The sequence below is a fragment of the Mycobacterium shottsii genome, from assembly GCF_010728525.1.
Classification (GTDB): domain Bacteria; phylum Actinomycetota; class Actinomycetes; order Mycobacteriales; family Mycobacteriaceae; genus Mycobacterium; species Mycobacterium marinum.
Genome location: NZ_AP022572.1, coordinates 4,728,446 through 4,843,788, shown reverse-complemented (window position 1 = coordinate 4,843,788; position 115,343 = coordinate 4,728,446). Strand labels below are relative to the sequence as shown.

The window sequence follows — 115,343 nt, the reverse complement described above, 5'->3', positions numbered from 1 at the left end:
TGTTGGTGGGCGCGCACACTGGTCGAATCGACCGACAACAGTGCGCCCAGGTCGGCGTCCTCGGCGTCGAGGTCAGAGGCGATCGCCGCGAAGATCCGCGCGTAGATGCCATCGACCGACCAGCGTAGATGCCTCTCGGCCACCGATTGCCAGGGACCGAAGTGCTCGGGCAGGTCACGCCACGGAGATCCCGTACGGTAACGCCAGATAATGCCCTCCAGAGTATGTCGATGATCGTTCCACGGCCGGCCACGCCGCCGCCCCGCAGGCAACACCGCCACGATCAGCGACCACAAATCATCAGAAATCGCATGCGTCCGCATCACCCAAACAGCATCAGCCAAAACACCATTCACATTAAGCAGACACGCCCTAGGCGGGTGTTGCCGATCGCCGCGGCGCCGACGAGGAATGCCTCGGCGTCCGCGCCGAGGGCGCAGAACTGCTTCTCCACGCTGGTCTTGGGCCGCGGGCCCCGACTCGGTGCCAGCCTTGGCCCGTCGTAGTGCTCATCGAGGATCGACGCTGAGTCTGGGGCGACCAGTTCGTGTTCGGCCACGATCATCCCGGTAGCCGGTTCGACCAGGCAGACCGCGCCGTGATCGACCACCACTGCCACGGTGGTGCCGATCAGCCGGGTGGGTACCGAGTAGCGGGCCGAGCCGTAGCGCACACAGGAGAGTCGGTCGACCTTGTGCAGCACCGTGGGCGCCCCGATCTGTAAGCGCAACGATGGAAGTGGTTGCAGTACTTGGCGTTCGGAGACCAACCGTTCGTCGGGAATCGCCTGAATCTCCGAGTGCGCCAGGGCATTGACCTCGTCGCACCACGCCGCCGCAGCGGCGTTGGCGGCCCGGATGTCGATCGGCACGCCGTCGACAGCGGACTGGTTCAGCAGCGGCACCGCCAGGTCGCGTTGGGCATAGCCGCACAGGTTCTCCACGATGCCCTTGGATTGTGGGTCGTTGGCGTGACAGAAGTCCGGGGCGAACCCGTAATGGGTGGCCAGTCGGATGTAATCCGGGGTCGGGACGACCACATTGGCGACTACCCGCCTTTGAGGCAGGCCATCCGATCAGCCAGCACCCACGCCGGGACCCCGCCGATCGCCGACAGGGTTTCGGCGATCAACGCCAGCGTGGTCGAGGCCTTCTGGTCGGCGGCGAAACGCACGAATCGCCACCGGGAGAATGCCAGCACCGCGCAGAACAGGAACAATCCCGGTGCCGCTTGGGCCCAGTCGATCACCAGGTACTGCCCTGGTGACCATACCGCTGGACGGCGCCCGCAGTGATTGGCGCTGCGCCACAACGTCTTCGCCTCGGCAACAAGACGCCGGAAGTTGCGATCCGAGCCTTGGTAGCCTGCGGTGCGGGCGATCGGCAGCAGCCGCTTGGCCGAGATCCGGCCTCCAGATTTCTCGACACGTTCGGCGACCAGCTCGGCCACCGAATCGTAGTTGTGCCCTCGTTCGGCCCGCCGTGCCGGCGGTATGCCGGCCTGGTCGGCCTCGAATTTGTCGATGATCTTCTTGACGGTGCGATGCGTGGTGCCGCACGCGTCGGCGGCGGCCCGGTACGACCCGAGCTGTTGATCGGCAGAAATGATGTCCATGCGGTCCTTCACAGACTTCAATGGAACTCCCCGGTGGTGATGGCCATTGGTTGGCGCCTTCACCGTCACCATCGGGGCCCACAGTTCCTGATCGACACGACGAACACGGGGTGGATACTTTTATCTGGCCAAAACTGGATACCTCGACTTGGCCACCAGTGGCTACTTTTTCATGGCCACGGACAACCCAGGGAAATTGGTAGACAGGGACATAGTTGACGAATGCAGTCCGCCTTTTGGGTGATAACCGTAACCAACTGCAATTCGACATTAATCGACTATCGGCGCAGCTAGATGTCAGCCCGATACAGCTAGGGCCTCGGACGAATGATGGTCTGAGTATCTACATTGCCGACGATGGCTCATATCCCTTGGGTCTGCTGCATGAATAGGTGACATCTGATGTGTCTAGTCCTGCGGGGCTGGGCTGGAAGGATGTCACTGTGTCTAAGCCGTACCCTCAGGAGTTCCGCGACGACGTTGTCCGGGTCGCCCGCAACCGTGATCCCGAGGTTCCGTTGGAGCAGATTGCCTCGGATTTCGGGATCCACTACACGACGCTGTACGGGTGGCTGAAGAAGGCCGATGTCGACGACGGTAAGCGGGCCGGGACGACCACCAGCGAATCAGCCGAACTGAGGGAAGCGCGTAAGCGAATTCGTTTGCTAGAGCATGAAAATGAAGTGCTGCGTCGGGCGGCGGCCTATCTCTCGCAGGCGCATCTTCCGGGAAAATGATCTACCCGTTCGTCCGTGAGTTGGCCGCCGACGGTATCCCCGTCACGGTGACGTGCCGGGTCCTCAACATCGCTCGCGCGCCCTACTACCGCTGGCTCGACCAACCCGTGACCGACACCGAGTGGAACCGGGCGCATCTGGCCAACGCCCTGTTCGACGCCCACCGCGACGACCCGGAATTCGGCTACCGGTTTCTGGCCGATGAAGCCAAGGCCGCCGGGTTCTGTGTAGCGGAGCGCACGGTGTGGCGGATCTGCAGCGCCAACGGCTGGTTCAGCGTCTTCGGCAAGAAGAAACGCGGGAAGAAGGCCAAAGTGGGGGCTCCGGCGCATGACGATCTCGTGCGCCGGGACTTCACCGCCGCGGGCCCCAACCAGCTGTGGCTGTCCGACATCACCGAGCACCCGACCCGGGAAGGCAAGCTCTACCTGTGCGCGATCAAGGACGTGTGGTCCAACCGCATCGTCGGCTATTCGATGGCTGAGCGGATGGAATCCTCCATCGCTGTTGCCGCAATCGATTCCGCGGTTGCTCGCCGCGCCGCGAAGGTGGCCGGCTGTGTGCTACACAGCGACAGCGGTAGTCAATTTCGGTCAAGGAAGTTGCAGCAGAGCCTGTTTCGTCACCGCATGCTTGGCTCGATGGGCCAAGTGGGCTCGGCCGGCGACAACGCCGCCATGGAGTCCTTCTTCTCGCTGCTGCAGAAAAACGTCCTGAACCGCCGAACCTGGGACACCCGCGAACAGCTGAGGATCGCGATCATCACCTGGATCGAACGCACCTACCATCGTCGTCGCCGTCAGACAGCACTCGGCCGATTGACGCCCATCGAATTCGAGACCATCATGACCCAGACCGCCGAACAGGCGGCCTAACCGCTGTCACCTATCTGTGCAGCAGACCCACCGGTTGTCGAGCCGCGCCGCTACGCAGACCCGACCGGACTGCAACCCCCAGGTGCGCATCGTCCAGCTCAGTGAAGTGGGCAACATTCCGAAGCAAACCGTTTAGAACGCAACACACTCTGAAGAGTCACGCCTACAACATTCTGCGAGAAGGTTGGACGCTAGGCAGTGGTGATCAGGCGCGCATCTAGTTGAGTGAGAAGCGGATTGATGAGGTCAACCACGACCCAGTGTCTGGTCTCGTCTACACCGACTATCACGCCTAGGTTGTAGATCGCGTTGTCAAGTTCAACGGTGACCGGAGAGCCGAGTACCCACTGTTCGATGGGCTTGTTTGCATCATCTGCGGCCAGGACCACCCGGGCGATACCAGTCGGAAGGTTCTGCAATTCTGGCGTTTCGACTGGGTCGAGCACGCGGCCGGTCACGAAGTCTCCGTCGACATTGCTCCACGTTGCGGACGCCCTGCTTAGCCTGGCTGGTACCAACTCCTGAACCGTTGCGCCCGTAGCTGTTTGGTTATTGACCTTGGCGCCCACGGGAAGTGCCCATCTTGTTGACCAGAGCCGAACACTGCCAGGGGAGACGTCGGGATTGTCCAGGGCTCGTTGGTGACTGCTGGTTGCTCCGTGCCGGAAGCGGCGTAGGTGATCTCGCCGACCTGGACTCGGCTCGGTGGTTGGCTTGCGTCCTTGGCCCGCATTACCGACACCGGTGCATGTGTAGCGCCTCGAGAACATTGCGCGGCGGTGATGAAGCCGGGCAGTCGCTGATCAGCACGGTTCGGGTCGGGGTAGTCAATGAGAAAGCCGGCCTTGCACACCATGGTCGCGGTTCCCTCGCCAACCATGATCGGAGATCCTGGTTGCAGCCGAGCCACGGGGGCGGACGTCAAAATCGGCGCGTTGATCACCGGCGGGGGTGGGGCGAATGAGTCGGTGGCTTTGGCGCTCGGTGATGTTGTGCCCGAAGCCTTGTCGGTCGCTGCCGGGCCGCACCCGATGGCAGAGCTGAAGACTGCGGCCGCCGCTAGGGCCACTGATACCGCTGTATATGCCCATCCGCGCCGCCGAGTGATTCGCGGCATCCGCATCGGGGCAGTCACCGGGTCCGAGTCGGACTCGTTGATCGGTTTGGCCACTCTATGTGGCTGTCTACGATTTTCGCTCCGCACTCCGTCACCTCCCGAATCAGGTCTCTTTGGTCATCCAAGAGTTTGTCTTTCTTCGCCTGCAACTCCTGCCCGCGCCGGATGTAGTCCGCTGCCTTCCTGCGCTCCTCAGGATCGTTCAGATTGAAGTCCCGCTTTTCGCGGTTGTATGCATTGATTTCATCGGTAAGTTTCGCGTCTCTTTGGTTCCACTCGTCTACCTTCTGCATGAGCTCTGCAACGTCTTCGGGGTCGCATCTTGCCGGCGGGGGAGGCGGAGGCGTGGTCGTAGTTGTCGGGTTATCCGCCGGGAAGACGTTGCCGATACCAGCCATCGCGGTAGTCACTTTGCCCGCGAGTTGCCCATCAAGGCTGATCAGTAGTCCTGCGCGCTGGCGGATGTCAGCGGCGAGTGCTTGGGCTTGGGCTCGACGAGTTGCTCGCTCGACGAGGGAGCCGTCCGTTAGGTAGTCGGTGACCGATAAGTCTTCGCCAACAACGAATCCGGCGTCACGGGCATCTTCAACCGCGTACCGAACCCGCGACCGGGCCGCGTACAAATCGGAGGCACCGACGCGAGCGATGCGGGCCGCCTCGTGCAACTGGTCGACCAAGCCGCCGACTTTGGTGTGATCGGCGTGGGTTCGGGTGTGCAGCGCGTCAGCTCCGATGCCCTTCCACTCGACTGACAGACTGTCTCGCCAGATCTGGTTGAACACCTCATACCAACGATGGCCGGCCGCCGTCCAGTAATCGGCAGCTTCGGTCAGATGCTCTGTCGGCCAGGCCATCAGGTTCGACAAGGTAGGTAGTGATCCGATTGCGGCCGCCATTCGTCAGCAGCCTCTTGCCCGGTCCGCCACTGCGGCGATTTGCGCCGCTGACTTGGCCTCATTCGCGAGATAGGCGGTGTTGGCCTGTGCCACTTTTGGTTGCACTTGCCTGTACCCGCCCCTTCAGTGACGCAGCGGCGATCGTGATGGCAGCATGCGCTGCGTTCACCGCCGCTGCAGGGGACTGACATGGCAACCCGGCCGATCGTGGCGGGTCGACGCCGAGCCCGGCGGACTGGATATGCCATAGGCGGGCGGTTGACCGAATGTCCTCGGTCGCAGCCCGCAGGATGTCCATGTCAGGAGTGTAGGACGCAAAGGCATTTCGCGTATGCGGCCACGATCGCCGCAGGATCGCGCAGGCGCACCCGACGGTCGTGATGTGCACGCCGCGTCAAGGCCGAGGCACCGTCGCCTCCCGCCAGCGTGCCCTCCAAACGCCTACCCGGAAGCGCCGATCGCGTTCGCGAACTGTTGGGGCGCATAGGTCAGCAGTCCCGGCACGATGCCACCGATGGGCGTGCCCATGATTGGCACGTCATAGGAGAACCCGGCAATCACCACCGTCGCGGTGTAGTCGTGGGGGGGAACCAGAATCCCGTTGACAGGGAAATTGATGACCGCCGAATCCACGATCGGTACCGACAACGGCACGGTCATCGTGTCTTGCCCGTTGAGAAAGCCGTTGGCAACGACGGCGGGAGCATCGACGAGTGCGCCGATCGCCGCCGGCCAGTCACCGGCCTGCACGGCGTTGGTCAGCGCTGTCACGCTGGTGCCAACCGCGTTCGCGGTGGTCACCGCCGAACCCGCCGCATCGAGGGTCAGCGCCACTGGCAGCCCGAAGGTGCCGGTAATCGCGGGCGGAGCATAACTCGTGAACTCCACCGAAACGGTTGTGTCCGTGGGTGTCCTGATCACGTTGGCGACGTTGAATGCGGTGTCGCCTGGAATACGCAGGATTGGCAGCAGGTCTCCAACTGGGCCGAGCAGCTTGATGTTGGACAGATCGCTGGTGTCGACACCGGTGGCGACGAGCTTGGACAGGCCCTCCGCCATGTCGCTGGCCGCGCCGCTGAAATCACCTGCCAACACGGCTTGGAAGGCCGTTTGGGAGGTCGGCGGCAAGCCGGCCAGCCCGAGGGTGAAGTCCCTGGTGGCATTGCCGAGCGCCGCGAAGATCAGCTGGCCATAGCCGAATTGGTTGCTGACTATCTGGCCCAGGAACGGCGCCGGGTTGGCGGCCCAGGTAGCGCCGAGGCTTTGCAGGTTGGTGATCGTATTGGTGAACAGGTCTTGGTAGGCGCCGCCGACAGCGGCAGTGCTGCTCGCTAGGCCGCCGGGAAGCAGGGCAGACACGGCGGCTGCGCCCGGCTGGCCACCGGGTGGGCCGCCCATGCCGCCGGCTCCCTGGACGCCGGTGGTCGCGCCGGCCCCACCGGCGCCGCCGGCCCCACCGCTACCGCCAAAGTTGAGCAGGCCGGTGGCGTTGCCACCGTTGCCGCCGTCCGCGCCGATCGTCGCGCCGCCGCCGGTGGCCGCGCCGCCGACGCCGCCGGTGCCACCAAGAGCGATGAGGCTACTGGCGTCGCCGCCGCTTCCACCGACCGCGGCGGCTCCACCCGTTCCGCCATTGGCGGTGGTGGTGCCGCCGGTGCCACCGGTACCGCCGGCACCGAACAGGCCGGCGGCGGTACCGCCGCTCCCACCGTCCCCACCGGCAGCCCCCTGGTTGCCGCCCCCGCCGTCGCCGCCGGCGCCACCCGTCCCACCGGCACCGATGAAGCCGTTGTAGCCGCCGCTACCACCAGCACCGCCGGCACCACTGGCGCCGGAGCCGGTAGCTGTCCCGCCGGCTCCGCCGGCTCCGCCGGTGCCACCGCTTCCGATGAAGCTGCTGCCTCCGGTGCCGCCAGTGCCGCCGGAACCCCCGGTTCCGCTGCTGGTCGTTCCTCCGCCGGCGCCACCGTCCCCGCCGGCGCCGCCCTTGCCGAAGAGCAGGCCGTCGGTGCCGCCGTTACCGCCGTTGCCGCCATGGCCTCCGTAGGACAGGCTGCTGCCGGTTCCGCCGGCGCCACCGGCACCGCCGGCACCGCCGTTATCGAAGAGGCTGGCGTTACCGCCCACGCCACCATTGCCGCCGTTACCCGCGTTGTAGAACAGCGAGCTGTAGTCCGACCCGAGGCCGCCGGCCCCGCTCGCACCGCCGTCGCCGTAGAGCAGCCCGCCGTTGCCGCCGTTGCCGCCATCACCTCCGGCGTAGCCGCTATCCGCATCCGGGGTCGTGCCGGCGCCGCCGACCCCGCCGGAGCCCCAGAGCCCGACGCTGCCGCGGTCCCCGCCGGCGTGGGATCCGCCGCCGAGAATGGTCCCGCCGCCGGCCCCGCCAGCACCGCCGGTGCCGATGAAGGTGTTTCCGCCGTTACCACCGATGCCGGCCACCCCGGCGCCGCCCGCACCGCCGTTGCCGAACACGGCATTCCCGCCGTTGCCGCCGCCACCAAGTCCGCTTCCGCCGGTACCACCGTTGCCGAACAGCAGCGCGTTGCCGCCAACCCCGGCGGCGCCGTAACTCGTTGTCCCACTGCCGCCGTCCCCGCCGGTGCCGCCGTTGCCGTACAGCACCCCTCGGTTGCCGCCGGCCCCGCCGGCCCCTCCGCCGCCGACAAGGTAATTGCCGCCGTTCCCGCCGGCGCCGCCATTGCCAATCAGCCCGGCGTTTCCGCCTTTTCCGCCCGCTAGCCCGCCATCGGTTTGGCTGTATCCGTTGCCGCCGTTGCCGTAGAGCAGTCCGCCGTCCCCGCCGTTCGGGTTCGCCGCTGTCCCATCGATGCCGTTGCCGATCAGCGGGCGCCCTAGCAGCGCCTGGGCGGGCGCGTTCACCGCACCCAGCAGCGCCTGCCCGGCATTGGTGGCTTCGGCGGCGGCATACGAGCGGACCCCTGTGGTGAGGGCTTCAACAAAGTCGGTATGGAATGCCGTCGCTTGTGCGCTGAAGGCCTGATAGGCCTGACCGTGTTCTCCGAACACCGCCGCGATGGCCGCCGACACCTCATCGGCGGCCGCGGCCAGCACCGACGTTGTCGGAAGGGCCGCCGCCGCATTGGCCACGCCGATGGCCGAACCGATATTCGCCAAATCCGACGCTGCCGCCTCCAGCATCTCCGGCGCCACAATCACATACGACATCTAATGCCACCCGGCCCTTCACCATTGAATTGTCCGCAGCACCAGAGTCTAGCGTGACCGCCACGCCTTTTCGGCGTTACGGGCAATACTGTGTTGCCCGCGCCCGATCTTTGGTGGTCTCGGGAACTCGTTGTTACCGGCGGGTTCGGGAGATGGCGATTCCAGCCACCGAGCGCCCGCGGGTCGCGGTTGGCCGCACCCGACTTTGCTGCGAAAACCCAATTGCGCACCCCGCCCTCGTCCTAGCATCTGGTGACGGATTACTCGGTTCCGCATTGGACGCCAGGCGGTGCGCCCACCGATGAAGCGGGTAGGAGGTCAGCCGTGGCGAATTTCGCGGTCTTGCCGCCGGAAATCAATTCGCTGCTGATGTTCAGCCGTGTGGGTTCGGCGCCGATGCTGGACGCGGCTGCGGCCTGGCAAGGGTTGGCTGCCGAACTGGGCTCGGCATCGTCGTCGTTTTGGGCGTTGACTTCCGGGGTGGCCGGGCAGGCTTGGCAGGGTCCGGCATCGGAGGCGATGGCCGCTTCGGCGCGGTCCTACGTGGGGTTCTTGAGCGCGGCCGCGGCCCAGGCCCAGGAGGCTGCCGGGGGAGCGCGGGCGGTGGCCGGGGCTTTCGAGACCGCGCGGGCGGCGATAGTCCATCCGCTGGCGGTGGCGGCCAACCGCAGTGCGATCGTGCAGTTGGTGCGGTCGAATTTCTTGGGGCTCAACGCCGTAGCGATCATGGCCGCCGAGGGCGAGTACGACCAGATGTGGGCCACCGATGTCTCCGCGATGACGGGCTATCACGCCGGGGCGTCGGCTGCGGCTGCCCAGTTGCTGCCCGCGCAGAACGCGCTACGGGATTTCCTGCACAGCCTGCCCAACTTGGGTATCGGCAATAAGGGCAACGCCAACCTGGGTAACGGCAACACCGGCAACAGCAACCTGGGAAGCGGGAACACCGGCAGCGGAAACCTACCAATACCTTGGTTCCGGGCGAACTCAACAATCTGGGCATCGGCAACTCGGGTCAGGCGAACGTCGGCGTCGGGAACTCGGGCGAGCTAGCCACCGGCATCGGAAACGCGGGCCTGCTGAACACGGGCTTCTGGAACTCGGGTGACACAAATACCGGCAGCGGGAATTCGGGCGCCACCAACACCGGCAGCGGGAATTCGGGCAACACGAACACGGGCTTTGGGTCCACCACCAACACCGGCGCCACCAGCTCGGGTTTCTACAATACCGGCATGGGAAATTCGGGCTTTGGCAACGCGGGCGACGATGTATCGGGCTTTCTCAATACGGTGGGCGGCGGTACCGAGAACCACTTCATGTCGGGAATCGGGAACACGGCCACCGGCGGTTCCGATCTGAACGGACTTGGCTCGGGCTTCTTCAATACCGGCGTCACCGGCCCAATCGGCCAAAACCCCAGTGGACTGGTCAGCGGTTTCAACTCGGGCCTGTTCAACGTCGGCACCGCGGTATCGGGTCTGTTCACGCTCACGCGGCTGGTGCCGTAGCCGATCCGGCTGGGCGCGCTTCCGCGGGTAGGCCCGCGATCAGAATGCCCCGACCACACCCACACCCGAGCACGCGGCGGCGCTCGGTTCCGTTCTCATGGAGCGATTCTGATGACACGTGGTGGCATGGGCCGCACCGGCGTCGGCTCCGCGGCGCCGCCTCCGTCGCTGCCACCGCCACCACTACCGCCGCTTCCGGCGTCGCCGCCGCTACCTCCAGCTGCCCCCGGCTGAGGAGCAACCACGGGGGGCTCCAGCTGTTGTGGAGGTGGCACGTCCTGCGGCGGCGGCGTTGGCGCCTGCGGTCGGGGCGGCCGCAGCTGCGGTTGCGGCGTTGGCACGGGCGCGCGCGGTGGGATGAGGATGTGCGCCGGCGGCGGTGGTTGTGCGGGGAGCTGCGGCGGCATCGGCGCGACGGTCTCGCCCGCGGGCACGGCCTTGACCAATGGGGCCGGATCAGCGGAGGGCGCGCCGCAGTCCGGCCGGTTGCCCGCTTGTTCGCCGGCAACAACAGCCCCACCAACGACAGGCCCAGGCAGTCGCACCACAACGGTGGGCGTCGATGCCTGCCATGGAGTCGCCGTGCTGGCGATCTCCGCCCGTCGCGGGCGGTCCGCAACGTCGCACCCGGTACGAACTATGTTGCGGGAGTAAGCGGCCGCCCGGTGCGTGGTGCCATTCGATCCAGGCGTGGGGCTAGTCCTGAAAGACGCCAGCTTGTCCTGGTTGGTGGGGCAGTAGGCCTGCACGGCGGCAGCGACGAAGCGGGTGAAGGTGCGGGTGAGGCGGTCGCGGGGGATTCGGCTCAGGCCCGAATTGTTGTTGACCGCAAAGTTCGTCATGGACTCGACTACGCCATCTGCCGGCATGCCGCCGTCGAGTTTGGAACAAACTTCGTGGGCCGTGACAATCAGACTTGGCGCGTTCTCGAGGGCGGGGATGCCGTTTTGATCAAGTGCTGCGAGAAACTGGTCGTCCTGGTTCGGGTCGGCCGCTGCTGAGTTGCCGCGCAGTATCGCGGCGCCGAAAAGTATCACGGTGGCTGTTGCCACGGCGCCCGCGCGGGTAGCGGTGCCGGTGATCATGGCGGTGGTTTCCGTTCTGTTGGGCCGTTGACTCTCGGGTTTGCGTGGTAATCGATCTCGCGTGAGTGGCCGTTCGCATAGACTCCTCCGGCTAACATTGTTATAACATTGTTATAACATTGTTGTAACATTCGGCCGGGGCGCATGTCAATGGTCATCTGGAAGTCCCAGTTTTTTGCCAGGGAAAGTCCCGCTCCTGATGTGGACGCCATGGGGCGACATCCGACGGCGACAGATGTGCGATAACGCGGGCGCTCGGCCGACCCCTCGCCCGCGGCGCCGCCATGTTCGCGCTGACGTGGTGTTCGGCGCGCGCGTCACCACAGAGAATGCGGCCGATTTCGCCGCGGGTCGGGTCCGCCCCCGTCAAGGACGCCCAAGGCCGGGCGTGCCTTGATGCTAGTGCCGAAGTTGCACTTTCCCAAGACAGTCCGGCTGCGAAGGGGTGGGCGCTCGAGGGCACCGCGACGAATGCCCGTGCTGAGTCGGTGACACCCGAGGCGCGGTGAGCGCAAGCCGAATCCGCACGCGCCAAAGTTGCGGTTCGGCACCGCGACAAATCACCGTCACGACGTCTCCACGCCCACAGCGGCAAGCCGCGGGCGCGCTGCCGGTCACACGCGCAGGGTGGCGCAGGTAGCCGGCGTCAATATTTGCCGACGACTCCAAAAAGGTGCCCCGAATGGGGAAACGATGTACCGCGGTTGGCGAACGACGTCAAAATCCGGACACGAAACACCGGATGACCTTTGTGGCCAATCACCACCGCAAATATACCGTGAACCGCAGCGTCCAGCAGGAAAGGTATGTTGGTGAGCAAACACCCTGTCGATGGCATGTCGCGGCGAGAGTTCATGGCCAAACTCGCCGCCGCTAGCAGCGCCGGCGCAATGATGTCCTTGGCGGGTCCAGTGATCGAAAAGGCCTACGGCGCCGGTCCTTGCTCTGGGCATTTGACCGACATCGAGCACTTTGTGTTCATGCTCCAGGAGAATCGGTCTTTCGACCACTACTTCGGCTCGCTGTCGGGCATCAACGGATTCGACACGCCCTCATCAGCATTCCAGCAAAAGGGCTGGAATCCTCAGACCCAATCAATTGACCCCGCCGGCGTGACAATTCCCTACCGGTTCGATACCACCAGGGGCCCGCTGCTCAACGGCGCATGTGTCAACGACCCCGGCCACCAATGGATCGACATGCACCGGGCGTTCAACAACGGTGCCAACGACAATTGGCTGGGCGCGCAGGCCCAGGCCCAGACGCTGCAAGGCAACGTACCGGTGACAATGGGTTACTACACCCGCCAAGACCAACCGATCCACTACCTGCTCGCCGATACCTTCACCATCTGCGATGGCTACCACTGCTCCCTGATCGGTGGAACCTCGCCCAACCGGCTGTACTGGATGAGCGCCTGGATCGATCCCAACGGCGAACAGGGTGGCCCGCTGCTGGTGGACCCCAACATCCAGCCGCAGGGCCGTTTCAGTTGGCGCACCATGCCCGACAACCTCAGCGATGCCGGAATCAGTTGGAAGGTGTACCAAAACAAGTTGCTGGGGGCGCTCAACAACACCGTCATCGGCTACGACGGCATGCTCAACGACTTCGTTCAGGCCCGGGATCCCCGCTCGAACATGGCCCGCTACGGCATCGCCCCGACCTATCCTTTGGACTTCGTCGCCGACGTCGCATCCAACCGGCTGCCCCAGGTTTCGTGGGTGCTGCCCGGGTTCCAGGTGTCCGAGCATCCCGGAGTGCCGGTGGCGCCGGCCGTCGGCGGCACCGCGATCGTCAATATCCTGCGCATCTTGCTGTCCAATCCCGCGGTGTGGGAAAAGACGGCGCTGATCGTCAGTTTCGACGAAAACGGCGGCTTCTTTGACCACGTCACACCGACCACTGCGCCGCAGGGCACTCCCGGAGAGTGGATTACCGTGCCCGACATCAACGCGGTCACCGGGTCCGGTGGCATCCGCGGGCCGATCGGTCTGGGCTATCGCGTGCCCTGCTTCGTGATTTCTCCCTACAGCCGTGGCCCGCTGATGGTGCATGACACCTTCGACCACACCTCCCAGCTGCGGCTGCTCGAGCAACGGTTCGGTGTGCCGGTACCCAACCTGACCACCTGGCGACGGGGGGTGACCGGCGACATGACCTCGACATTCAACTTCGCCGTCCCGCCCAACGCATCACCACCGAATCTCGATCACCCCGCGTTGAAAGCCGTTCCGCAACAGGTGCAATGCGTTCCTGACACCGTGACGGTCTTTACCAAGACGGTGCCCCCATATAGGGTGCCGTTCCCTCAGGTGATGCCCAGTCAGGAGACCTCACCGACGCGCGGGATCCCTAGCGGTCCCTGCTGATTTCCGACACCGCGCAAAACTTTCCGTGTGCGGGCTGCGCGCTCAGATGTCGGGTGTGCGATGGGCCCAGGGCTTTGCCTGCTCGAGCTGGCTGGCGATGCGCAGCAGCACGTCTTCGCGACCGTAGGCGGCGACCAGCTGCACTCCGATGGGCAACCCCTCGGGCGTCCACTCCAGCGGGAGACTGATGGCCGGCTGACCGCTGGTGTTGAATGGGGGAGTGAACGGTACGAATTCGCCCGCGCGCTGCATCGCCGCCATCGGGTGCTCGGGGGTGCTCACGATGGTGCCGAGCTTGACCGGCAACGAGGCAACCGTCGGTGTGAGCAGCAGATCCCAGCCGTCGTGCCACCAGGACTGGATCGCCCTGCGGATCGCGGCGATCGCCGACAGCGCCAGCGCGTAGTCGACGGAAGTGAAGTGCTTGGCGAAGTCGGCCTGGGCCCGGTTCACCAGCTCGAATTCATCCTCGCCCAAGGGACGGCCGAGTTGCTCCTCGAAGCGGCGCTGCGCCAGGCCCATATTGGTGCTCCACAGCGCGCCGAACGTCGAGTCGAATGAGGCGTCCTCCAACGCCGCCGGCCATGCCACGTCCACGTGGTGACCTAGCGACTCGAGCAGCCGGCCGACCGCCTGGGTCGCATGAGTGACTTCCGCGTCGACCGGCCCACCGCGGGGGTGGTGGTCGAGGATGCCGATGCGCAGCCGACCGGGGTCCGCACCGAGTTCCTCGGTGTAGGGACGTATCGGCGGTGGCGCGATCACCGTGTCGCCGACGCCCGGTCCGCGCGTCGCATCGAGCAACGCGGCGGTGTCACGAACGGTGCGGCTGAGGCAGTGCTCGACCGACATGCCGCTCTCCTCTCGAAGCGGGCCGAGCGTGATGCGGCCCTGACTGGGTTTGAGCCCGACTAGGCCGCAGCATGACGCCGGAATGCGGATCGATCCGCCGCCGTCGCTGGCGTGGGCGAACGGCACCATGCCCGAGGCGACGGCCGCCGCCGAACCGCCGCTGGATCCACCGGGTGTGCGGCTGGTGTCCCATGGGTTTCGGGTTGGGCCCCAGGCGACCGCTTCGGTGGTCGGCAGGCTGCCGAGTTCGGGGCTGTTCGTGCGCCCGGCTATCACCAGCCCCGCGGCGCGGTACCGGCCGACCAGCGTGGTGTCGGCGTCCGCGATGACATGCGCTTGCTTGAACCCGAGGTTGCCGTTGCTGATGGGCTGTCCGGCGTAGAGCGCATAGAGGTCTTTGATCAGGAATGGCACACCGCGAAACGGGCCGTCGGGGAGATCGGCGCTGGCCGTCTCGCGAGCGTGGTCGAGCCAGCGGATCACCACCGCGTTCAATGCCGGGTTGATGCGCTCGATGCGCTCGATCGCGGCCTCCAGCAGCTCGCTAGGGGATGCCTCGCCGGCCGCGACCAGCGCCGCTTGATCGGTTGCGTCCATCCAACGGGTCTGCTCGGCAAGGGTGCTCATGCAAGCCTGTCTAGCATGAGGTTTGTGGCCCGGGAAGATAATTGGCGCCGCGGTGAGTTCATATGCTCTGAGCATCCGTCCGACACAGGAGCGAGGCACCACTATGACCCAAGACCTTCCTGAGATCGCCCTTGAGCTGCGTTCAGTGGTGACATCTGAGGGCACGCTCGAACTCTCGTTGCACGAGGTTGCGGTTCCGGTTCCCGGCGCCAACGAGGTACTGGTGCGAGTGGAAGCCTCGCCGATCAACCCGTCGGATCTGGGCCTTCTGGTCGCCAGCGCCGACATGGCTACCGCGACGGTCACCGGCACGGCGCAGCGCCCCATCGTCACCGCCCCGATCGGAAAGGCCACTTTGGGAGCCCTTTCGGCGCGACTGGACCAATCGCTGCCGGTGGGCAATGAGGGAGCCGGCACCGTGGTGGCCGCGGGCTCGTCCGAAGCGGCCCAAGCCCTCATCGGCAAGAAGGTGGCCATTGCGGGCGGCGCGATGTATTCGCAATACCGGGCGATCGACGCTTCCGCATGTCTGGTTTTGCCGGACGGGGCCACGGCCAGAGATGGGGCATCGTCGTTCGTCAACCCAATGACGGCACTGGGAATGACCGAAACCATGCGCCGCGAAGGGCATTCGGCCCTTGTGCACACCGCAGCGGCGTCGAACCTCGGCCAGATGCTGGTCAAGCTCTGCCTCAAAGACGGGATACCGCTGATCAACATCGTGCGTAAGCCCGAGAAAGAGGAGCTGCTGAGATCGCTTGGCGCCGAGTACGTCTGCAACTCCACTTCGCCGTCGTTCTCGACGGACCTCGTCGAGGCGCTCAAGGCGACATCGGCCACGCTCGCCTTCGACGCGACCGGCGGTGGGACGCTGGCCGGCCAGATCCTCAGCGGCATGGAGCAGGCGGCCAACGCGACCGCGGCCGAGTACTCACGCTACGGATCGAGCGTGCACAAGCAGGTGTACATCTACGGCTCGCTCGACACCAGTCCCACGGTGCTCAAGCGGGACTTCGGGATGGCCTGGGGCGTCGGCGGATGGTTACTCACCACGTTCTTGCAGAGCGCGGGGGCCGAGACTTTTGTTCGGCTGCGGGCTCGGGTGGCCGCGGAGCTCAGCACGACGTTCGCCAGCCACTACACTCGCGAGGTTTCGCTGGCCGGCATGCTCAAACCCGACGCGTTCCACGAATACGTCAAACGAGCGACCGGCGAGAAGTTCCTCGTGACTCCCAACGCCGTTCCCGCTGAAGGGGATTAGGGTGCCCGCTGCACCCAAACCCTTCGAGGTCCACGAGTCGGGTGCGCTCCTGCATGGCACCAAAGCCGAGCTGTCGGTGGGGGACCTGCTGGTGCCGGGGCGCCGGTCGAACTACGGCGCGGAGCGGCTGTCGAACCACGTCTATGTCACCCAAACGCTGGATGCGGCGGTGTGGGGAGCCGAGCTGGCGACGGGCGAGGGTCGAGGCCGGATTTACTTCGCGGAACCGGTCGGTGCGCTAGAGGACGACCCGAACGTGACGGACAAAAAGCTTCCCGGAAACCCGACTCGCTCCTACCGCACCCGAGAGCCGGTGAGAATCATTGGTGAACTCACCGACTCGGCGGGGCATTCACCCGCACAGTTGCAGGCCATGCGGGACCGTTTGGCCCAGCTGCAGCGGCAGGGACGTGCCGTCATCTACGGCTAGGGCGTGTCTGCTTAATGTGAATGGTGTTTTGGCTGATGCTGTTTGGGTGATGCGGACGCATGCGATTTCTGATGATTTGTGGTCGCTGATCGTGGCGGTGTTGCCTGCGGGGCGGCGGCGTGGCCGGCCGTGGAACGATCATCGACGTACTCTGGAGGGCATTATCTGGCGTTACCGTACGGGATCTCCGTGGTGTGACCTGCCCGAGCACTTCGGTCCCTGGCAATCGGTGGCCGAGAGGCATCTACGCTGGTCGGTCGATGGCATCTACGCGCGGATCTTCGCGGCGATCGCCTCTGACCTCGACGCCGAGGACGCCGACCTGGGCGCACTGTTGTCGGTCGATTCGACCAGTGTGCGCGCCCACCGACACGCAGCCGGAGCGCCCCGGGCGCCGCACAGGGGGATCTGTCGAATTACAAGAAATATCTCGATGAGCCCGATGACCACGCCATTGGGCGTTCCCGCGGCGGGCTGACTACCAAGATCCACGCCTTGACCGACCAGCTGTGCAGTCCGGTCACCCTGGCACTGTCGGCCGGTCAAGCCGGTGATAATCCGATGCTTTGGCCATTGCTGGCCGCCCGGTGCAGCAACTCATACGCCCCGTTTCGCCTGCTGGCGGACAAGGCGTACTCCCATGACTCGACGCGGGCACAGCTGCGCCGGCTCAAGATCGCCCATACCATCCCCGAGCGCAGCGACCAGATCACCCGCCGCAAAGCCAAAGGCCGCAACAGAGGACGGCCTCCGGGGTTCTCAGGCCGAATCTACAAGCACCGTAACACCGTCGAGCGAAGCTTCAACCGGCTCAAACACTGGCGCGCGGTCGCCACCTGCTACGACAAATACGCCCTGACCTACCTCGGCGGTGTCACCCTGGCCGCCATCATCACCTACCACCGCGTCCGCAATTAGCAGACAGGACCTAGTCGGTGAAGTCGATCCGCACCGAAACCGGTGTGGTTTCCAGCGCCTTGACCACGCTGGCTCCCAGTCTGCCGAACTTGCGCCCTCGCCCGACGACGTCGTCGTCGGGTCGCAATGTCGCAGTGCCCGTACGCCACCGAGTCCCCTGGCGAACCCGGATATTCGGGTTGTCGACGATGTTGCGTCCCCAGCCCGAGCGGGTGCCGTGCTGACAGATGATCCACGCGCCGTTGTCATCGAATTGCGCGGACACCGGAACGCGGCGGGCCTGGCCGGTCTTGCGTCCGATCGTCTCCAGCTCGGTGGCCAGTGCGGTTCGCAACCCCAGCTTGCCCATCCCCTTCACGGCGGGGTTGAGCAAGTAGCGTCCGAGCGCACGCTCCCTGCGGAACTTGCGGAGCGTCTTGTCGTCTTTGACGTTTGTCATGGCAACCCCTTTGAGTCTTTGAGTGATCCGTCAGCGCTCGGCTGGAACCGGTGTCGGTCGCGGCGAATTCAGTCCGGTTTGCTTGCGGATGCCGTTGTCGAGCACGGCGGCCGGTGCGATGCGCTTGAGCAACGCGAGTTGTCGGGCGTGGCGACCGGCGGGGTAGCGCAGTTTGATCCGTTTGTCGGTGGCCGCGGCGTACGTGGCGTCAGCGACAACGGTGGGCAACTCGGCGTTGCGAATCTTGTCTGCCACCACTGCGCGCACGGCGGCGCGATTGTCGGCGTAGGCCGCCTGCGGGGTGTCGGCTTCCCACATGTTCGACTCGAAATCTGTTCGGGTGTAACTGGGTTCGACCAGCAGCGCGCGTACGCCGTACTCGCGAAGTTCGTGATCGAGCGATTCGGTGTAACCCTCTACGGCATGCTTTGACGCGGCGTAGAGGGCCGCATACGGCGCGGGGAGGAAGCCGAGCACCGAGCTGATGTTGATGATGCGCCCGCTGCCGCGTCGGCGCATGTGCGGCAGCACCTCATTGGTGAGGCGGATGAGGGCGTGTCTGCTTAATGTGAATGGTGTTTTGGCTGATGCTGTTTGGGTGATGCGGACGCATGCGATTTCTGATGATTTGTGGTCGCTGATCGTGGCGGTGTTGCCTGCGGGGCGGCGGCGTGGCCGGCCGTGGAACGATCATCGACGTACTCTGGAGGGCATTATCTGGCGTTACCGTACGGGATCTCCGTGGTGTGACCTGCCCGAGCACTTCGGTCCCTGGCAATCGGTGGCCGAGAGGCATCTACGCTGGTCGGTCGATGGCATCTACGCGCGGATCTTCGCGGCGATCGCCTCTGACCTCGACGCCGAGGACGCCGACCTGGGCGCACTGTTGTCGGTCGATTCGACCAGTGTGCGCGCCCACCGACACGCAGCCGGAGCGCGCCCGGGCGCCGCACAGGGGGATCTGTCGAATTACAAGAAATATCTCGATGAGCCCGATGACCACGCCATTGGGCGTTCCCGCGGCGGGCTGACTACCAAGATCCACGCCTTGACCGACCAGCTGTGCAGTCTGGTCACCCTGGCACTGTCGGCCGGTCAAGCCGGTGATAATCCGATGCTTTGGCCATTGCTGGCCGCCCGGTGCAGCAACTCATACGCCCCGTTTCGCCTGCTGGCGGACAAGGCGTACTCCCATGACTCGACGCGGGCACAGCTGCGCCGGCTCAAGATCGCCCATACCATCCCCGAGCGCAGCGACCAGATCACCCGCCGCAAAGCCAAAGGCCGCAACAGAGGACGGCCTCCGGGGTTCTCAGGCCGAATCTACAAGCACCGTAACACCGTCGAGCGAAGCTTCAACCGGCTCAAACACTGGCGCGCGGTCGCCACCTGCTACGACAAATACGCCCTGACCTACCTCGGCGGTGTCACCCTGGCCGCCATCATCACCTACCACCGCGTCCGCAATTAGCAGACAGGACCGAGGCCGAAGAAGTTGGTATCGAACAAGGAACGGGCTTGGGCGATCGAGCTTTCTTCGGCGGCTCCGGCGATTCCCAGGCCGGCGTTGTTGACCAGCACGTCGATACGTCCGGTCCGGTCGATGACCTCCGACACCACCGAGCGAACCGCGGTGTCGTCGGTGACGTCCAGTGCCAAGGTCTCGACACCGGGAATTGGAGCCAAGCGCTGCGGTGCGCGCGAGGTGCCGACCACGCGGAATCCCGCGCTGGCCAGTCGCACTGCAATGGCCGCGCCGATTCCAGAGGACACTCCGGTGATCAGTGCGACGGGCGGTGTGGATGTCATCGGGGGTCCTCTCCCTGGTTATACCGATTGGTCTACCTGACATTAGTAGACCAATCGGTATACTGCAACGGTGACCGTGCGTGAGCGTCTGATCGAGAGCGCCATCGAGCTGCTGCGCCGTAACGGGGTGGCGGGTACGGGCCTGGCCGAACTGCTCGAACACAGCGACACCGCGCGCCGGTCGGTCTACGTGAACTTTCCCGGCGGCAAGTCAGAACTGATGACCGAGGCCACCCGGACGGCGGGCCGACATATGGATTCCACTCTGGCCAGCATCGCCGCCGGCGGTGATCAGCCGTTGGTGGCGTTCGCGGACTCGTGGAAGCAGACACTGCGCGCCAGCGACTACGCCGCCGGATGCCCGATCGTCGCTGCCGCGCTCGGCCGCACGGAGTCGCCGTCGGCCGCGGACGCCGCCGGTGAGGTGTTCGGCGCATGGCAGACGGTGCTTGCCGGACGCTTCCGGGCCCAGGGCGTTGGGGTCGATACGGCCGAATCGCTGGCCACCACCGTCGTGGCCGCGGTCGAGGGTGCCGTGATTCTCTGCCTGGCCGCACGCTCCACCGACCCACTGGACCGGACCGTGCCGATGTTGCAACAGCTGATCGCTCAGCACACCTCGCGACCATCGGGGTAGACAGTGAATCCGCCCCTTTCGCAGCCGTTTCGCTGCCCACGGAATAATTGATCGGCGCGCGATGTCTGATCGGTGACGCGACGCAGACAGATAGGGGTAGTGCGATGAAGTTCGGGATCTCCACCTTCGTCAACGACGACAGCATCGATCCGGTGTCACTGGCGCGTGCGATCGAAGAGCGCGGGTTTTCGTCGCTGGTGATCGCGGAGCACACCCACATCCCGGCCAGCCGCGAAACACCGTATCCGGGCGGCGGCGAGCTGCCAGGGGTTTATTACCGCACTCTTGACCTATTCGTCACGCTGGCCGCCGCCGCGGCAGTGACGTCCAAGATCGACCTGTTCACCGGGATTGCGTTGCTCATCCAGCGTGACCCGATCACCACGGCCAAGGAAGCCGCGAGCATTGATTTGATTTCGGGTGGCCGATTCGTCTTCGGGGTGGGCGCCGGCTGGAACATCGAAGAACTACGCGACCACGGCACCGACCCAAAGACGCGCGGTGCGTTGCTGGACGAACGCATCGAGGCCATCAAGGCGCTTTGGACCGACGAACCCGCCGAATATCACGGCAAGTACGTGGACTTTCCCCCGTCCTACAGCCGGCCCAAGCCGGTGCGGCAGCCTCATCCGCCCATCTACATCGGCGGTAACTCCGATGCCACGGTGAAACGCGTCGTTCGCCATGACGCTGGCTGGATCTCCAACCCGCTTCCGGTGCACCAGCTCACCCAGCGGGTGGACCAACTACGCAGCGCCGCTGGTCACGACGTCCCGCTGGCGATGTTCGGAACACCGAACAAGCCCGGCTATTGGCGCGCGGCCCAAGACCTGGGCTTTGGCCAGCTGGCGCTGCTGCTGCCTACCTGCCCGCGCGACGAGTCCCTGCGGCTGCTCGACGAATACCCCGCCCTGGTGGCTCAATACCACCAGTAGAGGTACCGGGAGGGCCCAGTCCCTTGCGCGAGTTTCTTGCGCGAGCAGACGCAAAATCGCGCCGCGGTTCGCGGCTCAGTGCGATTTTGCGTCTGCTCGCGGGGAGCCGACTTAGAGTCGGCTCCAGGCCTCGGTAAGCACCCCGCGCAGGATCTGCTCCATCTTGTCGAACTCCTGCTGGCCACTGATCAGCGGCGGAGCCAGCTGCACCACTGGGTCCCCACGGTCGTCGGCGCGGCAGTAAAGCCCGGCTTCCAGCAGTGCCGAGGACAGGAAGCCGCGCAGCAGCCGCTCACTTTCCTCATCGCTGAAGGTCGCCTTGGTGTCCTTGTCCTTGACCAGCTCGATGCCGTAGAAGAATCCCTCGCCGCGGACATCGCCGACGATCGGCAGGTCGAGCAGCTTCTCCAGCGTGGTGCGGAACGCGGGCGCGTTCTGCTTGACGTGGTCGTTGAGGCCTTCCCGCTCGAAGATGTCCAGGTTGGCCAGCGCCACCGCGGAGGACACCGGGTGCCCACCGAACGTGTAGCCATGCGCAAACGTCGTCTTGCCGTCGTTGAACGGCTCGAACAGTCGGTCGCTGGCGACCATCGCGCCGATCGGCGAGTACCCGGAGGTCATGCCCTTGGCGCAGGTGATGATGTCGGGGACATAGCCAAAGTCGTTGCACGCGAACATCGATCCGATCCGACCGAAGGCGCAGATCACCTCGTCGGAGACCAGCAGCACGTCGTACTCGTCGCAGATTTCGCGGACCCGTTCGAAGTACCCGGGCGGCGGCGGGAAGCAACCGCCCGCGTTCTGCACCGGCTCGAGGAAGACGGCCGCGACCGTGTCGGGCCCCTCGAACTCAATCGCCTCGGCGATTCGGTTGGCCGCCCACAGGCCGAACTCCTTCGAGTCGTCTGCATACGGTGCGGGGGCGCGGTAGAAGTTGGTGTTCGGAATCCGCACGCCGCCGGGGGTGAGCGGCTCGAACGGCGCCTTGAACGCCGGCAACCCGGTGATGGCCAGCGCGCCATGCGGCGTGCCGTGGTACGCGGTGGATCGCGAAATGGCCTTGTACTTAACGGGTTTGCCGGTTTCCTTGAAGTACTGCTTGGCCAGTTTCCACGCGGACTCGACGGCCTCGCCGCCGCCGGTGGTGAAAAACACCCGGTTGAGATCGCCGGGCGCATAGTGCGCGACGCGCTCGGCGAGCTCTATCGCGGTCGGGGTGGCGTAGGACCACAGCGGGAAGAAGGCTAGCGTTTCGGCTTGCTTGGCGGCGGCCTCCGCGAGTTCGGTGCGGCCGTGGCCGGCCTGCACGACGAACAGCCCCGACAGTCCATCGAGGTAGCTGTTGCCGCGGTCGTCCCAGATTGTGACGCCCTCACCGCGGGTGATGATGGGGGGCGTGATCCCGGCGCCGTGACGGGCGAAATGCCCCCACAGGTGGCGGTTGGCCTTGGCGGACAGTTCAGTCATTTGACTCCCCAATTGTATTGCTGTTTAACGAGTTTCAGGTAAACAAGTGTCTCGGTCGAGAGAACTCCGGGCAGCGCTCTGATTTCCAGATTCAGCAGATCGAGCAGATCGCCGTCGTCTTTGCAGACCAGTTCGGCGATCACATCGAATGTTCCCGCGGTCAGTACGACATAGTCGATCGCGGGAATAGCTGCCAACTGCTGCGCGAGTTTGGTGGTGTCGCCGGTGGCGCGGATACCGATCAGCGCCTGGCGGGCGAATCCGAGTTGGATCGGGTCGGTGACGGCCACGATCTGCATTACTTCGGTCTCGATCAATCGCTGCACGCGCTGGCGGACCGCGGCCTCCGAGAGCCCGACCGTCTTGGCGATCGCGGAGTAGGAACGCCGACCGTCTTCCTGCAGCTCCTTGATGATCGCCTTGGAGAGGTCATCGAGCTGCGTGGCCGCCCCCAGGCCAGTCGGGCGCAGCTGTTCCGGTTGATTGCCAACCGGTGCGCCAGAACTAGTCATGGCAGACAGTATGCACGAAATTAGTGGAATATGCATAGCTCAACCACTGAAATCGGTGCGAAATCCGATACAAATTGCGGAATGCGTAGCGGAACCGCACGTGGTCCCATATCTTATCGCCATGACAACGACTGTGTCGGTGGCCGGAAGTTGGATTAACGGTGCAGCTCACAGCACGGGCGGGCGCCAACATGCGGTAATCAACCCCGCGAATCAGGAAACCATCGCCGAGCTGGCCCTGGCCACACCGGCCGACGTCGACCGCGCTGTCGTAGCGGCGCGACGTGCCCTGCCCCAATGGGCCGGCGTGACGCCGGCCGAACGCTCCGCCGTGCTGGCCAAGCTTGCGGACTTACTCGAGCAGCGCGCACCCGAACTGATCGCCGAAGAGGTGTGCCAGACCGGCAAGCCACTACGGCTGGCCGAGGAATTTGACGTGCCCGGCAGCGTCGACAACATCCGGTTCTTCGCCGGCGCCGCACGGCGTTTGCCGGGTCAGGCCACCGCCGAATACTCCGCCGATCACACCTCGAGCATCCGCCGTGAGGCGATCGGCGTGGTAGCCACCATCACGCCGTGGAATTACCCGCTGCAGATGGCGGTGTGGAAGGTGATGCCGGCGTTGGCGGCCGGGTGCACCGTCGTCATCAAGCCGAGCGAACTCACCCCGCTCACCACGCTGACCCTGGCGCGGCTGGCCGCCGAGGCCGGTCTGCCCGATGGCGTGCTGAACGTCGTGACGGGGCTGGGCGTCGACGTGGGGGCGGCACTGGCCGCTCACCCCGGCGTCGACCTGGTCACCTTCACCGTGTCCACCGCGGTGGGGCGCAAGGTGATGGCCGCCGCGGCCACGCACGGCCACCGCACCCAGCTCGAGCTCGGAGGCAAGGCCCCGTTTGTCGTGTTCGACGACGCTGACCTGGATGCCGCGATACAAGGAGCGGTGGCCGGCGCGCTGATCAACTCGGGGCAGGACTGCACACCGGCGACCCGTGCCATCGTCGCGCGCGAGCTGTACCACGACTTCGTGGCCGGGGTGGCCGACGTGATGTCGACGGTCGTGATCGGCGACCCCATGGACCCCGACACCGACATCGGGCCGCTCATCTCGCTCGCCCATCGTGACCGGGTGGCCGACATCGTGGCCAAGGCTCCGGCGCAGGGAGCCCGCATCGTGGTGGGTGGCCGGATTCCGGATTTGGCCGGTGCCTTTTATCTGCCGACGCTGCTGGCCGACGTCGGCGAACAGTCACAGGCCTACAGCGAAGAGATCTTCGGCCCGGTACTCACGGTGCGTGCGCACGACGGCGACGACGACGCGCTGCGACAGGCAAACGACACCGACTACGGGTTGGCCGCATCGGCATGGACCCGCGATGTCTACCGGGCGCAACGGGCCTCGCGAGAGATCTCGGCGGGCTGCGTATGGATCAATGATCACATTCCGATCGTCAGCGAGATGCCGCACGGCGGAGTGGCGGCGTCCGGGTTCGGAAAAGACATGTCCGAGTATTCGTTCGAGGAGTACCTCACCATCAAGCACGTCATGAGCGACATCACTGGTGTCGCCGAAAAGCCTTGGCATCGAACAATCTTTTCCACGCGAATCTAGTTCTTGCGATCGCCCGACGGTTTACTGGACCGGGGCGATCCGACCAGCCCGATTCAGCTTGACACGGAGAGTGGGGATTGATGAATCGTGCCCGCCGCGGGTGGGCAAGCGCGGATGTGATGCCGCAGAACCGATCTAAGCAATGCATCCCACGTGCCCGGTGAACGCCGAGCATGCCGAATCTGCCCGATACCGCGGGCTGGTCAGAAAGGTCTGGATACAGCGTGGCTAATGTCGAAGCGCCAGTTACATACTCAGTGGCGGTGGTTTCACAGTGACGACGACACCGATGCGCATCTTGTTGGTCGGAGCTGGCGGCGTGGGCTCGGCATTCTGCGCGATTGCCGCGCGCCGCAGCTTCTTCGAACATGTGGTGGTCTGTGACTACGACGAGGCGCGGGCCAGCCGTGCCGCGCAGGCGGTGGCCGATGCGCGGTTCTGCTCAGCCGCTCTTGATGCCGGATCTGCGGACGCGGTAGCCGCCGCGGTGCGCCGTCATCAGATCACCCACGTAGTCAATGCGGTCGACCCGCGATTCGTGATGCCGATCTTCGAAGGGGCGCTGGCCGCTGGGGCCGACTACCTGGACATGGCGATGAGCCTGTCTCAGCGCCATCCCGAACAGCCCTACCAACTGACCGGGGTCAAGCTCGGTGACGAGCAGTTCGCCGCCGACGACCAATGGCGGGCCGCGGATCGGCTCGCGCTGGTGGGAATGGGAGTCGAGCCGGGGCTTTCCGATGTGTTTGCCCGCTACGCCGCCGATCACCTGTTCACCGACATCGACGAACTGGGGACTCGCGACGGCGCGAACCTGACCGTGGACGGGTATGACTTTGCGCCGTCGTTCTCGATCTGGACCACCATCGAAGAGTGCCTGAACCCGCCGGTGATCTGGGAGCACGATCGTGGCTGGTTCGTTACCGAACCCTTCAGCGAACCACAGGTTTTCGACTTCCCAGACGGGATCGGACCGGTGGAATGCGTCAACGTGGAGCACGAGGAAGTGCTGCTGATGGCCCGCTGGGTCAAAGCCAAGCGCGCCACCTTCAAATACGGTCTGGGTACCGAGTTCATCGAAGTGCTCAAGACGCTGCGCAAGCTGGGTCTGGATCGCACCGAGAAGATCACCGTCGGTGGCGTGCAAGTCAGCCCGCGCGATGTGGTCGCCGCCTGCCTGCCCGATCCCGCCACGCTGGGGCCGAAGATGCACGGCACGACATGCGCGGGGTTGTGGGTGACCGGAACCGGCAAGGACGGCAACCCGCGCTCGACCTATCTGTATCACGTCGTCGACAACCAATGGTCGATGAACGAATACGGACACCAGTGTGTGGTCTGGCAAACCGCGATCAACCCCGTTGTGGCGCTGGAACTGTTGGCCAGTGGCACCTGGAGCGGCAGGGGAGTGCTGGGTCCGGAAGCGTTCGACGCGGTGCCCTTCCTCGAGCTGCTGAGTGCCTACGGGGCGCCGTGGGGCCTTCAGGAGGTACCTGCCAGGAGTTGATCGCCAAGCCGCGACCGCCGGCGACTCGCCGGTCGGCATGGTGACGCGCCCAGATCCGGTTTCGAGTTGCCACATCCTCGATAGTGGGGCACCTTGACGCTGACAAGAAGACCAGCCATCAACCGATCGAAGGAGATTGTGTGAGCCAGGGTGAGGCCACGAGCGTCGCGGTGGAAGGCAAGGGTCTCAAAGGTGGCGCCGTGGGGCTGCTATCCAGTGTTGTTATCGGTACGGCCTCCACGGCACCCGCCTACAGTCTGGCGGCGACGTTGGGACTCATCGTGGCAAGCCGCGGCGAGTTGCTTTGCGGCGTCAAGGCGCCGGCGATCGTGCTGCTCTCGTTCATCCCGATGTACATGATCGCCGTCGCATACCAGGAGCTCAACAAGGCCGAACCCGATTGCGGGACGACCTTCACCTGGGCATCGCGGGCCTTCGGGCCGGTTACCGGGTGGCTCGGGGGCTGGGGCATCATCGCCGCCGACGTGATCGTGATGGCCAACTTGGCGCAAATCGCCGGTGCGTATTCCTTTACGTTCGTCGGCGTGCTTGGTTGGCAGTCGGCGAGCAACCTGGCGCACAGCACGTTGTGGTCCACGGTCGCGGGCGTCGCCTGGATCGTGGTGATGACCTACATCTGCTATCGAGGCACCGACGTCTCTGCGCGGATGCAGTACGTGTTGCTATCGGTGGAACTCGTTGTGCTGGTCGCTGTGGCGGCTGTCGCGCTGGCCAGGGTCTACACCAATCATGGCGATGTAGGCTCGTTGCGGCCCTCGTTGTCCTGGTTGTGGCCCAGCGGTTTGGACTTTGGCACCCAAATGGCGCCTGCGTTGCTCATCACCATCTTCATCTACTGGGGCTTTGACACCGCGGTGGCATGTAACGAGGAGACCGATGACCCCGGCCGCACCCCCGGGCGTGCGGCGGTGATCTCAACGTTTCTGCTGCTGGCCACCTATGCGGTGGTCACGGTGGCGAGCATCGCCTTCGCCGGTGTCGGCGTCGACGGCATCGGACTGGGAAATCCGGACAATTCCAACGATGTCTTCGCCGCGGTCGGGCCGGCCTTGTTCGGCGACGGCGTCCTCGGCAAGATCGGGCTGCTGTTGCTCTCGGCGTCGATCCTGACCTCCGCGTCGGCCTCGACGCAGACCACAATCCTGCCCACGGCGCGCACCACGCTGTCGATGGCGGTGTACAAGGCACTGCCCGCGTCGTTCGCCAAAATCCACCCTCGCTACCTCACGCCCACCGTGTCGACGATCGCGATGGGAGCGGTGCCGATCCTGTTCTATGTGCTGTTCACGCTGGTCAGCCGCAACCTGCTGAGCGCACTGATCGGTTCGGTTGGGTTGGTGATCGCGTTCTACTACGGGCTCACCGGATACGCCTGCGCGCACTACTACCGTGCGACGCTGACCAAGTCGCTGCGCAACTTCGTCATGCGCGGCGTCGTGCCGCTGACCGGCGGGGTGGTGTTGACGGTGGTCTTCATCTTCGGCCTGATCGAGTACGCGAAGCGGGATTGGCTCGTCGAGAACGGCCACAATGTCACGATCTTCGGGTTCGGCGCGGTGGCGGTGGTCGGTGTGGGGTCCATGCTGCTCGGCGTGGTGGTGATGTTGATCTGGTGGGCGATCTCGCCCGGCTTCTTCCGCGGCCGTACGCTGCGGCGCCACAGTGCCGATCTGCTCCTCGAGCCGGCCGTGTCCCCGCCCGCGCATCTGGCCCTGCCCGACTCGGGAGACATGCAGACGGTGATTGCGGCAGACCTGTCGAACTTGCCGGCGGGCGAAACCGCGGTCAATCCGCAGACCGGCCAGCACTTGACCAAGGACACCAGTGGGGCGTCTTAGGCGTCTTAGGTCTAATTCAACCGGTGTTGCCCGGTTGGGCACCTAGCGTCGAACCGAAGAAGTCGCGCAAAGCATCCCAGTGGCGGCGGGCAGCATCGGCGTCGTAGCCGGGGTTGTCCGAAACGGCGAATCCGTGTTCAGCACCATAGGTTTCGATCGTGTGGTCCACTCCGGCCGCGGTCAGGGCCCTGCGCAGGGTTGCGGCCTGCTGCGGAGGGAACAGTTCATCGTTGTCTGCTGCGGCGACATACACTTTCGCGCGCATCCGGCTGGCCAGCAGGTGCGGACTGTTGGGATTGTCGGCAGCCAATTGACTTCCGTGGAATGACGCGACTGCCGCGACACGATCCGGACATCGTCCGGCGACGATCATCGAGATCCGTCCGCCCCTGCAGTATCCGCATACACCAACCCCGTTGTCGCGCACCTCTGCTCGCGTACTGCGTTAGTCGAAGTAGGCATCGGCATCACTGGCCATCATGTCGGGAATCAAACTGTCTCCCAATGCCATCATCCGTGCCCGCTCGCCTGGATCGGTGAATGCCGACGGCAACGAGAATGGGGCGTAGCCACGATGGCGGTAGTACATGTCGGGTAGCAACACCGCATAGCCGAAACCGGCCAGGGTCGCCGCCATCTCCTGAAAGGTCGGCCGGAATCCGCCGACATCGGGATACATGACGACGCCCGGCACCGGTTCGCAGGCATCAGGTAATAACAGGCTCACCGGACAGCTGCCGTCCGGGGTAGACACGGTGTCTTGCACATGGTGCACAATGACGTTCTACACGCTCGCGCCACCCGGCGGGCGTCGGGAACGTCAATTTGCCGAGCCGCCGGCCCGCCGAACAACTCGGCGGCGAAGCCTCGCTGGGTCGCGAGGCGAGGCGATTTGTTGGTTGGCTCCGGGCCCGGGATTGCGCGGTCCTGCGGCGTTGCTACAGCTCAATTCATCGTGATGAGTTTCGGTGAGACCATTTGTCACATCGGCCACCTGTGACCAAATCTTGTCGAAGCCTTGACCATTCAGGTCGCGCGTACTTACGCACCGTCTGCCATGTCGCCCCTAACATCGTCGAAACAACAATGACAATTTGGTCATCTCAAAGGGTGATAAACGCGATGCGGGCAGTTGTTGGGTCTGTTCTAGTGGTGATCGGGATCGCTGCGGCAGTGGTCGCAGGGCCAGGTGACGTACGTCTGGCGGGGATCAACCGGTCGCAGGGCAATTTATCGATTGCATCACTTCGGCCCACGCGGGGCGAGGTGGTGGGTGTTGCGCACCTCGTGGTGGTGACGTTCAGCGGGCCGGTCGCCGACCGGCATGCGGCCGAGCGCGCCATCGCGGTGAAGTCGGCGCCCGCGATGACCGGTAGGTACCAGTGCCTCGACAACAACGTTGTGCAGTGGGTTCCCGATCAATTCTGGCCGGCGCACAGCACCGTGGCCCTCTCGGTGGGCGGCGTATCCTCGCAGTTCAAGACGGGTCCGGAGGTCCTCGGTATTGCTGACATCGCAAATCACACCTTCACCGTGACTATCGATGGGGTCGAGGCGGAACCGCCGCCTCGGTTACCCGCCCCGCACCACCGTCCCCATTGGGGTGAAGATGGGGTGCTTCCCGCCTCGATGGGTAGATCGGAGTATCCGACGCCGGTCGGCACCTACACCGTCTTGTCGAAAGACCGCTCGGTGATCATGGATTCGAGCAGCGTCGGAATACCCGTGGATGTTCCTGACGGTTATCGGCTCACGGTGGACTACGCCGTTCGCATCACCGGCCGCGGCCTGTATGTGCATTCCGCTCCGTGGGCGACACAAGCAATGGGGGTGGAGAACATCAGCCATGGCTGCATCAGCCTGAGCCCCGCCGACGCCGAGTGGTACTTCAACACGGTCAATGTCGGCGACCCGGTGATTGTGAAGGAAGGGATTACCTCGCAAGTCAAGTCGGCTGATCCCATCCCCGCCCGCACCATCAAGTCGGCCGATCCCATCCCCACCCGCGCTGTTGAGGGGCCGCCGGGCCAGCCCGAAGAGCCGGCTCCGCCCGGCAACTGATCAGGGGTTACAGCAGGGCGCAACCGGTTGGGTGGCCGCGGCTAACGTCGCACCAGTGACCACCGTGGGTGCCGGTGGGGCCGGTGCCGGCGGGCGACCAGGTAGGACGACTGGGTCAGCCGTCAGCGCCGGGTCGACGGCGGTGGGCTCGCCTTTGCCCCCGGCCTGAAGCAGTAGTGGTGCGGCGGCCGGTCCCGGAGCGGTTACCGGCACCGGGGCGCCAACCGCCACTGGTACCGGCGCGCCCGCTGGCAGCGGTACCGGCGCGCCCGCGGGCACCGGTGCGGGTGCCGGCGCCGGGATTGGTACCGGTCCGGCGGCGGGGACCGGCAGCAATGGGCCGCCCGCGACGGGCACCGCCCCCGCTACCGGGGGCCCGGGCAGGATCGGCGCCATCACTGGCGCCGCACCCGCCGCGGGTGCTCCAACCCCCGCCATCTGTTCCACACAACTGGGGCCGCCCGTTCGCAACGGCGTCGCCGCCGCGCTGGGGCTTAACGCAAAGGCGGCCCCGCACAACCCGGCACTGGCGGCCACTGCGATGTTGATCCGATCAAACTTTCTCAACGACAACTCTTCTCATGATCGCGCTCAGAAGGTATCTCCGCGAACGAACGGTGCGGCGGAACTGTATCGCTGTCCGGAGATCTTTTCTAGACGAGCGGACGATTTAGTTGCCGAACCGATGCGCGGCGGGGACGTCGTAACCGTGTCTTCTCCAAAACGATTTGCTACGGATGAGATTGGGTATCCATGAGCGCTGTCGGTCACAAGAGCATTTCGAACCAAACATGTTCGGTGACAGTCCTCTTGGCAACATCGGCACGTGTCCGTGGCCATGAAAAAGTAGCCACTGGTGGCCAAGTCGAGGTATCCAGTTTTGGCCAGATAAAAGTATCCACCCCGTGTTCGTCGTGTCGATCAGGAACTGTGGGCCCCGATGGTGACGGTGAAGGCGCCAACCAATGGCCATCACCACCGGGGAGTTCTATTGAAGTCTGTGAAGGACCGCATGGACATCATTTCTGCCGATCAACAGCTCGGGTCGTACCGGGCCGCCGCCGACGCGTGCGGCACCACGCATCGCACCGTCAAGAAGATCATCGACAAATTCGAGGCCGACCAGGCCGGCATACCGCCGGCACGGCGGGCCGAACGAGGGCACAACTACGATTCGGTGGCCGAGCTGGTCGCCGAACGTGTCGAGAAATCTGGAGGCCGGATCTCGGCCAAGCGGCTGCTGCCGATCGCCCGCACCGCAGGCTACCAAGGCTCGGATCGCAACTTCCGGCGTCTTGTTGCCGAGGCGAAGACGTTGTGGCGCAGCGCCAATCACTGCGGGCGCCGTCCAGCGGTATGGTCACCAGGGCAGTACCTGGTGATCGACTGGGCCCAAGCGGCACCGGGATTGTTCCTGTTCTGCGCGGTGCTGGCATTCTCCCGGTGGCGATTCGTGCGTTTCGCCGCCGACCAGAAGGCCTCGACCACGCTGGCGTTGATCGCCGAAACCCTGTCGGCGATCGGCGGGGTCCCGGCGTGGGTGCTGGCTGATCGGATGGCCTGCCTCAAAGGCGGGTAGTCGCCAATGTGGTCGTCCCGACCCCGGATTACATCCGACTGGCCACCCATTACGGGTTCGCCCGGACTTCTGTCACGCCAACGACCCACAATCCAAGGGCATCGTGGAGAACCTGTGCGGCTATGCCCAACGCGACCTGGCGGTGCCGCTGCTGACCCAGTCCGCTGTCGACGGCGTGCCGATCGACATCCGGGCCGCCAACGCCGCTGCGGCGGCGTGGTGCGACGAGGTCAATGCCCTGGCGCACTCGGAGATTCAGGCGATTCCCGACGAACGGTTGGTCTCCGAACGCCAAGTACTGCAACCACTTCCATCGTTGCGCTTACAGATCGGGGCGCCCACGGTGCTGCACAAGGTCGACCGACTCTCCTGTGTGCGCTACGGCTCGGCCCGCTACTCGGTACCCACCCGGCTGATCGGCACCACCGTGGCGGTGGTGGTCGATCACGGCGCGGTCTGCCTAGGGCGTGTCTGCTTAATGTGAATGGTGTTTTGGCTGATGCTGTTTGGGTGATGCGGACGCATGCGATTTCTGATGATTTGTGGTCGCTGATCGTGGCGGTGTTGCCTGCGGGGCGGCGGCGTGGCCGGCCGTGGAACGATCATCGACGTACTCTGGAGGGCATTATCTGGCGTTACCGTACGGGATCTCCGTGGCGTGACCTGCCCGAGCACTTCGGTCCCTGGCAATCGGTGGCCGAGAGGCATCTACGCTGGTCGGTCGATGGCATCTACGCGCGGATCTTCGCGGCGATCGCCTCTGACCTCGACGCCGAGGACGCCGACCTGGGCGCACTGTTGTCGGTCGATTCGACCAGTGTGCGCGCCCACCAACACGCAGCCGGAGCGCGCCCGGGCGCCGCACAGGGGGATCTGTCGAATTACAAGAAATATCTCGATGAGCCCGATGACCACGCCATTGGGCGTTCCCGCGGCGGGCTGACTACCAAGATCCACGCCTTGACCGACCAGCTGTGCAGTCCGGTCACCCTGGCACTGTCGGCCGGTCAAGCCGGTGATAATCCGATGCTTTGGCCATTGCTGGCCGCCCGGTGCAGCAACTCATACGCCCCGTTTCACCTGCTGGCGGACAAGGCGTACTCCCATGACTCGACGCGGGCACAGCTGCGCCGGCTCAAGATCGCCCATACCATCCCCGAGCGCAGCGACCAGATCACCCGCCGCAAAGCCAAAGGCCGCAACAGAGGACGGCCTCCGGGGTTCTCAGGCCGAATCTACAAGCACCGCAACACCGTCGAGCGAAGCTTCAACCGGCTCAAACACTGGCGCGCGGTCGCCACCCGCTACGACAAATACGCCCTGACCTACCTCGGCGGTGCCACCCTGGCCGCCATCATCACCTACCACCGCGTCCGCAATTAGCAGACAGGACCTAGGCGGCAACAGCATCCTGGCGATGCGGGTGTCGTCCGCGATCGAGAAGTTTCTGGGTGTGGATCTGCCAGTGCGGCTGATGTTCGAGGCTCCAACTGTTGAAAGCCTCAGCAGACAGGTGGAATCACCCTACAGCTCAGTCGAATTGGCTCCCGTTGAGCTGCTCAAGCAGGGCGCTGGAACGCCGCTGTTTTGCCTGCCGCCTGGTGGCGGGCTCAGTTGGATATATCGGAATCTGGGCGCCTATCTGGACTGTCCGATCATCGGCATTCAACAAGTTCCGTCAGATCAGGAAGTAGAACCCGGATCGGTTGGGGATATGGCACGACGCTATGTCGACATGATTCAGGCGCATCACCCTGATGGCCCCTACAACCCTCTCGGTTGGTCCATGGGGGGCGTGGTCGCCCATGAGATTGCCGTTGAGCTCCGCCGGCGAGGATGCGAGGTCGGCCGGCTCATCGTTCTGGACGCGGCCGGCGAGGTCGATAGCGCCGACAGTGTTGCCGAGCCAGCATCCGAAAGCGATGTCCTGGAACTGATCTTGGTCGCTGCGGGAATCGATATCGCGGAACACCCGCGGCCCCTTACCTATCAGCAGGCAGAAGCACTACTCAACCAACGCACACCGGTCGAGTTCTCGCTCCCGCCCAGGCGGATTGTAGAAGTCATGCTTGACAACATGAACGCCAATCAATCAATGAGATTGAAGCATGTCCCGGATGTATTTGACGGTGACATGATTGTCTTCTCCGCCAAGCGGGACAGCGGCGGCCGATCACTCGCAGATAGTTGGCGGCAATACGTTGCCGGCGATATCACGGAATATCCCATCTATTGCACACACGAGGCGATGTTGAACATCGAATCACTGCAATTATTCGCAGAGCGGATCGCTATCTACCTGCGTTAGTTGAACGGCAATAGGACCGACTCGCCCTGAGACTGGAGGCACGACCAATGAACCGCCGCTATTTGTCGGATGAAGAGATACAAGGACTGAACCGAAACCTCCGAATACTGGTCACGACAAATGGCACTCTCACCAGGATTCTCAATATCGTCACCGCCGATGAAATCGTCATCGAGAACATCGATCAGGAGATTCTGCCCGACGCGCCGACTCCGCCGGACCGCGGACAGTTGCCCAAAGGCCGAACTCTGCTGCGCAATGTAGTGCTCAAGGGCAGGTATTCTGGGAGCTCATTCGTAGCCGCAGAGACTTCGATCGTCGTCGATCGAGTCCCGCCCGAGCTCATAGAAAGCCTGGTGAACACGGACCGTCCGATTGGCGAGTTGCTGGTGGCGAGTCGCATTGAGTTCTTCAAGGAAGCGCCGGAAGTCTGGATCGGCGAGTTGCCGGAGTGGATCGTGGCTCCGGAATACGGAATCTCACAGCATCAAGCCCTCGCCCGCCGATACACGATCATCATCTCGGGTCAACCGGCGATAGTCATCACGGAGCATTTCCTTCCGGAGATATTCATCTGCTGTCTCAACAACGACATCGCGATCAACAAGGACATTCGACCCATAACGGCACCAAGGCCCAAACAGTGACTTGAAGCGGCGGCATCGGCACCAACCCGACTGTAGGAAGTTCCAACTTTCTCTACGTGTAGGTCTGCCTTAAGGCAAGGGCCTGCATCCCTGCGCCATGCGGGGAAACGAATGTGTTCATAGTGGCGAGTCAGGACGCGTTCATTCTGCATGCGAAATAACAATCTAGCGTGGCTGCTTGCCAACCAAGCATTGGCGTCAGAATGGTCGGCATCGCCGGCATACTACGCGCCGAACATTGTGACCCACGCCCAAATCCATGAGGGTGCTGCGCGCCTCGGCAACGTGTTTGGTTCCCGGGGTCTGCGCACTGGCGACCGTGTCCTGCTGTGCCTCCCGGACTCAACCGATTTGGTGCAGTTACTGCTGGCCTGTCTGGCTCGGGGGATTGTGGCGTTCATTTCGAATCCGGAGCTGCGCCCCGACGACCATACATTCCAGGAGCAGGACACGCAGCCGGCACTTGTGGTGACCACTGATGCTCTGCGCGACAGGTTTGCGCGGTCCGGCATCGTGGATCCGGGGGAGCTGTGGGCGCAAGCCAACCAGGCCAAACCGGCGGCCTACGAGCCGTTGACCGGCGATGCCCTTGCCTACGGCACCTATACGTCCGGTACCACCGGCGCCCCCAAGGCAGCGCTGCATCGGCACGGCGACGTGTGGGCATTCATCGACGCCATGTGTCGCAATGCATTACGGCTCACCCCCGACGACGTCGGGCTAAGCATCGCGCGCATGTATTTCGCCTATGCTCTAGGTCCTGTCTGCTAATTGCGGACGCGGTGGTAGGTGATGATGGCGGCCAGGGTGGCACCGCCGAGGTAGGGCAGGGCGTATTTGTCGTAGCAGGTGGCGACCGCGCGCCAGTGTTTGAGCCCGTTGAAGCTTCGCTCGACGGTGTTACGGTGCTTGTAGATTCGGCCTGAGAACCCCGGAGGCCGTCCTCTGTTGCGGCCTTTGGCTTTGCGGCGGGTGATCTGGTCGCTGCGCTCGGGGATGGTGTGGGCGATCTTGAGCCGGCGCAGCTGTGCCCGCGTCGAGTCATGGGAGTACGCCTTGTCCGCCAGCAGGTGAAACGGGGCGTATGAGTTGCTGCACCGGGCGGCCAGCAATGGCCAAAGCATCGGATTATCACCGGCTTGACCGGCCGACAGTGCCAGGGTGACCGGGCTGCACAGCTGGTCGGTCAAGGCGTGGATCTTGGTAGTCAGCCCGCCGCGGGAACGCCCAATGGCGTGGTCATCGGGCTCATCGAGATATTTCTTGTAATTCGACAGATCCCCCTGTGCGGCGCCCGGAGCGCGCTCCGGCTGCGTGTTGGTGGGCGCGCACACTGGTCGAATCGACCGACAACAGTGCGCCCAGGTCGGCGTCCTCGGCGTCGAGGTCAGAGGCGATCGCCGCGAAGATCCGCGCGTAGATGCCATCGACCGACCAGCGTAGATGCCTCTCGGCCACCGATTGCCAGGGACCGAAGTGCTCGGGCAGGTCACACCACGGAGATCCCGTACGGTAACGCCAGATAATGCCCTCCAGAGTACGTCGATGATCGTTCCACGGCCGGCCACGCCGCCGCCCCGCAGGCAACACCGCCACGATCAGCGACCACAAATCATCAGAAATCGCATGCGTCCGCATCACCCAAACAGCATCAGCCAAAACACCATTCACATTAAGCAGACACGCCCTAGGACACCCTGTCGGCTCCGGAGGCGGTTTCGAACATCAACTGGTGTTCGGCAATGCGAATCCGGTCACCTTCGGTTAGCGCGGTGCTGGTATGAACACGTCGGCCAGAAACGGAAACGCCGTTTAACGACCGCAAATCCACGATGACGAAACTGGACCCGGTGTCAACGATCGCGGCGTGGTGACGGCTGACCTTGCCACCGGAAAGAACGATGTCATTGTCCGGGCTGCGTCCGATGCGGGTGGTGGTCGCGACCAACGGATACCTACGTTCGTTCGCGTCGCGTAGTGAAGGGCCGTGGGTGGCGTCCGGAATGGCCGGCATGTGGACCGACAGGGTGCTGATGGTTTCATCGGCGTTCGCCTGGGCGGTCTTGCAGACGTCGAGTGGCCGCTGACGCAGGATTCGTCCATATAGCGCGCGCACCGTAGGAGCGGGGTCGACACCGAGGTCCTCTGCCAGCCTGTCCCGCAGTCGACGATAGGCATCGAGCGCATCGGATTGGCGTTCGGCCAGATAGTAAGCGGTGATCAGCTGCACCCAAAGCGGTTCCCGGTAGGGGTGGTCGGTGGTGAGTGCCTCCAGCTCGCCAATCACCGACTGGGCTCGGCCGCAAGCAATTTCAACTTCAGCGCGAGCGATCTGTGTGACCAGTTTTTCCTCGGCCAGTCCGGTGGCGAAGGCGTCGAAGAAGTTGAAGTCGCGTAGGTCGTCGAGCACCGGACCGCGCCACTGGGCAAGCGCGGCCGAGAAGTGCTCGCTAGCTTGTTCAAAGCCCGAAGCCGCGGCGGCCCTTACCCCGGCGTGCTTTTCGGCCGCGAATCGGCCGAGGGCGTAGGTCCTGTCTGCTAATTGCGGACGCGGTGGTAGGTGATGATGGCGGCCAGGGTGACACCGCCGAGGTAGGTCAGGGCGTATTTGTCGTAGCAGGTGGCGACCGCGCGCCAGTGTTTGAGCCGGTTGAAGCTTCGCTCGACGGTGTTACGGTGCTTGTAAATTCGGCCTGAGAACCCCGGAGGCCGTCCTCTGTTGCGGCCTTTGGCTTTGCGGCGGGTGATCTGGTCGCTGCGCTCGGGGATGGTATGGGCGATCTTGAGCCGGCGCAGCTGTGCCCGCGTCGAGTCATGGGAGTACGCCTTGTCCGCCAGCAGGCGAAACGGGGCGTATGAGTTGCTGCACCGGGCGGCCAGCAATGGCCAAAGCATCGGATTATCACCGGCTTGACCGGCCGACAGTGCCAGGGTGACCGGACTGCACAGCTGGTCGGTCAAGGCGTGGATCTTGGTAGTCAGCCCGCCGCGGGAACGCCCAATGGCGTGGTCATCGGGCTCATCGAGATATTTCTTGTAATTCGACAGATCCCCTGTGCGGCGCCCGGGCGCGCTCCGGCTGCGTGTTGGTGGGCGCGCACACTGGTCGAATCGACCGACAACAGTGCGCCCAGGTCGGCGTCCTCGGCGTCGAGGTCAGAGGCGATCGCCGCGAAGATCCGCGCGTAGATGCCATCGACCGACCAGCGTAGATGCCTCTCGGCCACCGATTGCCAGGGACCGAAGTGCTCGGGCAGGTCACGCCACGGAGGTCCCGTACGGTAACGCCAGATAATGCCCTCCAGAGTACGTCGATGATCGTTCCACGGCCGGCCACGCCGCCGCCCCGCAGGCAACACCGCCACGATCAGCGACCACAAATCATCAGAAATCGCATGCGTCCGCATCACCCAAACAGCATCAGCCAAAACACCATTCACATTAAGCAGACACGCCCTAGCCGCCATCGGCAACCGTGAGTCGGTATCCCGGTGGCATGTTTGCCAGCAGTTCTCGAGTCTCGATGCCGGCACCGGCCATCAGACGACGCAGCTTTGACACGTACGCGTATAGCGTTTCTCGTGCCCCCGCCGGAGCCCCCTGTTCCCACGCCGCCTCGATCAACGCATCGATTGCGACGGGGCGGTTGCGATTGATCAGCAACGCCGCCAGCACCGCCCGTTGCTTGGGGGTGCTCAACGGCACGGCTGCGCCATCGATCGTCATCTCCAATGGCCCGAGGACACCGAAACTCAACACGATCTTTCCGCCATCAACCCTCTGGCCCGCCTAGGGGAGCAGCACCGTTCACGACTCCCTATTCTGGGTGAGACGCGAGCCGTTGGCGGTGGGATTACCGAATCGTGCTCGTGAGCCGCCCAGTCGGGCTGCCGTGTTGCTGCCGCGCTTGATCGCGGATCGCCCGGATCAATTCCGCCTGGGCCGGTGGGCGCCGACTTGCCCAGGTCCGAAGATCCGCCCGGATCGGTTGGGCCGTCGTCGCAACGCTTCAAGGTCGGAGACACCCAAACGTTGACAGTGTAACCGTGACAGTGTCAGTATCGACGCATGGCCGAGCGGGCGTCGTGGACGCTGGACGAGCTGGTGCGACGGGTTGCCGCCGGGCTGGCCGATCCCGCCTACCCGGGAGCGCCCAACGGCCGGGTCCGCCAGCTTCCCGATCGACGCTCGGTGCGGTGGTACACCACCACCGGGCTCATCGACCGGCCGGTCATGCAGGGGCGCACCGCGTTGTATGGCCCGCGGCACCTGCTGCAGGTCATTGCGGTCAAACGCCGCCAGGCTGAGGGCCGTTCGTTGGCCGACATTCAAGCCGAGCTGGCCGGAGCGACCAATGAAACGTTGAGCAGGGTGGCCGCCGTTCCCGACGAACTGGTGACGGCCGAGGCGCGGGCGTCGGCCGAGGTCCACCCGAGCCGCCGCAGCCGCTTCTGGGCCGATCGGCCGGTCACCGTAGAACCGGCGACCGACGGTGGCGGTGCTGACACTGTCACGTCGCTTGCGGCGGTAAGCCTGCCTGGCGGGGTAACGCTGTTGCTGCCCGCCGAGGGCCAAGGCCGCCCCGGTGACGACGATCTGGACGCGATCCGTGCGGCCGCCCGGCCACTGCTGCAACTGTTGGCCGACCGCGGCTTGCTGTCGGGCCTGCTATCCCAGGATGAGATGAACGGAGCCCATCATGACCGTGCGTATCACGCCGACGACTGAGGCCGATACGACCGGCCCCGTCGCCGCCGACGGCCAGCCTGGCCCGGGCGCGCTGAGCACCGACCGGGGCGGCCTGCCACTCGAACGCGTCGATGTTGGGGTCGATATCACCGGACTCACCAGCCGATTCGAGCTGAGGCAAGACTTCGTCAACGTTTTCGACGTAGCCCTGGAAGCCAGCTACGTGTTCCCGCTGCCAGATAGTGCGGCGGTCACCCGTATGCGGGTGAGCGTCGACGGGCGCGATGTTGAGGCCGAGTTGCGCGAGCGTGAGGCTGCTCGCCGCGCTTATGACGAGGCCATCGCATCGGGGCGATCGGCCCGGATCCTCGAGGAGGATGGGCCGGACGTGTTTACTATCCGGGTCGGCAATATCGTGCCCGGTCAACGGGTCACCGTCGCGCTCACCATCATCAACCCCCTGACCTACGAGGATGGTGAGGCAACATTCCGCTTCCCATTGGTGGTCGCACCCCGCTACATCCCGGGTGAACCGCTGGCCGATATTGCTGTCGGCGACGGCTACGCCGACGACACGGATGCGGTCCCCGACGCATCTCGGATCACCCCGCCGACGCTGGTGGCAGGATTTGCGCACTCGGTTCCGGTGACCATCGACGTTGGGATCGACCCCGCCGGTTTCAACCTGTCGCAGGTGCGATCAAACATGCCCGCGGTGACCGGTGCCGATGGGCGGATACAGGTGACACCCGGTGCACCGGCCAACCGGGATTTCGTCTTGCGGCTGGACTACGACGCGCAGGAACTCGCCAGCTCGCTGGTGCTGGTTCCCGATGCCGACGGCGACGAGGGCACCTACCAGCTGACGGTGCTGCCGCCGGCCGGTGTCGCAGCACCGCGCCCACGGCACCTGGTGCTGGTGCTGGACCGCTCCCGCAGCATGGCCGGGTGGAAGATGACGGCCGCCCGCCGCGCCGCATCCCGCATCGTGGACGCGCTCACCAGCGACGACCGGTTCGCGGTGCTGACCTTCGATGACGGCATCGAGTATCCGGTCGGTCTGCCCGCGGGGTTGACCGAGGCCAGTGACCGGCATCGCTATCGCGCGGTCGAGCACCTCGCTCGCGTCGAAGCGCGCGGCGACACCGAAATGCTCGCGCCGTTGCGGCGGGCGCTGGCCCTGTTGGGCCGGGAGCAGGTGGCCGACACCGATGATGCGGTGCTCATCCTGATCTCCGACGGGCAGGTCGGCAACGAGGACCAGCTGCTGCAAGAGCTGTCCGGCGATCTGGGGCGGGTACGGCTGCACACGATCGGTGTCGATGAGGCCGTCAACGCCGGATTCCTGCGCCGCCTGGCCGGTGTCGGCGGGGGACGCTGCGTGCTGGTGGACAACGAGGACCGCCTCGACGAGGCCCTGCCCGGCGTCATCCAGCGCTGCGCACGGACGCCGCTGGCGACCGGGCTGGAAGTACGTGCCGCGGGGTTCAGGGCTATCGAGGACACCGTGAGCCCGGCTCGGTTGCCCGACCTGTTGCCCGGGGTGCCGCTGGTGGTGTCCGGACGGTATCGGGGGAGTGCGCCCGGCTCGCTGACCGTGCGCGGCGCCACCGAGGCGGGCGCGGACTGGTCGATCACCGTGGCCGCGGAGCGCTGCGCGGTCCCAGCCGTGACGGCGCAATGGGCGCGGGCCCACCTGCGCGACCTCGAGGACGGCTACGCCGCGGCGCCGGCGGATACCCGAGACGACGTGGCGACGCGGATCGTCGACACGTCGCTGCGCTTCGGTGTCTTGTGCAGGTTCACCGCCTATGTCGCCGGTGAACTTCGGGACGGCCGCGTGGTAGCCGAGGGCGCGCTGCACCACCGGGTGATCCAGCCCGTCGCGGTGCCGGCCCCCCAAAGCCCGCCGCGAGTCAGGGGCGCGTCGCAGAATGCGGTAGCGACCCGCCGGGCGGAAGGATCCGCCCGCGGCGACTCGGAAGCCAAGCGATCGAAAGTGCGAACGGTCAAGCTACGCAACGTAGTTGCGGTGGCGCTGGTCAGTGCGCTGCTGGTTGGCACCGGCTGGATCTGGTCGCTTAGCGGCGACAGCTTGTCCACCGCGACGCGTGATCAAAGCACCGGCATAGTGGGCGGCACGCCCCCCGAAATCGCGGATTCAATCGGGATTCCGGAGACCAAGGGCAGCCTCGGCGGCACCGAGAACACGGTCTCGTTGCCGGAGGTGCCGCCGCCACCAAGGACCCCGGCGGACGGAACCTACAAACGGGACATCATCACCAACGGATCGCTGCAGATGGTCGTCGCAGCGCCCGCCCAAGCCGCCGACCAGCTGGCAGTCGCGGTCTCCGACGCCGGCGGCAGGGTCGACTCGCGCTCGGAACGCTCCGGGGCCTCCTCGCCCACGGTCAGCCTCGTCGTGCGCATCCCCGCCGACAAGCTCGACGGCGTTCTGGCCGACGCGAAGAATCTCGGTGAAGTGGAATCGATGTCGATCGGCCACACCGACGTCACGTCCCAACGCGTCGACCTCGACGCCCGCATCGAGGCTCTGCAAACATCGGTGAATCGCCTGCGCGAGCTGATGGGCCGGGCGGGCAGTGTTGCCGACCTGCTCGCCGCGGAGTCGTCGCTGACCGAGCGTCAGGCCGAGCTGGACTCGCTGCGGGCCCAGCGCGCCACACTCGGTGACGAAATCTCCTATGCAACAATCAATGTCACTCTCTCGTCCAAACCGACGGTGGCGCCCGGTGGTTTCCTCGGAGCCCTCGAACGTGGATGGCAGTCATTGATCGCCACTGTCGATGGCCTGGTGTTGACCATTGGATTTCTGCTGCCCTGGATCCCGGTACTAGGCGTGCTGGTGCTGGCGTTCGTTTGGGTGTTGCGCCGCAAGATCTTTTCGCGCGCCTCCCGAGTCGGCCATGGCACCGACGAGGACTCGGAAACGGAGTCCTAGGGCAGGTGTTCGGGCCACACTGGACCGCGGAGCAGCCGATCGCGAAGTCGATCAGCCAGGGGCCTGCTCATTTTCGCCGCTTCCGGCGTCGCGGCATGCGGGCTGTTCGGCGCAACGGGTGTCGGAATGCGCAACGCGCCAGCGCGGTAGGGCTGCGGGTTGGTTGCGCTGCAACCAGTCGACCATGCCTTCGCGGACCGCGCAGCGCAGGTCCCACAGGGCGCCGGCATTGGGCGCACTGACCAGTATCCGCACCCGCACGTGGCCGCCGACGGCGTCGGTCACCTGCAACGCGCCAACGCGCTGGTCCCAAAGTTCGCTGCCGGCCAGCTGACGCTGCAGTTCGGCGCGCATCGCCTGCAGCCCAACCGCGAAGTCGACGTCGAGTTCGACGGTGCCCAGCAGTTCGGTGGCGTTGCGCGTCCAGTTCTCAAATGGTGTCGTGGTGAAGTAAGTGGTGGGCAAGACCAGCCGTCGCTGGTCCCAGAGGTTTACCACCACATAGGTCAGCGTGATCTCCTCGATGCGGCCCCATTTATCCTCGAGCACAACGACATCGCCGACGCGGATGGCGTCGGAGAACGCTATCTGGATACCGGCGAAGACCGCACCGAGCGAGGTCTGCGCGGCAAGACCGGCCACCACCGACAGCACGCCCGCGGAGGCCAACAGGGCGGTGCCGAGCGCGGCGAAGGCGGGGAAGGTCATCAGGGCCGCCGCCAGACCCAACAGCACCACGGCGGCCACCGCCAGCCTGCGCAGCGTCGTCACCTGGGTCCGGATCCGTCTGCGGTGCAGATCGGCATTGGTCATCGTCGCGTCACCACCACCGAACTGATTGATCGCGCGCCGCTCCGCGACGAGCACCAGGCTGGCCACCAGCCAGGTGATGGTGGCGATCAACAGCAGCACCAGGGTGTGGTCAACCCAGCCGTGTAAGGCCACGGCACCGTGCACGGAACCGTGTACCGCGACAATCGCGGCAATCACCATCAATGTGACCCGAAGCGGCTTGCAGGTAAGCGGCGCGATATCGCGCAGCAGTTCGCTGCGCCGGCCGATGCGTTTCAATATCCACGACAACAGCACGCCGAGCAGGTAGGCGCCGACCAGCGCACCGCCCACCCACGCCAGACTCACGGCGACACTGGCCGCGGATGGGACCTGAGACTGCTCCGGCATCGCGTGCGCTCACCTTCCAAACAAGATTCACGGGTCGCTGGTGACCGTACGGCAGCGCCGCCCAGCCGTCACCCGATGGTGTTGTCGTCGACGCGGATGAACCTAGGCCGACTCGGCCGGCGCCGGGTCGCTCGCGCGCTCACGCCACTTGCGGTACTCGCGCCGCGCGGTGACTGCCCCGACGATCGCGGTCACGCACCAGACGGCGATGGCCGCGTACGCCAGCCAGGACGACAGGTTCATGATGGTGGCACCCAGTGCGGTGTAGACGAACGCGCGCGGCGCAGATCCGATGAGCGACCCGAGGATCATCTGCCACAGCGGTACCCCGAAGGCCCCGAAGGTGCAGGAGGCCAGTGCGTCCGAGATGCCGGGGATGAAGCGCTGGCCAACCACCGCCCACAGCCCCTGACGTTCGATCCGTGCATCGAGACGATTGGCGCGGTCGGTGCCCAGCAGGACACGGGCGCTGTCCCGGCCCGCGCGTCGGCCGAGCAGGCTGGCGACCACCGCGGTGCCCACCGTCGCGCCTAGGGTCACGAATGTGCCCAGTACCGGGCCGAACAGCACGCCGCTGCCGGCCGCCAGGATCGGACCCGGGACGAACACCGCGCCGAGGACGGTCGACATCACGACATACGCCAGCGGCGCCAGGGGCCCGTCGCCGTGATCGCGCTACGGATCCCCGCGATGTCGATGACACGGGCCACGGCAACCAGATAGAACATCCCGAGCAGGAACCCGGCGAACAGCGCGAGCCGCACCAGGTGACGCCCCCGGCTGGCGGTTGGGGGCGCAGGATCGGTCGCGGTGTCGGTCATGGTGATATCCATCCTGCCGCACCACACGCACGCCGATGAACCGGCTGGTCGGGCTAGGTTGCCACCTCGGCTACGAAGGTGCCAGACGCCGACGTCCACTTGTCCGCAATGTCGAAGTTGCCGCAGACCCGGTTACCGTCGGTGACCAGCTGGGCCTTGCCCTTTGCCTGCGACATCTGCACCGTCGTTCGTCCGGTCACCCGGATCGAGAGATCGAACGTGTTGGGGTCTTTGCGGTCGCTGGAGGTGGTGTAGTCGCCTTCCCCGGCATTCTGCGCGCCGTTGGTGAACTCCAGCTTGAGGAACGCTTCGTCGGCCGCCAGTTCAATCTTGCGATCCTTGAGCTCCGCCAGCGGACGCTTGGTGGTGCCGATGTACACCACGATCGCCCTGCCGTGACCCCCCAGGCCGGCCAGCGGGCGATCTGCCGCCGCGTAGACGGTGGACCAATTGATCCCATCCGGGTAGCCGCCGTTTGTCGAGCTGACGTTGACCGCGGTCGCCGCGGGGCATTCACCGCCGCTGGCCTGGGCCGTGGTTGTCGAAGACGCCCCGCTGGCCGTCGACTGGGTCGGCGTGGTTGGTCCGGACTTCGTCGAGTCCGAACCACAGCCGACGGCGAGGAAGCCGGGGGACAGGAGCACCGCGACCGCCGCCGCTCGAACTAGCGCAATATGCATGCTTTCTCCTACTTCTTGAATTTCGGATTGGTGCATGAGCTGGTGCCCGGCCGGTCGCCAAACCACGGTCCAGCGATTGGGCGGGCAAAATGTCTGATACCCGGCGTACCCACAGCGGGAATGCTAATCAGCTCGGGCGCCGAAGGATAAGACCCTACCCCGGGAGGGTATCGGTGTGACGTTCCCGGTTGCGGTGCGGCAGTCGATTCGTCGGGGCCCGACCGGCAAGTCGACGTGCTGTAGGTAGGACGGATTCGTCGTCCGGCCGGCGCGCATCCATTTCCGTGGGCGTATCTATCGCATGGATGATGGCCCGCTGGTTTCGGATTCAGGTTCATCGCGGCGCTCGGGCCGGGCATTCACCGGCCGGTCACCCGCTTGCCGTGTCGGTTTGATGCCCGGGCCGGTGACACGGGATCGAAGTCCGTATGCGGTTGACCGGGGTGCAGATGCGAGGTGGGATGGTACCCGCGAAACGACCGCCACCGACGGCGTTGGGTTTATGTAGCGGTGGAGTTCGCAAAACTTGAGCAAATCCTCACGGCACACGTCCACGCAGGCATTGGGCGGATATCGTTGGGCCTTTGAAGAGCAAGTCTTGCAGCGACAGGGTGCTCTGGGTGGCGCCAAGTTCGGCGACGGGAGGAAGCGACAGTTGCACCTCGTAGACGACGATCTCTTTCTTGTCGACATCGCGGCAGGTGAGACTGACGCGCTCGCCCGCCCCGTCGCCCAGTTCGGCATCGATGCGCTCGCGTATCGTGCCGAGCGACAATTGCCGGCCCTGCGCCTTCTCGAACACCGGATCGAGGATCCTGCCGAGCTGGTCGGCGAGTGTCACGGCATCGCTGAAGTAGACCGCCGGTGTGACGCCGGAACAGCTGCCATGCGCTTACCACTCGTGGGGCACCATGGCCTTGATGTCCGACATCATCGACTGCAACTTCGATTGCACGTCCTGCGGCAGATCCAGCGACGCGATGTCGGTATCGCGTAGATGGTCACGAGCCCGACCTTCGTCCGCCTTTGGCACGTCGCAGAACTGTTCGGTTGGGGGTTGGGGCCAGAGCCCGTGCAGGATCAATGCCCGCCCCAACTTCTCTACGTGACCGGATCTGCATCCGGAGTTGTTGCGCTCCACCCGGCACAGGCTGGGGCCCCAGGTCATCACGAGCAGGCTCGAGCTGCTGTTGCCGGGTTGTTTGGAGGGTGGCGGCGAGCGGTCCACCACGAGCAGGCTGAAGGCGACGGCCGCGACGACAATCGCCGCGAGACCGGCCGATATCGAAAGTACAGCCTTATCGCCTCGCCGCAGTTGCATGGTCCACTCTTCTCAGCGGTGTCGAGTGGGAGATTCCCGCACTCGCCCAAACCAGTAACGCAGTACAGCTTTTCACGTCCGTGTGTCAACGTTGGTGGATCGCCCGCCAAAGATCACATGTGTTTGCCGAAGCCGACGAGCTCGCGGCGCCGGAAACGCGTCTCGTGAACGAGATCGATCGCTGGTTCCAGCGCAGAGCGCGCCGGGAAGGCCGCTTGGTTTCTCTCTACACGAGCCTGCTCACCGGCCGGATCTTCGCCTACTTCCGCTACCGGCTGCGGTCCGCGTTCCTGCTCGACACCAGCCGATTCGCCGTTCACGTCATCGAATTCCTGCTGCTGCTCTCCAGCCTCGGTGGGCTGGCCGTGTATACCGTCATGGTGCTGCGAATCGGCAGCCTGATCGCCGGCGGCGGCTGGTGGGGGCTGCTCGAAGTGATGCGGGAGCGGCTGAGGGGTTTCTTCCGGGCCGGGGACCGGGATGCGGCCGAACGTGAAATTGGTTCTTGGTTGGTTCTTTCGGTGATTGTGGCCGTGGTCTTGATGATCGGTGCCGGTGCTGCACTGACGTTGTTGCGCCCCTCGGGCGACGACTCGATTGCGCACCTCTATGCACTTCTGGTGGTCCTGGAACTGGCGCTCGGCTTTCCGGTCCGGGTGATCCATTCCGGGATCTATGCCACTCGGCGCATCTATCGGCCTAGGGCGTGTCTGCTTAATGTGAATGGTGTTTTGGCTGATGCTGTTTGGGTGATGCGGACGCATGCGATTTCTGATGATTTGTGGTCGCTGATCGTGGCGGTGTTGCCTGCGGGGCGGCGGCGTGGCCGGCCGTGGAACGATCATCGACGTACTCTGGAGGGCATTATCTGGCGTTACCGTACGGGATCTCCGTGGCGTGACCTGCCCGAGCACTTCGGTCCCTGGCAATCGGTGGCCGAGAGGCATCTACGCTGGTCGGTCGATGGCATCTACGCGCGGATCTTCGCGGCGATCGCCTCTGACCTCGACGCCGAGGACGCCGACCTGGGCGCACTGTTGTCGGTCGATTCGACCAGTGTGCGCGCCCACCAACACGCAGCCGGAGCGCGCCCGGGCGCCGCACAGGGGATCTGTCGAATTACAAGAAATATCTCGATGAGCCCGATGACCACGCCATTGGGCGTTCCCGCGGCGGGCTGACTACCAAGATCCACGCCTTGACCGACCAGCTGTGCAGTCCGGTCACCCTGGCACTGTCGGCCGGTCAAGCCGGTGATAATCCGATGCTTTGGCCACTGCTGGCCGCCCGGTGCAGCAACTCATACGCCCCGTATCGCCTGCTGGCGGACAAGGCGTACTCCCATGACTCGACGCGGGCACAGCTGCGCCGGCTCAAGATCGCCCACACCATCCCCGAGCGCAGCGACCAGATCACCCGCCGCAAAGCCAAAGGCCGCAACAGAGGACGGCCTCCGGGGTTCTCAGGCCGAATCTACAAGCACCGCAACACCGTCGAGCGAAGCTTCAACCGGCTCAAACACTGGCGCGCGGTCGCCACCTGCTACGACAAATACGCCCTGACCTACCTCGGCGATGTCACCCTGGCCGCCATCATCACCTACCACCGCGTCCGCAATTAGCAGACAGGACCTAGATGGTTGATGTTCGCTCCCACCTTCGTTCAGCTGGAAATTCTCACCGCCGGCCTCTACTGGTATCCCACCGCCGCGATCATCATTGCGATCGTCGCGTCCAACGCCATCGGCATTTGGGGCACCGTGCACTTCACCCTCGAAGTCTATCGGCTGACCGGGCTGTGGCCGAAACTGGGGGCACCCTGGTACGCATTCTGGCGGCTGTTGCCCAAGATCCCGCCCTGGCTTGGTCTGCAGACAACGCTGTCGGGACTTGTGTTGCGCATGGACGCGATCATCGTGCTTGCCATTGTCGGCGTGTATGGGACGAGCACGCGATCGTTTGATCTCACCGCCGGTGTGGCGGCGTGGCGGCACGTTGATGTGTTCCAGTTCTTCTATCTGGTGCTGCCGTTGTTTTGCGGCGCCTTCGAGGGCGCGGGGCTTTTCTATTTCGATTTCGTCCGGCTGCGCAGTATCCCGGCGCTCAGGGAATTTCGGCTCTTCTTCTTCCACCGTCTCCTGATGATGACGCCGCTCATCGCCCTGTTCTTCTGGTCGCTTGCTGCCGTGCTCGGGACCTATGTCCTGCACGACATTCCGCTGAGCTTCCTGTTTGCGTTGCTTCCGCTTTTTGTCGTGCGCAGTTTGATCGGGATGTACCAGATCCGCCTGTTCTCCGAAGGTCGTTTCGGCACCCACCTGTTGACTGTCGTGTTGCTGGCCGGTTTGTTGTGGCTGGTATGGATGGACCGCAACCCCGCCTCTGACCTGCAGCGGGCGACGGGCTGCATCGTTTCGTCGTCCAGCCCGGACGCGTCGAGAACGACCGCGACCGGGTTACCCATATATGGCGTCGCAGAGAACACGTCGACCTGAGCAAAATCATATGAACGGGCCACCGGCGTTGGGCCTTTAGGATATCTAGCTGGCAAGGTTTCGCCGCCGATCGTAGTTGGCCCGAGCGGGCCCTAGATGGGCCTACCCGGGTGTCTGGACTCGTCGCGGGGTTTCGGCGCCCCGCATCAACAGACCCAGGACAACGGCGACGATCAACAGAGCGGGCACATCACCGGCCAGGTGGCCGCGCTCGTGTGGGTCGCCGATCGCCTGCGCGGCCATGATCGCGGCGTGAACGACGCTCGATACCACCGTGAACCAGATCAGGCTGCGGTGGGCCAGCGGATCTCGTGCCGCGATCAGAAGGAAGACGCCAAGTGTGGTGTAGATGCCGATGATCATCGTGAGGTAATGCGATGACCCATGACCCCAACTCCTGCCGGATGGCCAGATGATGGTGAGGGGGTAGACGGCGAAGGTGAAGATCAAGCCGACGGCGATGAGCGCCGCCCGTAACAAGTTGGTCCGATTCTGGGTGTTCGTGTCGAGGTTCGGCATCGCGCGACGCTTTCGGTTACTGCCATTGAGACATCAATTTTACGCCGGTCCAGCCCGCACCGGGATAGTGGTTATACTGACTAAGTATTTTCAGCTTCGACATCGGAGGGCGCATGCCACGCACAGACAACGACAGCTGGGACTTGGCCACCAGTGTGGGGGCGACGGCCACGATGGTGGCGGCGGCGCGGGCGATCGCCACCAATGCCGACAACCCCTTGATTGCGGACAGGTTCGCCGAACCGCTGGTTCGTGCAGTCGGCGTGGACTTTTTCACGCGCTGGGTCACCGGCGATCTGGTGGTAGCCGACGTCGACGATACGGAGTCTGGTTGGCAGCTAGCGCAGATGCCAGATGCGATGGCCGTGCGGACTCGCTTCTTCGACGCGTTCTTTCAGGATGCGACCCGCGCCGGCGTCCGTCAGGCGGTGATCCTGGCGTCGGGCCTGGACGCGCTCGCCTACCGATTGGATTGGCCGGCCGGGATGACGGTTTTCGAGATAGACCAGCCGGAGGTGATCGCGTTCAAGACCACCACGTTGGCAGGGCTGGGCGCAGTACCGCGAGCCGACTTGCGCACGGTGGCCGTCGATCTGCGTCAAGACTGGCCGAAGGCCTTGACGGAAGCGGGTTTTGACGCCGGTCGCCCTACCGCGTGGATTGCTGAGGGGCTCTTCGGCTATCTCCCTCCGGAAGCTCAGGACCGACTGCTGAACAACATCAGCGCGCTCAGCGCCACGGGCAGCCGGCTGGCCTGCGAGGCGATCCCGAACAGGCCGCAGCAAGACGCCGAAAAGGCGCGGGAATTGATGCGCAAGGCCACCGCCAGATGGCGTGAGCACGGGTTTGAGCTGGAGTTCGGTGATCTCGGCTATGAGGGTGACCGAGCGGATGTGGAGTTGTATCTGCAGAACCTGGGCTGGCAGTCGGTCGGAACCCAGATGAGTCAGCTGTTGGCCGACAACGGTGCCGCGCCGATCCCGCACAACAATGACTCGGTGACCATGGCAGACACGATCTACTACAGTTCGGTCCTGACGGCATGACGACGGTGCTGCGCCGGGGCTTCAACGACGCCGTCACGGGGATCTGGAGTTTGTTGGCCCCGGCCTACGACTTGGCAATCCTGCAGCAATGGGTATACCGCCCGCCCCATGACGAGGTTCTCGCCCAGCTGCGCGCCCACAAATCTCGCAGGATTGCTGATATTGCGTGCGGCACTGGCATTCTCAGTGCTCGGATCGAGCGCGAACTGCACCTTGACGAAATCTACGGTGTAGACATGTCGCACGGGATGCTCGACCAGGCCCGGGCTAAGGTCCTGTCTGCTAATTGCGGACGCGGTGGTAGGTGATGATGGCGGCCAGGGTGACACCGCCGAGGTAGGTCAGGGCGTATTTGTCGTAGCAGGTGGCGACCGCGCGCCAGTGTTTGAGCCGGTTGAAGCTTCGCTCGACGGTGTTGCGGTGCTTGTAGATTCGGCCTGAGAACCCCGGAGGCCGTCCTCTGTTGCGGCCTTTGGTTTTGCGGCGGGTGATCTGGTCGCTGCGCTCGGGGATGGTGTGGGCGATCTTGAGCCGGCGCAGCTGTGCCCGCGTCGAATCATGGGAGTACGCCTTGTCCGCCAGCAGGCGATACGGGGCGTATGAGTTGCTGCACCGGGCGGCCAGCAATGGCCAAAGCATCGGATTATCACCGGCTTGACCGGCCGACAGTGCCAGGGTGACCGGACTGCACAGCTGGTCGGTCAAGGCGTGGATCTTGGTAGTCAGCCCGCCGCGGGAACGCCCAATGGCGTGGTCATCGGGCTCATCGAGATATTTCTTGTAATTCGACAGATCCCCCTGTGCGGCGCCCGGGGCGCGCTCCGGCTGCGTGTTGGTGGGCGCGCACACTGGTCGAATCGACCGACAACAGTGCGCCCAGGTCGGCGTCCTCGGCGTCGAGGTCAGAGGCGATCGCCGCGAAGATCCGCGCGTAGATGCCATCGACCGACCAGCGTAGATGCCTCTCGGCCACCGATTGCCAGGGACCGAAGTGCTCGGGCAGGTCACACCACGGAGATCCCGTACGGTAACGCCAGATAATGCCCTCCAGAGTACGTCGATGATCGTTCCACGGCCGGCCACGCCGCCGCCCCGCAGGCAACACCGCCACGATCAGCGACCACAAATCATCAGAAATCGCATGCGTCCGCATCACCCAAACAGCATCAGCCAAAACACCATTCACATTAAGCAGACACGCCCAAATCCGATCGGGTGCGGTGGCTGCGCGGCCCGGCGGAGCAACTGCCGTTCGATGACGGCGCGCTCGATGCCGTGGTTACCACCACCGCATTTCATTTCTTCGATCAGCCGGCGGCGTTGCGGGAGTTTCATCGGGTCTTGGCCCCCGGCGGCCTGGTGGCCGTCTCGTCCCTGAGCGCGCGCCAGCCGCTGCTGCAGCTCCCAGCGGCTAGCAAATGGAAACCCCAGCACAGCCCGTCGCCGGCCGAGATGCGGGCACTGTTCGAAGGCGCGGGGTTCACCATCAGTGATCAGCACCGCGTCCGTCGGCCGGTCTGGACGCGGCTGGTGCCTGATCTGATCACCGTCGGCACCAAGAGCTGACCGCGTTTCGGTCGCGAGGATTCTAGGGTTGCGCGGTCAGATAGGCCAGCCCGCGGCAAGCATCACGAGAAATGCCCGTGAAGCGTCCTCGGTGGATCACGTAAAAATGCCCGCGAAACGGTCGATCCTTGGCAGGCATGGGAAGTGGGCTGTCGATGTCGTCTCGGGCCGAGATCACCGCGAAGTTCGCCAGGGGGTATGTGGGGGCGCCGAAGGCGGGCAAGGGGCAGATTCTGGATCAGGTGGTGGCGGTCACCGGCTGGTCGCGTGACAACGCCCGGCGGCGGTTGAGGGCGGCGGCCGCGCCGCCGGGAGCGGGTCGGCAGGTCGCCAAACGGATTTGCCGGCAACGCAATCCGAAGTACTCCTAGGATGCGCTCAAGGTGTTGCAGAAGGTGTGGGCGGCCTCAGGCGGGCAGTGCGGCCGGTACCTGGCCGCTTCCATGGCACTTCAGTTGGATGCTCTAGAACGCCACGGCGAACTGGTGGACGGCCGTGACCGTTACGGCCCGGCGGTGCGTGCCGAGCTGTTGGCGATGAGCAGCGCCACGATCGACCGCTACCTGCGCGGCGCCAAGGCCCGCGACCAGATCTCGGGTGTGTCGACGACGAAACCCTCCCCGCTGCTGCGGTCCTCGATCACCATCTGCAAAGCAGGCGATGAGGCCGAAGAATCTCCGGGGTTCTTCGAAGGCGACACCGTGGCGCACTGCGGCCCGACACTGAAAGGTGAGTTCGCCCGCACGGTCAACCTCACCGACATGCACATCGGCTGGGTGTTCACCCGCACGGTGCGCAACAACGCCCACCCCCACATCCTGGGCGCCCTCAAAACCGGAATTACTAAAATCCCTATAAGGTAACGGGTTTGGACTTCGACAACGGCACCGAATTCCTCAATAAGGCGGTCATCAAGTGGGCCGCGGACATGGAGATCTTCTTCACCCGCTCACGGCCCTACAAGAAGAACGACCAGGCCACCATCGAGTCCAAAAACAACCACCTCGTGCGTCGCTACGGGTTCTACTACCGCTACGACACCGACGAAGAACGCGCCGTGCTCAACCGGCTGTGGCACCTGGTCAACGACCGGCTCAACTACCTGACCCCCACCATCAAACCCATCAGCTACGGCTGCAGCCGCGACGGTCACCGCCGCCGGCTCTACGACAAGCCCCAGACCCCTGGACCGGCTGCTGGCCGCCGGAGTCCTCTCAGCGGCCCAACAAACAGAGCTGCTCACCTACCGCAACAGCCTCAACCCCGCCGCGATCGCCCACCAGAACGCCGACCTGCAAGCCGCCCTGCTCAGACTCGCCAAAGACAAGACCGAACAGCTCTACCTCGCCGCCATACCCGCCGCTCTACCCGCCCTCAAAGCCGGCATCCGCATCAAAAGCAAGACCACCACCTGACCCCGATTTCGCGGGCATTCCTTACCTGATGCATGAACCAGGTTTCGCAGGCATCTTGACTTGATGCATCACGGCCAGCCGCGGTAGGCGGTGATGTCGGTCGCGTCGCTGGTTGCGTCCTGGGTGGCCGTGAAACCGACCACCTCGCTGCCGTTTTCGAGTTCGATCGCGGTCAGCGCCATGGGTGGTGGTAGCGCGGCCAGGAAGCGCCCCAGGCCGGCTTCCGAGATTCGGTAGAGCTCGCCGCGGATGCCGGCGCCGGCGCCGGGATCGGTGCGCACGAGCGCGGGTTTGGCGGGCGTGGTGTCCAGGACGGTCAGGCGGTAGGCGTCGCTGGTGGTGATCGGCCCGCAATAGCGGGCGCCCAGCTCTTGTAGTTGGGGGTGCAGTGGCTGTCCGCGCAGATGAGCCCCCAAGACGGCCAGCTCAACCCCATGATTGACCAGCAACGGGGTGCTGACCCCGCTGAGGCGGGCCGCAATGTCGATGGCGACCTGGTCGCCGAAGGCCGCGGCGATGAGCATGACACCGAACGGCCTCGCGTCCGGCAGTGGTGCGGCGGGGATGGCGATCGCGGCCAAGTCCAGCAAATTGCAGAAGTTGGTGAAGGTACCCATCCGCCGATTGATCCCGGCCGGATCGGCCGCAACGGCGGCCAAACTCGGGTGCTCGGTGGTGGTGGGTAGCAACGGTGCGTCGAAGCGGCCCAGAAGTTCGGCCGCAGCACCGCGCGCATAGGCGAGCGCATGTAGGTCCGCGGCGAAGGCGGCCCCGGTGGTGGAGCGCGCCGCGGTGATGATGGTGGCCACTGTCGGATCGGCGCCGGACGGGTTGGTGTCGAGGAATTCTCGGACGGCCGCGTAGCGTTCGGCCACGATTGCGCCGTCATAGAGCAGGCGGGCCGCATCCAGCAGCGTGCTGATGTCGACGGTGGCGATGCTGGCGCCCGCGGCGGTAGCGGCTTGCACACATCGCTGGAAGGCAGTCCGGTACGTGTCGGTGAGGGGGGCCAGGTTCTCCGGCGTGGGAATCGCAAGCCGGGGTGTCTCGGGTGCGGCCAGGGCGGCGTCGGATGGCCAGCGCCGGCTGCGGGGATCACGCGCGTCGGGGCCGATCATGGTGGCGATGGCGAGCGCCGCGGTGGGTAGCTCGGCCGCGAATACCGTGACGGTGTCGTAGTCGGCGCAGGCGGGCACCACGCCGTGGGTGGGGATGATGCCCAGGGTGGGTTTGATGCCGATGATTCCGTTGAGGGCGGCCGGCACGCGTCCGGAGCCGGCGGTGTCGGTACCGATGCCCAGGTCGGTGATGCCCAGGGCGACAGCAACCGCTGAACCCGAACTGGAGCCTCCCGAGATCAGCTCTGGGTGCTGCGCATTGCGGACGGCGCCATAAGGGCTTCGGGTGCCGACCAACCCGGTGGCGAACTGGTCGAGGTTGGTCTTGCCCAGGATGATCGCGCCGGCGTCGATGAGCCGTTGCGCCGCGGCCGCGGTGGTGTCAGGGGTGTAGGCGAACTCGGGGCAGGCTGCGGTGGTGGGTAGACCCGCGACGTCGATATTGTTCTTGACCGCGACCAGCAATCCGGCCAGCGGCAGGTCTTGTCCCGCGGCCACCCGCCCTTCGATGACCGTGGCGTCGGCGAGCACATCGGCTTGGTCTCGCAGGGTGATCCATACTTCGGGCCGATCGGTGTCGGCGATGCGCCGGTAGGCGGCCTTGACTCGGTCGGTCGGAGTCGGGGCGTGGGTCATGCATTGTCTCCGTTCACCGTTGCGGGTGTGCCGGGGGGCGGGGGTAGGCACCCGCACAATAATCCCCCGAGACAATCCCCCGAGACGGCGGCCCGCGGGCGTGGCCTTGCGGTTACCCGTGCGATCCTAGACCCCGAGCCCCGTGCGCGCGGGCTCATCAATCACCGGTCGATCCGCCAAACCTGTTGAACAACTGAATGTTTGGACGTCTTAGCGAGTTGGCCATTGCGCAGCGATGTCGTCGCGAGGTGAATCGCTTGTGCTGCAAGGTTGGTAGCCGTATCGGCTGGGGCAGGCGTTGGCCGGATGTCCCGGCCGGCAACGGATGCATTTTGCCCGCCTTGCAGCGACAACCGACGAGTAGGGTCCAAGCAATGACTCACCACCCGAAACGCCTGCTCGTTACAGTTGTCGGTGCGTTCGCGGCCGGCGTGCTCGCCCCGGCAACGGCTCACGCCGACATCGTCGGATTCACGTCGCCCAGCGGCAACATCGGCTGCATGATCGACTCTTCGTCGGTGCGCTGCGATGTCCGTGACCGCACCTGGTCGCCGCCGCCGAGGCCCGCCGATTGCGAGTCGATGATGGATTATGGGCAGGGCATCGTGCTCACCGCCGGTCAGCCCGCTCGATTCGTCTGTGCCGGTGACACCGCGCTGGGCGGCGGGCCGGCGCTGGTCTACGGCGACAAGATCACCAAGGGATCGCTGCAGTGTGAAAGTGAGACGTCGGGGGTGACCTGCCGCGATATCGGCGACGGCGGAGGTTTCTCGATCTCACGCGACGGCTATCAGGTGTCCCGATCTGCTGCCCGCGAGGGATAGCAGTCAGGGGTCGGCGCAACGGGTGGCGGTCTAGGGGAAAGTCACAACGATCTTGTCGGCCGTTCCCGGTGCGGTGGCGGCGGCAAGGGCATCCTGCACGTTGTCGAATGCGATGGTGCGGTCGACGATCACTGCATATCTCTGCCAATCGGCGACGATGTCTTTGGTGACGTCGAAGATTTCGGTGGGGTAGCCGATCGATCCCACCAGGGTGATCTCGTGGCTCATCACGGTGACCAGATCGACCTCGACCGGCTTCTTGTGGACGGCCACGATGCCGATGGTGGCCCCCTTTTTCGCGTTGGTCAGCGCGCTGTTGACGGCCGCGGGCGCGCCGGCGGCGTCCAGGTAGATATCGGTGCCCGCCTTGCCAGGGAACAGTGCCTGCCCAGGACCGTGCAGATCGATGAGCCGTTGGGTGAGATCTTCCTCGGCGGAATTGATGACCGCGTCGGCACCCATTTGGAGCGCCTTGTCCAGGCGGGACGGGATGAGATCAGCGACCGCGACGTGCGCGGCGCCGACCGACTTGAACGCCAGCACCGCGCCCAGACCGATTGGGCCGGCACCGAAGATCAGGATCTTGTCAGAAGGCTTTGGCTTGCATTGGTTTACAGCATGGCGGGCCACCGCCATCGGCTCGTTGAGCGCGGCCACTTCGAACGGTATGTGCTCGGGAATGACCTCCAGGCTTACCCCGCGCACCGCCTCCTCGATGAGGAGATAGTCCGCCAGCGCGCCACTGGCTCCGCCGTTGCCGATGATGCCGTTGGGGGCGGCCATCGGATTGATGACGACGTGGTCACCGACGGCGAGGCCAGATACCCGCGAGCCGACCGCGACCACCTCGCCGGCGGGTTCGTGCCCGAGCGGCATCCGGCCTCGATGGGGCGGTAGGCCACCGATCGAGATGTAGAACGAATCGGTGCCGCAGATTCCGCAGGCGCGGATCTTGACCAACACGTCTTTGGGCCCGACCTGCGGGTCGGGTGCCTCGATGACGTCGGTGTGGCGCGGGGTCGTCACCACAGCGGACCTCATGCGCGTGCTCCCGTCGTCAACGGATTCTGGATTTGTCGGCCCGGGTGAGCGACCGTTTGGGGCCGCCCCGGCGGCTACGCCCACGTGGCGACGGTCCAGGCTGCCACCGAGCCTGCTCCCGAACGCTGCAAGGAGTCAATCCGCGAGAGAGGATAGCCAGGATGGCTCGAGTTCGATGGTGGCCGTATTGGCAGGACGTTGATGGCAGCGCCGGCAGCACCGGCGCTGCCCGCACCGGTGCCACGAACCCGAGAAGACCGGCCATCTCGGTCGCCGAACGGATGGTTGCGGGTGCGCTGGTGCTGCTTCCCAGCGCACTATTGTTGCTGCGCCTGGGCGAACCTTTCGCGATCTCGGCGATGGCGAGCACAACCGCTATCGTCCTGCACTCACCGAACCGTTACCGGCGCAGACCGCACGTCATCGCCAGCTGCTATGCCACCGGGTTGGTGATCACGGTCCCCATCACGTTGATCGGCATGCTCACCTCCATGTCCGGGCTGCTCGCGTCGACCATCGCCGCGGTGGTGATCGTGGCGGCGTCCGTGGGCCGCGTTCACCCACCAACCGCGTGCATCCCGCTGGCGATCACCAGATCACCGGGACCTGCCGCGATGCTGCTCGGATGGGTGACGTTTGCCGTCGTCGCGGTGGGGTTTCTGGCCGCGTTGTGGATGATGCTGATGCTGGCGACCCGGCGGCGGTGGTGACAGACTCGGCTTGACCTCGGTAGGTTCACCGGGGGAATGCCCTGGTAACGCCGGTGGCGGGGTCCTGCTAATCTGCCCGCTGGCCAAGACGATTCGACCAAATCCGACGACCAAATCTGACAAGGAGACCGCCATGCCAGTCACCGTGACACTCGAACTCAGAATCAAGCCCGAGGCTGTGGGTGCGGCACGTGATGTCCTGGGGCGAGCGCTGCAAGATACCCGGGCCTTCGACGGAAACCTCGGCACCGACGTGCTTGTCGACGAGGACGACGAAGCGCACTGGCTGATCTACGAGCTTTGGGACACCGTCGAGCACGATGAGGCCTACCGCAGCTTTCGTGCCGGCCCCGGACGGATAACAGAGCTGCCGCCGTTGCTGGCCGCGCCTCCAGTCAAGATCAGATACACCACCACCGACATCTGACGGGTCTTACGCAAGACGCTTCGCTGAGGTCAGTTCGAGGTCAGCCGGTACACGCGGCTGGCGTTGTCGCGCAGTATCCGAGCCTGGTCGAACTGGTCACCGAGCACCTCGCGCAGGATCGAAATGGTCTGGGGCAAAGCCACGTTGGGCTTGTCGATGGGGAAGTTCGAGGACCAGAAGGTGCGTTCAGGTCCGAAGGCCGCCTGCAAGTGGCTGATCAGCGGCGCAGCCGCCTCGCGCAGTTCGTCGTGGCTGCGTGCTCCGGCGCCCAACACCGGCATCCCGAAGCCGCTGTGCTTGGCGACCACGTTGGGCAGTTCGGCCAGCGATGAGATGTCGTCGCGCCACCGCCCGAGGATGGCGCGGCGGTCCGCGGAACTAGTGCCGGTGTGTTTGCCGGATTGACCGTATGCCCCCACCGGAGTGGCGTACTGATCGAGGATGAAGGTGGTGTCGGGATATTCCCGCGCGAGCGTGATCGCGTCGGGTAATTGGTGGCCGTAGACCCACATGTCAAAGCTGAGCCCGCGCTCGGCCACCGCGGTGAAGCCGCGCCGAAAATCCGCGCTCGAGTACAGATTGGCGTTGGGTGTCCAATTCATGACGCCGCGGTCGTCGCTGTGCGCGCCGATGCAGCGCACCCCGCGCACCAACGCGCTCGCCTGCAGGTGTGCGTCCAGCAGTTCAGCGATACGTGGCGCCGACGGGTCGGCATGCACCACGATCGCGCCGAGGGCCGGTGCTCCGGCAATGCCGAATGGCAGGGCGCTGACCCACTGCGTCTCGTCCACGCTGCCCAGTGGGTCTTTGGTCCGCCACCCGGCTTCCACGTGCACGACGGCGTCGACGCCGACGGGGGAGCTGTCTTGGAGGTAGTCGACCGGTAGGTAGCGATCCAGCAGGTAGCGCGGGTCACCGATGAACTCACGCGAGGCGCGTGGAAAAAGCCGCAGCAGCGCTGGAAGCACCGTCGGCGCGCGGCGCACGATCTTCGCAACGCCGGACACCGCCCGGGGAGTGGCAAACGGGTCCCATTGGTGAACGTGGGCGTCCACCACCGTCGGTGCGCGATCTGTCACGTGACCACTTTCGCCGCTGCGCTGGTGTCGGTCTCGGGAATCGCAGAAATATGGGGGCGACCGGTCAGCGTTGGGTTCCAACCGCTGACCAGCTCAGAACATAGGCTGGACAGCAACCGGGGTGAGGAAAGAGGACGAACACAGAGGACAGGAAGAGGGGACAGGATGGTCACTGACTACAACCAGGTCGAAATCGCTGAACAGTACAAGAAGACGAAGGCGATCCCGGTGCGGACCAGGATCGAGGCCTACTCATTTCTGAAACACATTGGCGCCGTTACGGGCGAGAAGGTGGTTGACATCGCCTGCGGTGCCGGGGACTACACCCGCGTGATGCGGCGGGCCGGCGCCGCGCGCGTCGTGGGCTTCGATATCTCCGAGAAAATGATCGGGCTGGCCCGCGAGCAGGAGGCACACCAGCCACTAGGTATCGAGTATTTCGTTGCCGACGTCAGCCAGGAAGTGGCACAACAGGATTTCGACCTCGCGATCTCGGCTTATCTGCTGGTGTACGCCCGAGATCGCGACGAGCTTGCTGGGATGTGTCGCGGGGTGGCTTGCCGGGTTCGGTGGGGTGGCCGGTTTGTCACCCTCACCACCAACCCGGGCCTTTACACATTCGGGCGGGTGCCCGACTACCGCAAGTATGGCTTCCAGATAAAGCTGGCCGATGCCGTGTTCGAGGGCGCGCCCATCGAGTTGACGGCGTTTGTCGATGGCGCACCGCTGGTGATCGAAAACTACTATCTGCCGATTGCGGCGTATGAAGCCGCACTGCGGCAGGCCGGCTTTCACGATTTCGTGGTGCACGTGCCCGATCTGGCGGCGGCACCTCAGGGCGAAGACGAGGGCGATTTTTGGGATGACTACCTCAACTATCCGCCCGCGATCGTCATCGAATGCGACCGCGACTAACACGCTGGGCCGCCGGCGGGTGTGCTAGCCCGGCGTGGGTTTTTCGCCCTGGACTCGTGGCGTCACCCAGGCGAGTGCGGCGAAAACCAGTGCGCCACAAAGCACATAGAGCCATCCCAGCGGAGCCTGGGTGCGTTCCGGACTGACCCCGACGATGGCCATGATCGCGGCGATGATCAGGTACGTCAGGGTGCCGAACAGTCCGCTGACCAAACCGAGGTTGCGACTGAACGCCCCGAGTGCTGCGGCCTGCGCCTGCGGGACCAACGCGCCGCACCCCGCGACCGCCAGCGTGATCGCCCAGGGATTGACACCAACCACGGGAGCCGACCCCAATAGCAGCACCGCCCCGACCATGTACAGCGTCCAGTCGGCAAATGCCAATCGGCGAAAGGCCATGCGAGTGGCCAACATGCCGGTCGAAAAGCTGCCCAGTAACACCGCAACACCGACGACCAGCGCGATCAGACCATAGGCTGAGGGCGAGAAGCCCATCTCGTCCTGATACAAAAACGGTGCGGCCACACCGAACGCGAGCTGCGGACCGGCCAATAACCCGAAAACCGCTGCTAATGCCAGGAACACGCGGTTGCGCGCGGTTGCGGTCACAACCTGCCACGTCCGGCCGAGTTCAAATCGGGTCCGGGACTCTTTTTCCAGGGTTTCCGGTAGCGCCCAGGCGACCGCCAATCCCACCACAACACTCAACGCCGCTATCAAAACGAAAACGTAGCGCCACGAGGCGTACTCGACAATGAACCCGCCCACTGCCGGGGCCACGATCGGTGCCGCTGACCAGGCAGCGCCCAGCAAGCCGTTGACCGATCTTAGTTGTGCACCTTCGAAACAGTCTGCGGCAATGGCGATGGCGACAACAATGAAGGCACTACACGCACCGCCCTGTAGGAACCGCAGCACCAGCAACATGGCAACGTTGTTGGCCGCCGCGCAGGCGAGGCTGGTCACCGTCAGCGCGGCCGCGCAGCCCATGAGCACCGGCTTGCGTCCCCAGGCATCTGACATGATGCCCACGGCAAGGTAGCTCAGGGCCATGCCGATCATGAACACCGTCACCGTGGACTGCAAGGCGGTAGCGGTGGCGCCAATACTGGTTTCCATCTGTGGCAGCGCGGGGGTGTAGGCGTCCATCGGAATCTGATTCAGCGGAACCACACACAGCAGCACCGCGACAATCCGTCGCGATGGCGCCGATGCTTTCACGGGCGTTGCCCCTCGGTCTGCCCGTGGCGTCGACGCATAGCTGGGAATCCTACGGGCAAAACGGTCCGCCGTGTTGGCGTGCCGGCCCCGGTCCGGCCCTTATTAACTAGGCTGAGTTCTTGTAGCTGCATCGGTGTCATGCCGGAATCGGAAGGAGCCCGCCGGTGAAGGTCCACCACCTCAACTGCGGCACCATGAATTCGCCCGGCGCAGCACTGTTGTGCCACGTCCTGCTCGTCGAGGCCGGCAACGGGCTGGTCCTGGTCGACACCGGCTTTGGGGTACAAGACTGTCTTGATCCGCGCCGGCTAGGCGAGTTTCGTCACTTCCTTCGGCCTGCCTTGCTGCAGAACGAAACTGCGGTGCACCAGATCGAGCGTCTTGGCTACCGGCCGTCCGACGTTCGCCATATCGTGCTGACCCACTTCGACGTCGACCACATCGGTGGGCTGGCCGACTCCCCGGGCTCTCATGTCCACGTCACCGCCGCCGAGGCCCGCGGCGCCATCCACGCCCCATCGTTTCGTGAGCGCGTGCGGTATCGAAGCGTGCAGTGGGCGCACGGCCCCAAGCTGGTGGAGCATGGTCACAACGGCGAATCCTGGCGTGGCTTCGCCGCGGCCAAACCCCTTGACGCCATTGCTTACGGTGTGGTCCTGGAGCCGATGCCCGGTCACACCCGTGGCCATGCCGCGGTCGCCGTCGACGCTGGCGACCGTTGGATCCTGCACTGCGGCGACGCCTTCTATCACGTCGGAACATTGGACGGACAGTCCAAAGTGCCGTTCGTTCTGCGAAGCCAGGAAGAGCTGTTCTCCTTTGACCGCAGGCAACTGCGGGACAACCAGGCGCGTCTAGCCGAGCTGCAGCGCCGCCAAGATCCGGAGCTGCTGATCATCTGCGCTCATGATCCCAGCCTCTATGCACTCGCCAAAGACATGTCATAGCCGACCTTCTTTGCCTGGGCGCCCCACTCACCGTGCTTGGAGTTCCGTTCTGGCTTGGTCGATTTGGTGATACGCATAGGTGGCCATGGCGGCGGTGGTCATGGCGGCACCGCTCTGGGAGAACGATTCATAGGCGTGGTCTCCAAGTGCATCGCGCAGGTGCGAGATGGTTGTTCTGAGTTCCGGGAACGACGCCTCGGTAATGGGGTGAAATGCGAAACCGGCTATGGTGGCAGCCGCCTCGTAGCGGCCCAGCCGATCGAAGAACACTGCCAGTACGGCCAGCGGTGTGCTGATCAGGGTGGTGTTTCCGGCCTCGTGGTGATTATGAATCGCCAATGTGAAGTAGTCGAGTGCGGACAATGGATCACCATATTTGGCCTCGAAGCGGCACAATACGGCGGCTAGGTGCGTCTCGCTGTTGCGGTTACCGGTGTCCTGGGCGATCCGCAGACCACGGCGCATGGCGGCGAGGGCGCTGGCGGGGTTGGTGTCGCGGAAGGTGAATCCATAGGCAAGTAGGGCGTAACAGAGCGCCGCGGGGTTGCGGGTGGCTTCGGCGGACTCGATCAGCGCGTCGGCCAGCTGCTCGGCTTCGTTGCATGGCCCCTTGATCGTCAAGGCCAGCACCAGACATCCCAGGGTGAGTGTGTGCGTGTCGCGACCGAGTGCGAGTTGGGTGCGGCACAACTCGACCGACTGTTCAGGGTGCCCGCTGCTGGTATACGCACCGGAGGGCCACCCCTCGATGCCGAACGGCACCTCGTAGCGGTCGGTGGCCAGCAACCGGGCGGCCTCATCGGCGTAGCGGATGGCTTCTTGGACGCGTCCCGTCATATAGCACTGTGAAGCCAGCACGTGCAGGAACGCGAGCTTGGGATGATCGACCGCTCGTTCGATCGCTTCCTCGACCCATGTCAGCGGCTCAAATCTGTTCACAAAAAAGCCGAGAAATCCCACCCAGGTGGCGATGCTCGCGGCATCGTCGAGGTCATTGTTGTCGGCGGTCCAGCGAAAGGCCAGGCGCAGATTGGCGAGTTCGGCGGTGAGCCACGTGTAGGCCTCAGCTTGTAGGGGGCTGTCCCACACCGCCGCCACGTCGGGCAACCGCTGGGCGAAGTGGCGGGAATGCGCCGTTCGACCGGCCAGTGCCTGCCCGCGGGTGACCAGTTGCTCCTCGGCGAACTCGCGGATGGTCTCCAGCATCGAAAACTGTGATCGCCCCGAAAGCCGGTCGACGATGAGCAGGGACTTGCCCACCAAGGCATCCAGCAAGTCCAGCACCTCGTAGTCGTCGTGAGTATCGGCGGATGCAGCTACCGCGCAAGCACTTTGCAGATCGAAACCACCGGCGAACACCGAACAACGCTCTAGCAGGGCCTTTTCCGCGTCGCTGAGATGGTCGTAAGACCACGCAACGGCGTGACGCAGCGTTTGGTGACGCCCCAGGCCGCGCCGAGATCCGACCAGCAAGCGGAAGCGGTGATCGAGCCGATCACGCACCTCGATCGGGGTCATCGACGCCATGCGGGAGGCGGCCAGCTCGATGGCCAGCGGGATTCCGTCAAGACGCCGGCAGATTTCGGCGATCGCGGCCGCATCCTGGGCGTCGGTCGGTGCAAAGCCGGGGGCAACACTTTGGGCGCGTTCGACGAAGAGGGTGCCGGCAGCGGACACCACGCTGCCACCGACATCCAGCGACGGCACCGACCACAGCTGCTCGTCAGGCACCTCCAGCCGCTCGCGACTGGTCGCCAGGATCCGCACGGTCGTCGAACCGGCGAGGATGGCTTCGATCAGGTCGGCGGCCGCGTCACGCACGTGCTCGCAATTGTCGAACACCAAGAGCGGGACCCGTCCTTCCAGAGCCGTGGCCACGCTCTGGGTTACGGTCTTTCCGGCTTGCTGGGTAATCCCCAGCACGGCGGCCACCGCGTCGGGCACCGCGGCCGGATCGGAAACGGGTGGCCAGTTCGAAAAGCCAAACGCCATCCGGGAATTCATCAGCAACACGTGTTGCGACCTCCAGCGCCAGCCGGGTCTTGCCGACACCACCGACCCCGGTCAACGTCACCAACCGATGGACCTGCAACGCCGTCTGTACCTGGCCGATCTCCGCCTCACGAGCGACGAAGCTGGTCAGCGCGGGCCGCAGGTTGCCAGGACTTGTATCCGGTGCCCGCAAGGCGGGGAAATCGGTGCGCAGGCCCGGTGCCCGAACCTGGAACACCCGCACGGGGGCAGGCAGATCCCGCAACCGGCGTGACCCGAGATCTATGAAGTCCACTCCGCTGATCAGATTTGCTGTCGAGTCGGTCAGCAGGATCTGGCCACCGTGGCCGGTCGCCATCACCCGCGCGGCGCGATTAAGCACCGCACCGAAGTAGTCCGCGTCATGCGGCTCGGCTTCGCCGGTCGCCAGCCCCATCCGCACCGGCAACTCGAGTGCTCGCTGCGCATCGACGGCGGATCTCGGCGACGCGAACGCGGCGCAGACGCTGTCGCCCGTGTGCTTGAACAACCAGCCCCGGTGCGTCTGGATCGTCCGTTTGAGCACCGCATCATGGGCCGCGAGGGCGGCCCGCATCCGATCGGGGTCGGACTCCCACCGGCGGGTGGAGCCCTCGACGTCGGTGAACAGGAACGTCACGATCCCCGAAGGTGGACCCCCAGATCAGCGGCCACTAACGCAGAATGCCACACCGAAGGCGGTTCTACCTCGAACATTGCCGCAAAGCGTTCGGCTGGGCGCAGGGGCTGCACCGACCTCAGCGGCCTAGCTCGGTGACCCCGGTGACGTGTGTTTTCACCCATCTCGCTAAATTCGAGACGCCATGTCGTCGGAAGGAATCTCATGAACGCGCGTGTCGAGCAGCTGGAGTTTCAGGCGGAGGCCCGGCAGCTGCTGGATCTGATGATCCACTCGGTCTACTCCAACAAGGAGTCATTTCTGCGGGAGCTGATCTCCAACGCCTCCGATGCGCTGGACAAGCTGCGAATCGAGGCCTTCCGGAACAAAGACCTCGAAGTCGACACCTCGGACCTGCACATCGAGATCGAGGCCGACAAGGGCGCGCGGACACTGACCGTGCGCGACAACGGCATCGGAATGACCCGGGCGGAGGTCGTGGACCTGATCGGCACCCTGGCCAAGTCGGGCACCGCCGAGCTGCGCGCGCAGCTGCGGGAGGCCAAGAACGACGCAGCCTCCGAGGAGCTGATCGGCCAATTCGGCATCGGGTTCTACTCATCGTTCATGGTGGCCGACAAGGTCGAACTGCTCACCCGCAAGGCCGGTGAGAGCGAGGCCACCAAGTGGGAGTCCAGCGGAGAGGGCACCTACACGATCGAATCCGTCGAGGGTGCACCGCAGGGAACCTCGGTCACTTTGCACCTCAAGCCCGAAGATGCCGAGGACGAGCTGTACGACTACACGGCGGATTGGAAGCTGCGGCATCTGATCAAGAAGTACTCGGACTTCATCGCCTGGCCGATCCGCATGGAGGTGGAGAAGCAGGTCCCGGCCCCTCACGAAGAGGGGGAGGAGCCCGGCGAGGAGACCGTGGTCCTCGAAACCGAGACGCTCAACTCGATGAAGGCGTTGTGGGCCAGGCCCAAGGACGAGGTCTCCGCCGACGAGTACAACGAGTTCTACAAGCACATCGCGCATGCCTGGGATGACCCGATGGAGGTCATCGCCATGAAGGCCGAAGGTACCTTCGAGTACCAGGCGCTGCTCTTCATTCCCTCGCACGCCCAGCATGACCTGTTCAATCGGGATGCGGTCTTCGGTATTCAGCTGTATGTCAAGCGGGTATTCATCATGGGCGACTGCGACCAGCTGATGCCCGAGTACCTGCGCTTTGTCAAGGGTGTCGTCGACGCACAGGACATGTCACTGAACGTGTCTCGCGAAATCCTGCAGCAGGATCGCCAGATCAAGGCGATTCGCCGACGGCTGACCAAGAAGGTCCTGTCCACCATCAAGGATCTGCAGTCCGAGCGGCCCGAGGACTACCGCACCTTCTGGACCCAGTTCGGCAAGGTCGTCAAGGAAGGGCTGCTGGCCGACTTCGACAACCGCGAGACGCTGTTGGAGATCTCCTCCTTCGCCTCGACCCACAGCGAAGAGGAACCCATCACCCTGGCCGGCTACGTGGAGCGCATGAAGGAAGGCCAGACGCAGATCTTCTTCGCGACCGGGGATTCGCGACAACAGATCCTCAAGTCGCCGCACCTGGAGGCCTTCCGGGCCAAGGGCTATGAGGTGCTGCTGCTCACCGACCCGGTCGACGAAGTATGGGTGGGAGTGGTCAACGAGTTCGATGGAAAGCCGCTGCAGTCGGTCGCCAAGGGCGAGGTAGACCTGGACTCCGACGGCGAAGGGAGCGAGGCCGAGCGCGAAGAGCAGCAGAAGGAGTTCGCCGACCTGCTGGGCTGGCTCAAGGAGACGTTGGGCGAACAGGTCAAGGAAGTGCGGTTGTCCACCCGCCTGACCGACTCGCCGGCTTGCCTGATCACCGACACGTTCGGCATCACTCCCGCGCTTGCCCGCATCTACCGGGCCACCGGGCAAGACGTTCCGGTCGGCAAGCGAACGCTGGAACTCAACCCCACCCATCCGCTGGTGATCGGTCTGCGCCAGGCGCAGGCGAGCGCTGACGACGATGCCAAGAAGGCGGCGGTCAGCGAAACCGCGGAGCTGCTCTACGGCACGGCGCTTCTTGCCGAAGGCGGTGCGCCAGACGATCCGGCCCGGTTCGCCGAGCTGTTGGCGGATCGTCTGACGCGAACGCTGTAACTAACGCCGGCCCAGCTTCTCGCGGACCGTGTCGGTGAGGAATCGCCGGGCCGACACGGGGTGAAAAGCCCTGGCCGCCTGGGTTAGTGCGGCACGCGCGTCCGCGCTGAGTTCGATGTCGGCTGCGGCAACATTGAACTCGAGTTGCTCCACGCTGGACGCTCCCGGGATGGCGACCACGCCGGGCAGGCTGATCAACCATGCCAGCGCCACCTGGGCGGGCTTTGCGTCGACGTCAGTGGCGACGGCGCGAAGCGTCTGCAGCAGCGGCTCGATCCGGCGCAGGTTCTCCGTACCGAACAGCGGGTTGACGGCCCGAACACCGGCCGGCCGGTTGTCCACACCGTATTTGCCGCCGAGCAGCCCCTGCGCCAGTGGGCTGTAGGCGATGATGATGCGGTTCTCCCATTCGGCGAAGGGAACCAGGTCATCGAGCGGACCGGGATGCGCCAGCGAGAAATGCACCTGGTTGCTGACAACGGGGCGCCCGAGTGCGGCGTCCGCCTTCTTCCAGCGCGCCAACGAGTAGTTGGAGACGCCGGCCGCTCCGATCCTGCCGGTGTCGAGCAGCTCGCGCATGCCCGGCATGATCACCGAATCGGGGACCACCGGGTTGGGCTGGTGGATCTGATACAGCGGGATGCGGTCCAGCTGCAACCTGCGGGCACTGGCCCGTTCGCGCCGCTTGACCACCGCCGGAAACGGCGCCACGGGCATGATCTTGCTGGCCACGACCACGTCGGCGCGCTCGTCGCCGAGTGCCCCGCCGAGAATCCGCTCACTCTTGCCCAGTCCGTAGACCTCGGCGGTGTCGAACAGGGTGACTCCCAGCGCACGAGCGCGCGCGACGATGTCGCGGGCGGCGCCGGACGCATACCGGTCCCCATAACCCCACTCGCGTGAGCCGAACTGCCAGGTGCCCAGTCCGATCCGGCTGACATTTCCGATTCCGTCGACCTCGAGGTGTTTCATGGTTCACACGGTACTGAGCGGCTTCCCTGCGTCTGGGCGGTGAGGGTGCACAGAATGCCGGTCAGCACGGCGTGTCTTCGCGCAGACACGCACGCTCGCGGCGCCGGCGAGTGCCTTCAGCGCGCCCTGTTGACCGAGTCGATGTAGGGCGCGAGCAGGTGCGCCATCCCTTTGGCGGCCTCATCGGCATCACTCGGGGGCAGGGCGAGGTAGCTCAGGGCAGCCCGTACCACCGCCTGGCCCATCACCGCCGCGTCGTATTCGTTGGCGTTTACCCAGCTGTGCTGGAAGGTCTGGGACAGCTGTTCGGTGGCATGATCGACCAGGAACTGACTCTCGACGGTGATCAAACGCAGAATGTCGTTGGGTGCGTCTTCAGTTCGCAGCACCTGGGCCAGGGGGTCGTTGGCGACGCGGTCGAGAACCCCGTTATACATCAGATTCGCAGCGGTGCTGCGATACGGATTGCGGGTTCGATGCTCGGGGTCGACCATGTAGCTGAGATTAGTGCGCATTGATAGTGCCTTCGACTTTCGGTCCACAATGTTGTTTTGGGTAGGCGCCGCCCGTGCATTTGCGAGAATGTCGACGACGACGGTCCCGCCCGAATTAACTCCGGTAGGTCCTCGCGGGCCGGTTGTGACAACCGAAATGGCTACTGAAGGTTGCTATTTGGGGATATGGCCATACATGTCCGCATGGCCATATCCGGTGGGCTGATGTTGCTAGGTCCGGCTGACTTCGATCATCTCGAAGTCCGACTTTGCGGCGCCGCAGTCCGGGCAGCTCCAGTCGTCGGGAATGTCGTCCCAACGTGTTCCCGGGGCTATGCCGTCTTCGGGCCAACCTTGTGCCTCGTCATACTCAAACCCGCACTGCACGTAGCGATACAGCTTGAAATCGGTTGACATGTCAGGCCTCCTGTAGCTGGAAGTCGATCTTCTCCCGGACGCCGCAGTCTGGGCAGTTCCAAGTTTCATCGACATCGGCCCAGCTGGTGCCCGCCGGATACCCCTCGCGCGGGGCACCGACAGCTTCATCGGAGACGTAGTCGCACACCGGGCAGTGGTAAGCGGCCATCACCGGACACCGTAGGTGGCGAGGATCTTGTCGCGCTTGCGCGGATCGATGTTGACCTTGGTGATGTCGCCGTCGTAGTGCTCAATGACGCGGTGGTCCATCAGCTTCCGCCACAGCGGCGGGAAGTAGGTCAGCGTGATCAACGTGGCATAGCCGCTGGGCAGGTTGGGGGCGCCGTCCATGCTGCGCAGCGTCTGGTAGCGGCGTAGGGGATTAGCGTGGTGGTCGCTGTGCCGCTGCAGGTGGTACAGGAAGATGTTGGTGACGATGTGGTCGGAGTTCCAGCTGTGCACGGGTGCGCAGCGTTCGTAGCGCCCCGAAGCGGTGCGCTGCCGTAGCAGCCCATAGTGTTCGAGGTAGTTGACCGACTCCAACAGTGATGCGCCGAACAGTCCCTGAATGATCAGGAATGGCAGCACCTGCCAGCCGAACACGGCGGTCAGCGCGCCGAACAGAACCACCGACATGATCCAGGCGTTGAGCACATCGTTGCGCATGCTCAGGGTGGGCTTGTTGATGCGTTGCATGCGGGTCTTTTCCAGCTCCCATGCGGACTTGAGCGAGCCGAACATACTGCGCGGAAGGAACATCCAGAAGCTTTCACCGAACCGTGCGCTGGCCGGGTCCTCCGGGGTGGAGACGCGGACGTGGTGGCCGCGGTTGTGCTCGATGTAGAAGTGGCCATACAGGGTCTGGGCGAGGGTGATCTTGGACAGCCACCGCTCCAGGTTCTCGCGTTTGTGTCCCAATTCGTGGGCGGTGTTGATGCCCACCCCGCCGACGACTCCGATGGTCATGGTGAGACCGATCTTGGAGATCAGGCCCAGTCCTGCGCCCAGTCCCAGCCAGCTCAAGTTGTCGGCCGACCACAGGTAGCAGGCCAAGACGAGGCTGACCATCTGCAGCGGAATGAAGGCGTAGGTGCAGTAGCGGTAGTACTTGTCGTTCTCCAGGCGCTCCATCACTTCGTCAGGAGGGTTCTCGCCGTCTGGGCCGAAGAACACATCCAGGGCCGGTAGCAGCAGGTAGAGCAGGAACGGTCCGATCCACCACAACACCGGAGTGACGGCGGTCCAGCCGAGCTTGCCGAACACCCATGCCTGCGCGAGGCTTGCCGGCAAAGCCGTCGGCAGCACCAATCCCACCAGCCACAGGTATCGCTTCCGGTCTCGCCATTGCTGGACCGGATTTTCCGACTTTGGTTGCGCCACGGACGTCATGACGATCCTTTCTCAGTGTGGTCACTGCCCTGATCCAGGTAGTGCGGCCAGCGCACCGGAGGGGCGACCGCTGGCATGTTTTGCACATATCAGAGGAGTTGTGCAATCAATAGATAAATTTCTATATTTGTTCAAACTGCCTGATCGTCCGGTGCCCACCGGGCCGTCGCGCCGTTTGACCGCGACACCGATCGGGTATCAAGTCCGCCATGGCTGGCACCGCCGTTGCTCCCACACCCACCGGTGAGGTCTGGCCGGGCCGGGCCTATCCGCTGGGCGCAACGTATGACGGTATGGGTATGAATTTCGCGATCTTCAGCGAAGTCGCTGAGCGGATCGAGCTGTGTCTGTTCGATGCGGACGACACGGAAAGCCGGGTCGAACTGCCTGAGGTTGACGGGTTCGTCTGGCACGCGTATGTGCCGGCCATCGACCCCGGCCAGCGCTACGGATACCGCATCCACGGTCCCCACGATCCCCGCGCCGGGCACCGGTGCAATCCGAACAAGCTGCTGCTGGAACCTTATTCGAAGGCGATCGAAGGCACATTCGCCTGGAACCAGTCGCTGTTCGGCTATACCTTCGGTGACCCCGAGAGCCGCAATGACGAGGACTCCGCGGCCAGCATGCCCAAAGCGGTGGTGATCAATCCCTATTTCGACTGGGCAAACGATCGGCCCCCCGACCACCACTACGCCGACACGGTCATCTACGAAGCACACGTGAAAGGTCTGACACAGACCCATCCGGACATACCCGAACAGCTACGTGGCACCTATGCCGCGGTGGCGCACCCGGCAATCATCGACCACCTCAAAAGCATCGGAGTCACCGCGATCGAGCTGATGTCGGTACACCATTTCGCCAACGACTCGACGTTGGCCGACAAGAATCTCTCGAATTACTGGGGCTACAAATCGATCTCGTTCTTTGCGCCCGACCCGAAATATTCCAGCGCCATGCTGCCAGGGGGCCAGGTTCAGGAGTTCAAGGCGATGGTGCGCGCCCTGCACGAGGCGAACATCGAGGTGATCCTCGATGTCGTCTACAACCACACCGCCCAGGGCAACCATCTGGGGCCCACGCTCTCTATGCGTGGTATCGACAACGCCGCCTACTACCGGCTGGTCGATGATGACATGCGTTACTACGTGGATCACACCGGAACCGGCAACAGCTTCAATGTCAGCCATCCGCACTCGCTGCAGCTGATCATGGATTCGTTGCGCTACTGGGTCAACGAGATGCATGTTGATGGCTTCCGGTTCGATCTGGCGGCTACCCTGGCGCGCGAGTTCTATGAGGTCGATCGGTTGGCGACGTTTTTCGAACTCGTGCAACAGGATCCAACCGTCAGCCAGGTCAAGCTCATCGCCGAGCCGTGGGATGTGGGCCCCGGCGGCTATCAGGTGGGCAACTTTCCGCCGCAGTGGACGGAGTGGAACGGCAAGTACCGCGACACCGTTCGGGACTTCTGGCGCTGTGAGCCGGCCACGCTCGATGAGTTCGCCTACCGATTGTCCGGATCGGCCGACCTCTACGAGCACACCGGGCGAAGGCCGGTTGCTTCGATCAACTTCGTCACCGCAGATGACGGGTTCACACTGCGTGACCTGGTGTCCTACAACGACAAACACAACGAGGCCAACGGGGAGGACAACGACGACGGCGAGGGCCATAACCGCTCGTGGAACTGCGGTGTGGAAGGGCCCACCGATGACCCCGCGATCAATGCGCTGCGGGCCCGTCAGCAGCGCAACCTCATCGCTACTCTGATGCTGTCGCAGGGTGTCCCGATGATTTCGCACGGTGACGAGCTCGGGCGTACCCAATACGGGAACAACAACGGATACTGCCAGGACAGCGTGCTCACCTGGATCGACTGGTCCGACGTCGATACCGGCCTGCTGGAGTTCACCCATGCGGTGTCCGCACTACGTGCCAACCACCCGGTATTCCGTAGGCGGCGCTTCTTCAACGGAAAGCCGGTCGGTCGCCGTGGCGAAGCGGGGCTGCCCGACATCGCTTGGTTCGCCGCCGATGGATCAGAGATGGCTGACGAGGACTGGGGGGTCGGTTTCGCCAAGTCGATCGCCGTTTTCCTCAATGGTCAGGGCATCGCCGACCGGGACATGCGTGGCCACCGAGTCCTCGATGACTCGTTCATCCTGTGTTTCAACGCTCACTTCGAGCCCATCGACTTCACCCTCCCGCCGGTGGAGTTCGGCAGCGGTTGGCGGGTTGTGGTCGCTACCGCTGCCGCAACAGCGACTTCGGCCGGGGCTCTGCCGGCGGCGGCCACGATCGTCGTTGACGCGCGCAGCAGCGTGGTGCTGCAAGCGGTCACCGAGTAGACGTCGGCGATCTTCGGGCCACCGAACGCCTTACGCGGTCCGGGTACGGCCGATACGCTGTGGCTTGCGCGGGGCTCTTCGCGCAGCGTCGATGCGACCTTGCGCGCCGTGGATCGAAGGGAATCGCGCCGGCATCCTTCCAGGCCATGGCGCCGGGGGAGTGACATCGGCTGGTGAAGGCGGGTTATGTCAAAGACTGTGGTGATCGGAGCCTCGAGCGGGCTGGGGCGCTGCATTGGTGTTGGACTTGCGCGGCGTGGCGATCATGTCGCACTTCTGGCCCGGCGGCACGAGCGAACGGAGGCCGCCGCCAAGGAAGCGGGGCCGGGGACCGTCGCCGTCGAATGCGACGTTACCGATGAAGCGTCGTGCCGATCGGCGCTTGCCGCGGCGGCCGACGCGCTGGGGATCGACAACCTCGTCTACGCCCCCGCCATCAGCCCCCTCGTTCGGCTGGCCGAAACCGACGCCGACACCTGGCGGCGGGTCTTTGACACCAACGTCATAGGCGCGTCGCTCGCGACGGCGGCGGCGTTGCCGCACCTGAGGGCCGCCGCGGGCAAGGCGGTCTATCTCTCCTCGGACGCTGGCAGCCACGCGCCTCCATGGCCTGGCCTGGGTGCCTACGGCGTCAGCAAGGCGGCACTGGAACGACTCGTGGAGGCGTGGCGGGCCGAACACCCGGAAATCGGGTTCACTTGCGTCATCGTCGGAGAGTGCGCCGGCGGCGAGGGCGATGCCCAGACCGGCATGAACATCGGCTGGGATAGAGAGCTAGCCATGAAGGCCTATCCGCTTTGGCTGGCGCGTGGCTGCATGCCAGGCAAGTTGATGCCGGTCGAGGACTTGGTCAACATCGTGCACACGATCCTGCGCACCGACGCGGCTACCTCGATACCGGTCGGCATTGCCCGGGGCGCATCCGCTCCGGCCGGGGTGCTGGATGCAGGTCAGTCCTAGACTGAAAAATGTTGTTCCAGTGTATGATTCAGTGAAGATTCGGGACCGTGATGAGTGACGCGGCGTTGGTTGCGGTGGTGACCGGGGCGAGCCGTGGGGCCGGGCGTGGTGTCGCGGCGGCTCTGGCCGCGCGGGGCTGGCGGGTGTATGCGACGAGCCGCAGCGTCGTCGACGCGCCGCCCGGGGGAGTCGCGGTCCGGGTCGACCATTGCGATGACACGGCCACCGCCGCGCTGTTTGAGCGGGTGCAGCAGGAATCGGGCCGCCTTGATCTGCTGGTCAACAATGCCGCGGCGATCTCCGATGACTTGGTCGATCCCAAGCCGTTCTGGGAGAAGCCGCTTGCGATGGCCGACGTACTGGATGTCGGTCTGCGGTCCTCCTATGTCGTATCCTGTTATGCCGCAACGCTTCTGGTGGCCGGCGGCCGCGGCCTGATCGCCTTCACCTCGTCACCGGGGTCGGTGTGTTACATGCACGGCCCGGCGTACGGGGCGCAGAAGGCCGGTATCGACAAGATGGCCGCCGACATGGCGGTGGACTTTCATGACACCGGCGTCGCAACGGTGTCGATCTGGATGGGCATCCTGCTGACCGAGAAGCTGCGTGGCGCATTCGGGCAACACCCAGATGGTCAGCGCGCGCTCGCCAAGACCGCTGAGCACGCCGAAACCCCGGAATTCACCGGCTATTTGATCGATGCACTGTATCGGGATCCCGCTCTGGGCGAGCTGAGCGGACAAACCGTGATCGGCGCCGAGCTTGCCGAGCGCTACGGCATCACCGACGAGGGCGGACGCCACCCTCCGTCGCACCGGCACATGTTGGGTGCACCGCGAACACCGAGCACCGTTGTGGTGCGGTAGCGCTCCGGCCCGGCTACCCGGTGATCAGACCCCACAACCCGGAGCCGCCCGCGTGCAGTGCGGCCTTGGTCACCTGCTCGTCCCAATAGTGGACCGAGCCGAACTCCGAACGCCAAGCCAATGCCGCGCGCGTGAATTCGTGCAGCCGGTGCTCTTCGGTGGTGCCGATGGCGCCATGCACCTGGTGGGCGTTGCGCACCACGACCGAGACGGCGTGGCCCACGCACGAGCGGGCAACCGCGACAAGAAAGTCCAAGTTCTGCGCCGACCATTGACTGGCGACGGCCTTGGTGAGTGCGGCCTCGGTCGCCGCCCTGGCCAGCGCGGTCTCGGCGGCGATGTCGGCGATCAGATTCTGTACCGCCTGGAACTTGGCCAGCGGACGGCCGAACTGGACGCGTGAGCTCACGTGCTCGACCGACAGATGCAGAATCTGGTCGAGCGCCGCGCAGACCTGGATCGCCCGCACCAGTGCCGATTTGAACTTCAGCGTTGAAACCATGGCTCCGGTGGTGGGCACACCCCGAAGGTCGAGATGGTCGGCACGGACCGTGTTGCGCGGTTCGCCGATCATGTTGGCGCCGTGAGTGATAGTGAGTGTCTGCGCATCGACGTCGGCAAGGTGGTATTCGCCAGCCGATTGCCTGATCACCACGATGCGGTCGGCGTGAGAGGCCCATGGAACCTCGGTAGCGACCCCATCGGCGTCGAGTAGACACACCGTTCTTACCGCGGCGTCGGCGCCCATGTCATGCGCATCGAGCAACCAGCAAGCCAACAGATCATGTTCGGTCAACGGAATTCGCACCGCGTTGCGTACCGCCGCAGCTAGCAACTCGGCCGCCTCATACCAGCTGGCCCCGCTGCCGCCGCTGTCTTCCGCACCGGTGAGACGGGCCAGGCCAAGCTGCTCGAGTCGCTGCCACAGCGCCGGATCGCGCCGGCTTGCCTCGGTGGGGGGATGCGACGTGCGGTACTGGGCGAAGACCGCCTCCATCATGTCCACCAGGGCGGGGTCGACGGTGTGCACGGTGGCGCTCATCGCAGTCCCAACCCACGCGCGATGACACCGCGCAGCACTTCGTTGGTTCCGCCACGCAGGGTGAAGCCCGGCCGCTGGTCCAGCGCCGCGGTGACCAGGGCGGCGAACTCGGGATCGCGCGGGCGGTGCGGGGCGCCCGAGTCGGCCAGGTCGGTCGAGTCGGCCAGGTCGGTCGAGTCGGCCAGGTCGGCGAGTTCGGCGATGTCGCCCTCGGTGCTGGTGCCCAGCACCTTGACCACCGCCGCAGGTAGGTCGGCGGGATCGTTGCGCTCGAGTGCGCCAGCCACCGCGGCGTACATCTGGTGCAGGACGGCGATGCGCGCCACCAGCCGGCCGAGCTGCTGGTCGCGGGTAAAGCGTTGCTCGGCCATGCTTTCGGCGGTAGCAGCCAGCAATACGAAGGTGGACAGGAAGCGCTCTGGTCCGCTGCGCTGGAAGCTGAGTTCCGATGTCACCTGCGTCCAGCCGTTGCCGATTGCCCCGAACACCATCTCGTCGGGTACATGGGCGTTGTCGAGGATCACCTCGTTGAAGTGGTGGGCGCCATTCATGGAGATGATCGGCCGGGTCTGGACCCCCGGCCCGCGTAGGTCGACGATGAATTGACTTAGCCCGGCATGCCTGTGGTCGGGGTCCGCCGGCGCGGTGCGCGCGAGCACGATGAACGCGTGGGCGCGGTGTGCCCCCGAGGTCCATACCTTTGTGCCCGACAACAGCCAACCGCCCTCGCCGCGTACCGCCCGGGTCCGCACGCTGGCCAGATCGGAACCGGAATCGGGCTCGCTCATGCCGATGCCGAAAAAGCACTCACCGCGCACAATCCGAGGCAGGAAGTGCGACTTCTGCAGTTCGGTCCCGTACTTGAGCAGTGACGGCACGATTTGACGGTCGGCTATCCAATGGGCGGCCACGGGTGCACCGGCGGCCAGCAGTTCTTTGGTGACGACGAATCGTTCCAGGAACGTGCGCCCGTGTCCGCCGTACTCGACGGGCACGGTCATGCCCAACCAGCCGCGGTCGGCGAGCGCTGCGGTGAAGTCCTCATCCCACGCCGACAGCCAGGCATCAACCGAGGGGGTGAACCCGCCGGCGGCGGACTGCTCGGCAAGAAATGCGCGGACCTCGCCGCGCAGGACATCGGCCCGGGGGGAATCGAGGGCCCCCGCGGGTGGCACCAACCGGGGCAGCGCCATCAGCGCGTCCGCCACTTCGCAATGCGTTGTTGGTGTTCGGGGTCGCGATGGGCAAGTGGTTGCATGGCGGCGGCCATCCCCAGCGTCGACTCGAGCGAGCCGACCCGGGACTCTTGCAGCAGCCGCTTGGCCATGCGCAACGCGTGCGCGGGGTTCTTGACGATCCGCTCGGCCAGCTCCTGTGCCTGCGGCAGCAGATCATCGTGGGGCACCACCCGGCTGACCATGCCCCATTCGAGAGCCGTTGCGGCATCGATGCGGTCGCCGGTCAGCGTCATCTCCGCGGCGCGCTCGTAGCCGATCGCACGCTGCAGAAACCAGGTTCCGCCGTCGCCGGGGATGATGCCGAGCGCGACGAAGCTCTCCGCGAACGAGGCTCGCTGCGATGCGATCCGGATGTCACACATCATCGCCAGGTCGCAGCCCGCGCCGATGGCCGCGCCGTTGATCGCACCGATGAGCGGGACTTCGAGACGGGCCAGTGCGCGCGGAATGCGCTGGATTCCGTCGGTGTAAGCCTGCCGCTGTTCGAGCGCGTCCAAGCCGAACATCCCGTCGCGGTTGGCCATTTCCTTGACGTTGCCGCCCCCCGAAAATATCTTGCCGGCCCCGGTGAGAATGACCGCGCGGACGCTGGTGTCGATGTTCGCGTCGTCGACCGCGGCCTCGAATGCCGCGATGAAGTCCCTTCCGGTGATCGCGTTGCCCACATCGGGCAGGTTGATCGTCCAGGTCCGGATCGGTCCGTTGGTGGTGATGTCCAAGGCGGTGTTCATGAGGGCAACTGTAAGGAGTTGGTCCCCCACGTGGACCGGGCGGGCGCTGCCAGTGCCACGCTGTTCAACCATGACCGACATGACCAAATACGGTCCGTGGGCGGTGATCGCCGGCGGTTCGGAGGGGGTAGGCGCCGAGTTCGCCCGGCAGCTGGCTGGCGGCGGGCTGAATCTGGTGCTGATCGCGCGCGCATCCGGGCCGCTGGCCGATACGGCGCGACGCTGCCGGGAGACCGGCGTGCACGTGCGCACGATTGCCGTGGATCTCGTTGATCCCGAGGCGGTTGCGCTGATCTGCTCCGAGACGGCCGACCTCGAGGTCGGCTTGTTGATCTACAACGCGGGCGCCAACACCTGCCGGGAACAGTTCCTCGATGTCGAGCTAACCGAACTGGGTCGGGTGATCGACCTCAACGTGACGCGGATGCTCGAACTCGTGCAGCACTTCGGGCGGCCGATGCGGGCGCGCCGCCGCGGCGGCATCGTGCTGGTCGGTTCGACGGTGGCCACCTACGGAGCGATGCGGCAGTCGGCATACGCCGGTTCCAAGGCGTTCAGCCGGCTGTTCGCCGAAAGCCTCTGGCTAGAGCTGTGCGAAGCCGGGGTGGATGTGCTTGAACTCGTGCTGGGGGTGACCCGCACGCCGGCGATGCAGCGGGCCGGGCTGAACTTCGATGCGCCGGGAATCTTGGTTTCCGATCCGGCCGACGTAGCCCGTGAGGGTCTGGACAACCTGGCCAACGGTCCGGTTGTCATCGCCGGTGACAACGCCGCACACGTGCACCGCGGCAGCGGAGCGGACCGGGCGGCGATCGTCCTGCGCGCGCACCGGGCCATGCAGGCGCTCATCGGTTCGCCCCCGCCACCTCCCAAAGGAGATCGCGCATGACCGATGCCGCCGATCTGGTGGCCCGGTTTGCGCGGATCAACTGCTTCCTCCGGTGACGAAGCAGCGGCTATTGCCGGTGTCGAGGAACACTTCGTCGACGGCGGACTGGTCGACGGTCGGAAACTCGAAACGATGCACTTGTTGGCCGGCTTCGATGATAGCGTCTTGGGACTCGTTGCTGCCGTCCTTCTTGCGCACCACCGCGGTCACCTTGCCGGACTTCGACATGTCTTGCGGCTCATGGAAATACCACACTTCGATACCCGATCCGGACGAAGTGGGCTGCCAACCGTCGGAATAGAAGCAGGCCGGGTTTCCCTCGGCGTCCGGTGGTGGGGACGGGCATATCGACAGTCCGACGCACGGTGCGGTGGTGGTTGGGCTCGCGCCGGTGCGCGTCGTCATCGGGGTGGCCGGGTTGACGGCCGATGTCGACGAACTCGGAGCAGATGCTGCCGGTGGTGCGGGCCGCCCGGATGCGCATCCGGCGATGACCGCCCAACCGGCCAGGAAGATGACCGGCAACCGGAATGCCTTTGACATGACTGCCCTCTCCGCGCCGCGACTCGTCGGACCACTCTTCGGGAGATTATGTCGCCTGCAAACTCCGGCCGGCGGCCAAAACAGCCAATTGGCGACGACAGAATCTGGGCGTCATCTGGGCATCGGCGAATTAGCGGGCCGACGACGTCGTCCGGTGCGTGCCAGGTCACGCGCTAGAGCGCGCGCTGCGTTGCTCGATGGCGTGTGCGCTGCGGCGCAGTCTTTCGCCGAGCTTGCGAATGCCGGCGCCGTCGAGGTTGGCAAATACCGTGGCCATCACGGTCATGGTGGCCGAACCGTCGGGCCCGCGGATCGGCGCCGAGATCGTGGCGACACTGTGGGTGGCGCCGCTGGTCAGCTCCTCATCCAAGACGTCGATGATGGCCAGGTCGGCATAGGCGCGGGCCAATTGGGTGGTGATCTCATCGACCTCGCCGTCGGCGCTGAGCGCGCGCAACGCCGTGTAGACCCGAACGTACTGCCGGGTGAGCCGTTCGACGACGAAGCCGCGCCGTTGAATCTGGTCGAGTACTAATGTCATTCGCTGCAGAAACCGGGGGTTTGGCGCCCCGAATGCCCGCAGCCAGTCTTGCTGGGCATCCGGGCTCCACCAGGCGACATAGTCTCGTCCGATCGGAGCCACGAACGGTGTGCGCATACCCCGCGAGATCCGCGGTCCGCGCGGGCACTTGCCGACGGTGTCGATGACAACCAGCGTGGCGTCTTCCCGGCGGGCCAGCATCACTTGGGTGCCGGTGGCGGCGGCCAGCTCTTGCAGATCGCCTCGGTGCAACTGCGCGGTGGTCGGCGTGTCCAATCCGGCGATGGCCGGCCCCCAGCTGTAGCGAAACGTTTCGGGATCCCTGATCACCCACTCCCGCGCGGCCAGCGTGGTCAGGATGGCGTGACCGGTGGCGCGGCTGATGCCGAGGCTGCGGCAGATTTCGGCCAGCGAGAACTGCTTGGCCGAATTATGGCCGAGCAGTTCCAGCACCGCGATGACCCGCTCGGTGGGCGGGGACGAGCCTTGACTGGAAACTGAGGCTGGGTCTACGGTGTCCGTCACAATATCGAACGGTATGTCGATATTTCGACAGATGCAAGGGTCGGTGGTGAGGGCATGAAATGCGGCAAATGGGGACGCGCCGGTGTCGCCCGGGAACAGACGACGGGGTCGACGAGACGGGCCGGGCGATGCGGATGACCGCACTGGCCAGTCCCACCACCGACCGCTTTTTGCCCGGCGCCGGCGAAGAGCGCCGAGTCAGCTCCTCGACGTGGCGGGCGTTCGCGGTGTGGACCGCGATCTTCTGGGGCGCAACCGCGATCTTTGCGGCGCTGTTCTACCTGGGCGTGCTGGACTTCACGACCAGCACCAAAACGTCTCTTTACGGCATCAGCATCTGGCTCAACGGTTGGTTCATCCCGCTGCTACTCCCCGGGGCGCGCAAGCGGCCGCGGATGGCGCTGTTTCACGAGTGCCTGGTGTTGTCGATGGTTTCCTACGCGATAACCAACCTGCTCTGGGAGATCCCCTGGGTGATCTTTTCGCCGTTTGTTTTCCACGACCTGCACACCCTGGGCGATATCGTCGCCTACACCCCGTGCCTGCGCGAGAACGTCCTGCACATGTACTGGTGGGACCTGGCCTCATTTGGTTCGGTTGACCTTCGTACGGTCAATCACAATCCGACGTTCTTCACCCTGGAGATCTATGCCTTCGTCAACATCGCCGGCGTGCTGGCGTTTTGGCGGCTCAACAAGAGACGCTCGCCGATGCGGTACCTGATCCCAGTCCTGGGAGCTGGAGAACCGGTGGTGGCTACCTTCATCTTCTCGTTCAGCGAAGTGTTCGGGGGCTTCAAGAACATGGCCGGCGGCGTGGCCGATACCCTGCTTGCGCTGGCGTGGACCCAATATCAGTACTTCGTTTTCCCGCTCGTCTTCGGGTGGCTGGGATGCAAACTCCTGTACGAGGATTGGCGCCGGTTGAGCGGGTCGACGGGGCCCGCGCGGGTATCCCTGAACCGGACTGGCCAGCCGGCCGGGGACGGGTGAGAGATCGTTGAGCTGGGTGCCGCCGGCGCCGCGGTCGAAGCGGTATCAGGCCGCACTGACCCGATAGATCTCGATCTGTTCGGGGAGGCCCTTGAGTTGCTGGGGGCCAAGGCTTTCGAAGGTCAGGCCGGAGCCGGCGGTCAGATCGCGCACGGTGCGGCTGGCGAACACTTCGCCGGCATCGGCCAGCGCGCCGATGCGGGCGCCGATGTGTACCGCCATGCCGCTCCACTCCTGGCCCCGTCGCTCACACTCGCCCGTATGTATTCCGGCGCGGATCGCGATGTTGAGGGCAGCAAGGGCCGGGACCAGCTGCAGGGCGCAGCGAGCCGCCTTCGTTGGTGCATCAAACAGCGCGAAAACACCGTCGCCAGTGTGCTTGGCGCGGGTGCCGCCGTAGCGCAGCAGTAGGTTGTCAACCACGCTGTCATGGCCGTTGAGCTGGTGACGCCATGCCGTATCGCCCATGGTGCTGAGCTTCTCGGTGGAACTCACGATGTCGGTGAACAGCACGGTCTTCAGCACGCGTTCGTCGGCCGGCGCACCCGACTCCCCGGTGAAGAAGTCGAGCACCTCCCGGGCCAGATCGTCGATGATGTCGAACGGAGTGTGGGGACCGGGCGGCAGGAGGCGAAACTGAGCGTTGGGAATTGTCGCCGCCAGTGCCGCCGAGGATTCCAGGGGTACGAGTTGATCACCGGGGCGCGCCAGGACCAATGTGGGAACGCGGATCGAACCCAGCACGGCACGGACGTCGGTCGCCATGAAGGCCTGCCACCACAGTTTCGCCATCGAAGGGCTTGACACCGACCGTTGCAGCCTGCCGAATAGCTCTCGCATTCCGGGCACCTCGGCCGCTTGACCGTAGAACAGTTCCGCCAATGCCCCTCCGCCCCAGTCATCTTCGATCGCGCAGAGCTGCGACTGCACCTCAGTGGGGGTGAATCCCCAGGGAAAGTCCGGCAGATCTTGGGAAAACCGTGCGGCGGTACCGAAGAGGCTCAGCAAGCCCACCCGGTCCGGGTAGGTTGCGGCGAACAAGATGCTCACGGCGCCGCCCTCGCTGGTACCCCAGAGTGCGGCTGGGTCGAGTCCCACCGAATCGACGATGGCACGCAGATCTTCTAGGGCGTGTCTGCTTAATGTGAATGGTGTTTTGGCTGATGCTGTTTGGGTGATGCGGGCGCATGCGATTTCTGATGATTTGTGGTCGCTGATCGTGGCGGTGTTGCCTGCGGGGCGGCGGCGTGGCCGGCCGTGGAACGATCATCGACGTACTCTGGAGGGCATTATCTGGCGTTACCGTACGGGATCTCCGTGGTGTGACCTGCCCGAGCACTTCGGTCCCTGGCAATCGGTGGCCGAGAGGCATCTACGCTGGTCGGTCGATGGCATCTACGCGCGGATCTTCGTGGCGATCGCCTCTGACCTCGACGCCGAGGACGCCGACCTGGGCGCACTGTTGTCGGTCGATTCGACCAGTGTGCGCGCCCACCAACACGCAGCCGGAGCGCCCCGGGCGCCGCACAGGGGGATCTGTCGAATTACAAGAAATATCTCGATGAGCCCGATGACCACGCCATTGGGCGTTCCCGCGGCGGGCTGACTACCAAGATCCACGCCTTGACCGACCAGCTGTGCAGTCCGGTCACCCTGGCACTGTCGGCCGGTCAAGCCGGTGATAATCCGATGCTTTGGCCACTGCTGGCCGCCCGGTGCAGCAACTCATACGCCCCGTTTCGCCTGCTGGCGGACAAGGCGTACTCCCATGACTCGACGCGGGCACAGCTGCGCCGGCTCAAGATCGCCCATACCATCCCCGAGCGCAGCGACCAGATCACCCGCCGCAAAGCCAAAGGCCGCAACAGAGGACGGCCTCCGGGGTTCTCAGGCCGAATCTACAAGCACCGCAACACCGTCGAGCGAAGCTTCAACCGGCTCAAACACTGGCGCGCGGTCGCCACCTGCTACGACAAATACGCCCTGACCTACCTCGGCGGTGTCACCCTGGCCGCCATCATCACCTACCACCGCGTCCGCAATTAGCAGACAGGACCTAGCCCCCACCAGTTACCTCGGCGTCGCGCACTGCACCGACCCGACCGGGGGGCCTGCCGAACCGCTGGTCGTAATGCGTCGCTACCACGACAGTGACCGGCTTGCGTATCAGATCAGCAGCGGCGGATCCGACGAATCGGTGCGCGCGTTGTTGGACACCATCGCTACAGTGCTGGCCCGCTTTCACGAGGGCGCTGAGCGCAGTCCGACAATCAACACCGCGGGAGAACCGGCCGCGATTGGCCGACGCTTCGGCGACAACCTGGCAGAACTGCATCGTTATGCGGGGACGTCGTTCCCCGACGAGTCGATCGGGCGGATCGAAGACCTGGTCGCGGCATTCATCTCCGGCCGCGAGACCCTCTTGGCCCAGCGCATTGCCCAGGGATGCATCGTCGACGGTCACGGGGACCTGCTCGCCGATGACATCTTCTGCGCCGAAGGCGGACCCGCCCTGCTCGATTGCCTGGAGTTCGACGACAGACTTCGTTATGTCGATCGCGTCGATGATGCCGCGTTTCTGGCGATGGACCTAGAGTTCTTGGGGCGCAAGGACCTGGGGGAGTACTTCCTGGGTCGCTATCTCGCGCACTCCGGGGATGTGGCGCCGGCGTCACTACGAGACTTCTACATCGCTTATCGCGCGGTGGTGCGCGCAAAGACCGACTGTGTCCGGCTGTCGCAAGGCAAACCAGAGGCCGCCGCGGATGCCGCCCGACACCTGGAGCTAGCCACCCGGCACCTGGAGACCGGCGCAGTTCGGTTGGCGCTGGTGGGCGGGAATCCAGGTACCGGAAAGTCGACGTTGGCGCGTGCTCTGGCCGAACAGGTTGGCGCACAGGTTATCTCAACCGACGATGTACGCAAGGAACTGCGCGACCGCGGTGACATTCACGGCGAGTCGGGTGTTCTGGACGAAGGCCTGTACACCCGCGACAACGTCACGGTCGTCTACGATCTGGTGCTGAGCCGGGCGCGCAGGTGTTTGCAAGAGGGGCGATCGGTGATCCTGGACGGGACCTGGCGGGATCCGCAATCTCGCGCGCGTGCTCACCAACTTGGCGGCCAAACTCATGCGGCCTTGGTGGAACTGCTGTGCACCCTGCCGGTCGATATGGCCGCTGACCGAATCAGCACCCGAGCGCCGGGCAATTCCGAGGTAACGGCGGAGATCGCCGCGACCATGGCGGCTCAACATGCCGGCTGGGATACCGCCCTACCGATGGATACCTCCCGGCCAATTGAGTTCTCCCTAAACGAAGCCCACGACGCTTGGTGCCGAGCGATCTACCCCGAGTAGGCGGGGCTGCGAGCCTAAGTCCCTGCCGTGAAGGACCAACGGCCCTGGCCAACCTGCGGCGCAAGTTTCTAGCGTTGACGTCACAGACGCAAGGGTGGTGGCTATGACGGCGGCGACGGCGCCCGAAGAAACCGTGATTCGAGAATCAGTGGCGCTTGCCAGTCGTGCTCCGTCGCTGCACAACAGCCAACCGTGGCGGTGGGTCGCCGAAGCCGACACACTGCAACTGTGGGCTGATCGAGCCCGTTCGATGCCGGCCACCGACCACGCGGGCCGGGAGCTGATCTTGAGTTGCGGTGCTGTCCTGGACCACCTGCGGGTCGCGATGTCGGCTGCCGGCTGGGACAGTGTCACCGAACGGATGCCCGATCGGGGCAATCCAGATCATCTGGCGAAACTGCGGTTTCACCCGATGCAGGCCGTCACCGCGTCCCAGCGCCATCGGGCGGATGCCATCGGGCAACGCCGCACCGACCGTTAGCCTTTTGACCCGGTCGCCCAATGGGCGGCGATCGAGCCGGTGCTGCGTCACGCCGCGGTCCGGTATGACGTGCTGCTGCACGTGGTGGCGGACGATGGCCGAGCGGCGCTAGCCGAGGCGTCTCGGCTCACCGAGAACTTGCGACGTAGCGACACCACGTATATGTCCGAACTACGATGGTGGACTTCGCCATTCAGCTCGAACGCCGACCATGCGCCGGAAGGTGCCCTGCTGTCGACGTCGGAAGCTTCCCGAGTCGACGTTGCGCGCAGCTTTCCCCCGGCCGGCGGGGGGCGACGTCGCTCCGCTATCGAGCATGATCAGTCTAAGATCGTGGTGCTCTCTACCGATTCCGACGACTTGTGTGACGTGCTTCGATGCGGTGAGTCGTTGTCGGCGGTGTTACTTGAGTGCACGATGGCGGGCCTGGCGACCTGCACGCTGACCCACATGACCGAGATGGCCATGAGTCGCAACATCATCGCCGAGATCGTCCAGACAACAAGCCTTCCGCAATTGCTCATCCGAATCGGCAAGTCGCCGGGACATGATCAGCACGTGGAACGCTCCGGCCGTCGCCCAGTAGACGACGTCCTCGCGTTCCGGCTCTGACCGGTGCTACCGCAAGGAGGTCTCACGCATGACGCGACATTGGCTGGTGATGGAGACCCCGAACGGCCCGCACGCACCGTATGTCACCCGGATCGCCGGTGCTGGTCGGCATCTACCCGAAACGCACCTCACCACAGACGAATTGATGTCCAGCACCCGCCATCGCACCCACATCGATCTGGAACGGCTGACCGGGATCCGCGAGCGCCGTGTCTCGGTGGGCGATGAGGATTCCTACAGCCTGGCCACCGCCGCCGCCCTGGACGCGCTGGCCGCTGCGCGCCAGGATCCGGCGTCGCTGGATGTGGTGATCAATTGCAGCATCACCAAGTTTCGCGGTGGCCTCACCCAATGGCTCGAGCCATCGATGAGCAGTGCGGTGGCCCGCGGCATTGGGGCACACCGCGCGATGACGTTCGACGTGTCCAACGCATGCGCCGGAATGCTTACCGGGGTAACGATTTTGAACAATTGGATCCGGCAGGGGGTGGTAGAGCGCGGTCTGGTCGTCAGCGGTGAGTACATCTCACAACTGAGCCACAATGCCGCCCCCCCACATCCGCAACATCATGAGCAAGGAGTTGGCCTCGTTGACCCTGGGAGACGCTGGCGCCGCGCTGCTGCTGGAGCGGGCTCCCGTCGGTTCCGCGGGAATCGCGCTGGCCGGATTCACGACCGTCGCCGACTACAGCCGGCTGTGCCTGGCCTACCCGCGCGGACACGACCCGGGCGCGCGGATGTTCACCAATGCCCGCGCGATCCACCAGGCCGCAATGGCCAATACGCCGTTGCTGCTCGAGGAGGTCCTCGAGACGGCCGGAATCTCAATTCACGACATCGACCATGTGATCACCCACCAGACGTCGGCACGTGCCATCCGTAAAGGCATGGCCAAGATGTCGGAAGCCTTTGGGGACAAGCCCCGCCATGACGCGGTGATCACCGTGGACCGCTACGGCAACACGGCATCGACAACACACACCGTGGCCCTCATCGAGGAACTCACGGCCGGAGGCATCGTGGCAGGGGAGCGAATTGCCTTGATCGCTCTGGCCTCGGGGCTGGAAATCGGGATCGTCTTGCTGACCCTGGATGAGGAGATGGTGAGCCGTTATGGGCACAGTGATTGACCGCGTCGACGTTGCGCATTCGGGCTGGCGCAACCGGCACAGTGCGCTGCACCTAGCCGTTGCCGCTGCCAAAGACTGCCTACAGGGCGCCGGATGCGACCCCGACGAGTTGGATCTTGTGGTCAATGCGGGGATCTACCGCGACCGCAACCTCGGTGAGCCGGCATTGGCGGCACTGATCCAGGACGACATCGGCGCCAACCCGGAGGACCCCCACGCTGGTGCTCACGGTACGTTCTCCTTCGATATCGCCAACGGGGCCTGCGGGGTGCTCACCGCTTTGCAGATCGTTGACGGATTCTTGCGGACGCACAGCATCAGTCGGGCGCTCATCGTGGCCAGCAATGCCGATCCAGGCCATGGAATGATCGAGCACTTTCCCTTCTCCGCCACGGGGGCCGCGCTGCTATGCGGTTGGAGCGATGACACCTACGGCCTGAGCCGGGTGCAGTGGGCTAACGCCGTCAACGGGAAGGCAGACTAATCATTCGGCGCAACAGTTGGTTTCGCTGACGCCCGCAACGTTCTGCGATTCGCGGAGTCGGCCGAGGCGGATGAAGAGTTTGCCGCTGTCGCGGCACATGCGGTGCGCGAATGCCTGGCGGCGAACTGCGTGGCGCTTTCGTCGGTCGACATGATTGTTGCTGCCCCGCCCAGGCCCGGGTTCCGCGCCGCGTTGAGCGCTCGGCTCGGGGTGGCGGCAGAGCTGATCGGGGTTGCAGATGATCGACGCATGCACACCGCAGCGCTGCCCGCCGCGTTCGAGCAGCAGATCGCGCGGGTTCCGGTGGGCGCCCAGATCCTGTTTGTGGCCGCCGGGGCCGGCGTCACGGCCGGCCCCGCGCTTTACCGCCGCCCGCCAGGCCGCGCTGCGTGAACGGGCCTACTGCCAGGAAATGATGCGCTCGGCCAGCTCTGGCCCGCTGTCTTCCTGGATGAAATGGTTGGCGTTGATACGGGCGTGCGGCTGGCCCGCCGCACCGGGAATGTGCTTGATCAGTGGACGGTCGGCTCGTCCAAGGAGTGGGTCGCGCTCCCCGAAGATGGCCAGGAAAGGCTTCTCCCAGCGGCCAAGGGCGTCCCATGCGGCACGGTTGGCCGCAACCGCGGGATCATCGGGTGAGATCGGCACCAACTGGGGGAAGGCGCGGGCGCCAGCCTGGTAGCTCTCGTCGGGGAAGGGGGCGTCGTACCCGGCCCGCACGGCGGGGGGAACTTTGCGCACCGTCCCGGCCGCAACAAGGCGACCGGCGGGCAGCACCGGAGAGTAGCGCGCGAAGGCCCGCCAGATGTGAAACGCCGTCGGGGTGCGCCCGCGTGCCGTCGGAAGGAACCCATTGGCCACCACCAGCCGCGCAATCGCGTCACCGTGTTCGGCGGCGACGCGCAGTCCGATCAGCGATCCCCAATCCTGGACGAAAAGCGTGGCCTCGGCCAGGCGCAATTCTTCAAACCAGGACTTCACCCATTCGACATGGCGCAGGTATGTGTAGTCCGCGATACGAGTGGGCTTGTCGGAGCGGCCGAAGCCGATCAGATCGGGCGCGAGCACGCGGTATCCGCCGGCAGCAAGCGGTGGGATCATGGTGCGGTACAAGTAGCTCCACGTGGGCTCCCCATGCAGCAGTACTATCGGCGGCCCGTCGGCAGGACCCTCGTCGATGTAGTGCATCCGCAAATGTGGGGTATCGGTTGCCGCGACATCGACGTAGTGGGCCGCAAACGGGTAACCGACCAGATTCTGGAATCGAGCATCCGGGGTCCTCACCACATCCATGAATCAGCTCCTTCCAATAGCGGCCACCCGGTGTTCGTCGAGCAGTTTGCGACCATGTTGCCTCCCGCCGGGCCCGCACAGCGTCAAACCAGACGGTGCGGCGGAGCGCAACGGGCAGTTCAAACTGCGTGAGTCGGTCTGCAGCCAAAGTGCGCCGGCTCAGAATATGCCATGCGCGGCGCACGACCGCCGGGCCATCGCCGATTCGAGGCTTAAAACCAACCAAGCCAGGCTATTTCGCGTGGATGGTGGCTGACGATCAACCCATCGCGAGTCGCTGGCGAACAACGGTCGGTGCCGATCTCGCCGAGTGGCCCTCGGCAATGTCAGGCCCTCGTTTCGAAACGGTGCGCCGCCGCGCGGGGCAGCGACAGCGCGACGCGGTGGCGTCTAGCATGTGCGGGGGATGCGGCTTCGGCCAGACAGGAGATCTCATGGTCGAGATTCACTTGGAGCGAACCATCGCTGCGCCGGTTGAGCAGGTCTTCGACTGGCTGGCCGACCCGACCAAGTTGGCCGCGGCCCCCTTGGTGCTCAAGGCCGGCTACACCAAAGACTCACCCCCGCCCGGCGCTGGTGCGGTGCGCGAGGTGACCGCGCTGGGTGCCTGGTTCCGGGAGCAGATCACCGCCTTCGACCGTCCACGCAGCTACTCCTATCTCATCTTGCGATCCTTCCCGCCGTTGATTCATCAGGGGGGCACCCTGACGTTCACGCCGTCAGACGGTGGAACCCACGTCGACTGGCTGACCACCTATACCCACCCGGCGCGTACGGGTGGCAGGTTCTTGGAGGTGGTCAGTCGCCCGATATTGAGGTCGAGCTTCGTCGCGGTCTTGGACGGCTGCGCGGCGGCACTGGAAAGTTAGGGCGGCCCGGTGCTCGATCATCGGGCGTCCCGCACGTTTGTGGTAACCGGTGCGTCCTCGGGCATTGGATTGGCCACCGTAGGCCGCTTGCTCGAACAAGGCTGCGCAGTTGTCGGTGCCGACGTCGTAACCCCGCCCCACGACCTCGGTCCGCGATTCACATTCGTGACCGCCGACGTCACCGACGAGGACGCGGTCGCCGGCGTGTTCGCCGCCGTGCCCGACCGCCTCGATGGGGTGGTGCATTCGGCTGGGGTGGCCGGTGGCGGCCCGGTGCATCTGCTGACGCGAGCTGAATGGGACCGAGTCATTGGGGTCAATCTCACCGGCACTTTTCTGGTAGCCAAGGCGGCGTTGGGCAGGATGATCGAGCAACCCCGGGTGGACGGCGAACGCGGCTCAATCGTGACGCTGGCCAGCATCGAAGGTCTAGAGGGCACCGCCGGCGGTAGTTCTTACAACGCCGCCAAGGGCGGTGTTGTGTTGCTGACCAAGAACATTGCGCTCGACTATGGGCCCAGTGGTATCCGGGCGAACGCGATCTGCCCGGGCTTCATCGCCACACCCCTGGCCGAAGGGGTCTTCGACATGCCGGGAATGGAGGGCCCGCGTGCGTCGATCACCAATGAGCATGCGCTGCAACGATTGGGAAAGCCGGAGGAGATCGCGGCCATGGCTGCCTTCTTGCTCGCACCCGACGCTTCCTTTGTGACAGGCCAGGCCATTGCCGTCGACGGCGGCTACACCGCCGGGCGCGATCACGGGGTGGTTCGGCTCTTCGGTCTCCCACAGTGAGAGAGGGAGATAAGGCGGATTCGACTGGTCGTCGCAACACCTCGATGTTGGAGGTGTTGAATGGCTTGTCGTCAGCAGGCAGCAGACCGGGTGATCCGGCCGAAGCTGCGATCGCCGGGGCATCGGAAGTATCGGCGTCATGTCGAGGTGGCCTTCTGGGAACAGATCGCTAGAGGGCTTCTCGCCGAAGAAGCCGCGGGCATTGTGGGCGTGGCGTCCGGCGGTCGGGGCACGCTGGTTCCACAACGCTTTGATGTGAAGTTCCAGCCCTCGGGCCGCTGCCTGTCTTTCGCTGAGTGTGAGGAAATCGCGCTACTGCGGGTCCAGTGCAACGGTGTTTGAGCAATCGTCCGGGCGATTCGGCGCGACCCGTCCACGATCTCACGGGAACTGCGCCGCAGCGCCGCTGTTCGCTACGGGAGCAGCGGTTCCCGGGCCTCGGTAGTGCTGTGGAAGGCCGATATGGCCGCATGTCGGCCCAAGACCGCGAAATTGGCCGCCAATCCGCAACTGCATGATTATGTGCAGCAACGCCTTTCAGGGCGAATTGGCATCAAACCAGCATCAAACCAGACCCGCGCAAAAAATCCGGGCTAGGGCGGCGTCTTCGACCGCTACGACGCACGGGCGCACCAGACACCCAACCGGGTGCAGAATGCGCCTTCCGCGTGTCAGACCGAGCCATTCTCCTATTTGCTGTGTACCCCATCCGGCTCCGGCCCAGCAGGCAACGGCACGATAATCGGTATCGACGCTATACCCGCCGGAAGCGGGCCTGGTAATGGCCCCGAGGGGCCCGGGACAACTCCCGGCGCAGCGGCCACCGGGTCCGGTGCTGGATCTACCGGCGCAACGTCGGGACCGCCTGCAATGAATGGCATAGCCGCCCCGAATAACCCAGCGATTGGTAATATGACGCCGATCATGAAGTTATCCAGTCGCACCATGCAAAACCCTTTCAGTTTATGTGCTAGCTGCTTCCGAAAGTTCAAGACGTTTTCTAACGGTTCCTGTGTCTCGGGTAGCGTAGACGACCTAAATGATTTGATTGCTGGAATCAAGTTGTGATGTTTTGAACGTCGCATCCCGCCGCCTGACCGGCCCCGAAAGGCCGGTCCCCTAATTTTGAGATCAAAGGTTGTGATTCAATGCGGATTTCGGCAAATGCGGCCCACTGTCGCGAGGTTGCCTTTACTCCGGCGGGGACCCTGCACCGGCTCGCTCACCCCCTTCCGGATGCCACCCCATGACTATCGGCTCGATGGCTTGGACATAACCTCCTCTACGGGCTTTGCGATCTCCACCCTAGCGACTTCTGCCGCTAATCGCACTGTACACCAAGGTATTACGATGTGTACGCCAACGCCGCTAGTCTTGATTTTGCATGTATTCGTGCAGGTTTGGGTAGGGGCCGTGGTCTGGATTCGCTTGCGCGGTTGCCTTCTTGTTGAATGGGCGCGTTAGAGCGGGCGTGCCCCCACGCCGGCCGGATCCACCGGGGACTTTAACGCTCTTACGTCCAAACATTTTCACGCCTCCCAAAACGGGGGAAATTCATGTCTCGCATGAGACAAATTATCCCAACGTGAGACATAACAGTATTGCGCCCGGGGTTGCTTGATGCGCCTGCCGGGAGTCCCCTTAATGGCCGCCCCTTCCAGGCGCAGGCAATATTCCCGTTTCGGGCCACCAAGTTGGGCATTGGTGCTTAACTTCACGACTGTGCCCATTGCAATGTGAGCGCGACAACGAAATATTCTTCCGTTGAAGGGATGTCCAGGTGAGCCATTTGGTGACGCAACCGCAACTGATGACTGCCGCTGCCGAGGACTTGGTAGGTATCCAGACGTCCATCGCTGAGGCCAGCATCGCCGTTGGCGGTCGGACCACCGGTTTGGCGGCGGCAGCCGCCGACGAGGTATCCGCGGCGATTGCGGACGTGTTTAGCGTGTTCGGTGAGGATTATCAGGCGTTTGCCCGGCAGGTTGAGACATACCACAACGCGTTTGTGCAGACCCTGACCGCAAGCGCCAATGCCTACGGCCATGCGGAGGCTGATGCCCAGGCCCTGCTGAGCGGGAGCACGGCCGCATCAGGTGGGGCGCCATCTGCGCAAGCTACATTGCAGGGAACAACGTTCGGCTGGATGATCGGCGGAAGTGGAAATCCGATACCCTCGCAAACATACGTGACTAAGGTGCTGTCTTACGTCAACGAAGCGTTCGGCGTGCTTCCGGAGAACGCGAAAGCCCTCTTTACCCCCGAGGGATTGCAGCCGATATACACCGGGATCAAGAGCTTGCCTCTTAATACATCGGTAGATCAAGGCGTCCAGATCCTCGACCAGACGATCAAGAGCACCCTGGCGGCGCATCCCGGCGACAGCGTCGCCGTTCTAGGCTATTCCCTGAGCGCGATCATCTCCTCACTGGAGATACGAGACTTGATGAACCCGGCGCTTAACCCAACGCCACCTCTACCAACCGAACTCGGCTTCACCCTGCTCGGCAATCCCATGAATCCCAATGGCGGTCTCCTGTCGCGCTTCGTAGGACTGAACGTGCCGAGCCTGGGATTGGACTTTTATGGCTCGACACCGCCCGACACCCCCCTATCCGACCAACATCTACACGCTCCAGTACGACGGATTCGCCTCTTTCCCGCGGTACCCGCTCAATCTTTTGTCGGACCTGAACGCCTTCTTGGGAATCCAAACTATCCACGGCCAGTACCCGGATCTCGACCCAGCAAATCTTCCCCCAGGGTACGAGATGGTCACACTCCCGGGCTCAGCATCCCTGACCGGGCAGGGCCAAACCAACTACTACATGATCACGCACCCAAACCTGCCGATCACAGCGCCGTTCCGAGCCATCCCGGTCATCGGTGACCCGCTGGCAGACCTCATTGAGCCGAATATGCGCATCCTGGTCAACTTGGGCTATGGCGACCCGAACTACGGCTATTCAACGTCACCAGCGAACGTGCCGACGCCATTCGGGCTATTCCCGGACGTGAACTATCTTGAGGTCGCTGGCATGCTGGCCGACGGAACTCAGCAGGGCGGCAACGCCTTCATCGCCGACATCAGTGCAATGGCCCCGTCGTTTGCCGACCTCCCTACCTCGCTCGCCTCGGCAATGGGATCAGCCGGCACCGCCGGGACCGGGTTGCTGGCTGCGGCACCAACCTCCGCAAACGAAGTCATCCGCGCTCTGCAAGATGCCAACACGGCTATCGCCAACTCAATTGCGAATGCATCTTCCAACGCTTATGCAGTCCTGCTTCCGACCGCAGACATCGCCAACATGCTCGTGACCTCCATGCCTTCCTATGACATCAGCCTGTTCCTCGACGTGATAGAACAGATCGTCGACGGCGACCCACTCGGCGGGCTAACCTATGCACTCGTTGCTCCCTTGGCTGCGAACACAGCGATCGTCACGCTGGCAAGTGGCTTCCAACTCATCGTCCTGCAAAACACGGTCGACGCGATTCTCGGCGGCTAGGTCTTGTGTGGCAAATGCCGGGTCCAGGCGACGATGGCTTTGAGAACGGCTGCACCGTCGTAGGCGATGGCGAATTTGATGCCCTATTGGATGTCAAGCGGCTGAGCTGGCGGTTGGCTTTATCAGCCTGATTTGGCCCCGGAAGGACGGTTCGAAATGACACCGCCGAGCCTGCTGAACGGATCTGTGACAGTTCCTCAGGCGGCCTGATTGGCCGTCTCGGTCATGACGGCTTCGAATTCGATAGGGGTCAATCGGCCCAAGCGGGCTTGTCATCGACACCGGTGGTAGGTGCGTTCGATCCAGGTGACGATCGCGATGCGGAGGTCGTCGCGGGTGGCCCAGCGTTGGCGGTCCATGACGTTGCGTTGCAGCAGGTAGAAGAAGCTCTCCATGGCGGCGTTTGTCCCCGGCGGAGCGGACTTGCCCCATGGAGCCGAGCATGTGGTGACGCCGCAGGGACTGCTGGAGTTTGCGGGAGCGAAATTGACCGCCCCTGTCGGTGTGGAGTGTGCAACCGGCGACCGTGTCACCGGGAAACGTCCCTCCTACGCCGGAAATACCCCGATGACCAGTCGATGCGGTTGTGCCACGAAAGTATCTATCAGGCTGTCTATCAGCCCCAATGACACTTGATCCGACCGCCGAAAGTCACCCGTGCGCACCGCGGCCCGCTGCGCACGGGACGGACTCATCGCCGCGCCCACCAACCTCCCGGTCGACGCCGTCCGCGCTTCGCCCTTCCGATGTTGTCTATTCACCGGCGGCCATTCGATCCCGCCTATCGCTCCCAGCCTCGCCATCGGGAAGGAGACCTTGGCGTACTGCGGCAATACTTCCCGAAGGCAGCGCCCTGAACGCGTGCTCGCGGTGTCCGGAGTTGTGCTAGATCTGGTTGCGGCGGGCTGTGGCGTAGCTCAACGCTTCACCAACTGTGTTGTGGTGAAACTGGAAACCGGCTTGCTCGAGGGCGATCAAGAAGCGCGGAAGTAGGCTCAGTCCACCGGGTTTCAGGGGAGTCGGGGTTGTGCCGTTTTGGGTGTTGAGTATGGGCGGGGCTGGTGTGGTGTGGGGCATCGAGGCCAGTGTCGCGCCCGAGATGACTTGATAGGCGCTCATGGTGGTGGCCGCTTGGATCTACATCCGTGCGTAGTCGGCTTCGTTGAGGGTGATGGGGATGGTGTTGAGCCCAAAGAAATTGGTCGCGACTAGCGCCGTGTGGGTGGTGTGGTTGACGGCTAGCTCCGCCAGTGTCGGCATCGTTGCCAGCGCGCTGGTGTAGGCCCCGGCCGCCACTTCGTGCTCGGCTGCCGTCGTCGCGTAGTCGGCGCTGGTGGTGGTCAGCCACGCCGCGTACGGTGCGTGCGCGTCGAGACAGCTCTGCACACTTGTCCCCTGCCACGCGGCGGCCGCTCCACCTAGCAAGGTGGTGAGTTCCTCTGCTAGCGTGGCCTGTTAGGCAGAGAGTTCCGTCCGTGCCGTCGTTGCCTCATGCAGTGGCCCGGGGCCCGGGCCCGCGCTCAACAACGTCGAATGCACTTCCGGCGGCGAAGCCATCCAAACAGAGGCTGTCATCAAAGCCCTCCAGGAACTACTCGTCGTCACATCTCTACGCCCAACGCAGGACCCGTGATTCGGTCCAGCAACGCCGGCGCGACCGCTTGTTCAAGCGATACGCGTCCGCCTCCGCATCGGCTGGTGCTGAAATGGTCGTCGCCGTCGAACCCTAACCGATCCTCTGGTGCGGCCGGCGACATCATTCTCATCGCGTCCAGCCTTGGCCAATGCCATCAATTCCTCTGCTTTGCAACATTATTCATGCGACATGCGACGCCACCCCAGGCCCATCAGCGGATACACTATGCACCCGCGAAATACTTTTCGCTCCTGCACCGATCAGCCGCTAGCTCAAAAGCTTCACGACGCTGCCGAGTATGGATGCTACCCATGCTATCCGGGGCCGGCCAAAGCCCGTCCAGGGTAAACGCCATTCATTCATGCCATTTTCATAAATCCTGTATCGCTCCTGTACAAGTGGTCGTAGCCAGAAGCGGGTCCGGCGAGTCCCCGTTAGGGAGTACAGCCCATTCTTGAGTCGCCCGGATGCAGATCACGCGGGTCTTGTTCGCGCAGAAGCGTTGTAAGGCTTGGGAAACCAACTCCGGTCCGTTGTACCGAGGACACCCCGGTCCGCTTGCGTGCAGAGACGACCGTGACCCAAATAACTAATACCTAAATGACTAATAGCACCACTTAACAGCTACTCTATAGTTAGATCACAGCGGAAATGCAGGTTCAGCGCTGCCTGTGCCGCAAATTGCGGCACACTGTCGCCATCGCTGGCGGGCTGCAGGCTCGGTACGACGCTAGCCAGCTCCCACTCGGAGGCGGACTCGGCGCTCTACGCCTGGTAGTTATTTAGCACTTGCGACCCTCCTGCGAGCCAGTGTCGGCTCCGAACGCACGACCATGTCCAACGCACTCACCACCCACATGCACATACCGCCACATACGGCCACAACCAGTCAAAGGGGCTGTGGAGCAATGAACTACGGATTCTTGCCGCCCGAAGTTAACTCAGCGCGGATGTACAGCGGCCCCGGTTCTGCGTCGCTACTGGCCGCCGCGGCAAGCTGGGACATGGTCGCGATCGAGTTGGCATCGGCGGCCGAGGGCTACCGCTCGGTGATCTCAACCCTCAGCGGTATGTACTGGTGGGGCCCCGCCTCTGCGGCAATGCTGGCCGCGACCGGTCCGTTTATCGACTGGCTCGAGATAACCGGCGCGCTGGCCAGCGAAACCGCCAACCGGGCCGCCGCGGCGGCCGCGGCCTACGAACAGGCCTATGCGATGACGGTTCCGCCGATCGTTGTCGCGGCAAATCGCGCCCTGCTGGTAGCGCTGGTCGCTTCAAACATCTTCGGGCAGAACACCGCAGCGATCGAGGCTACCGAGTCAGAGTATGCCGAGATGTGGGCCCAGGACGCCGGAGCAATGTACGACTATGCCGCCACCTCGGCCATGGCCACCGCGTTGGAGCCGTTCCCCGGGCCACAACAGCACACCAACCCTGCCGGGTTGCCCGCCCAAGGCGCCGCGGTCAGCAAGGCGGCCGCTAGCTCTGAGGAAGGTTCCCAGTCGCTGTTGTCACAGTTGATCGCGCTGGTGCCCCAGGCGCTACAGGTACTCGGGATCTGGCCAATTCTGCCCGAGGAATTCACCCTCCTCGACGCCATCTTCGCGATGTATGCGACGGTCGGCATGACGGCGGATGCCGTGACGATACCTGTTGCAATCATCGCCGCGGACAACAATCTGGGTCTGCTCGGCGCCGCTTCGGAGAACCCCGCCGAATTGGCTCCTGGTGCGCTCGGACTCGGCGCGAAACTCTCCTCCTCTGAGATGGTCGCCGCCAGGGGCGCGGCCAATGCGGTGACTGTCAGCATGAGCCGGGCGGGTTCCATCGGCCAGTTGTCGGTGCCTCCATCTTGGGCCGCCCCTTCGTCGGGCCCCGCCTCGGCGTTGTCGGTCAGCGGATTGACCACGATCCCGGGCACCGAGGTGGCCGAGCAGGGCGCACCGGGCATGCCGGGTATGCCGGTGGGAACTGGAAAGCGAGCCACCAGCGTCATACCCCGATACGGGGTCCGGCTCACGGTCATGGCACGCCCGCCCGCGGCCGGCTGACACCCCGCGGGCACTCGAACGCGAATGGCCGGATTGCGCTGAGCCACTCCGGCTGGTGAGGCGGCCAGTAGCGGAAAGCAATTCCGCCTTTCGGCGATTGTTTAGACGGCCGGCTGGATCAGCGGGTTTTATCTATAGCCAGTGGCCTGGCCCCGATTGGTTGATCCATGAGATCTGTACCCCGGTCATAGGTCCACCGTTATGAGAGTTTGGGGCAGGGTTATCACCAGGAGGTCACGTGCCTCGTCAGTATTCGTCGTGGGCGTGTCGGCAAGTCGTTGTTCGGTTGCGATCAGGTGAATCGGTGTCCACCAGTCACCCACACCAGGCCAACAATAAGAAAAATCAACAGGCCGCCGCAGGAAAGCGCAGATTCCCTGCGATGGCCCGGACGCGCCTTTGCAAACGGTGAGTTGATCACCGTGACGATTTCGCAAGGTGATTCCCTACTGTGCGCCAGTGCATCCCGTCACGTTTCATGGATAGTTTTTCATATTGCCGCATATTGCCATGGATGAATTTCTTCATATGCTCGACGATGACCTGCCTAGGACTTCTGACTACATAGCCTGATAGGTGAACGCACGCCCGGCAGGTCGAGGCAACGGCAGATCGGCGGCTTGGCATACATCAGGTCGATCCGCACCCGCAAACCCTGCGCTCGCTCCGGCCCAGCCCGGACCACTGGCGTCGGCTCATCGAACACCCTCGCGAACAGATCCCGGCCAGCGTCAGCCATCAGCTTCTCAAGCAACGCCAGGTCCGCACTAGCCCCGGACACACCGCTCTTCCTCTTCCCCCCTTCTCCGGCACGCCCCCAGCCAACCAGACCTCGGACCACTACTCGAAGACCAGTTGGCTCATTCGCGGGTCTTTACACCATCGACTGCGAAGAGCCCTTTTTGTGGGCACACGGCGGGTGTTGCAATCGGCGCCGGGATCGCGGTAGAAGGGGGTTCATAAGAGAGCGATCTCACATTACTGCGCCTTTTACTTCGTGATTGACTCGGGTAGCCTCATTCCGGCGTGAACAGAACGCCTACTTATGACGGTTTCCTGCGGATCTTCTATTCAATTACTTAGAGCCGCACGGATGGTCGTTGTTAGGAAATGAACCAACGACATGATTAGGCCGTTACGCTGCCAAACCCTGAAAGGAAATTGAAATTCTATGTCTGTTGCAGCCTTGTCCTGTGAGACTGAGTTGGCTTTGTCTTCGATTAACGCATCCGAGTTTTATGACATAACAGAAGCCCTATTCCGCGAGCAGGAGTTGGCCTACTCGCTTAACTGGGTACTCCCTACCGACCCGGAGTTCTAAGCCTCGATCCACCGACGGATCTTGGAGACTGGTGTCTGTACTTGTTGATCCCGATTATTGGGGTTGGGCCCGAGGGAGTCGCTGGCCTGTCCAGCCTTTCCTGTGCGCTGCGGTCGGGCCTGTCGGCGGGGTCGGGTTGTTGCGCCCGTTTGGGGTTGTATCTGATGGTGCTGTGCCGCAACGCAAGCTAGGCCTTTGACCAGGACTAGTGGGTGGGTAGGTGCAGAACCGGCCGGCGTTGTGGGCGGGGTAGCCGGGCCGGGACGTCGACGATCTTGCGGCGCAGGGTCGATCCGCGTGCCCCCGTGTGTCGGTCCCCAGCCAGGACGCCGGTAGCGCGCAGCAGGTTGGGAGAGATCGCCGCGCAGAGCACCCAGGTGGAGTTCGCGGCGAAGTGGCCTGACGGGATGTGCGCCGTGGGTCCGTCGATCAGGCCGGCGAACACGGTTTCGATGATCGCGTGTTGGCGGTGGGTGATGTCGGCCGCCTCGACGGGTAGGTCGGTGTTGGTGAAGAACGGGTGATACCGCCAGACCGGGAACAACGCGTCGGGGCGGCAGGCGTCCTTGACACGACGGACGACCAGGCGTGCGGTGATCCGGTCTTTGGTGGATGCGAAGGCGGTGTAGGGGATTTCGGCGACTTCGGCATCAGAGATCCAGCGACGAGAGTCCCTTGCACGGAATGTTCTTGTCGGCGATCTTGGTGTGTCCGAACGCTATCTCTCCGAAACCTCCCTTGCTCTGCTCAGCCGCGCTGATGATCAACCCGGCCAACACGTTGCGGTCCCAGCCGCGTTCACGGCATCGTTAAAACTCGCAGAGCCTTATGTGAATCGCCAGCCCGACTTACACCACTGCATGGGACGCGACCGCACGCCGCGCGGTAGCCAGCACCACCGCCTGGTAAGCATCCTCGAATGCCGACTTCGTGGGGGCGGCGTCGAATCGTTGGTGGTGCAGCCACCGGTCATGGCGTTCAGTCCACGCCTTGCCGTCGTAGTAGACGATCCCGTGACACACCAACAATTTCGACAACCGATGTCTGATCCGCATCAAGTCCGTTCTGGCGGCTTCTCGGGCGCGGACCAGATCCTGGGTAGCATCCTCGGCCGCACTCGGAATCCACACCGGCACAACCTCGTCCAGCCGCAACAACCGCGCCAAATTTAATGCGTCGCGCGCATCGGTTTTCACCCGATCACTCGCCGGGCGAAACAAGTTCGACGACGCCGCGACCTCGCATCGCAATCCCGCCGCCGACAACGCCCGTGCCAACCCGAAACCCGTCGGACCGGCCTCGTAGACCACCGCGCACGGGCCGGGCAGCTTGCCCACTCACTCGATGACCTTCGCGCGCGACGGCGTCAACCGCGCCCAAAACACGTCCGCGCTTCGCCCATCGATCGCCGCCGCGACAACCGAACACGCGTGCACATCAAACCAACACTTGTACGCTCGCAAAACACGGGGGCCTCCTTAACACCTGTCGGAAAGGCCGAGCACAGAACCGCGCTCGGTAGCCCACGAGATTGCGTGAGCGAGGCCCCGGCCAGTAACTACGCCACTCCGCGAGCAGTCACCACATACGGTCTCATGCACCGCCTCGGACGCATCCCGCCCGCCGAAGCCGAAGCCCGCTACTATTCCCAACTCGTGACCGGTCGACCGGCTGGCTCACAGAATCCCGAGGGGGCATGAAACCGCATGAAATCCGGGATGGTTCACACCGGCCCGCCGCGGAAGTTTTGCGGAACTCAGGACAACCTCTGTCCCGCCGAACATGATGGAGTTTGGCATGGCTCTTGAGGCGTGCGATTTTCGAACCTTGGAGAGCCTGTGCCCGGGGCGAGTGGGTGCTCCCGGCTCCCCGCTCTATGAGACCGGGCGCAGAGTTTTTTCGCGCGCCGGACGCATCCGGTCGCCAGCGGCCGTGTTGCGGCCAGCTGATCGAAACCAGGTTGCCGCCATCATGGCCTGGGCGAATGCGGCGGGGATTCGGCTATCGATTAGGTCGGGTGGGCACAGTTTTGATGGATTCCCTGTCCGTGACGACGGCGTATTGCTTGACCTGCGCGGATTGAGCGCGGCCCGATATCCCCCGTCGGGATACCTGCACGCGATGACGGGCGCGACCGTCGGCGACATTGCGCGCGCGCTGGATGGAACTGGGCGGGCGATGCCCATCGGCGAATGTCCCACCGTGGGCGTCGGCGGGTTAGTGCTTGGCGGCGGGTTTGGCCAATGCACTCGCCACTTCGGCCTCACCTCGGACTTCTTGGCCGAGGCGACGGTTGTCACTGCCAGTGGACAGATTCAGGTGACCAACGCCGTGACCAACGCAAATCTGTTCTGGGGGGTGCGTGGCGGCGCTGGTTGTGTAGGAATCGTCACGGAGCTGGTGTTTCACACCGTACCGATCCAGCAAGTGACAGGCGTGACTCTCGGCTGGCGTTGGGACGCGGCAGTCGAGGCGATTCTTCTGTTCACTCAATTGATGCACACGGCGCCGAGCGAACTCGATCTGCAACTCAGCATTCGAACGACAGGTGCGGACCGTTACGCCGACGAAGCAAGCGCCGGCCCTGCCGACGTGATTCCCGGCACGCCCCGAGTGCGTATCGATGGCCAGTTTCTCGGCAACCGAGACGACGCCCGCTCGCTCATGCGGCCACTGCTCGAGCACCCTGCTGCCTTGCATGCATCGATCCGCTAAGAATCGTTTTTCGATGCCGTGTTCGTCTCGAACGATTTTCTTCACGACCCGGCACCCGCGACCCTCCGTCCACACCGAATAGCCAGCGACATCGGCCGAGGTGCACTCGGTGCAGTCGAAGCGGCCGCCATCGTCCGACAGATCAACGAACTTCAATTCGCGCCCGAACTGCCTGGCGGCGCGGTGAGCATCGAGGCGATCAACGGTGCAGTTGCCGCATTCACGCCGCAGGAAACCGCCTTTTTCCACCGCGGGCAGGACTTTGTGTATCACTGGGCGCTGGGTGACCGGTTGCCGGCTGACGCGGGCCTCGCCGCCCGGCACGACGCCCTGTTGCAAGAAATCCGGCACGACCTTGCCGGCGTGCGTGATGCATCAAGTCAAGATGCCTGCGAAACCTGGTTCATGCATCAGGTAAGGAATGCCCGCGAAATCGGGGTCAGGTGGTGGTCTTGCTTTTGATGCGGATGCCGGCTTTGAGGGCGGGTAGAGCGGCGGGTATGGCGGCGAGGTAGAGCTGTTCGGTCTTGTCTTTGGCGAGTCTGAGCAGGGCGGCTTGCAGGTCGGCGTTCTGGTGGGCGATCGCGGCGGGGTTGAGGCTGTTGCGGTAGGTGAGCAGCTCTGTTTGTTGGGCCGCTGAGAGGACTCCGGCGGCCAGCAGCCGGTCCAGGGGGGTCTGGGGCTTGTCGTAGAGCCGGCGGCGGTGACCGTCGCGGCTGCAGCCGTAGCTGATGGGTTTGATGGTGGGGGTCAGGTAGTTGAGCCGGTCGTTGACCAGGTGCCACAGCCGGTTGAGCACGGCGCGTTCTTCGTCGGTGTCGTAGCGGTAGTAGAACCCGTAGCGACGCACGAGGTGGTTGTTTTTGGACTCGATGGTGGCCTGGTCGTTCTTCTTGTAGGGTCGTGAGCGGGTGAAGAAGATCTCCATGTCCGCGGCCCACTTGATGACCGCCTTATTGAGGAATTCGGTGCCGTTGTCGAAGTCCAAACCCGTTACCTTATAGGGATTTTAGTAATTCCGGTTTTGAGGGCGCCCAGGATGTGGGGTGGGCGTTGTTGCGCACCGTGCGGGTGAACACCCAGCCGATGTGCATGTCGGTGAGGTTGACCGTGCGGGCGAACTCACCTTTCAGTGTCGGGCCGCAGTGCGCCACGGTGTCGCCTTCGAAGAACCCCGGAGATTCTTCGGCCTCATCGCCTGCTTTGCAGATGGTGATCGAGGACCGCAGCAGCGGGAGGGTTTCGTCGTCGACACACCCGAGATCTGGTCGCGGGCCTTGGCGCCGCGCAGGTAGCGGTCGATCGTGGCGCTGCTCATCGCCAACAGCTCGGCACGCACCGCCGGGCCGTAACGGTCACGGCCGTCCACCAGTTCGCCGTGGCGTTCTAGAGCATCCAACTGAAGTGCCATGGAAGCGGCCAGGTACCGGCCGCACTGCCCGCCTGAGGCCGCCCACACCTTCTGCAACACCTTGAGCGCATCCTAGGAGTACTTCGGATTGCGTTGCCGGCGAGTCCGTTTGGCGACCTGCCGACCCGCTCCCGGCGGCGCGGCCGCCGCCCTCAACCGCCGCCTGGCGTTGTCACGCGACCAGCCGGTGACCGCCACCACCTGATCCAGAATCTGCCCCTTGCCCGCCTTCGGCGCCCCCACATACGCCCTGGCGAACTTCGCGGTGATCTCGGCCCGAGACGACATCGACAGCCCACTTCCCATGCCTGCCAAGGATCGACCGTTTCGCGGGCATTTTTACGTGATCCACCGAGGACGCTTCACGGGCATTTCTCGTGATGCTTGCCGGCGTGTTGACAGGCGGGCGTTACGTCAACTATGCTGACATTTTGGACAGGACGAGCGACTGCTGGGGCGACAATACCGACCAGCTGATGTCCGTTGTTCAGGAGCACGATCCGGACCGCATCCTGATCTCCAGGCTTAACCCCTAGTGGCCCTGGCCGGAGGCGGGACTGCGGTTAGAGGCTGTTCACATACTCGTGTGACTAAAGTGACTGGACATATCGGTGATCACGATCGGGCGTCGCGCAATGGCATGAGACGGAGCCCGCGGTAGCAGATGGACACCACATCCCCTTGCTGCTGGGAGCCCCGTGAATGCCTGTCTACCTTGTCGAGTCCAGGCAAACCAGTTGCCCCGCTGCGGGTTGCCCATGTCGTGACAGAAAGCGCGGTATCCCTGGGACCTCCCCGACGAACAGTGGAATCTGCTGCGCTCAGAGGTTGAGGCGGTGATGGCGGATTCGACTGGTCGTCGCAACACCTCGATGTTGGAGGTGTTGAATGGTTTGTCGTCAGCAGGCAGCAGACCGGGTGATCCGGCCGAAGCTGCGATCGCCGGCGTGGCGTCGGCGGTCGGGCACGCTGGTTCCACAACGCTTTGATGTGAAGTTCCCGTTGCCTGTCCTTCGCTGAGTGTGAGGAAATCGCGCTACTGCGGTTTCAGGGCAACGTGTTTGAGCAATCGTCCGGGCGATTCGGCGCGACCCGTCCACGATCTCACGGGAACTGCGCCGCAGCGCCGCTGTTCGCTACGGGAGCAGCGGTTTCCGGGCCTCGGTCGTGCTGTGGAAGGCCGATATGGCCGCATATCGGCCCAAGACCGCGAAATTGGCCGCCAATCCGCAGCTGCATGATTATGTGCAGCAACGCCTTTCAGGGCAGATTAGCCACCCCGACGGCGGCATCATCGCCGGACCGCAACCGCCACGATTCACCGGCCGCAACAAGCCCCACCGCAAGGACCGACCGTGGTCGCTAGCGTGGAGCCAAGAGCAGATTGCCAACCGGCTCAAAGTCGATTTCCCCGAGGACAAGTCCATGCGTATCAGCCACGAAGCGATCTACCAATCGCTCTACATCCAGGGCCGGGGCGCGCTCAACTGGGAGCTGGTCTGGTGCCTACGCACCGGACGCGCACTGCACGCGCCTCGGGAACGATCATGACGCAAGACCTGGGCCCACGTCACCCGAGAGGCGGCGATCTAAGCCATACCTGCCACCCGAGGGTGATCAGGACCCTACGACAGCCCCGAAACACCCTTCCAACAAGTTAAGGAAGGCGATCTTCCCATCGGGCTCGAACGCTCTCGGCGATCGGCACCGTCGTCGAGCGTACGACCGGGTTCACCATGTTGATCCACTTGGCCCGCGAAGAAGGGCACCGGCATAAGCACTCGGTCAAGAACGGTCCGGCCCTGGCCGGCTACGGCGCAATAACGATGAAGGACGCCCTGGCAAACACCATGTCGACCCTGCCGCAGCAGCTCGTCCGGTCGCTGACCTGGCACCGCGGCAAGGAAATGTCCGCGCACGCCCAATTCAAAGTCGAGACCGGCATCCCTGTCTTCTTCGCCGACCCCCAGTCACCACGGCAACGCGGCACGAATGAAAGCACCAACGGCCTGCTGCGCCAATACTTTCCCAAACGCACCGACCTCCCGCGATGGTCTGCCGAGGAAATCGAGGCCGTCGCTCACGCCCTCAACACCAGACCACGCAAGACACTCGGCCGGAAGACACCGGCCGAAGCATTCAATGAACAGCTACTCTTGCTCCACCAAACCGGTGTTGCATCCACCGGTTGAACCCAGATAGAGAACAGATGATATCGACAACGAGTGGCCAGGTTGTCGCGCTGGCCCGCACCATGCGGGACCTGGTGCGGGCCGAAGCCGGCGAGTCCGAACGCCGGCGCACGCTCACCGACAAGATCGTCAACGAAATGTGGTCCACCGGACTGATGTCGGCATTCAATCCGACTGCGGCCGGAGGAACCGAGCCCGCGTTTGCCGAGATGATCGAGACATGGATCGAAATGGCCTGGCAGGATGGGTCGTTCGGTTGGATTGGGATCGCGAACCTGCCGTCGACGTTCGCCGCCGCCACGTATCTCCCCGACGACGGCTTCGCTGAGGTGTTCAGCGCCGCCGACAACCGAGTCACGATGGGCGGCCAGTTCTTCCCCAACGGGCAGGGAAGCGCCGGCGACGGCGGCTACCGACTGAGTGGATCGTGGAGCTTCGGCTCGGGGACCGGTCATGCGCAGTACATCGCGGCGGGCTTCTTCCCGATGGATGACGGTGAAATGCGCTGGATCCGTGAGGGTGTTCCGGACATGCAGGTGGCCGTGGTTCCGCGCGAGCAGATCACCTTCAATGACGGCTGGTTTGTGCAGGGGCTCAAAGGGACCGGTTCCTATGACTACAGTGCCGAGGACGTGTTCGTGCCGCAGGGCCGCACCTTTGGACTATTCGCCCGGGAGCCGCGACGGGGGAGTTCGCCGGCCACTCGGATGGGGCTGATGCCGGTGACCGCGGCCGGCCACGCCTCGTGGGCGCTGGGGGTCGCCAAGAGCATGCTTGACGATGTCACCGAACTTGCGGCGACGAAGTACCGGATGAGCGACATGGCCGCTCTGGCCAGTCGCCCCACTTTCCAGAAGGGCCTGGCCCATCACGTCGCGGCATGGCGCGCGGCGCGCCTGCTGGTCCTGGATGCCTTCACCACCGCCGAAGCCGCGGTCGGTGCCGGCCAGGAACTGACTCCTACGTTGCGTTCGGACATGCGCGCGGCGGCCGTCTTCGCCACCGATACCGCTCGAAGCTGTGCCGAATGGGCACATCTGGTGGCCGGAACGAGTTCAATCCGCGAGGGTAGCCGCCTCGAACGGGCGTTTCGTGACATGTACACCGGAACCCAGCACGCCTTCATCAGTGAGAAGGTCGCCATCGATTGCGCGCAGATCTGGCTCGGCATCGTCGAGGACCAGTTCGGACTCTGAGTTCACGCTAGATCCTCGGGGTGCGGAGGAAGATTTACCTGCTCGGCCAGTGATGTAATTTGGGTAAGAATTACCAATCTATCGCCGGAAATGGGTATTGGATGAACGACCACGCTGTGGCTGCGTGGCTGGCCACCGAGGCAGGTCGCCTGCTGCTCGGAGTGCGGGAGGAGTTCGCCGAAGCCGAGGTTGCCCAGCGTAAGGCGGCGGGGGACAAGCGATCTCATGACTTTCTGATGGACAAGCTGGCCGCCGAGCGTCCCGGGGATGCGGTGCTCTCCGAGGAGGGTGCCGACGACCCCGTCCGGCTACGCAGCGAGCGAGTCTGGATCGTTGATCCGCTCGACGGCACCCGCGAATTCTCCGAACTCGGCCGCGTCGACTGGGCGGTGCATGTCGCGCTGTGGCAGGCCGGCCAGCTCGTCGCCGGGGCCGTGGCGCTCCCGGCGCAGGGCATCACCTTGGCGACACCACACGTCGAGCCACCCCCGGCGGCACCCGACAGGCCGCGCATCGTGGTTTCGCGGACTCGTCCACCGGCCATCGCGCTGGCTGTGCGCGACGCGTTGGATGGCACCTTGGTGGAAATGGGCTCCGCCGGGGCCAAGGTGGCATCGGTCGTGCAGGGCTTGGCCGATGTGTATGTCCATGCCGGCGGGCAGTTCGAGTGGGATTCGGCCGCCCCGGTGGCGGTGGCCCGATCCGCTGGGCTGCATACGTCTCGTATCGACGGGTCGGCATTGACCTACAACCGGCCGGACCCCAAGCTTCCCGATTTGGTGGTATGCCGCCCCGAGCTCGCTACCGCCGTGCTGGCTGCTACCGGCTGAGACTTGCCCGTGGCGTCGCTACGATTTCGTCTGCTTCGGAAGAACTTTCGCCAGGATGCTGGATGCGACATTGCCGGCCACAATCAGCGCGATCGCGGCGAGGGAGTCAACCGAGTTGGTGAGCAGACCCGCAATTCCGGTGACCGTGAGGAAGGACGGCAACCAGCCGACAGTCTGTAGGACGGAGGGAACCAGCGCCGGCTCGCCGTTGGCCAAATCGAACTTGGCGGCGGCGTAGTCCGGGTAGAAGTCGGTAATCGCCGCCGCGAAGAAGATCGCCGCCAATTGAAGGATCCACCCGGTCCAGAAGTTGGTGCCGTCATGCCACAAGTAGTCGCCGATGAAGCCGACGGTTCCCGCAAAGGTGAAGGCGCCCGCCCACACGATGGTGATCACCGTGTTGATCTTTTTGAATAGGGGGCTGTCCCAATGCTCCGGTGGTGTGGTGTCTTTGGCGTAGGCCATGGTGAATGGCCGTCTGATCAGCAGGGTGAGCCAGGAAAAACAGGCTAGGGCGGCGTTGGTGAGCTCCCCGGACCACAACTCGAGCCACCGGATTGCGTTGTCGGTCGCGAACAGGCCGACGACCAACATGGCGCCGAAGAACGCGGTGCCGAAGACCTCGAGGGCGTGAACCCTGACGCCACGGCTGAGGCCGGCAAGCATCACCAGCGCGGAGAGCCCCAACGCGCCGGCCGCCGCCAGCTCGAAGCGCCCCGGTCCGGACAAGATTGCTAGCAGTGCCCATGGGGCGATTCCCGCAAGCGGCGAGCGAAGGAACCCATCGAGGGCGCGTGCGGGGCTGAAGACCTTGGCCGGTGGCCGATCCGGCTGCTTGTCGTTGTCGACGCTGCAGAAGGCAGGCACACTCGGGCGGGCACTTTGAATCACCTGTACTCCTTACGTTTCCGACGTTCCAATATCGACATGTCAAAATTGATATGTCGATATTGGCATGGCATTGGTGACATGTCAAAAATGGCTGGTTAGTATGGTTGGGTGAGCCTGCGACATGCGGCGTTGGGGCTGCTCTCCCAGGAGCCGGGAAGTGGATATGACCTGCTAAAGCGGTTTCAGCTGTCGATGAACAACGTCTGGCCAGCAACGCAGAGTCAGCTCTACAGTGAGCTTAACAAGCTGGCTGCTGCCGGACTAATCAAGTCCTCGGACCTGGGGCCACGGGGGCGCAAGGAGTACGCGATCACTGACGCGGGACGCGCCGAACTCTACCGATGGATGACTTCGCCGCAGCAGGACCCACCGGTCCGCAATGCCGCGCTGCTGCGGGTCTTCCTGCTCGGCCAGCTAGATCCCAGTCAAGCCCGTAGCTACCTGGAATCGTTGTTGTCTTTGTCCGAGCAGGAAAAGACGCACTACGAACGGATCCGCGACGCCTACGACTGGGCTGAGGATGACGACTCCTTCTTTGCCCGGGCCGCGCTGGAGCAAGGGTTGCGGTGGGCCCAACAGGAAATCGAATGGGCCAAGTGGGTCATTGCCGGGTTGGACCAGCGCAGCGGCGTCGCGCCGGCGGGGCAAGGCTGACGGCTACCGCAGCTCGTCGAGCGCCTTGCCCATCCGCGTCACTGCCTCAGTCAGAATGGCCTGGGAAGTAGCGAAATTCATGCGCACGTGCCCGTCTCCGCCGGTTCCGAACACGTGGCCCGAACTCAACGCCACTCGGGCGTGATCGAGGAACCAGCTGGCCGGCCCGGATAGATCTGACACCACCGCAAGACCGGACGCATCCTGCTCGGAAATTCCGAGGTCTCGACAGTCCAGCCAGGCCAGGTAGGTGCCCTGCGGCCATCGCAGCCGCACCCCGGGAAGCTGCGCGTCCACCAGATCGCTCAACAACGTGCGGTTTGCGTCCAGTCCGGCCAGCAGCGCGTCAAGCCAGTCGCCGCCGGTTCGGAACGCTTCGGTGTGCGCAATGATGCCCAGGTGACTCGGCCCGTGGCTGACCTCTTCCGGCATCCGGCGTAGATCGGCGGCGGCCTCCGGACCGGCAACAGCCAACGCCGCGTTGACGCCACCCAGATTCCACGCCTTGGTGGCCGATGTCAGCGACAGCGCATTCTCGGAGCCGGGCACCGTCAGGTACGGGGTGAAACGTGCTCCGGAAAAGACCAGGGGAGCATGAATCTCGTCCGACACCACCCGCACGTGATATCGACGGGCGCGTTCGGCGACGCCGCGCAGTTCGTCGCAGCTGTGCACGGCACCGGTCGGATTGTGGGGATTGCACAACAGGTAAGCCACGTTGCCACCTGCGCGGCGCGCTTGAGCGAAGGCCTCTTCCAGCGCGTCCGGGTCGATCCGGCCATCAGTGCCCAGCGGCGCTTCGCCCACCCTTCGGCCGTCGTGTGACACGAATGCGTAGAACGGGGCGTACACCGGTGAATTGACGATCACGGTGTCACCGCGATCGGTGACCAGACGGAGCATCTCAACGATGCCCATCATCACGTCCGGAACGATCGCCGTCCGGCCGACCTCCAGGTCGTGCCATTGCCAACGCAGCGCGGCGAATTCGGCAAGGGCTTCGGCATATGCGGTGCCGTAGGGGTATCCGGTATCGCCGTTGTCGACCGCTCGATGAAGCGCGGCGGCCACCGTGGGTGCCAGGTTCACGTCCATCTCCGCCACCCATAAGGGCAAGACATCGCCCGGGTGCGCACGCCACTTCATGCTTGTCCGGGTGCGTAGTTGCTCGAGTGTCAGTTGCTCGAGCGGGTTGGGGTTCATGGGCGATTACGTTAGCGGGCTGTGCGGTACCGACCGCACCGGACGTGGCTTGGGCGGTGCCACCTGGCTAGTAGTCGTAGCGGGCGATGACCGGTCCGCCCCGACCGCCATCGCCGTCGTCAGATACCAAGGCGGGCACCATTTCACTGGTGACCAATCCATGTTCGCGGGTCAATTCGTCAACCACTTCAAATGATTCGGCGATGTTGGTCGGGGTATCGATCACGATGGTGACGACCGGCAGTTGGCAGCCCAGTGCGAACAGCTTGTCGCCGTGGGGCTGATGTTCGCCGTTGAAGCCCCAGATGCCGCGCAGCACGGTAGCCCCGTCGGGCCTCCGGCGCCGGTATAGGCGTCGCACGATGGCCCGGTGAATGGGAACCCCGTCGTGCCGGGCCGATTCGGAGGTGTAGATCATCAGCTTCTGCCACAGCGGCAGACCGTGTTCGTCGGCTGCGGGCAGGGCATGGGGACGGCCCAGCAGTTCACCGTCACGCTTGCAAACCCGAACTCGTTCGAGCGTGATCAGTGGACGGCGCAATAGCCCACCGAGCTCCGGCAGTACCCGACGGATGCGATCGCCCGAGCCAACGGCAATGATTATCGTCGGGACGTCGGCGTTACGGCCGAAGAACATGGCGCGTTGCCGCCGCCCGTGCGCGGTGCCGTCAACACCCAGGAAAACCGAGGCACCAGCCAGTTGGCGTCGGTACATCAGATCGCAGATGGCCAGATAGGCGGGCATACCGTAGGCGCGTTCTTTGCGGCCAACGTAGACGGTCAACTTGGCGGCTTCGTGAAGTTGCTCTGACAATTCCAGTGCTGGCAGGTCCCCGCGCACCATGCGGGCGCGCTCGAGAGTGAGCAGCCCTCGTTGCTTGATGGCAAGCACCGGGTCGAGTAATGCCTCGATTTTGGGCCTACGGTCGGTACCGATGATCACCACGGGCGGATCCTCGGAGAGGGTCAGCGATTGGTCGGTCCGCAGGTGGCGTCCCGTCCCGAATCCACCGGCTCCGCGCAGCACGACGCTGGACGCGATGTTGTGTTCTTGGTAGAGGCTGAGCAGCACATCGGCCAGGAAGCCGTCGTCGGTTCGGCGCCGCTCACCCAAGTAGGCGCTCACCTTGAGGCAATCGTCATCCATGCCGGCCCCTGAAGCCGTGCTGCCTAGGAGTTTTCATGCCGCAGCGCCGCCGCTGCAACCGATGTTCGCCTCGTGGGCATCGGGTCGGTGTGTGCCTATGGGATGACCACCGTTGCGGCGCAGTTCGATTCGGGCCACGCGCGGCGCGGGACGAGCGCGGGAGTTTGGATATGCCACCTGGGACTCCTCTGTTCGCAGGTGCCATCAGCCGGCTGGCGGTTCAGAAGTCGAGCTTCCTGGCGAGCCCCATCGCCGCTGCTAGTTAACCGACGGCCTCTCGGTGGGTCAAGTCCGAATTCGATGGCCCGTCGGTCCCGCGACTACTCAGCCGGTGCGATCCCAGAGCGGCGAGGTTGACTACCACCATGTTGTTGTCGATGGGATGCCCGTTTTGCTCAGACCGTCCACCACGGTGCGATAACCCTGCCCGTGCAGTACCGCCTGATAACGGTGGTGAAAGTGTCCGTGCCAAAGCCGACCCGGGCGGACGGCGTCGACAACGCAGCGCAGCCGCTCGCGATGCAGCTCGGACCGACGCAGCTCGAGTTCCGGGAACCCGCGCCGGTCGCGCGCCGCTCTGGGAACGGTGATTCCGGCCGGGCAGTCGTGACAAAACATGGCATCGGCTTCTCCGGCGGCCGCGGCCGCATTCGCCTGGCGCATGGTCAGTAGCTCCTGCTCCCACCAGGAGCGGCCCCGCTTGCGTAGGAAACGGTCGATCGAATAGGCGCCACCGAGGGCCAGACACCGGGTCTGGCCCCATAGCCAACGAAAACCCCGCGGCAGGTGCACGAGGTGGGCACGCAGGTATCGCAGACCGTCCGGGTCGATGGGCCAACCAAGCAATCTTTCGAAGTTCTCGTGGTTGCCGTCGACGAACCCCAAGACCATCCCGCACCGGTCCAAAGCTTCTTCGAGCGAATCCAGATACTCGTCGGTGAAGTTATAGCCGAAATCGCCGAGCTGAATCAGCACTGTCGCTTCGCGTTTGGCGGCGTGCTCGATCGCGCCGACGGCGTACTTGGCGTCGGAATGCCAATCGCCGGCGATCGCGACTCGCAACGGTTGGGCTAGAAAGGACCGCGTAGTCGGCTGTCGCAGTATCTGAGAATCCGGTGAGCCGTTCATGGACCGCCCTCCTAGCTCTGCGATCGAGCCGCCCAACGGCAGTCATCGAGTCCCAAAGACTCGTTGGCATCTAGGTCCTGTCTGCTAATTGCGGACGCGGTGGTAGGTGATGATGGCGGCCAGGGTGACACCGCTGAGGTAGGTCAGGGCGTATTTGTCGTAGCAGGTGGCGACCGCGCGCCAGTGTTTGAGCCGGTTGAAGCTTCGCTCGACGGTGTTGCGGTGCTTGTAGATTCGGCCTGAGAACCCCGGAGGCCGTCCTCTGTTGCGGCCTTTGGCTTTGCGGCGGGTGATCTGGTCGCTGCGCTCGGGGATGGTATGGGCGATCTTGAGCCGGCGCAGCTGTGCCCGCGTCGAGTCATGGGAGTACGCCTTGTCCGCCAGCAGGTGAAACGGGGCGTATGAGTTGCTGCACCGGGCGGCCAGCAATGGCCAAAGCATCGGATTATCACCGGCTTGACCGGCCGACAGTGCCAGGGTGACCGGACTGCACAGCTGGTCGGTCAAGGCGTGGATCTTGGTAGTCAGCCCGCCGCGGGAACGCCCAATAGCGTGGTCATCGGGCTCATCGAGATATTTCTTGTAATTCGACAGATCCCCCTGTGCGGCGCCCGGGGCGCTCCGGCTGCGTGTTGGTGGGCGCGCACACTGGTCGAATCGACCGACAACAGTGCGCCCAGGTCGGCGTCCTCGGCGTCGAGGTCAGAGGCGATCGCCGCGAAGATCCGCGCGTAGATGCCATCGACCGACCAGCGTAGATGCCTCTCGGCCACCGATTGCCAGGGACCGAAGTGCTCGGGCAGGTCACACCACGGAGATCCCGTACGGTAACGCCAGATAATGCCCTCCAGAGTACGTCGATGATCGTTCCACGGCCGGCCACGCCGCCGCCCCGCAGGCAACACCGCCACGATCAGCGACCACAAATCATCAGAAATCGCATGCGTCCGCATCACCCAAACAGCATCAGCCAAAACACCATTCACATTAAGCAGACACGCCCTAGGCGCCACAGCCGGTTGAGCACGGCGCGTTCTTCGTCGGTGTCGTAGCGGTAGTAGAACCCGTAGCGACGCACGAGGTGGTTGTTTTTGGACTCGATGGTGGCCTGGTCGTTCTTCTTGTAGGGTCGTGAGCGGGTGAAGAAGATCTCCATGTCCGCGGCCCACTTGATGACCGCCTTATTGAGGAATTCGGTGCCGTTGTCGAAGTCCAAACCCGTTACCTTATAGGGATTTTAGTAATTCCGGTTTTGAGGGCGCCCAGGATGTGGGGGTGGGCGTTGTTGCGCACCGTGCGGGTGAACACCCAGCCGATGTGCATGTCGGTGAGGTTGACCGTGCGGGCGAACTCACCTTTCAGTGTCGGGCCGCAGTGCGCCACGGTGTCGCCTTCGAAGAACCCCGGAGATTCTTCGGCCTCATCGCCTGCTTTGCAGATGGTGATCGAGGACCGCAGCAGCGGGGAGGGTTTCGTCGTCGACACACCCGAGATCTGGTCGCGGGCCTTGGCGCCGCGCAGGTAGCGGTCGATCGTGGCGCTGCTCATCGCCAACAGCTCGGCACGCACCGCCGGGCCGTAACGGTCACGGCCGTCCACCAGTTCGCCGTGGCGTTCTAGAGCATCCAACTGAAGTGCCATGGAAGCGGCCAGGTACCGGCCGCACTGCCCGCCTGAGGCCGCCCACACCTTCTGCAACACCTTGAGCGCATCCTAGGAGTACTTCGGATTACGTTGCCGGCGAATCCGTTTGGCGACCTGCCGACCCGCTCCCGGCGGCGCGGCCGCCGCCCTCAACCGCCGCCGGGCGTTGTCACGCGACCAGCCGGTGACCGCCACCACCTGATCCAGAATCTGCCCCTTGCCCGCCTTCGGCGCCCCCACATACGCCCTGGCGAACTTCGCGGTGATCTCGGCCCGAGACGACATCGACAGCCCACTTCCCATGCCTGCCGAGGATCGACCGTTTCGCGGGCATTTTTACGTGATGCACCGAGGACGCTTCACGGGCATTTTTCGTGATGCTTGCCGCATCTTTGCGGGCCGCGTCGAGCATCGGTAACCTTGGTGGTATCGCAGTGAAGTTCGCTGCAATCTCGCTGCAGGTGCCGGACTTGGCCGGTCCGTTGCGATGCGCCAATGCCCGGCAAGGCATCGTGCAGCGGGATTCAGGTCGGCCAGCCCCGATCAAAGGCGCTGTGAGCCAATGAAATTGCTAATCGCGGTAGTAGGCGTGTGCGCGGCGGTCGTATTCGGTGCGCCGGTGTGGGTTGCCGGTGTTGCCCGCGCCGGCGATGATGTCGGATTTCTGGTCGCTTTGCAGCGGATCGGTATCACCTATCCCAGCCCAGCCCAAGCGATCGATCCCGCCCGAGCGGTGTGCGTGTGCCTGGATCGTGGTGAATCCGGTCTGGCCGTGGTTCAGGAAGTGACGGCGCGCAACCCCGGCTTCGACATGGACGCTGCCGCGCACTTCGCGGTCATCTCGGCGAACTACTATTGCCCGCATCACCTCGCCGTGACCTGACGTGGCCCAAGGGTGGTAGTAGCGCAGCGGCGCGGGCGGCACCGAAACATCGCCCTGTGGCCCACTTTCGGCTAAGCGGGACTATCGCATTGATCGACCAGAACCGCGCCATCGGCCCGGTCTCCGAGCGTCTGCAGGGCAACGTCCCCGCCCGCGGCGGTGACACGCACGATCTCGGCTAGCTCCGCCGGGGCGTCGCATTGCAGGTAATGGTCGGCGGTGGGAACCACCCAGTAGCGGCTTCGGCCGGGTTGGTTCTTCAGATACGCCTGCCATACATGGTTGGGGACACGCAGCGGCGCGACGGTGTCGTGCAGTCCCCACGCCAACGTGGTGTTGACGGTTATCGTGGAAAGTGATTCAAGCCAATGGGTTTCACCTGCAGCACGTTCATGCAGATACTGAATTGTGTCTGGTAGTGCCTGGATTCCATCGTTATGCGCAAAACACCGTGCCAAAGCGGTGATCTCGGGATCTTCCAGTGCCCTGCGTGGCATGAAGGTACTCGCACCGAGTCCGGCCGCCAGTAGCTCGGGCGTCGTCGCGGCTGCGGTGGCTCGTGCCGTCGCGGGGTCGAGCAGCGCGGTTTGGAATGCGGTGAGGTTCGACAGCGGAAGGTAGATGTTGGCGTTGGTGATGATGAGGTCGATGGGCAGCGCAGGTGGATCCTCGGCGGCCAGCATCCCC

At 64.3% G+C, this 115,343-nt stretch carries 86 protein-coding genes, 34 pseudogenes and 1 riboswitch (2 of these 121 running past the window's edge); of the genes and pseudogenes, 57 read left to right on the top strand and 63 right to left on the bottom strand.

Annotation, left to right across the window (positions count from 1 at the left end; genetic code table 11):
- Positions 1-326, bottom strand: a pseudogene (locus tag G6N41_RS22385) (IS5 family transposase); it reaches 551 nt to the left of the window's first position.
- A 47-nt stretch (positions 327-373) separates the two neighbouring features.
- Positions 374-1,635, bottom strand: a pseudogene (gene istA, locus G6N41_RS22380) (IS21 family transposase); the annotation flags it as partial.
- 422 nt (positions 1,636-2,057) lie between these two features.
- Here istA (G6N41_RS22380) and G6N41_RS22375 point away from each other — a divergent pair.
- A protein-coding gene (locus G6N41_RS22375; protein WP_198965689.1) for an IS3 family transposase occupies positions 2,058-3,226 on the top strand; the annotation gives its coding sequence in 2 pieces (ribosomal slippage) (positions 2,058-2,342 and positions 2,345-3,226; 1,167 coding nt in all).
- 191 nt (positions 3,227-3,417) lie between these two features.
- Here G6N41_RS22375 and G6N41_RS22370 read toward each other — a convergent pair.
- The 3 genes from G6N41_RS22370 to G6N41_RS22360 form a co-directional block, all read right to left on the bottom strand.
- Positions 3,418-3,795, bottom strand: coding sequence for a hypothetical protein (locus tag G6N41_RS22370; RefSeq protein ID WP_231608670.1), 378 nt, complete (start codon positions 3,793-3,795; stop codon positions 3,418-3,420).
- A gap of 562 nt (positions 3,796-4,357) precedes the next feature.
- On the bottom strand, positions 4,358-5,239 hold the full coding sequence (locus G6N41_RS22365) for a hypothetical protein (protein WP_198965688.1): 882 nt from the start codon (positions 5,237-5,239) through the stop codon (positions 4,358-4,360).
- Between the two features lie 441 nt (positions 5,240-5,680).
- Positions 5,681-8,428: a PE family protein gene (locus G6N41_RS22360; protein ID WP_198965687.1), complete on the bottom strand. Its 2,748-nt coding sequence runs from the start codon at positions 8,426-8,428 to the stop codon at positions 5,681-5,683.
- A 324-nt stretch (positions 8,429-8,752) separates the two neighbouring features.
- On the opposite strand from G6N41_RS22360, the pseudogene G6N41_RS22355 reads away from it, so the two are divergent.
- Positions 8,753-9,939: pseudogene (locus G6N41_RS22355) on the top strand (PPE domain-containing protein).
- A gap of 95 nt (positions 9,940-10,034) precedes the next feature.
- Here the strand turns inward: G6N41_RS22355 and G6N41_RS22350 are convergent.
- A complete protein-coding gene (locus G6N41_RS22350; RefSeq protein ID WP_321573798.1) occupies positions 10,035-10,991 on the bottom strand; it encodes a DUF732 domain-containing protein in 957 nt (318 codons plus the stop codon).
- 839 nt (positions 10,992-11,830) lie between these two features.
- Between G6N41_RS22350 and G6N41_RS22345 the strand changes: the two genes are divergently transcribed.
- Positions 11,831-13,396 (top strand): phospholipase C, encoded by a 1,566-nt coding sequence (locus G6N41_RS22345; RefSeq protein ID WP_020730411.1) that lies wholly within the window; start codon positions 11,831-11,833, stop codon positions 13,394-13,396.
- A 42-nt stretch (positions 13,397-13,438) separates the two neighbouring features.
- Here G6N41_RS22345 and G6N41_RS22340 read toward each other — a convergent pair whose 3' ends face one another.
- A complete protein-coding gene (locus G6N41_RS22340) occupies positions 13,439-14,875 on the bottom strand; it encodes an amidase (protein ID WP_198965685.1) in 1,437 nt (478 codons plus the stop codon).
- Positions 14,876-14,978: 103 nt separating this feature from the next.
- Between G6N41_RS22340 and G6N41_RS22335 the strand changes: the two genes are divergently transcribed.
- The 3 genes and pseudogenes from G6N41_RS22335 (at position 14,979) to G6N41_RS22325 (ending at position 17,484) form a co-directional block, all read left to right on the top strand.
- A complete protein-coding gene (locus G6N41_RS22335; RefSeq protein WP_198965684.1) occupies positions 14,979-16,136 on the top strand; it encodes a zinc-binding dehydrogenase in 1,158 nt (385 codons plus the stop codon).
- A gap of 1 nt (position 16,137) precedes the next feature.
- The gene (arr, locus tag G6N41_RS22330) at positions 16,138-16,566 is read left to right on the top strand and encodes an NAD(+)--rifampin ADP-ribosyltransferase (RefSeq protein ID WP_198965683.1); all 429 of its coding nucleotides are present in this window, start codon (positions 16,138-16,140) and stop codon (positions 16,564-16,566) included.
- Between the two features lie 46 nt (positions 16,567-16,612).
- A pseudogene (locus G6N41_RS22325) lies at positions 16,613-17,484 on the top strand (IS5 family transposase).
- A 10-nt stretch (positions 17,485-17,494) separates the two neighbouring features.
- Here the strand turns inward: G6N41_RS22325 and G6N41_RS22320 are convergent.
- Together G6N41_RS22320 and G6N41_RS22315 are read right to left on the bottom strand one after the other, a co-directional pair.
- Positions 17,495-17,923, bottom strand: a complete 429-nt coding sequence (locus tag G6N41_RS22320) for a nitroreductase/quinone reductase family protein (RefSeq protein ID WP_198965682.1) — start codon at positions 17,921-17,923, stop codon at positions 17,495-17,497.
- 30 nt (positions 17,924-17,953) lie between these two features.
- Positions 17,954-18,478: pseudogene (locus G6N41_RS22315) on the bottom strand (SDR family NAD(P)-dependent oxidoreductase); the annotation flags it as partial.
- A gap of 43 nt (positions 18,479-18,521) precedes the next feature.
- Here G6N41_RS22315 and G6N41_RS22310 point away from each other — a divergent pair.
- On the top strand, positions 18,522-19,394 hold the full coding sequence (locus G6N41_RS22310) for an IS5 family transposase (RefSeq protein ID WP_407663841.1): 873 nt from the start codon (positions 18,522-18,524) through the stop codon (positions 19,392-19,394).
- Positions 19,395-19,405: 11 nt separating this feature from the next.
- On the opposite strand, the pseudogene G6N41_RS22305 reads toward G6N41_RS22310, so the two are convergent.
- Positions 19,406-19,732, bottom strand: a pseudogene (locus G6N41_RS22305) (SDR family NAD(P)-dependent oxidoreductase); the annotation flags it as partial.
- Positions 19,733-19,802: 70 nt separating this feature from the next.
- On the opposite strand from G6N41_RS22305, the gene G6N41_RS22300 reads away from it, so the two are divergent.
- Positions 19,803-20,369 carry a TetR/AcrR family transcriptional regulator gene (locus tag G6N41_RS22300; protein WP_198965681.1) on the top strand — a complete coding sequence of 189 codons (567 nt, stop codon included), beginning with the start codon at positions 19,803-19,805 and terminating at the stop codon, positions 20,367-20,369.
- Between the two features lie 104 nt (positions 20,370-20,473).
- Positions 20,474-21,304: an LLM class F420-dependent oxidoreductase gene (locus tag G6N41_RS22295; RefSeq protein WP_198965680.1), complete on the top strand. Its 831-nt coding sequence runs from the start codon at positions 20,474-20,476 to the stop codon at positions 21,302-21,304.
- 111 nt (positions 21,305-21,415) lie between these two features.
- Here the strand turns inward: G6N41_RS22295 and G6N41_RS22290 are convergent, their stop codons facing one another.
- Both G6N41_RS22290 and G6N41_RS22285 read right to left on the bottom strand, forming a co-directional pair.
- A complete protein-coding gene (locus G6N41_RS22290) occupies positions 21,416-22,771 on the bottom strand; it encodes an aspartate aminotransferase family protein (RefSeq protein WP_198965679.1) in 1,356 nt (451 codons plus the stop codon).
- A complete protein-coding gene (locus G6N41_RS22285) occupies positions 22,768-23,283 on the bottom strand; it encodes an Lrp/AsnC family transcriptional regulator (protein ID WP_012395185.1) in 516 nt (171 codons plus the stop codon). Before G6N41_RS22285 ends, G6N41_RS22290 begins: the two co-directional genes overlap by 4 nt.
- A gap of 121 nt (positions 23,284-23,404) precedes the next feature.
- On the opposite strand from G6N41_RS22285, the gene G6N41_RS22280 reads away from it, so the two are divergent.
- The 3 genes from G6N41_RS22280 (at position 23,405) to G6N41_RS22270 (ending at position 28,261) form a co-directional block, all read left to right on the top strand.
- Complete coding sequence (locus G6N41_RS22280) at positions 23,405-24,895, top strand: gamma-aminobutyraldehyde dehydrogenase (RefSeq protein WP_198965678.1); 1,491 nt, start codon at positions 23,405-23,407, stop codon at positions 24,893-24,895.
- A 289-nt stretch (positions 24,896-25,184) separates the two neighbouring features.
- On the top strand, positions 25,185-26,402 hold the full coding sequence (locus tag G6N41_RS22275) for a saccharopine dehydrogenase family protein (RefSeq protein WP_198965677.1): 1,218 nt from the start codon (positions 25,185-25,187) through the stop codon (positions 26,400-26,402).
- A 140-nt stretch (positions 26,403-26,542) separates the two neighbouring features.
- The gene (locus G6N41_RS22270) at positions 26,543-28,261 is read left to right on the top strand and encodes an APC family permease (protein ID WP_198965676.1); all 1,719 of its coding nucleotides are present in this window, start codon (positions 26,543-26,545) and stop codon (positions 28,259-28,261) included.
- Between the two features lie 16 nt (positions 28,262-28,277).
- On the opposite strand, the pseudogene G6N41_RS22265 reads toward G6N41_RS22270, so the two are convergent.
- Positions 28,278-29,036, bottom strand: a pseudogene (locus G6N41_RS22265) (dienelactone hydrolase family protein).
- A 347-nt stretch (positions 29,037-29,383) separates the two neighbouring features.
- Between G6N41_RS22265 and G6N41_RS22260 the strand changes: the two are divergent.
- Positions 29,384-30,190, top strand: a pseudogene (locus G6N41_RS22260) (L,D-transpeptidase); the annotation flags it as partial.
- A 132-nt stretch (positions 30,191-30,322) separates the two neighbouring features.
- Here G6N41_RS22260 and G6N41_RS22255 read toward each other — a convergent pair.
- Complete coding sequence (locus G6N41_RS22255; protein ID WP_198965675.1) at positions 30,323-30,889, bottom strand: hypothetical protein; 567 nt, start codon at positions 30,887-30,889, stop codon at positions 30,323-30,325.
- 424 nt (positions 30,890-31,313) lie between these two features.
- Between G6N41_RS22255 and istA (G6N41_RS22250) the strand changes: the two are divergent.
- From istA (G6N41_RS22250) to G6N41_RS22230, 5 genes and pseudogenes are all read left to right on the top strand, one after another.
- A pseudogene (gene istA, locus G6N41_RS22250) lies at positions 31,314-32,364 on the top strand (IS21 family transposase); the annotation flags it as partial.
- A 47-nt stretch (positions 32,365-32,411) separates the two neighbouring features.
- Positions 32,412-33,284 carry an IS5 family transposase gene (locus G6N41_RS22245; RefSeq protein WP_407663840.1) on the top strand — a complete coding sequence of 291 codons (873 nt, stop codon included), beginning with the start codon at positions 32,412-32,414 and terminating at the stop codon, positions 33,282-33,284.
- Positions 33,238-34,209 (top strand): thioesterase domain-containing protein, encoded by a 972-nt coding sequence (locus tag G6N41_RS22240; RefSeq protein WP_198965674.1) that lies wholly within the window; start codon positions 33,238-33,240, stop codon positions 34,207-34,209. Before G6N41_RS22245 ends, G6N41_RS22240 begins: the two co-directional genes overlap by 47 nt.
- A gap of 47 nt (positions 34,210-34,256) precedes the next feature.
- A complete protein-coding gene (locus G6N41_RS22235) occupies positions 34,257-34,856 on the top strand; it encodes a chorismate--pyruvate lyase family protein (protein ID WP_198965673.1) in 600 nt (199 codons plus the stop codon).
- A 150-nt stretch (positions 34,857-35,006) separates the two neighbouring features.
- Positions 35,007-35,615, top strand: a pseudogene (locus G6N41_RS22230) (AMP-binding protein); the annotation flags it as partial.
- Between the two features lie 8 nt (positions 35,616-35,623).
- On the opposite strand, the pseudogene G6N41_RS22225 reads toward G6N41_RS22230, so the two are convergent.
- From G6N41_RS22225 to G6N41_RS22210, 4 genes and pseudogenes are all read right to left on the bottom strand, one after another.
- Positions 35,624-36,497, bottom strand: a pseudogene (locus G6N41_RS22225) (IS5 family transposase).
- Between the two features lie 46 nt (positions 36,498-36,543).
- A complete protein-coding gene (locus tag G6N41_RS22220; RefSeq protein WP_231609038.1) occupies positions 36,544-37,464 on the bottom strand; it encodes a BTAD domain-containing putative transcriptional regulator in 921 nt (306 codons plus the stop codon).
- Positions 37,395-38,266 (bottom strand): annotated as a pseudogene (locus G6N41_RS22215) (IS5 family transposase). The gene G6N41_RS22220 and the pseudogene G6N41_RS22215 overlap by 70 nt, the downstream one beginning before the upstream one ends.
- A 52-nt stretch (positions 38,267-38,318) precedes the next feature.
- A pseudogene (locus tag G6N41_RS22210) lies at positions 38,319-38,615 on the bottom strand (AfsR/SARP family transcriptional regulator); the annotation flags it as partial.
- 309 nt (positions 38,616-38,924) lie between these two features.
- Here G6N41_RS22210 and G6N41_RS22205 point away from each other — a divergent pair.
- Positions 38,925-39,584, top strand: a complete 660-nt coding sequence (locus G6N41_RS22205; protein ID WP_020730434.1) for a MerR family transcriptional regulator — start codon at positions 38,925-38,927, stop codon at positions 39,582-39,584.
- On the top strand, positions 39,556-42,507 hold the full coding sequence (locus tag G6N41_RS22200) for a DUF4349 domain-containing protein (protein WP_198965671.1): 2,952 nt from the start codon (positions 39,556-39,558) through the stop codon (positions 42,505-42,507). The genes G6N41_RS22205 and G6N41_RS22200 overlap by 29 nt, the downstream gene beginning before the upstream one ends.
- Positions 42,508-42,558: 51 nt before the next feature.
- Here G6N41_RS22200 and G6N41_RS22195 read toward each other — a convergent pair whose 3' ends face one another.
- The 6 genes and pseudogenes from G6N41_RS22195 to G6N41_RS22175 form a co-directional block, all read right to left on the bottom strand.
- Positions 42,559-43,689, bottom strand: a complete 1,131-nt coding sequence (locus G6N41_RS22195) for a mechanosensitive ion channel family protein (protein WP_198965670.1) — start codon at positions 43,687-43,689, stop codon at positions 42,559-42,561.
- A gap of 102 nt (positions 43,690-43,791) precedes the next feature.
- Positions 43,792-44,510: pseudogene (locus G6N41_RS22190) on the bottom strand (TVP38/TMEM64 family protein).
- 53 nt (positions 44,511-44,563) lie between these two features.
- Positions 44,564-45,190 (bottom strand): hypothetical protein, encoded by a 627-nt coding sequence (locus G6N41_RS22185; RefSeq protein WP_198965669.1) that lies wholly within the window; start codon positions 45,188-45,190, stop codon positions 44,564-44,566.
- Positions 45,191-45,728: 538 nt separating this feature from the next.
- Positions 45,729-46,031 (bottom strand): hypothetical protein, encoded by a 303-nt coding sequence (locus G6N41_RS29120; RefSeq protein WP_231608667.1) that lies wholly within the window; start codon positions 46,029-46,031, stop codon positions 45,729-45,731.
- A 51-nt stretch (positions 46,032-46,082) separates the two neighbouring features.
- A complete protein-coding gene (locus G6N41_RS29115) occupies positions 46,083-46,511 on the bottom strand; it encodes a hypothetical protein (RefSeq protein WP_231608666.1) in 429 nt (142 codons plus the stop codon).
- A gap of 113 nt (positions 46,512-46,624) precedes the next feature.
- Entirely contained in the window at positions 46,625-47,176 is a 552-nt protein-coding gene (locus G6N41_RS22175) for a hypothetical protein (protein WP_198965668.1), read from the bottom strand.
- Positions 47,177-47,260: 84 nt separating this feature from the next.
- Here G6N41_RS22175 and G6N41_RS22170 point away from each other — a divergent pair.
- A pseudogene (locus G6N41_RS22170) lies at positions 47,261-48,132 on the top strand (IS5 family transposase).
- A gap of 770 nt (positions 48,133-48,902) precedes the next feature.
- Here G6N41_RS22170 and G6N41_RS22160 read toward each other — a convergent pair.
- Both G6N41_RS22160 and G6N41_RS22155 read right to left on the bottom strand, forming a co-directional pair.
- Positions 48,903-49,028: pseudogene (locus tag G6N41_RS22160) on the bottom strand (PhzF family phenazine biosynthesis protein); the annotation flags it as partial.
- A 79-nt stretch (positions 49,029-49,107) separates the two neighbouring features.
- A complete protein-coding gene (locus G6N41_RS22155; protein WP_198965667.1) occupies positions 49,108-49,524 on the bottom strand; it encodes a DUF6632 domain-containing protein in 417 nt (138 codons plus the stop codon).
- A 113-nt stretch (positions 49,525-49,637) separates the two neighbouring features.
- On the opposite strand from G6N41_RS22155, the gene G6N41_RS22150 reads away from it, so the two are divergent.
- Both G6N41_RS22150 and G6N41_RS22145 read left to right on the top strand, forming a co-directional pair.
- Complete coding sequence (locus G6N41_RS22150) at positions 49,638-50,570, top strand: SAM-dependent methyltransferase (protein WP_198965666.1); 933 nt, start codon at positions 49,638-49,640, stop codon at positions 50,568-50,570.
- Positions 50,567-50,842, top strand: a pseudogene (locus tag G6N41_RS22145) (methyltransferase domain-containing protein); the annotation flags it as partial. The gene G6N41_RS22150 and the pseudogene G6N41_RS22145, both read left to right, overlap by 4 nt.
- 10 nt (positions 50,843-50,852) lie before the next feature.
- Here the strand turns inward: G6N41_RS22145 and G6N41_RS22140 are convergent.
- Positions 50,853-51,726: pseudogene (locus G6N41_RS22140) on the bottom strand (IS5 family transposase).
- A 47-nt stretch (positions 51,727-51,773) separates the two neighbouring features.
- Here G6N41_RS22140 and G6N41_RS22135 point away from each other — a divergent pair.
- The 4 genes and pseudogenes from G6N41_RS22135 to G6N41_RS29110 all read left to right on the top strand — a co-directional run.
- Positions 51,774-52,136 (top strand): annotated as a pseudogene (locus tag G6N41_RS22135) (class I SAM-dependent methyltransferase); the annotation flags it as partial.
- Positions 52,137-52,291: 155 nt separating this feature from the next.
- On the top strand, positions 52,292-52,507 hold the full coding sequence (locus G6N41_RS22130) for a hypothetical protein (RefSeq protein ID WP_198968057.1): 216 nt from the start codon (positions 52,292-52,294) through the stop codon (positions 52,505-52,507).
- Between the two features lie 72 nt (positions 52,508-52,579).
- The gene (locus G6N41_RS22125; RefSeq protein ID WP_198913147.1) at positions 52,580-52,999 is read left to right on the top strand and encodes a hypothetical protein; all 420 of its coding nucleotides are present in this window, start codon (positions 52,580-52,582) and stop codon (positions 52,997-52,999) included.
- A gap of 5 nt (positions 53,000-53,004) precedes the next feature.
- Positions 53,005-53,580: a hypothetical protein gene (locus tag G6N41_RS29110; RefSeq protein WP_231608665.1), complete on the top strand. Its 576-nt coding sequence runs from the start codon at positions 53,005-53,007 to the stop codon at positions 53,578-53,580.
- A gap of 39 nt (positions 53,581-53,619) precedes the next feature.
- Here the strand turns inward: G6N41_RS29110 and atzF are convergent, their stop codons facing one another.
- A complete protein-coding gene (atzF, locus tag G6N41_RS22115) occupies positions 53,620-55,305 on the bottom strand; it encodes an allophanate hydrolase (RefSeq protein ID WP_198965665.1) in 1,686 nt (561 codons plus the stop codon).
- A 374-nt stretch (positions 55,306-55,679) separates the two neighbouring features.
- Between atzF and G6N41_RS22110 the strand changes: the two genes are divergently transcribed.
- A complete protein-coding gene (locus G6N41_RS22110; RefSeq protein ID WP_198965664.1) occupies positions 55,680-56,129 on the top strand; it encodes a DUF6636 domain-containing protein in 450 nt (149 codons plus the stop codon).
- A 30-nt stretch (positions 56,130-56,159) separates the two neighbouring features.
- Here G6N41_RS22110 and G6N41_RS22105 read toward each other — a convergent pair whose 3' ends face one another.
- The gene (locus tag G6N41_RS22105) at positions 56,160-57,170 is read right to left on the bottom strand and encodes a zinc-dependent alcohol dehydrogenase (RefSeq protein WP_198965663.1); all 1,011 of its coding nucleotides are present in this window, start codon (positions 57,168-57,170) and stop codon (positions 56,160-56,162) included.
- Positions 57,171-57,331: 161 nt separating this feature from the next.
- Between G6N41_RS22105 and G6N41_RS22100 the strand changes: the two genes are divergently transcribed.
- Positions 57,332-57,880, top strand: coding sequence for a hypothetical protein (locus G6N41_RS22100; protein WP_198965662.1), 549 nt, complete (start codon positions 57,332-57,334; stop codon positions 57,878-57,880).
- A 133-nt stretch (positions 57,881-58,013) separates the two neighbouring features.
- Entirely contained in the window at positions 58,014-58,307 is a 294-nt protein-coding gene (locus tag G6N41_RS22095; RefSeq protein WP_012395157.1) for a putative quinol monooxygenase, read from the top strand.
- Between the two features lie 29 nt (positions 58,308-58,336).
- On the opposite strand, the gene G6N41_RS22090 is transcribed toward G6N41_RS22095, so the two are convergent.
- Positions 58,337-59,386 (bottom strand): amidohydrolase family protein, encoded by a 1,050-nt coding sequence (locus G6N41_RS22090; RefSeq protein ID WP_198965661.1) that lies wholly within the window; start codon positions 59,384-59,386, stop codon positions 58,337-58,339.
- On the opposite strand from G6N41_RS22090, the gene G6N41_RS22085 reads away from it, so the two are divergent.
- Positions 59,387-60,301 (top strand): class I SAM-dependent methyltransferase, encoded by a 915-nt coding sequence (locus G6N41_RS22085; RefSeq protein ID WP_231608664.1) that lies wholly within the window; start codon positions 59,387-59,389, stop codon positions 60,299-60,301.
- A 24-nt stretch (positions 60,302-60,325) separates the two neighbouring features.
- Here the strand turns inward: G6N41_RS22085 and G6N41_RS22080 are convergent, their stop codons facing one another.
- On the bottom strand, positions 60,326-61,522 hold the full coding sequence (locus G6N41_RS22080) for a multidrug effflux MFS transporter (protein WP_198965660.1): 1,197 nt from the start codon (positions 61,520-61,522) through the stop codon (positions 60,326-60,328).
- Positions 61,523-61,686: 164 nt separating this feature from the next.
- On the opposite strand from G6N41_RS22080, the gene G6N41_RS22075 reads away from it, so the two are divergent.
- A complete protein-coding gene (locus G6N41_RS22075) occupies positions 61,687-62,469 on the top strand; it encodes an MBL fold metallo-hydrolase (RefSeq protein WP_198965659.1) in 783 nt (260 codons plus the stop codon).
- Positions 62,470-62,496: 27 nt separating this feature from the next.
- Here the strand turns inward: G6N41_RS22075 and G6N41_RS22070 are convergent.
- Positions 62,497-65,119 (bottom strand): annotated as a pseudogene (locus G6N41_RS22070) (ATP-binding protein).
- Positions 65,120-65,323: 204 nt separating this feature from the next.
- Between G6N41_RS22070 and htpG the strand changes: the two are divergent.
- Positions 65,324-67,270 carry a molecular chaperone HtpG gene (gene htpG / locus G6N41_RS22065; protein WP_198965658.1) on the top strand — a complete coding sequence of 649 codons (1,947 nt, stop codon included), beginning with the start codon at positions 65,324-65,326 and terminating at the stop codon, positions 67,268-67,270.
- On the opposite strand, the gene G6N41_RS22060 is transcribed toward htpG, so the two are convergent.
- The 5 genes from G6N41_RS22060 to G6N41_RS22040 form a co-directional block, all read right to left on the bottom strand.
- Complete coding sequence (locus G6N41_RS22060) at positions 67,271-68,242, bottom strand: aldo/keto reductase (RefSeq protein WP_198965657.1); 972 nt, start codon at positions 68,240-68,242, stop codon at positions 67,271-67,273.
- A 116-nt stretch (positions 68,243-68,358) separates the two neighbouring features.
- A complete protein-coding gene (locus G6N41_RS22055; RefSeq protein WP_198965656.1) occupies positions 68,359-68,757 on the bottom strand; it encodes a hypothetical protein in 399 nt (132 codons plus the stop codon).
- 210 nt (positions 68,758-68,967) lie between these two features.
- Positions 68,968-69,153 (bottom strand): rubredoxin, encoded by a 186-nt coding sequence (locus G6N41_RS22050; RefSeq protein ID WP_134429173.1) that lies wholly within the window; start codon positions 69,151-69,153, stop codon positions 68,968-68,970.
- Position 69,154: 1 nt separating this feature from the next.
- Positions 69,155-69,322, bottom strand: a complete 168-nt coding sequence (locus tag G6N41_RS22045) for a rubredoxin (RefSeq protein WP_198965655.1) — start codon at positions 69,320-69,322, stop codon at positions 69,155-69,157.
- The gene (locus tag G6N41_RS22040; protein ID WP_198965654.1) at positions 69,322-70,542 is read right to left on the bottom strand and encodes an alkane 1-monooxygenase; all 1,221 of its coding nucleotides are present in this window, start codon (positions 70,540-70,542) and stop codon (positions 69,322-69,324) included. Before G6N41_RS22040 ends, G6N41_RS22045 begins: the two co-directional genes overlap by 1 nt.
- A gap of 209 nt (positions 70,543-70,751) precedes the next feature.
- On the opposite strand from G6N41_RS22040, the gene glgX reads away from it, so the two are divergent.
- The 3 genes from glgX (at position 70,752) to G6N41_RS22025 (ending at position 74,722) form a co-directional block, all read left to right on the top strand.
- Positions 70,752-72,896 carry a glycogen debranching protein GlgX gene (gene glgX / locus G6N41_RS22035; protein ID WP_198965653.1) on the top strand — a complete coding sequence of 715 codons (2,145 nt, stop codon included), beginning with the start codon at positions 70,752-70,754 and terminating at the stop codon, positions 72,894-72,896.
- 186 nt (positions 72,897-73,082) lie between these two features.
- The gene (locus G6N41_RS22030; protein ID WP_231608663.1) at positions 73,083-73,856 is read left to right on the top strand and encodes an SDR family oxidoreductase; all 774 of its coding nucleotides are present in this window, start codon (positions 73,083-73,085) and stop codon (positions 73,854-73,856) included.
- A gap of 50 nt (positions 73,857-73,906) precedes the next feature.
- Positions 73,907-74,722, top strand: a complete 816-nt coding sequence (locus G6N41_RS22025; protein ID WP_198965652.1) for an SDR family NAD(P)-dependent oxidoreductase — start codon at positions 73,907-73,909, stop codon at positions 74,720-74,722.
- A gap of 13 nt (positions 74,723-74,735) precedes the next feature.
- Here G6N41_RS22025 and G6N41_RS22020 read toward each other — a convergent pair whose 3' ends face one another.
- Genes G6N41_RS22020 through G6N41_RS22010 form a run of 3 tightly spaced genes read right to left on the bottom strand, consistent with a single transcriptional unit; the run spans position 74,736 to position 77,733 of the window.
- Positions 74,736-75,764 carry an acyl-CoA dehydrogenase family protein gene (locus tag G6N41_RS22020; RefSeq protein ID WP_198965651.1) on the bottom strand — a complete coding sequence of 343 codons (1,029 nt, stop codon included), beginning with the start codon at positions 75,762-75,764 and terminating at the stop codon, positions 74,736-74,738.
- Positions 75,761-76,957 (bottom strand): acyl-CoA dehydrogenase family protein, encoded by a 1,197-nt coding sequence (locus tag G6N41_RS22015; protein ID WP_198967971.1) that lies wholly within the window; start codon positions 76,955-76,957, stop codon positions 75,761-75,763. Before G6N41_RS22015 ends, G6N41_RS22020 begins: the two co-directional genes overlap by 4 nt.
- Positions 76,957-77,733: a crotonase/enoyl-CoA hydratase family protein gene (locus tag G6N41_RS22010; protein ID WP_015356358.1), complete on the bottom strand. Its 777-nt coding sequence runs from the start codon at positions 77,731-77,733 to the stop codon at positions 76,957-76,959. Before G6N41_RS22010 ends, G6N41_RS22015 begins: the two co-directional genes overlap by 1 nt.
- 70 nt (positions 77,734-77,803) lie before the next feature.
- Between G6N41_RS22010 and G6N41_RS22005 the strand changes: the two genes are divergently transcribed.
- Entirely contained in the window at positions 77,804-78,622 is an 819-nt protein-coding gene (locus G6N41_RS22005; protein ID WP_198965650.1) for an SDR family NAD(P)-dependent oxidoreductase, read from the top strand.
- A 36-nt stretch (positions 78,623-78,658) separates the two neighbouring features.
- Here the strand turns inward: G6N41_RS22005 and G6N41_RS22000 are convergent, their stop codons facing one another.
- Both G6N41_RS22000 and G6N41_RS21995 read right to left on the bottom strand, forming a co-directional pair.
- The gene (locus tag G6N41_RS22000) at positions 78,659-79,165 is read right to left on the bottom strand and encodes a hypothetical protein (RefSeq protein ID WP_198965649.1); all 507 of its coding nucleotides are present in this window, start codon (positions 79,163-79,165) and stop codon (positions 78,659-78,661) included.
- A 166-nt stretch (positions 79,166-79,331) separates the two neighbouring features.
- Positions 79,332-80,231, bottom strand: a complete 900-nt coding sequence (locus G6N41_RS21995) for a helix-turn-helix domain-containing protein (protein WP_231608662.1) — start codon at positions 80,229-80,231, stop codon at positions 79,332-79,334.
- 134 nt (positions 80,232-80,365) lie between these two features.
- On the opposite strand from G6N41_RS21995, the gene G6N41_RS21990 reads away from it, so the two are divergent.
- Positions 80,366-81,223: a hypothetical protein gene (locus G6N41_RS21990; RefSeq protein WP_198965648.1), complete on the top strand. Its 858-nt coding sequence runs from the start codon at positions 80,366-80,368 to the stop codon at positions 81,221-81,223.
- Positions 81,224-81,268: 45 nt separating this feature from the next.
- Here the strand turns inward: G6N41_RS21990 and G6N41_RS21985 are convergent, their stop codons facing one another.
- Positions 81,269-82,342: an adenylate/guanylate cyclase domain-containing protein gene (locus G6N41_RS21985; protein ID WP_259594318.1), complete on the bottom strand. Its 1,074-nt coding sequence runs from the start codon at positions 82,340-82,342 to the stop codon at positions 81,269-81,271.
- A 55-nt stretch (positions 82,343-82,397) separates the two neighbouring features.
- On the opposite strand from G6N41_RS21985, the pseudogene G6N41_RS21980 reads away from it, so the two are divergent.
- The 5 pseudogenes from G6N41_RS21980 to G6N41_RS21960 all read left to right on the top strand — a co-directional run bounded on the left by G6N41_RS21980 (position 82,398) and on the right by G6N41_RS21960 (position 87,681).
- Positions 82,398-83,269 (top strand): annotated as a pseudogene (locus G6N41_RS21980) (IS5 family transposase).
- Between the two features lie 10 nt (positions 83,270-83,279).
- Positions 83,280-84,581 (top strand): annotated as a pseudogene (locus G6N41_RS21975) (AAA family ATPase); the annotation flags it as partial.
- Between the two features lie 103 nt (positions 84,582-84,684).
- Positions 84,685-85,674: pseudogene (locus G6N41_RS21970) on the top strand (Acg family FMN-binding oxidoreductase).
- A gap of 28 nt (positions 85,675-85,702) precedes the next feature.
- Positions 85,703-86,804: pseudogene (locus G6N41_RS21965) on the top strand (3-oxoacyl-ACP synthase III family protein).
- A pseudogene (locus tag G6N41_RS21960) lies at positions 86,788-87,681 on the top strand (3-oxoacyl-ACP synthase). Before G6N41_RS21965 ends, G6N41_RS21960 begins: the two co-directional pseudogenes overlap by 17 nt.
- 6 nt (positions 87,682-87,687) lie before the next feature.
- Here G6N41_RS21960 and G6N41_RS21955 read toward each other — a convergent pair.
- Positions 87,688-88,581 (bottom strand): haloalkane dehalogenase, encoded by an 894-nt coding sequence (locus G6N41_RS21955; protein ID WP_198965647.1) that lies wholly within the window; start codon positions 88,579-88,581, stop codon positions 87,688-87,690.
- Positions 88,582-89,015: 434 nt separating this feature from the next.
- On the opposite strand from G6N41_RS21955, the gene G6N41_RS21950 reads away from it, so the two are divergent.
- The 6 genes and pseudogenes from G6N41_RS21950 (at position 89,016) to G6N41_RS29095 (ending at position 93,754) form a co-directional block, all read left to right on the top strand.
- The gene (locus G6N41_RS21950) at positions 89,016-89,450 is read left to right on the top strand and encodes an SRPBCC family protein (RefSeq protein WP_198965646.1); all 435 of its coding nucleotides are present in this window, start codon (positions 89,016-89,018) and stop codon (positions 89,448-89,450) included.
- Between the two features lie 9 nt (positions 89,451-89,459).
- Positions 89,460-90,245, top strand: a complete 786-nt coding sequence (locus G6N41_RS21945; RefSeq protein ID WP_198965645.1) for an SDR family NAD(P)-dependent oxidoreductase — start codon at positions 89,460-89,462, stop codon at positions 90,243-90,245.
- 147 nt (positions 90,246-90,392) lie between these two features.
- Positions 90,393-90,587 (top strand): hypothetical protein, encoded by a 195-nt coding sequence (locus G6N41_RS21940; protein ID WP_198965644.1) that lies wholly within the window; start codon positions 90,393-90,395, stop codon positions 90,585-90,587.
- Between the two features lie 1,468 nt (positions 90,588-92,055).
- Positions 92,056-92,808: pseudogene (locus G6N41_RS29105) on the top strand (PE-PPE domain-containing protein); the annotation flags it as partial.
- Between the two features lie 22 nt (positions 92,809-92,830).
- A pseudogene (locus G6N41_RS29100) lies at positions 92,831-93,130 on the top strand (PE-PPE domain-containing protein); the annotation flags it as partial.
- Positions 93,131-93,163: 33 nt separating this feature from the next.
- Entirely contained in the window at positions 93,164-93,754 is a 591-nt protein-coding gene (locus G6N41_RS29095) for a hypothetical protein (protein WP_231609065.1), read from the top strand.
- A 197-nt stretch (positions 93,755-93,951) separates the two neighbouring features.
- Here the strand turns inward: G6N41_RS29095 and G6N41_RS21930 are convergent.
- The 3 pseudogenes from G6N41_RS21930 to G6N41_RS21920 form a co-directional block, all read right to left on the bottom strand.
- A pseudogene (locus G6N41_RS21930) lies at positions 93,952-94,264 on the bottom strand (IS3 family transposase); the annotation flags it as partial.
- Between the two features lie 375 nt (positions 94,265-94,639).
- A pseudogene (locus G6N41_RS30160) lies at positions 94,640-94,726 on the bottom strand (PPE family protein); the annotation flags it as partial.
- Between the two features lie 33 nt (positions 94,727-94,759).
- Positions 94,760-95,329, bottom strand: a pseudogene (locus tag G6N41_RS21920) (PPE family protein); the annotation flags it as partial.
- Positions 95,330-96,298: 969 nt separating this feature from the next.
- Here G6N41_RS21920 and G6N41_RS21915 point away from each other — a divergent pair.
- Positions 96,299-97,441 carry a PPE family protein gene (locus tag G6N41_RS21915; protein WP_198965643.1) on the top strand — a complete coding sequence of 381 codons (1,143 nt, stop codon included), beginning with the start codon at positions 96,299-96,301 and terminating at the stop codon, positions 97,439-97,441.
- 1,508 nt (positions 97,442-98,949) lie between these two features.
- On the opposite strand, the pseudogene G6N41_RS21910 reads toward G6N41_RS21915, so the two are convergent.
- From G6N41_RS21910 to G6N41_RS21905, 3 genes and pseudogenes are all read right to left on the bottom strand, one after another.
- Positions 98,950-99,429 (bottom strand): annotated as a pseudogene (locus tag G6N41_RS21910) (IS1380 family transposase); the annotation flags it as partial.
- Positions 99,413-99,541 carry a hypothetical protein gene (locus G6N41_RS29635; protein ID WP_020730503.1) on the bottom strand — a complete coding sequence of 43 codons (129 nt, stop codon included), beginning with the start codon at positions 99,539-99,541 and terminating at the stop codon, positions 99,413-99,415. The gene G6N41_RS29635 and the pseudogene G6N41_RS21910, both read right to left, overlap by 17 nt.
- 69 nt (positions 99,542-99,610) lie before the next feature.
- The gene (locus tag G6N41_RS21905; RefSeq protein WP_231608659.1) at positions 99,611-100,099 is read right to left on the bottom strand and encodes a transposase; all 489 of its coding nucleotides are present in this window, start codon (positions 100,097-100,099) and stop codon (positions 99,611-99,613) included.
- Positions 100,100-100,544: 445 nt separating this feature from the next.
- On the opposite strand from G6N41_RS21905, the gene G6N41_RS29090 reads away from it, so the two are divergent.
- Together G6N41_RS29090 and G6N41_RS29085 are read left to right on the top strand one after the other, a co-directional pair.
- Entirely contained in the window at positions 100,545-101,477 is a 933-nt protein-coding gene (locus tag G6N41_RS29090) for an FAD-binding oxidoreductase (RefSeq protein WP_321573797.1), read from the top strand.
- Positions 101,478-101,495: 18 nt separating this feature from the next.
- Positions 101,496-101,939, top strand: a complete 444-nt coding sequence (locus G6N41_RS29085; RefSeq protein ID WP_231608657.1) for a hypothetical protein — start codon at positions 101,496-101,498, stop codon at positions 101,937-101,939.
- Here G6N41_RS29085 and G6N41_RS21895 read toward each other — a convergent pair.
- The 4 genes from G6N41_RS21895 to G6N41_RS21880 all read right to left on the bottom strand — a co-directional run bounded on the left by G6N41_RS21895 (position 101,917) and on the right by G6N41_RS21880 (position 103,176).
- Positions 101,917-102,465 (bottom strand): hypothetical protein, encoded by a 549-nt coding sequence (locus tag G6N41_RS21895; protein WP_231608579.1) that lies wholly within the window; start codon positions 102,463-102,465, stop codon positions 101,917-101,919. The genes G6N41_RS29085 and G6N41_RS21895 overlap by 23 nt on opposite strands.
- 10 nt (positions 102,466-102,475) lie before the next feature.
- Positions 102,476-102,631 carry a hypothetical protein gene (locus G6N41_RS21890; protein ID WP_198965232.1) on the bottom strand — a complete coding sequence of 52 codons (156 nt, stop codon included), beginning with the start codon at positions 102,629-102,631 and terminating at the stop codon, positions 102,476-102,478.
- Entirely contained in the window at positions 102,607-102,888 is a 282-nt protein-coding gene (locus G6N41_RS21885; protein WP_198965176.1) for a hypothetical protein, read from the bottom strand. The genes G6N41_RS21890 and G6N41_RS21885 overlap by 25 nt, the downstream gene beginning before the upstream one ends.
- Before the next feature lie 72 nt (positions 102,889-102,960).
- Entirely contained in the window at positions 102,961-103,176 is a 216-nt protein-coding gene (locus G6N41_RS21880; RefSeq protein ID WP_198968060.1) for a hypothetical protein, read from the bottom strand.
- 706 nt (positions 103,177-103,882) lie between these two features.
- Here G6N41_RS21880 and G6N41_RS21875 point away from each other — a divergent pair.
- The 3 genes and pseudogenes from G6N41_RS21875 to G6N41_RS21865 form a co-directional block, all read left to right on the top strand.
- A pseudogene (locus tag G6N41_RS21875) lies at positions 103,883-105,080 on the top strand (IS30 family transposase); the annotation flags it as partial.
- 17 nt (positions 105,081-105,097) lie between these two features.
- A complete protein-coding gene (locus G6N41_RS21870) occupies positions 105,098-106,276 on the top strand; it encodes an acyl-CoA dehydrogenase family protein (RefSeq protein WP_198965642.1) in 1,179 nt (392 codons plus the stop codon).
- 101 nt (positions 106,277-106,377) lie between these two features.
- Positions 106,378-107,106, top strand: a complete 729-nt coding sequence (locus G6N41_RS21865; RefSeq protein WP_020725781.1) for a 3'(2'),5'-bisphosphate nucleotidase CysQ — start codon at positions 106,378-106,380, stop codon at positions 107,104-107,106.
- Positions 107,107-107,124: 18 nt separating this feature from the next.
- Here the strand turns inward: G6N41_RS21865 and G6N41_RS21860 are convergent, their stop codons facing one another.
- A complete protein-coding gene (locus tag G6N41_RS21860) occupies positions 107,125-107,997 on the bottom strand; it encodes a DUF3159 domain-containing protein (protein ID WP_198965641.1) in 873 nt (290 codons plus the stop codon).
- 108 nt (positions 107,998-108,105) lie between these two features.
- Between G6N41_RS21860 and G6N41_RS21855 the strand changes: the two genes are divergently transcribed.
- Complete coding sequence (locus tag G6N41_RS21855; RefSeq protein ID WP_020725779.1) at positions 108,106-108,651, top strand: PadR family transcriptional regulator; 546 nt, start codon at positions 108,106-108,108, stop codon at positions 108,649-108,651.
- Between the two features lie 3 nt (positions 108,652-108,654).
- On the opposite strand, the gene G6N41_RS21850 is transcribed toward G6N41_RS21855, so the two are convergent.
- The 7 genes and pseudogenes from G6N41_RS21850 to G6N41_RS29070 all read right to left on the bottom strand — a co-directional run bounded on the left by G6N41_RS21850 (position 108,655) and on the right by G6N41_RS29070 (position 114,058).
- The gene (locus G6N41_RS21850) at positions 108,655-109,854 is read right to left on the bottom strand and encodes a MalY/PatB family protein (RefSeq protein ID WP_198965640.1); all 1,200 of its coding nucleotides are present in this window, start codon (positions 109,852-109,854) and stop codon (positions 108,655-108,657) included.
- A 67-nt stretch (positions 109,855-109,921) separates the two neighbouring features.
- Positions 109,922-111,001: a DUF190 domain-containing protein gene (locus tag G6N41_RS21845; RefSeq protein ID WP_198965639.1), complete on the bottom strand. Its 1,080-nt coding sequence runs from the start codon at positions 110,999-111,001 to the stop codon at positions 109,922-109,924.
- 188 nt (positions 111,002-111,189) lie between these two features.
- A riboswitch (Fluoride riboswitch) is annotated at positions 111,190-111,264 on the bottom strand.
- A pseudogene (locus tag G6N41_RS21840) lies at positions 111,264-112,129 on the bottom strand (metallophosphoesterase). Its footprint overlaps the riboswitch before it by 1 nt.
- An 84-nt stretch (positions 112,130-112,213) precedes the next feature.
- A pseudogene (locus tag G6N41_RS21835) lies at positions 112,214-113,085 on the bottom strand (IS5 family transposase).
- Between the two features lie 26 nt (positions 113,086-113,111).
- Positions 113,112-113,345: a hypothetical protein gene (locus tag G6N41_RS29080; RefSeq protein ID WP_231608655.1), complete on the bottom strand. Its 234-nt coding sequence runs from the start codon at positions 113,343-113,345 to the stop codon at positions 113,112-113,114.
- Between the two features lie 5 nt (positions 113,346-113,350).
- A complete protein-coding gene (locus G6N41_RS29075; protein WP_198913147.1) occupies positions 113,351-113,770 on the bottom strand; it encodes a hypothetical protein in 420 nt (139 codons plus the stop codon).
- 72 nt (positions 113,771-113,842) lie between these two features.
- Positions 113,843-114,058 carry a hypothetical protein gene (locus G6N41_RS29070; protein WP_198968076.1) on the bottom strand — a complete coding sequence of 72 codons (216 nt, stop codon included), beginning with the start codon at positions 114,056-114,058 and terminating at the stop codon, positions 113,843-113,845.
- Between the two features lie 277 nt (positions 114,059-114,335).
- On the opposite strand from G6N41_RS29070, the gene G6N41_RS21825 reads away from it, so the two are divergent.
- On the top strand, positions 114,336-114,656 hold the full coding sequence (locus G6N41_RS21825; RefSeq protein WP_198965638.1) for a DUF732 domain-containing protein: 321 nt from the start codon (positions 114,336-114,338) through the stop codon (positions 114,654-114,656).
- 71 nt (positions 114,657-114,727) lie between these two features.
- Here G6N41_RS21825 and G6N41_RS21820 read toward each other — a convergent pair whose 3' ends face one another.
- Positions 114,728-115,343, bottom strand: the 3' portion of a protein-coding gene (locus G6N41_RS21820; protein ID WP_198965637.1) for an alpha/beta fold hydrolase. It continues 380 nt past the right edge of the window; only the last 616 of its 996 coding nucleotides appear in the window; the start codon falls outside the window, past its right edge; the stop codon is at positions 114,728-114,730.

Bases quoted from the DNA above. Each gene is read 5' to 3' on its own strand.
- G6N41_RS22125 (WP_198913147.1), top strand. From the start codon at position 52,580: ATGGCACTTCAGTTGGATGCTCTAGAACGCCACGGCGAACTGGTGGAC.
- G6N41_RS22155 (WP_198965667.1), bottom strand. From the start codon at position 49,524: ATGCCGAACCTCGACACGAACACCCAGAATCGGACCAACTTGTTACGG.
- G6N41_RS22280 (WP_198965678.1), top strand. From the start codon at position 23,405: ATGACAACGACTGTGTCGGTGGCCGGAAGTTGGATTAACGGTGCAGCT.
- G6N41_RS21865 (WP_020725781.1), top strand. From the start codon at position 106,378: ATGAACGACCACGCTGTGGCTGCGTGGCTGGCCACCGAGGCAGGTCGC.
- G6N41_RS22340 (WP_198965685.1), bottom strand. From the start codon at position 14,875: ATGAGCACCCTTGCCGAGCAGACCCGTTGGATGGACGCAACCGATCAA.
- G6N41_RS22295 (WP_198965680.1), top strand. From the start codon at position 20,474: ATGAAGTTCGGGATCTCCACCTTCGTCAACGACGACAGCATCGATCCG.
- G6N41_RS29090 (WP_321573797.1), top strand. From the start codon at position 100,545: ATGATGGAGTTTGGCATGGCTCTTGAGGCGTGCGATTTTCGAACCTTG.
- G6N41_RS22030 (WP_231608663.1), top strand. From the start codon at position 73,083: ATGTCAAAGACTGTGGTGATCGGAGCCTCGAGCGGGCTGGGGCGCTGC.
- G6N41_RS22000 (WP_198965649.1), bottom strand. From the start codon at position 79,165: ATGTCAAAGGCATTCCGGTTGCCGGTCATCTTCCTGGCCGGTTGGGCG.
- G6N41_RS22335 (WP_198965684.1), top strand. From the start codon at position 14,979: ATGACCCAAGACCTTCCTGAGATCGCCCTTGAGCTGCGTTCAGTGGTG.
- G6N41_RS21845 (WP_198965639.1), bottom strand. From the start codon at position 111,001: ATGGATGACGATTGCCTCAAGGTGAGCGCCTACTTGGGTGAGCGGCGC.
- G6N41_RS22235 (WP_198965673.1), top strand. From the start codon at position 34,257: ATGAACCGCCGCTATTTGTCGGATGAAGAGATACAAGGACTGAACCGA.
- G6N41_RS22285 (WP_012395185.1), bottom strand. From the start codon at position 23,283: ATGACTAGTTCTGGCGCACCGGTTGGCAATCAACCGGAACAGCTGCGC.
- G6N41_RS21885 (WP_198965176.1), bottom strand. From the start codon at position 102,888: ATGGCACTTCAGTTGGATGCTCTAGAACGCCACGGCGAACTGGTGGAC.
- G6N41_RS21870 (WP_198965642.1), top strand. From the start codon at position 105,098: ATGATATCGACAACGAGTGGCCAGGTTGTCGCGCTGGCCCGCACCATG.
- G6N41_RS21955 (WP_198965647.1), bottom strand. From the start codon at position 88,581: ATGGATGTGGTGAGGACCCCGGATGCTCGATTCCAGAATCTGGTCGGT.
- G6N41_RS22365 (WP_198965688.1), bottom strand. From the start codon at position 5,239: ATGGCGGCCGCAATCGGATCACTACCTACCTTGTCGAACCTGATGGCC.
- G6N41_RS22205 (WP_020730434.1), top strand. From the start codon at position 38,925: ATGGCCGAGCGGGCGTCGTGGACGCTGGACGAGCTGGTGCGACGGGTT.
- G6N41_RS22105 (WP_198965663.1), bottom strand. From the start codon at position 57,170: ATGAGGTCCGCTGTGGTGACGACCCCGCGCCACACCGACGTCATCGAG.
- G6N41_RS22025 (WP_198965652.1), top strand. From the start codon at position 73,907: ATGAGTGACGCGGCGTTGGTTGCGGTGGTGACCGGGGCGAGCCGTGGG.
- G6N41_RS29070 (WP_198968076.1), bottom strand. From the start codon at position 114,058: ATGTCGTCTCGGGCCGAGATCACCGCGAAGTTCGCCAGGGCGTATGTG.
- htpG (WP_198965658.1), top strand. From the start codon at position 65,324: ATGAACGCGCGTGTCGAGCAGCTGGAGTTTCAGGCGGAGGCCCGGCAG.
- G6N41_RS22175 (WP_198965668.1), bottom strand. From the start codon at position 47,176: ATGGATCACCCGGACCGGAAAGCCGAGCGCCAGTTCCAGGACCACCAG.
- G6N41_RS22010 (WP_015356358.1), bottom strand. From the start codon at position 77,733: ATGAACACCGCCTTGGACATCACCACCAACGGACCGATCCGGACCTGG.
- G6N41_RS22200 (WP_198965671.1), top strand. From the start codon at position 39,556: ATGACCGTGCGTATCACGCCGACGACTGAGGCCGATACGACCGGCCCC.
- G6N41_RS29115 (WP_231608666.1), bottom strand. From the start codon at position 46,511: ATGCAACTGCGGCGAGGCGATAAGGCTGTACTTTCGATATCGGCCGGT.
- G6N41_RS29075 (WP_198913147.1), bottom strand. From the start codon at position 113,770: ATGGCACTTCAGTTGGATGCTCTAGAACGCCACGGCGAACTGGTGGAC.
- G6N41_RS21825 (WP_198965638.1), top strand. From the start codon at position 114,336: ATGAAATTGCTAATCGCGGTAGTAGGCGTGTGCGCGGCGGTCGTATTC.
- G6N41_RS21915 (WP_198965643.1), top strand. From the start codon at position 96,299: ATGAACTACGGATTCTTGCCGCCCGAAGTTAACTCAGCGCGGATGTAC.
- G6N41_RS22015 (WP_198967971.1), bottom strand. From the start codon at position 76,957: ATGGCGCTGCCCCGGTTGGTGCCACCCGCGGGGGCCCTCGATTCCCCC.
- G6N41_RS21990 (WP_198965648.1), top strand. From the start codon at position 80,366: ATGACCGCACTGGCCAGTCCCACCACCGACCGCTTTTTGCCCGGCGCC.
- G6N41_RS22290 (WP_198965679.1), bottom strand. From the start codon at position 22,771: ATGACTGAACTGTCCGCCAAGGCCAACCGCCACCTGTGGGGGCATTTC.
- G6N41_RS22020 (WP_198965651.1), bottom strand. From the start codon at position 75,764: ATGAGCGCCACCGTGCACACCGTCGACCCCGCCCTGGTGGACATGATG.
- G6N41_RS29095 (WP_231609065.1), top strand. From the start codon at position 93,164: ATGCGCATCCTGGTCAACTTGGGCTATGGCGACCCGAACTACGGCTAT.
- glgX (WP_198965653.1), top strand. From the start codon at position 70,752: ATGGCTGGCACCGCCGTTGCTCCCACACCCACCGGTGAGGTCTGGCCG.
- G6N41_RS22275 (WP_198965677.1), top strand. From the start codon at position 25,185: ATGCGCATCTTGTTGGTCGGAGCTGGCGGCGTGGGCTCGGCATTCTGC.
- G6N41_RS22100 (WP_198965662.1), top strand. From the start codon at position 57,332: ATGGCTCGAGTTCGATGGTGGCCGTATTGGCAGGACGTTGATGGCAGC.
- G6N41_RS22040 (WP_198965654.1), bottom strand. From the start codon at position 70,542: ATGACGTCCGTGGCGCAACCAAAGTCGGAAAATCCGGTCCAGCAATGG.
- G6N41_RS22060 (WP_198965657.1), bottom strand. From the start codon at position 68,242: ATGAAACACCTCGAGGTCGACGGAATCGGAAATGTCAGCCGGATCGGA.
- G6N41_RS22345 (WP_020730411.1), top strand. From the start codon at position 11,831: ATGTTGGTGAGCAAACACCCTGTCGATGGCATGTCGCGGCGAGAGTTC.
- G6N41_RS22150 (WP_198965666.1), top strand. From the start codon at position 49,638: ATGCCACGCACAGACAACGACAGCTGGGACTTGGCCACCAGTGTGGGG.
- G6N41_RS22005 (WP_198965650.1), top strand. From the start codon at position 77,804: ATGACCGACATGACCAAATACGGTCCGTGGGCGGTGATCGCCGGCGGT.
- G6N41_RS22055 (WP_198965656.1), bottom strand. From the start codon at position 68,757: ATGCGCACTAATCTCAGCTACATGGTCGACCCCGAGCATCGAACCCGC.
- G6N41_RS22045 (WP_198965655.1), bottom strand. From the start codon at position 69,322: ATGGCCGCTTACCACTGCCCGGTGTGCGACTACGTCTCCGATGAAGCT.
- G6N41_RS21850 (WP_198965640.1), bottom strand. From the start codon at position 109,854: ATGAACCCCAACCCGCTCGAGCAACTGACACTCGAGCAACTACGCACC.
- G6N41_RS22130 (WP_198968057.1), top strand. From the start codon at position 52,292: ATGTCGTCTCGGGCCGAGATCACCGCGAAGTTCGCCAGGGGGTATGTG.
- G6N41_RS21880 (WP_198968060.1), bottom strand. From the start codon at position 103,176: ATGTCGTCTCGGGCCGAGATCACCGCGAAGTTCGCCAGGGCGTATGTG.
- G6N41_RS22360 (WP_198965687.1), bottom strand. From the start codon at position 8,428: ATGTCGTATGTGATTGTGGCGCCGGAGATGCTGGAGGCGGCAGCGTCG.
- G6N41_RS22095 (WP_012395157.1), top strand. From the start codon at position 58,014: ATGCCAGTCACCGTGACACTCGAACTCAGAATCAAGCCCGAGGCTGTG.
- G6N41_RS21950 (WP_198965646.1), top strand. From the start codon at position 89,016: ATGGTCGAGATTCACTTGGAGCGAACCATCGCTGCGCCGGTTGAGCAG.
- G6N41_RS22195 (WP_198965670.1), bottom strand. From the start codon at position 43,689: ATGCCGGAGCAGTCTCAGGTCCCATCCGCGGCCAGTGTCGCCGTGAGT.
- atzF (WP_198965665.1), bottom strand. From the start codon at position 55,305: ATGACCCACGCCCCGACTCCGACCGACCGAGTCAAGGCCGCCTACCGG.
- G6N41_RS22050 (WP_134429173.1), bottom strand. From the start codon at position 69,153: ATGTCAACCGATTTCAAGCTGTATCGCTACGTGCAGTGCGGGTTTGAG.
- G6N41_RS22110 (WP_198965664.1), top strand. From the start codon at position 55,680: ATGACTCACCACCCGAAACGCCTGCTCGTTACAGTTGTCGGTGCGTTC.
- G6N41_RS22320 (WP_198965682.1), bottom strand. From the start codon at position 17,923: ATGACAAACGTCAAAGACGACAAGACGCTCCGCAAGTTCCGCAGGGAG.
- G6N41_RS22185 (WP_198965669.1), bottom strand. From the start codon at position 45,190: ATGCATATTGCGCTAGTTCGAGCGGCGGCGGTCGCGGTGCTCCTGTCC.